Annotated in this window: 88 protein-coding genes and 1 riboswitch (2 of these 89 running past the window's edge); of the genes, 69 read left to right on the plus strand and 19 right to left on the minus strand. The window is 58.9% G+C overall.

Going from position 1 to position 115,343, the window contains the following annotated elements; all coding sequences use genetic code 11:
* From KB449_RS04970 to melA, 8 genes are all read left to right on the plus strand, one after another.
* Nucleotides 1-2,214, plus strand: partial view of a glycoside hydrolase family 95 protein gene (locus KB449_RS04970; protein WP_282907308.1) — the 3' portion only. It extends 318 nt beyond the left edge of the window; 2,214 of the gene's 2,532 nt are visible here — the last part of the coding sequence; its start codon lies off the left edge, out of view; its stop codon occupies nt 2,212-2,214.
* Complete coding sequence (locus KB449_RS36695) at nt 2,211-3,602, plus strand: HAD family hydrolase (RefSeq protein WP_282907309.1); 1,392 nt, start codon at nt 2,211-2,213, stop codon at nt 3,600-3,602. Before KB449_RS04970 ends, KB449_RS36695 begins: the two co-directional genes overlap by 4 nt.
* A gap of 503 nt (nt 3,603-4,105) precedes the next feature.
* Nucleotides 4,106-5,869 carry a sensor histidine kinase gene (locus tag KB449_RS04980; RefSeq protein WP_282907310.1) on the plus strand — a complete coding sequence of 588 codons (1,764 nt, stop codon included), beginning with the start codon at nt 4,106-4,108 and terminating at the stop codon, nt 5,867-5,869.
* The gene (locus KB449_RS04985) at nt 5,844-6,932 is read left to right on the plus strand and encodes a response regulator (protein WP_282907311.1); all 1,089 of its coding nucleotides are present in this window, start codon (nt 5,844-5,846) and stop codon (nt 6,930-6,932) included. The genes KB449_RS04980 and KB449_RS04985 overlap by 26 nt, the downstream gene beginning before the upstream one ends.
* A gap of 220 nt (nt 6,933-7,152) precedes the next feature.
* Complete coding sequence (locus KB449_RS04990) at nt 7,153-8,832, plus strand: extracellular solute-binding protein (RefSeq protein WP_282907312.1); 1,680 nt, start codon at nt 7,153-7,155, stop codon at nt 8,830-8,832.
* Between the two features lie 40 nt (nt 8,833-8,872).
* Nucleotides 8,873-9,769 (plus strand): ABC transporter permease, encoded by an 897-nt coding sequence (locus KB449_RS04995; RefSeq protein ID WP_282907313.1) that lies wholly within the window; start codon nt 8,873-8,875, stop codon nt 9,767-9,769.
* A gap of 19 nt (nt 9,770-9,788) precedes the next feature.
* A complete protein-coding gene (locus KB449_RS05000) occupies nt 9,789-10,667 on the plus strand; it encodes a carbohydrate ABC transporter permease (protein WP_282907314.1) in 879 nt (292 codons plus the stop codon).
* Nucleotides 10,668-10,796: 129 nt separating this feature from the next.
* Entirely contained in the window at nt 10,797-12,095 is a 1,299-nt protein-coding gene (gene melA, locus KB449_RS05005; RefSeq protein WP_282907315.1) for an alpha-glucosidase/alpha-galactosidase, read from the plus strand.
* Nucleotides 12,096-12,218: 123 nt separating this feature from the next.
* Here the strand turns inward: melA and hemQ are convergent, their stop codons facing one another.
* Entirely contained in the window at nt 12,219-12,965 is a 747-nt protein-coding gene (hemQ, locus tag KB449_RS05010; RefSeq protein WP_282907316.1) for a hydrogen peroxide-dependent heme synthase, read from the minus strand.
* Between the two features lie 167 nt (nt 12,966-13,132).
* Between hemQ and KB449_RS05015 the strand changes: the two genes are divergently transcribed.
* Together KB449_RS05015 and KB449_RS05020 are read left to right on the plus strand one after the other, a co-directional pair.
* Nucleotides 13,133-13,417 (plus strand): YuiB family protein, encoded by a 285-nt coding sequence (locus tag KB449_RS05015; RefSeq protein ID WP_282907317.1) that lies wholly within the window; start codon nt 13,133-13,135, stop codon nt 13,415-13,417.
* Complete coding sequence (locus tag KB449_RS05020; protein WP_282907318.1) at nt 13,417-13,836, plus strand: GtrA family protein; 420 nt, start codon at nt 13,417-13,419, stop codon at nt 13,834-13,836. Before KB449_RS05015 ends, KB449_RS05020 begins: the two co-directional genes overlap by 1 nt.
* 61 nt (nt 13,837-13,897) lie before the next feature.
* Here KB449_RS05020 and KB449_RS05025 read toward each other — a convergent pair whose 3' ends face one another.
* Nucleotides 13,898-15,985 carry a class I SAM-dependent methyltransferase gene (locus KB449_RS05025; RefSeq protein ID WP_282907319.1) on the minus strand — a complete coding sequence of 696 codons (2,088 nt, stop codon included), beginning with the start codon at nt 15,983-15,985 and terminating at the stop codon, nt 13,898-13,900.
* Nucleotides 15,986-16,002: 17 nt separating this feature from the next.
* Nucleotides 16,003-16,494, minus strand: a complete 492-nt coding sequence (locus KB449_RS05030; RefSeq protein ID WP_282907320.1) for a GAF domain-containing protein — start codon at nt 16,492-16,494, stop codon at nt 16,003-16,005.
* A gap of 205 nt (nt 16,495-16,699) precedes the next feature.
* Here KB449_RS05030 and KB449_RS05035 point away from each other — a divergent pair, with 205 nt between their 5' ends.
* The 3 genes from KB449_RS05035 to KB449_RS05045 are packed head-to-tail and all read left to right on the plus strand — an operon-like array spanning nt 16,700 to nt 19,575.
* The gene (locus KB449_RS05035; RefSeq protein WP_282907321.1) at nt 16,700-17,257 is read left to right on the plus strand and encodes a type IV pilus modification PilV family protein; all 558 of its coding nucleotides are present in this window, start codon (nt 16,700-16,702) and stop codon (nt 17,255-17,257) included.
* Nucleotides 17,241-17,771, plus strand: a complete 531-nt coding sequence (locus KB449_RS05040) for a PulJ/GspJ family protein (protein WP_282907322.1) — start codon at nt 17,241-17,243, stop codon at nt 17,769-17,771. Before KB449_RS05035 ends, KB449_RS05040 begins: the two co-directional genes overlap by 17 nt.
* Before the next feature lie 10 nt (nt 17,772-17,781).
* Entirely contained in the window at nt 17,782-19,575 is a 1,794-nt protein-coding gene (locus tag KB449_RS05045; protein WP_282907323.1) for a hypothetical protein, read from the plus strand.
* 89 nt (nt 19,576-19,664) lie between these two features.
* Here the strand turns inward: KB449_RS05045 and KB449_RS05050 are convergent, their stop codons facing one another.
* Nucleotides 19,665-26,975 carry an Ig-like domain-containing protein gene (locus KB449_RS05050; RefSeq protein WP_282907324.1) on the minus strand — a complete coding sequence of 2,437 codons (7,311 nt, stop codon included), beginning with the start codon at nt 26,973-26,975 and terminating at the stop codon, nt 19,665-19,667.
* Between the two features lie 311 nt (nt 26,976-27,286).
* Here KB449_RS05050 and KB449_RS05055 point away from each other — a divergent pair, with 311 nt between their 5' ends.
* From KB449_RS05055 to KB449_RS05150, 20 genes are all read left to right on the plus strand, one after another.
* Nucleotides 27,287-28,954 carry a GspE/PulE family protein gene (locus KB449_RS05055; RefSeq protein WP_282907325.1) on the plus strand — a complete coding sequence of 556 codons (1,668 nt, stop codon included), beginning with the start codon at nt 27,287-27,289 and terminating at the stop codon, nt 28,952-28,954.
* 29 nt (nt 28,955-28,983) lie between these two features.
* Nucleotides 28,984-30,027, plus strand: coding sequence for a type IV pilus twitching motility protein PilT (locus KB449_RS05060; RefSeq protein WP_282912742.1), 1,044 nt, complete (start codon nt 28,984-28,986; stop codon nt 30,025-30,027).
* Nucleotides 30,027-31,235, plus strand: a complete 1,209-nt coding sequence (locus KB449_RS05065) for a type II secretion system F family protein (protein WP_282907326.1) — start codon at nt 30,027-30,029, stop codon at nt 31,233-31,235. The genes KB449_RS05060 and KB449_RS05065 overlap by 1 nt, the downstream gene beginning before the upstream one ends.
* A gap of 111 nt (nt 31,236-31,346) precedes the next feature.
* Nucleotides 31,347-31,835: a type II secretion system protein gene (locus KB449_RS05070; RefSeq protein WP_282907327.1), complete on the plus strand. Its 489-nt coding sequence runs from the start codon at nt 31,347-31,349 to the stop codon at nt 31,833-31,835.
* A gap of 72 nt (nt 31,836-31,907) precedes the next feature.
* The gene (locus KB449_RS05075; protein WP_282907328.1) at nt 31,908-32,666 is read left to right on the plus strand and encodes a prepilin peptidase; all 759 of its coding nucleotides are present in this window, start codon (nt 31,908-31,910) and stop codon (nt 32,664-32,666) included.
* A gap of 18 nt (nt 32,667-32,684) precedes the next feature.
* Nucleotides 32,685-34,196, plus strand: a complete 1,512-nt coding sequence (gene pilM / locus KB449_RS05080) for a pilus assembly protein PilM (RefSeq protein WP_282907329.1) — start codon at nt 32,685-32,687, stop codon at nt 34,194-34,196.
* Entirely contained in the window at nt 34,168-34,791 is a 624-nt protein-coding gene (locus KB449_RS05085) for a type 4a pilus biogenesis protein PilO (RefSeq protein ID WP_282907330.1), read from the plus strand. Before pilM ends, KB449_RS05085 begins: the two co-directional genes overlap by 29 nt.
* Nucleotides 34,792-34,931: 140 nt before the next feature.
* Nucleotides 34,932-36,437 carry a DnaD domain protein gene (locus KB449_RS05090; RefSeq protein WP_282907331.1) on the plus strand — a complete coding sequence of 502 codons (1,506 nt, stop codon included), beginning with the start codon at nt 34,932-34,934 and terminating at the stop codon, nt 36,435-36,437.
* Nucleotides 36,438-36,552: 115 nt separating this feature from the next.
* Nucleotides 36,553-37,500: an ATP-binding protein gene (locus KB449_RS05095; RefSeq protein WP_282907332.1), complete on the plus strand. Its 948-nt coding sequence runs from the start codon at nt 36,553-36,555 to the stop codon at nt 37,498-37,500.
* A gap of 247 nt (nt 37,501-37,747) precedes the next feature.
* Nucleotides 37,748-38,881, plus strand: a complete 1,134-nt coding sequence (locus KB449_RS05100) for a sulfate ABC transporter substrate-binding protein (RefSeq protein WP_282907333.1) — start codon at nt 37,748-37,750, stop codon at nt 38,879-38,881.
* A 36-nt stretch (nt 38,882-38,917) separates the two neighbouring features.
* Nucleotides 38,918-39,754 (plus strand): sulfate ABC transporter permease subunit CysT, encoded by an 837-nt coding sequence (cysT, locus tag KB449_RS05105; protein WP_282907334.1) that lies wholly within the window; start codon nt 38,918-38,920, stop codon nt 39,752-39,754.
* A 12-nt stretch (nt 39,755-39,766) separates the two neighbouring features.
* A complete protein-coding gene (gene cysW, locus KB449_RS05110) occupies nt 39,767-40,651 on the plus strand; it encodes a sulfate ABC transporter permease subunit CysW (protein ID WP_282907335.1) in 885 nt (294 codons plus the stop codon).
* A gap of 102 nt (nt 40,652-40,753) precedes the next feature.
* On the plus strand, nt 40,754-40,957 hold the full coding sequence (locus KB449_RS05115; RefSeq protein ID WP_282907336.1) for a YezD family protein: 204 nt from the start codon (nt 40,754-40,756) through the stop codon (nt 40,955-40,957).
* Between the two features lie 721 nt (nt 40,958-41,678).
* Complete coding sequence (locus KB449_RS05120) at nt 41,679-43,055, plus strand: extracellular solute-binding protein (RefSeq protein ID WP_282907337.1); 1,377 nt, start codon at nt 41,679-41,681, stop codon at nt 43,053-43,055.
* Between the two features lie 183 nt (nt 43,056-43,238).
* On the plus strand, nt 43,239-44,171 hold the full coding sequence (locus KB449_RS05125) for a carbohydrate ABC transporter permease (protein WP_282907338.1): 933 nt from the start codon (nt 43,239-43,241) through the stop codon (nt 44,169-44,171).
* Nucleotides 44,172-44,173: 2 nt separating this feature from the next.
* Nucleotides 44,174-45,013 carry a carbohydrate ABC transporter permease gene (locus KB449_RS05130; RefSeq protein ID WP_282907339.1) on the plus strand — a complete coding sequence of 280 codons (840 nt, stop codon included), beginning with the start codon at nt 44,174-44,176 and terminating at the stop codon, nt 45,011-45,013.
* A 192-nt stretch (nt 45,014-45,205) separates the two neighbouring features.
* On the plus strand, nt 45,206-47,029 hold the full coding sequence (locus KB449_RS05135; RefSeq protein ID WP_282907340.1) for a cache domain-containing sensor histidine kinase: 1,824 nt from the start codon (nt 45,206-45,208) through the stop codon (nt 47,027-47,029).
* Nucleotides 47,022-48,560, plus strand: coding sequence for a response regulator (locus KB449_RS05140; RefSeq protein ID WP_282907341.1), 1,539 nt, complete (start codon nt 47,022-47,024; stop codon nt 48,558-48,560). Before KB449_RS05135 ends, KB449_RS05140 begins: the two co-directional genes overlap by 8 nt.
* Entirely contained in the window at nt 48,553-49,800 is a 1,248-nt protein-coding gene (locus KB449_RS05145) for an extracellular solute-binding protein (RefSeq protein WP_282907342.1), read from the plus strand. The genes KB449_RS05140 and KB449_RS05145 overlap by 8 nt, the downstream gene beginning before the upstream one ends.
* 214 nt (nt 49,801-50,014) lie before the next feature.
* Nucleotides 50,015-52,321: a glycoside hydrolase family 66 protein gene (locus KB449_RS05150; protein ID WP_282907343.1), complete on the plus strand. Its 2,307-nt coding sequence runs from the start codon at nt 50,015-50,017 to the stop codon at nt 52,319-52,321.
* A 167-nt stretch (nt 52,322-52,488) separates the two neighbouring features.
* On the opposite strand, the gene KB449_RS05155 is transcribed toward KB449_RS05150, so the two are convergent.
* The gene (locus KB449_RS05155; RefSeq protein ID WP_090110524.1) at nt 52,489-52,638 is read right to left on the minus strand and encodes a YqzM family protein; all 150 of its coding nucleotides are present in this window, start codon (nt 52,636-52,638) and stop codon (nt 52,489-52,491) included.
* Nucleotides 52,639-52,807: 169 nt separating this feature from the next.
* On the opposite strand from KB449_RS05155, the gene uvrC reads away from it, so the two are divergent.
* Both uvrC and KB449_RS05165 read left to right on the plus strand, forming a co-directional pair.
* On the plus strand, nt 52,808-54,877 hold the full coding sequence (uvrC, locus tag KB449_RS05160; RefSeq protein ID WP_282907344.1) for an excinuclease ABC subunit UvrC: 2,070 nt from the start codon (nt 52,808-52,810) through the stop codon (nt 54,875-54,877).
* 822 nt (nt 54,878-55,699) lie between these two features.
* The gene (locus tag KB449_RS05165; RefSeq protein WP_282907345.1) at nt 55,700-56,680 is read left to right on the plus strand and encodes an ABC transporter substrate-binding protein; all 981 of its coding nucleotides are present in this window, start codon (nt 55,700-55,702) and stop codon (nt 56,678-56,680) included.
* 173 nt (nt 56,681-56,853) lie between these two features.
* Here the strand turns inward: KB449_RS05165 and KB449_RS05170 are convergent, their stop codons facing one another.
* The gene (locus tag KB449_RS05170; protein WP_282907346.1) at nt 56,854-57,282 is read right to left on the minus strand and encodes a hypothetical protein; all 429 of its coding nucleotides are present in this window, start codon (nt 57,280-57,282) and stop codon (nt 56,854-56,856) included.
* Nucleotides 57,283-57,490: 208 nt separating this feature from the next.
* On the opposite strand from KB449_RS05170, the gene KB449_RS05175 reads away from it, so the two are divergent.
* The gene (locus KB449_RS05175; protein ID WP_282907347.1) at nt 57,491-57,793 is read left to right on the plus strand and encodes a hypothetical protein; all 303 of its coding nucleotides are present in this window, start codon (nt 57,491-57,493) and stop codon (nt 57,791-57,793) included.
* On the opposite strand, the gene KB449_RS05180 is transcribed toward KB449_RS05175, so the two are convergent.
* The gene (locus tag KB449_RS05180) at nt 57,790-59,466 is read right to left on the minus strand and encodes a CPBP family intramembrane glutamic endopeptidase (RefSeq protein WP_282907348.1); all 1,677 of its coding nucleotides are present in this window, start codon (nt 59,464-59,466) and stop codon (nt 57,790-57,792) included. The two genes, KB449_RS05175 and KB449_RS05180, sit on opposite strands and share 4 nt — an antisense overlap.
* A gap of 273 nt (nt 59,467-59,739) precedes the next feature.
* A riboswitch (cyclic di-AMP (ydaO/yuaA leader) is annotated at nt 59,740-59,887 on the plus strand.
* Between the two features lie 80 nt (nt 59,888-59,967).
* On the opposite strand from KB449_RS05180, the gene KB449_RS05185 reads away from it, so the two are divergent.
* From KB449_RS05185 to KB449_RS05200, 4 genes are all read left to right on the plus strand, one after another.
* Entirely contained in the window at nt 59,968-61,311 is a 1,344-nt protein-coding gene (locus KB449_RS05185) for a TrkH family potassium uptake protein (RefSeq protein ID WP_282907349.1), read from the plus strand.
* A 37-nt stretch (nt 61,312-61,348) separates the two neighbouring features.
* A complete protein-coding gene (locus tag KB449_RS05190) occupies nt 61,349-62,680 on the plus strand; it encodes a TrkH family potassium uptake protein (protein ID WP_282912743.1) in 1,332 nt (443 codons plus the stop codon).
* A gap of 18 nt (nt 62,681-62,698) precedes the next feature.
* Nucleotides 62,699-63,361 (plus strand): potassium channel family protein, encoded by a 663-nt coding sequence (locus tag KB449_RS05195; RefSeq protein ID WP_282907350.1) that lies wholly within the window; start codon nt 62,699-62,701, stop codon nt 63,359-63,361.
* A gap of 80 nt (nt 63,362-63,441) precedes the next feature.
* Complete coding sequence (locus tag KB449_RS05200) at nt 63,442-64,281, plus strand: polysaccharide deacetylase family protein (RefSeq protein WP_282907351.1); 840 nt, start codon at nt 63,442-63,444, stop codon at nt 64,279-64,281.
* A 154-nt stretch (nt 64,282-64,435) separates the two neighbouring features.
* Here the strand turns inward: KB449_RS05200 and KB449_RS05205 are convergent, their stop codons facing one another.
* Nucleotides 64,436-65,074 carry a 3D domain-containing protein gene (locus KB449_RS05205; protein ID WP_282907352.1) on the minus strand — a complete coding sequence of 213 codons (639 nt, stop codon included), beginning with the start codon at nt 65,072-65,074 and terminating at the stop codon, nt 64,436-64,438.
* 193 nt (nt 65,075-65,267) lie between these two features.
* Nucleotides 65,268-66,176: a LysR family transcriptional regulator gene (locus KB449_RS05210; protein WP_282907353.1), complete on the minus strand. Its 909-nt coding sequence runs from the start codon at nt 66,174-66,176 to the stop codon at nt 65,268-65,270.
* Between the two features lie 155 nt (nt 66,177-66,331).
* Between KB449_RS05210 and KB449_RS05215 the strand changes: the two genes are divergently transcribed.
* The 5 genes from KB449_RS05215 to odhB all read left to right on the plus strand — a co-directional run bounded on the left by KB449_RS05215 (nt 66,332) and on the right by odhB (nt 74,129).
* Nucleotides 66,332-66,997 (plus strand): succinate dehydrogenase cytochrome b558 subunit, encoded by a 666-nt coding sequence (locus KB449_RS05215; protein WP_282907354.1) that lies wholly within the window; start codon nt 66,332-66,334, stop codon nt 66,995-66,997.
* Nucleotides 66,998-67,015: 18 nt separating this feature from the next.
* On the plus strand, nt 67,016-68,773 hold the full coding sequence (gene sdhA, locus KB449_RS05220) for a succinate dehydrogenase flavoprotein subunit (RefSeq protein WP_282907355.1): 1,758 nt from the start codon (nt 67,016-67,018) through the stop codon (nt 68,771-68,773).
* A 3-nt stretch (nt 68,774-68,776) separates the two neighbouring features.
* On the plus strand, nt 68,777-69,550 hold the full coding sequence (gene sdhB, locus KB449_RS05225) for a succinate dehydrogenase iron-sulfur subunit (protein WP_282907356.1): 774 nt from the start codon (nt 68,777-68,779) through the stop codon (nt 69,548-69,550).
* A gap of 436 nt (nt 69,551-69,986) precedes the next feature.
* Nucleotides 69,987-72,860 carry a 2-oxoglutarate dehydrogenase E1 component gene (locus KB449_RS05230; RefSeq protein WP_282907357.1) on the plus strand — a complete coding sequence of 958 codons (2,874 nt, stop codon included), beginning with the start codon at nt 69,987-69,989 and terminating at the stop codon, nt 72,858-72,860.
* 6 nt (nt 72,861-72,866) lie between these two features.
* Complete coding sequence (gene odhB, locus KB449_RS05235) at nt 72,867-74,129, plus strand: 2-oxoglutarate dehydrogenase complex dihydrolipoyllysine-residue succinyltransferase (RefSeq protein WP_282907358.1); 1,263 nt, start codon at nt 72,867-72,869, stop codon at nt 74,127-74,129.
* Nucleotides 74,130-74,688: 559 nt separating this feature from the next.
* Here the strand turns inward: odhB and KB449_RS05240 are convergent.
* On the minus strand, nt 74,689-75,714 hold the full coding sequence (locus KB449_RS05240) for a M15 family metallopeptidase (RefSeq protein ID WP_282907359.1): 1,026 nt from the start codon (nt 75,712-75,714) through the stop codon (nt 74,689-74,691).
* Between the two features lie 208 nt (nt 75,715-75,922).
* Between KB449_RS05240 and KB449_RS05245 the strand changes: the two genes are divergently transcribed.
* From KB449_RS05245 to KB449_RS05285, 9 genes are all read left to right on the plus strand, one after another.
* Complete coding sequence (locus tag KB449_RS05245; RefSeq protein ID WP_282907360.1) at nt 75,923-76,276, plus strand: sigma-70 RNA polymerase sigma factor region 4 domain-containing protein; 354 nt, start codon at nt 75,923-75,925, stop codon at nt 76,274-76,276.
* Complete coding sequence (locus tag KB449_RS05250; RefSeq protein WP_282907361.1) at nt 76,219-76,503, plus strand: helix-turn-helix domain-containing protein; 285 nt, start codon at nt 76,219-76,221, stop codon at nt 76,501-76,503. Before KB449_RS05245 ends, KB449_RS05250 begins: the two co-directional genes overlap by 58 nt.
* 22 nt (nt 76,504-76,525) lie before the next feature.
* Entirely contained in the window at nt 76,526-77,002 is a 477-nt protein-coding gene (locus KB449_RS05255; protein ID WP_282907362.1) for a hypothetical protein, read from the plus strand.
* Nucleotides 77,002-78,801, plus strand: coding sequence for an ATP-binding cassette domain-containing protein (locus KB449_RS05260; protein WP_282907363.1), 1,800 nt, complete (start codon nt 77,002-77,004; stop codon nt 78,799-78,801). The genes KB449_RS05255 and KB449_RS05260 overlap by 1 nt, the downstream gene beginning before the upstream one ends.
* Before the next feature lie 18 nt (nt 78,802-78,819).
* On the plus strand, nt 78,820-79,296 hold the full coding sequence (locus tag KB449_RS05265; RefSeq protein WP_282907364.1) for a TlpA family protein disulfide reductase: 477 nt from the start codon (nt 78,820-78,822) through the stop codon (nt 79,294-79,296).
* On the plus strand, nt 79,262-79,465 hold the full coding sequence (locus tag KB449_RS05270) for a hypothetical protein (protein WP_282907365.1): 204 nt from the start codon (nt 79,262-79,264) through the stop codon (nt 79,463-79,465). The genes KB449_RS05265 and KB449_RS05270 overlap by 35 nt, the downstream gene beginning before the upstream one ends.
* A 77-nt stretch (nt 79,466-79,542) precedes the next feature.
* Complete coding sequence (locus KB449_RS05275) at nt 79,543-80,103, plus strand: MauE/DoxX family redox-associated membrane protein (protein ID WP_282907366.1); 561 nt, start codon at nt 79,543-79,545, stop codon at nt 80,101-80,103.
* On the plus strand, nt 80,084-80,578 hold the full coding sequence (locus tag KB449_RS05280) for a hypothetical protein (RefSeq protein WP_282907367.1): 495 nt from the start codon (nt 80,084-80,086) through the stop codon (nt 80,576-80,578). The genes KB449_RS05275 and KB449_RS05280 overlap by 20 nt, the downstream gene beginning before the upstream one ends.
* A gap of 33 nt (nt 80,579-80,611) precedes the next feature.
* A complete protein-coding gene (locus KB449_RS05285; RefSeq protein WP_282907368.1) occupies nt 80,612-81,412 on the plus strand; it encodes a sensor domain-containing protein in 801 nt (266 codons plus the stop codon).
* 81 nt (nt 81,413-81,493) lie between these two features.
* On the opposite strand, the gene KB449_RS05290 is transcribed toward KB449_RS05285, so the two are convergent.
* From KB449_RS05290 to KB449_RS05305, 4 genes are all read right to left on the minus strand, one after another.
* Nucleotides 81,494-81,802: a winged helix-turn-helix transcriptional regulator gene (locus tag KB449_RS05290; protein WP_282907369.1), complete on the minus strand. Its 309-nt coding sequence runs from the start codon at nt 81,800-81,802 to the stop codon at nt 81,494-81,496.
* Between the two features lie 110 nt (nt 81,803-81,912).
* On the minus strand, nt 81,913-82,872 hold the full coding sequence (locus tag KB449_RS05295) for an EamA family transporter (protein ID WP_282907370.1): 960 nt from the start codon (nt 82,870-82,872) through the stop codon (nt 81,913-81,915).
* 179 nt (nt 82,873-83,051) lie between these two features.
* Complete coding sequence (locus KB449_RS05300; protein ID WP_282907371.1) at nt 83,052-83,867, minus strand: histidinol-phosphatase; 816 nt, start codon at nt 83,865-83,867, stop codon at nt 83,052-83,054.
* 43 nt (nt 83,868-83,910) lie between these two features.
* The gene (locus tag KB449_RS05305) at nt 83,911-84,813 is read right to left on the minus strand and encodes a LysR family transcriptional regulator (RefSeq protein WP_282907372.1); all 903 of its coding nucleotides are present in this window, start codon (nt 84,811-84,813) and stop codon (nt 83,911-83,913) included.
* Nucleotides 84,814-85,018: 205 nt separating this feature from the next.
* Between KB449_RS05305 and KB449_RS05310 the strand changes: the two genes are divergently transcribed.
* The 3 genes from KB449_RS05310 (at nt 85,019) to KB449_RS05320 (ending at nt 88,916) form a co-directional block, all read left to right on the plus strand.
* Nucleotides 85,019-86,572 (plus strand): MDR family MFS transporter, encoded by a 1,554-nt coding sequence (locus tag KB449_RS05310; RefSeq protein ID WP_282907373.1) that lies wholly within the window; start codon nt 85,019-85,021, stop codon nt 86,570-86,572.
* 4 nt (nt 86,573-86,576) lie between these two features.
* Entirely contained in the window at nt 86,577-87,185 is a 609-nt protein-coding gene (locus KB449_RS05315; RefSeq protein WP_282907374.1) for a PadR family transcriptional regulator, read from the plus strand.
* Between the two features lie 465 nt (nt 87,186-87,650).
* Complete coding sequence (locus tag KB449_RS05320) at nt 87,651-88,916, plus strand: MFS transporter (RefSeq protein WP_350356210.1); 1,266 nt, start codon at nt 87,651-87,653, stop codon at nt 88,914-88,916.
* A 24-nt stretch (nt 88,917-88,940) separates the two neighbouring features.
* Here the strand turns inward: KB449_RS05320 and KB449_RS05325 are convergent, their stop codons facing one another.
* Nucleotides 88,941-89,882 (minus strand): zinc dependent phospholipase C family protein, encoded by a 942-nt coding sequence (locus KB449_RS05325; protein ID WP_282907375.1) that lies wholly within the window; start codon nt 89,880-89,882, stop codon nt 88,941-88,943.
* A gap of 244 nt (nt 89,883-90,126) precedes the next feature.
* Between KB449_RS05325 and KB449_RS05330 the strand changes: the two genes are divergently transcribed.
* The 6 genes from KB449_RS05330 to KB449_RS05355 all read left to right on the plus strand — a co-directional run bounded on the left by KB449_RS05330 (nt 90,127) and on the right by KB449_RS05355 (nt 97,489).
* Nucleotides 90,127-90,585, plus strand: a complete 459-nt coding sequence (locus tag KB449_RS05330) for a chemotaxis protein CheX (protein WP_282907376.1) — start codon at nt 90,127-90,129, stop codon at nt 90,583-90,585.
* A 208-nt stretch (nt 90,586-90,793) separates the two neighbouring features.
* A complete protein-coding gene (locus KB449_RS05335) occupies nt 90,794-91,570 on the plus strand; it encodes an SDR family NAD(P)-dependent oxidoreductase (RefSeq protein WP_434082547.1) in 777 nt (258 codons plus the stop codon).
* A gap of 40 nt (nt 91,571-91,610) precedes the next feature.
* Nucleotides 91,611-93,476 carry a DEAD/DEAH box helicase gene (locus tag KB449_RS05340; protein WP_282907378.1) on the plus strand — a complete coding sequence of 622 codons (1,866 nt, stop codon included), beginning with the start codon at nt 91,611-91,613 and terminating at the stop codon, nt 93,474-93,476.
* Nucleotides 93,477-93,699: 223 nt separating this feature from the next.
* Entirely contained in the window at nt 93,700-94,485 is a 786-nt protein-coding gene (locus KB449_RS05345) for an ABC transporter ATP-binding protein (protein WP_282907379.1), read from the plus strand.
* Nucleotides 94,478-95,746: an ABC transporter permease gene (locus tag KB449_RS05350; protein WP_282907380.1), complete on the plus strand. Its 1,269-nt coding sequence runs from the start codon at nt 94,478-94,480 to the stop codon at nt 95,744-95,746. Before KB449_RS05345 ends, KB449_RS05350 begins: the two co-directional genes overlap by 8 nt.
* Nucleotides 95,747-95,938: 192 nt before the next feature.
* On the plus strand, nt 95,939-97,489 hold the full coding sequence (locus KB449_RS05355) for a sensor domain-containing diguanylate cyclase (RefSeq protein ID WP_282907381.1): 1,551 nt from the start codon (nt 95,939-95,941) through the stop codon (nt 97,487-97,489).
* A gap of 81 nt (nt 97,490-97,570) precedes the next feature.
* Here KB449_RS05355 and KB449_RS05360 read toward each other — a convergent pair whose 3' ends face one another.
* Both KB449_RS05360 and KB449_RS05365 read right to left on the minus strand, forming a co-directional pair.
* On the minus strand, nt 97,571-98,884 hold the full coding sequence (locus KB449_RS05360; protein ID WP_282907382.1) for an aminotransferase class I/II-fold pyridoxal phosphate-dependent enzyme: 1,314 nt from the start codon (nt 98,882-98,884) through the stop codon (nt 97,571-97,573).
* A gap of 150 nt (nt 98,885-99,034) precedes the next feature.
* Complete coding sequence (locus tag KB449_RS05365; protein ID WP_282907383.1) at nt 99,035-99,649, minus strand: pyridoxamine 5'-phosphate oxidase family protein; 615 nt, start codon at nt 99,647-99,649, stop codon at nt 99,035-99,037.
* 112 nt (nt 99,650-99,761) lie between these two features.
* Between KB449_RS05365 and KB449_RS05370 the strand changes: the two genes are divergently transcribed.
* The 3 genes from KB449_RS05370 to KB449_RS05380 all read left to right on the plus strand — a co-directional run bounded on the left by KB449_RS05370 (nt 99,762) and on the right by KB449_RS05380 (nt 103,568).
* Nucleotides 99,762-101,453: an aminotransferase-like domain-containing protein gene (locus tag KB449_RS05370; RefSeq protein WP_282907384.1), complete on the plus strand. Its 1,692-nt coding sequence runs from the start codon at nt 99,762-99,764 to the stop codon at nt 101,451-101,453.
* Nucleotides 101,446-102,231, plus strand: coding sequence for a helix-turn-helix domain-containing protein (locus KB449_RS05375; protein WP_282907385.1), 786 nt, complete (start codon nt 101,446-101,448; stop codon nt 102,229-102,231). The genes KB449_RS05370 and KB449_RS05375 overlap by 8 nt, the downstream gene beginning before the upstream one ends.
* A gap of 398 nt (nt 102,232-102,629) precedes the next feature.
* A complete protein-coding gene (locus KB449_RS05380; protein ID WP_282907386.1) occupies nt 102,630-103,568 on the plus strand; it encodes a transposase in 939 nt (312 codons plus the stop codon).
* Nucleotides 103,569-104,164: 596 nt separating this feature from the next.
* Here KB449_RS05380 and asd read toward each other — a convergent pair.
* Nucleotides 104,165-104,965, minus strand: coding sequence for an archaetidylserine decarboxylase (gene asd / locus KB449_RS05385; RefSeq protein WP_282907387.1), 801 nt, complete (start codon nt 104,963-104,965; stop codon nt 104,165-104,167).
* 242 nt (nt 104,966-105,207) lie between these two features.
* Here asd and KB449_RS05390 point away from each other — a divergent pair, with 242 nt between their 5' ends.
* Nucleotides 105,208-106,356 (plus strand): glycosyltransferase family 4 protein, encoded by a 1,149-nt coding sequence (locus tag KB449_RS05390; RefSeq protein ID WP_282907388.1) that lies wholly within the window; start codon nt 105,208-105,210, stop codon nt 106,354-106,356.
* A 79-nt stretch (nt 106,357-106,435) separates the two neighbouring features.
* On the opposite strand, the gene KB449_RS05395 is transcribed toward KB449_RS05390, so the two are convergent.
* Nucleotides 106,436-107,785 carry an Nramp family divalent metal transporter gene (locus KB449_RS05395; RefSeq protein WP_282907389.1) on the minus strand — a complete coding sequence of 450 codons (1,350 nt, stop codon included), beginning with the start codon at nt 107,783-107,785 and terminating at the stop codon, nt 106,436-106,438.
* Nucleotides 107,786-108,263: 478 nt separating this feature from the next.
* On the opposite strand from KB449_RS05395, the gene KB449_RS05400 reads away from it, so the two are divergent.
* Together KB449_RS05400 and KB449_RS05405 are read left to right on the plus strand one after the other, a co-directional pair.
* Nucleotides 108,264-114,479 carry a WIAG-tail domain gene (locus tag KB449_RS05400; RefSeq protein WP_282907390.1) on the plus strand — a complete coding sequence of 2,072 codons (6,216 nt, stop codon included), beginning with the start codon at nt 108,264-108,266 and terminating at the stop codon, nt 114,477-114,479.
* Between the two features lie 171 nt (nt 114,480-114,650).
* Nucleotides 114,651-115,343, plus strand: the 5' portion of a protein-coding gene (locus tag KB449_RS05405; protein WP_282907391.1) for a glycosyltransferase family 2 protein. It continues 234 nt past the right edge of the window; 693 of the gene's 927 nt are visible here — the first part of the coding sequence; it begins with the start codon at nt 114,651-114,653; the stop codon falls past the right edge of the window.

Here is a 115,343-nt window from a genome sequence, read left to right on the forward strand (position 1 = left end):
CGCGATTACCGGCGGTCGCTCGATCTGGGCGACGCGGTGTCACTGGTGGAATATAGCGTGGGCAACGTCCGTTATACGCGGGAGCTGTTCGCGTCGCATCCGGACCAGTCGCTCGTGCTGCGGCTGACGGCAAGCGTCCCCGGCACGATCGATCTGCATGCGACGCTGGACAGTCCGCTGCGGCATGCGGTCGGGGCCGAGGACGGGCGCCTGGTCATGCGCGGCATGGCGCCGGAGCATGTCGATCCGTCGTACTACGAGACGGATCGGCCTATCGTCTTCGCCAACGGCGACGACGCGCAGGCGATGCGGTTCGCCTGCTGCCTGCAGGCGATCGCCGAGGGAGGCTCGGTCGGCGCGGAGGCGGACGGGATTCGCGTACGCGGCGCGAACGCGGTGACGCTGATCGTCGCCGCGGCCACCGGGTTCGCGGGACCTGCGCGCGTGCCGGGCGCCGACGGCCGGGATGCGGGTGCGATCGCGCTTGCGATTGCCGGGCACGCGGCGGCTCAGCCTTACGAGAGGCTGAAGGCTGCGCATATCGTGGATTATCGTGCGCTGTTCGATCGGGTGAAGCTTGAGCTGGGCGACAAAAACGCAAACGGCGAAGGCGGCACGGAAACGAACGAGGACTCGGGGGCAATCGGGGCTGCCTCGACAGACTTGCTTGCGGATCAGCCTGCGGACTTGCCCGCAGACTTGCCCGCAGACCTGCCTCCAGACCTGCCGACGGACGAATGGCTCGCCACCTGCGGCGCGGACGATCCCCGCTTCGTCACGCTGCTTTTCGAATATGGCCGTTACCTCTTGATCGCGAGCTCGCGCCCCGGCACGCAGCCCGCAAACCTGCAGGGCATCTGGAACGCGTCGACGCGCCCGCCCTGGAGCAGCAACTGGACGCTGAACATCAACGCCCAGATGAACTACTGGCCGGCGGAAACGGCCAATCTGGCCGAATGCCATCAGCCGCTGCTCGACTTCATCGGCACGCTGTCCCGCAGCGGGCGGAGAACCGCACAGCTGCACTATGGCGCGCGAGGCTGGGTCGCCCATCACAACGCGGATATATGGGGCCACACGGCGCCGGTCGGCGACTTCGGCCACGGCGACGCGAGCTGGACGATGTGGCCGATGGGCGGCGTCTGGCTGGCCCAACATCTGTGGGAGCGCTACGCCTTCGGGCGTGACGAGAAGTATCTGCGGGATACCGCCTACCCGATCATGCGGGATGCGGCGCTGTTCGTCCTCGATTTCCTGACCGAAGACGAAGCAGGCAACCTTGTGACCAATCCGTCCACCTCGCCGGAAAATCGTTTTCTGACGTCGGACGGTCCAGCCAGCGTCTCAATGGCTTCTACGATGGACCTGTCGCTGATCTGGGACTTGTTCACCAACTGCATCGAGGCCGCGCAGGCGCTCGGCAGCGAGGGGGAATTCGCAGCGCAGCTCGCGCAGGCGAGAGAACGGCTCTACCCGCTGCGGATCGGGAAGGACGGACGGCTGCAGGAGTGGTGCGGGGAGTTCGAGGAGGAAGATCCGCATCACCGGCATACGTCCCATCTGTTCGGCGTCCATCCGGGCAGGCAGCTCACCGCGCGGGAGACGCCAGATCTGTTTGCCGCGGCGCGCAAGTCGCTGGAAATGCGCGGCGACGAGGGCACGGGCTGGAGTCTCGGCTGGAAAATCGCGTTCTGGGCCCGCTTCGGCGACGGCGACCGCGCGCTGCGGCTGCTGAAGCAGCTCACGCGGCTCGTACACGAGGACGATCGTGGCCCGCAGCACGGGGGACTGTACCCGAATCTGTTCGATGCGCATCCGCCCTTCCAGATCGACGGCAACTTCGCGGCGACCGCCGGCATCGCGGAGATGCTGGTGCAGTCGCACCAGCCGTTCATCGAACTGCTGCCTGCGTTGCCTGACGCTTGGCGCGAAGGGAGCGTCCGCGGCCTGCGGGCGCGCGGGGGCTTCGAGGTTGGCTTGCGGTGGGCAAGGGGGAGGCTGCTCGAAGCGACGATCGTATCGATGCGCGGCCTGCCTTGCGCCGTGGCCGTGCCCGGCGGCGCTTTTCTAACGGTGTCTATGGACGACGGCGCGCCATTCGATGCACATTCGTCCGCGGACGGCATCGTCCGCTTCGATACGCAGGAAGGCCGCATCTATTCGGTCAAGCTGCGTGCGGAGGCGACGCGCGAGGAAGGAGTGGCTTTTAAATGAGTGAAATAAGCGGGCGAGGACAACGGAGACGGCTCATTCTCTTTCTGGACAGCGGCGACACGATCGTCGACGAATCGACGGAGATCCGGGATGCGGACGGCATCGTCGTCAGCGCCGAGCTGATCCCCGGCGCCGACGCCATGGTGAAGACGCTGCACGAGCGGGGCTTCACGCTGGCGCTCGTCGCGGACGGCGACGCCCAGTCGTTTAAGAACGTTTACCGGCAGCACGGGCTGTACGACTATTTTGAAGCGATGATCTACTCGGAAAACATCAAGGCGGTCAAACCGAGCGCGCGCATGTTCAAAGCCGCGCTCGGCGCGCTCGAGCTCGGCGAAGAAGATTGCAGCCGCGTCGCGATGGTCGGCAACAACCTGAGCCGGGACGTCAAGGGCGCCAACGCGCTCGGCATCGCGAGCGTCCATATCGGATGGACGCCGCGCTATCCGCGCGACCCGGCCGACGAGAGCGAGCGGCCGGACTATACGATCGGCGAGCCGATTGCGTTGGTGCAGCTGGCGGAAAAGCTGGACGCGCGTCTCGCCGCGGGGCTCGGCGCCCGCCCGGACGCCTTCCCTGCCCGGGCGGCAAGTATCCTGTCCGTGCATTCGCCTGCGCATGACGGCAGCCCGACAGATGGCAACCCCGCAGACGGCAATCCCGCAGATGGCAACATCTCAGACGGCAATCCCGCAGACGGCAGTCCCGCGGACGGCAGTTCCGCGGACCTGCCCTGGCAAACGCTTGCTTCGCGCTACGCGCCGATCCTGCTGCTGGACGCGCGGGAGCCGTTTCGTCCGATCCGGGCGGGCATCACCGTATTCCGCAAAGACGGTCCCTCGCCCTCTTTTAACCGGCAGATCCTCCTGGACCCGGGACGGCATGCCTGCGTCATCGAATACGCGATTTATTGGGACTACGACATTCAGCATCTGTACGATCTGGAGCATGTCTGGATCTACGTCGGCCACCAGGGAGAAGTCGTTTCCTGCGAAGCCAGCTTTCACGGCAGGCGGCTGCTCGGGCTGAATCGCAGCCGGGACAATCTCGTCGACAGCCGTGTGCGGCTGTACGTGCAGCCGGGCAAGCACGCGATGTCGCCGATCGAGGACGCGCTGCACCTGCTCCCGGACCTGACGTCCTGCTGCATGGAGAACGCAGGGACGGGCGGTCTGCTGGAGCCCGCGATGTTCGCCGGCGAGTTCCGGGCGGGGGCGCCTGCCGATGTGGATGTTCTCGCCGAGCGGCATTTGCGGGATTTCGGCTTCATCCCGAGCTTCGACTATGCGCCTTGGTCCTGGCCGGCGGACGCGTTCGTGCGCTGGGAGGCGCTGCGCGAGGAGATTCCCGTCCGCATGCGGAGCCTGATCGCGCAAATCGCAGAGTGAACCTGGTGTCATTGTTCTTTATCCCTTTCCGACCGATTGGCGGTTTAAATACCTGCGTTTATACATGTATTATCTGCCAGCGCGCGACACTTGATGAAATGCCTGCAAATATGCAGGTAAATGCAAAGCGTAAACCCGAAATCGGGCTGATGAGGGAAAATACCTGCGTTTTTGCATCTATCCTGTCCCAAAGGGGCGACATCGGCAAAAAAAGATGTATATTTGCAGGCTTTGCGGAGGAGGAACGACGGTGGCGACGATGCGCGAGCCTAAACGAACGGCTGTCGGATGAGCCCGCGCTAGGCGTTCCGCGCAACTCCAGTTTCGGAAACCTCCAAACTTAAATAGGACCGTCAGGGCGATCTTCCCCTGGCGGTTTTTCTCGTGCCGGACAGATTCAAATCTTACTCCCCCCTGTCTCGGAAAATCGTCCGACTATGCCCGCGCAAGGCTGCGCTATAATAAAGGGATTACGAGATTTAGCCATTGGAGGAGCGCGCAACATGATGAACCCGCTTCGCCGCTTCTTTCCGCTGCGCTCCCTGAGATCGCGCCTGGCGCTGTTCCTGACGATCGCGACCGTCGTCCCGGTCCTGTGGCTCGGGTATATTTCCTATCGCTGGATCTACATCGTGCAGACGGAGAAAATCCAGCGCGATTGGATGGACAAGGCCTACCGCGAGCGGGACGAGCTGGAGCGCAAGCTGGACGAGCTTGGCCGGGTCTCGCAGCTGCTCGACGTCGAAGGTGGCATCGGGCGCGAGGTCGTCCGGTTTATCGGCAGCGCCGACCCGTACGAGCGCTCCATGCTGTACCGCGATATTAACGACTCGATCGCCAACGTTATCTTTTCCAACCCGAATCTCGGCCTTATGTTTTTCTACGACCCGGATCTGGCGGAGCCGGTGCTGTTCCCGAACCGGGAGGGCGGCGCCGCCTTGGATCTGCGATCGCTCACGCCGTTTTATCGGCAGAAGCTGTTCACCTATTACGGCCCTTATCCGTCCTTCAGCCCCGAATCGGAAGCGAAGGGGCCCGTCTTTTCCCTGCTTCGCAAGCTGACGTACGGCCAGGGGAAGTCGCTGTACGCCTATGTAGAGACGAAGACGACAGGGCTTGAATCGCTGTTCGACGCGGCGGCCGCGGGCCGGAGCGATTATCCCGTCTATCATGTGTTGACCGCTCCGAACGGGAACGTGGCCTACAGCAACCTGAAGGAAGCGGCGAAGGCGGGCGAATCGTACGCCGTGTCGTCCCGGCAGTACAAGACTTTCCGGGCGGACAGCGGGCACGGCTGGACGATCTATCAACTCATCCCCGTATCGGCGTACGACCGCGAGATGAACAAGTGGCTCCTGCAGTTCGTGCTGCTCGCTTCGCTGTCGATCTTGTTCGGCATCGCGCTTGCATGGGTCATCTGGCGGATGGTGTACCGTCCGATCCGCATCATGAATCGCGAGATCACCCGCTTCCGCTACAATCAGTCGCCGACGGGCGTATCCGCGACCGGCCTGCTGGAATTCAACCAGATGCTGGCCAACTTCCAATCGATGAGCCGCCGTATCGCCGAGCTGATCGCCGACGTCGAGGACAAGGAGAAACGCCGGGGGGAGCTGGAGGTGGAGAAAATTCTCGTCCAGATCAATCCCCATTTCCTGCACAATACGCTGAATACGATCCAGTGGCTCGCGCGCATGCAAGGACAGGCGAATATCGCGAAGCTGGTCTCGATTTTTACGCGGGTGCTGCACTACAATCTCGGGAAAAAGACGATCATCGTCACCGTGCGCGAGGAAGCCGAAGCGGTGCGGGACTATATCGAGCTCCAGAATATCCGCTACGACCATTCGTTTAACGTATCGCTCGACATCGGCCCGGATTGCCTCGACGTGCCGATTCCGCGTTTCCTGCTGCAGCCGCTTGTCGAGAACGCGCTGTATCACGGCTTCGACGAGGACGAGAGCGGCGAGATCGCCGTAACGATTCGCCGGGAGGCCCGGCATCTGCTGGTAGAGGTCGTCGATAACGGCAAGGGGATTCCGAGAGAGCGGCTCGAGGCGCTGCTCGAGACGGACGACGACAAGCTCAGGCGGTCGGGACTCGGGATCGGGCTTCGTTATGTGCGGAAAATGCTGGCGGTCTATTATGGATCGGCTGCGGAGCTCTCCATAGAGAGCGAACCGGGCGGGGGAACGCGGATCGCCATTCGACTGCCGGACGCGGTGAGAGGAGCGGAAGGACTTGATTCAAGCGTTGATCGTAGATGACGAGAGCTTGGTGCGCAAGGGGATGCGCCTCTTTTTTCCATGGGAAAAGTACGGCGTCCAGATCGCGGGGGAAGCGGCAAACGGCGAGAAGGCGCTGGCGTTTATCCGGCGGCAGCCCGTGCAGCTGTTGCTGACCGATATTACGATGCCGGGCATGTCGGGAATGGAGCTGATCAAGCGGGCGAAGGAATTGGCGCCGGCAATCAGCGTCGTCATTCTGACCTGTCATCAGGACTTCGACTTCATTCAGGAGGCGCTGCGTCTGGGGGCCGTCGACTATATCGTTAAAACGCAGCTGGAGGAGCTCGACCTGGATGAGACGATGACGCGCATGCTGCGTGCCGTACGCCCGGAAGTGTCGACCGCGGATACGGCCGGCGGAGGAGAAGCGTCGGCCGGTCCAATCTCTTCCGCCGCTCCGTCCGCCGCATCGAACAGGGCGCAGATCCGGGGGATTGCCGAGCTGGCGGCAGGCGCGCTGTGGACACTGGACGACGGGCGGTTCGCGGCGATGCTGGAGAAGGTCCGCGGCGCAAGCTCGCGCGAGGCGGCCGAATTGCACGGAGCGCTGGTCTCCGCATTCGCCCGCTGGCGGGAATGCTTGCCCATGTACGATTGGGCGCGTGAAGCGGCGGAGCGTATTCCGGCTGAGCCGCAGGATGCCGCGGCTTGGCTGCTCGGCCTCCGGGGGCGGCTGCAGCTGTGGCTCAGACGGTCGCATTACTCGGAGGACGTGCTGCTCGCGATCGTGAAGGCGGCCGATCTCATCGCGGAGCGGCGCAGCGGCGACGTAAAGCAGAGCGAGATCAGCCAAGCGGTTAACTTGAGTAAAAGCTACTTTAGCACGAGCTTCCGCGACATCATGCGCTTGACGTTTACGCAATACGTGCAATACGTCAGCGTCTACGCCGCGAGGGACATGCTGCTGCTGACCAACCATCCGGTCTATCTGATCGCGGAGCGGTGCGGCTTCGCGGATCAGCGGTACTTCAGCAAAATGTTCAAGGAGCTGACCGGCCTGCTGCCGAGCGAATACAGGCAGCGTCATACGGGACGGGTCTGATGATGCGCATCGGACCCGTCTTGCCGTTGATGCGCCGGCTGCTTGGGGGAGCGAAGAGGGCGATTCCGATCCTCGAACGGTGCGGCTCCGGTCTTGCGGCGCGAATCGCCGGACGATCGTCGTACCGGCCGCGAATGGCCGTCGCTCTCGGCATGGCCGGGCGCAAGCTTATAATGACGAGGAGCCAGAAGGACACCATTACGGAGGGGTTGTTCACGATATGGAGAGAAACAAGGCCATCGCATTATGCTTGACGTCCGCTTTGCTGATGCTGCAGCTGTCGGCATGCAGCGGAGGGAGCGAGGAGAGTCGGCCGTCCGGCGAAGGTAGCCCGACGGCGGCGTCCTCCGCATCGGCATCGGCATCGAATGCCGCGTCCGGTCCGCTGGATGCGTACGATCCGCCGATCGAAGTGACCGCCGTCCGTCCGATCGCGGAAGGGATGAAGTTTAACGAAGGCGATGCGATCGACAACAATGTATGGTCGCGGGCTTACGAGAGCGAGCTTGGCATCAAGGTCAAATACCTTTGGACGACGCCCGCTGCGCAGTACGACCAGAAGCTGAACATCGCGATCGCTTCGGACGAGCTGCCGGACATCGCCCCCGTCAGCGCCGCCCAGCTGAAGCGGCTGGTCGAGGACGGTCAGGTGGAGGACTTGTCCGCTCGCTACGACCAGTACGCCTCGGAGCAGACCAAGCGGATTCTCGCGGAGGACGGCGGCAATGCGCTCAAGTCGGCGACGTTCGACGGCAAGCTGTACGCGTTGCCCAAGATGAGCTCCGGCCAGGGACAGTCCCATGTGCTGTGGGCGCGCAAGGATTGGCTCGACAAGCTGGGTCTGCCTGAGCCGAAGACGATGGACGACCTGGTCAAGACGGCGGAAGCCTTCGTCAAGCAGGATCCCGACGGCAACGGCAAGCCGGATACGTACGGGCTCGGGCTGAACAAAGATCTCTTCGGCTTCTACGCCGCTTTGGAAGGATTTTTTAACGGCTACCATGCCTATCCGAACATCTGGTTGAAGGACGCCTCCGGCAAGCTTGTCTACGGCAGCGTGCAGCCGGAAGTGAAGACGGCGCTGGCGAAGCTGCAGGAGATGTACAAGACCGGCCTGATCGACAGAGAGTACGGCACCAAGGACGCTTCCAAGGTCAGCGAAGCGGCGAGCGCCGGGAAGCTGGGACTTTTCTACGGCTACTTCTGGAACGTGGGCTGGCAGCAGGATGCCAAAAACGCGAACCCCGGCATGGAGTGGAAAGCGCTGCCGCTTCCTTCGGCGGACGGCCAGCCGGCCAAGGCGCAGGTGCCGTTCGCGATCGGCACGTATTACGTCGTAAAAAAAGGGGCCGCCCATCCCGAAGCGGCCGTCAAGCTGCTGAACCTCGATTTGGAGAAGCTGTGGGGCGCCACCGCCGAGCCGGACGTTTACAACATCGACAAGAACGGCGTTGCCGTTTTCGACTATGCGCTGTTGTACGGCGAAGCGCCGCGCAAAAACCTGGACGCTCACGAGCATGTCGTCAAGGCGCTCGAATCCGGCGATCCATCGGGGCTTAACGCGGAGGAAAAGGGCTATTACGACAACATCGCGGCTTATAAAGGCGGAGATTCGAAGGGCTGGGGAACCGAGCGCATGTACGGCCCGGAAGGCTCGCTCGGCGTCCTCGACGGCTACGCCAAAGCCGGCTTGTTCCAGGATGACGCTTATTTCGGCGCGCCCACGCAGGGCATGACCGACAACAACGCAACGCTGCAGAAGCTACAGCTCGAGACGTTCACGCGGATCGTCATGGGCGGCTCGGCGGCGGACTTCGACAAGTTCGTCTCGCAATGGGACAGCCTGGGCGGCAAGACGATCACGGACGAAGTAAACGCCTGGCAGTCGTCGCAAAAATGAAGCATGCGTTAACGTCGAAGGCGGAGGAGGCGGACGGATCATGAGACGCAGAAGCTTCCGGGAGCTGCCCCTGCACCTGATGCTGTTGCCTGGATTCGCGCTCGTGTTTGTTTACAGCTACATTCCGATGGCGGGCATCCTGATGGCCTTCGAGCGGCTCGTACCGTCCAAGGGGATGTTCCGGTCCCCTTGGGTCGGCTGGAAAAACTTCGAATACATGCTGCACCTGCCGGGCACGATGCAAGTTCTCTGGAACACGCTGTTCATCGCCGTCATGAAGATGGGGGCGGGCATCGTCGTCCCGGTCCTGTTCGCGCTGCTGCTGAACGAGGCGCGCAGCCGGCTTTTCAAGCGGAGCATTCAGACGATCATCTATTTTCCGCACTTCTTGTCCTGGATCATCCTGAGCGGCATTCTGGTCGACATTCTGTCGCCCTCCACGGGAATCGTGAACGGGGCGCTCGGCCTGCTGGGCATTTCCCCGGTTTACTTCCTCGGCGATCCGCACTGGTTTCCGTTCGCGATGGTCGTCTCCGATACGTGGAAGGAATTCGGCTACGGCACGATCGTGTATCTGGCCGCGTTGACGGGGATCAGCCCTTCCTTGTACGAAGCGGCGGCGATGGACGGCGCGGGCCGCCTCCGGCAAACCTTCAGCGTGACGCTGCCCGGCTTGCTGCCGATGATCGTGCTGATGTCGGTGCTGAGCCTCGGGAACGTGCTGAACGCGGGGTTCGACCAGATTTACAATCTGTACAGTCCGCAGGTATACCGGACCGGCGACATTATCGACACACTCGTGTACCGCATCGGCGTGGAGAACGCCAATTACGGCGTCGCGACGGCGGTCGGCCTGTTCAAGTCGGTCGTATCGTTCATCATGATCGGAATCTCGTATATGCTGGCGTACCGGCTGACGAATTATCGGATTTTCTAGAAAAGCGGGGTGCGGAAGGATGCAAGCTTCGTTAGGCAGGCGTGCCTTCCTTGTATGCAACTACTTGTTTCTGACTGCTGCTGCGGCCGCATGTCTGCTGCCGATGCTGAACGTGCTGGCGGTCTCCTTCAGTTCAAGCTCTGCCGTCTCGGCGGGAGCGGTCAAGCTGTGGCCCGTCGGCTTCACGCTCAAGTCGTACGCGTTCGTCGTCGGCAAGCCCGAATTCGGCAAGGCGTTCCTCGTGTCGCTGGCCCGCGTGGCCGCCGGCGTCCCGCTGAACATGCTGCTGACGATTCTGGTCGCCTATCCGCTGTCCAAGGACCGGAAGCAATTCCGCTTCCGCAACTTCTATGCGTGGTACTTCGTGCTGACGATGCTGTTCAGCGGCGGACTGATTCCCTGGTATATGACGATCAAGATGACCGGGATCATCGATTCGTTCTGGGCGCTCATTCTGCCCGGGGCGGTGCCGATCTTTAACGTGATTCTGCTGCTTAACTTCTTCAAGTCGCTGCCGGAGGAGATTGAGGAGGCGGCCGAGATGGACGGCGCGGGCAGGTGGCAGGCGCTCTGGCGCATCGCGGTTCCGCTGTCGGCGCCCGCGGTCGCCACGCTGACGCTGTTCAGCATCGTCACGCACTGGAATTCTTGGTTCGAGGGTCTCATTTTGATGAACAGCCCGAGCCATTACCCGCTGCAGAGCTACCTGCAGACCGTCATCGTCGGCCGCGATTTGTCGCTGCTGACGTCGGCCGACATCGCCCGCTGGTCGGAGATCAACGACCGGACGTCGAAGGCGGCGCAGGTGTTCGTCGCGATGGTGCCCGTGCTGCTCGTCTATCCGTTCCTGCAGAAGTACTTCGCGGAAGGGATCGTCATGGGCAGCGTCAAGGGATAACGGTGAGGGATAACGGCGAGGGAGAACGGCGAGGGCAAGAGAGGCCCGAGATGCAATATCGCAACAAGACAAGTTCGCAGTAAGGCAGTTCGCAACAAGGCATAATCGCCCAAAAGGGAGAAGAGAGACATGTTAAAGATCGCATTTATCGGCGCGGGAAGCACCATCTTCGCCAAAAACGTGCTCGGCGACTGCATGATGACGCCGGCGCTGGCCGAAGCGCATATCGCGCTTCACGACATCGATCTCGCGCGGCTCAAGGAATCCGAGACGATGCTGAACAATCTGAACCGCAACAATGGCAGCAAGGCGACGATCAAGGCGTATGCCGACCGGCGCGAAGCGCTGCGGGGCGCGACCTATGTCGTCAACGCGATCACGGCGGGCGCCTTCGAGCCGTACATCCGGGGAGATCACGAGATTCCGCGCAAATATGGACTGAAGCAGACGTACGCAGACACGCTCGGCATCGGCGGCTTGTTCAGGGCGCTGCGCACGATCGGTCCGATGCTGGACTTCGCGCGCGATATGGAGGAATTGTGCCCGGACGCATGGTTCCTTAACTACACGAACCCGATGGCGATCCTGACCGGCGCGCTGCTGCGGGGAACCGGCATCAAGGCGGTCGGTCTGTGCCACAGCGTGCAGGTGTGCGCGAAGGAGCTGCTCGAGGGGCTCGGCATGAGCGCAGAGGGCGTGCGCTGGCGAATCGCGGGCATCAACCATCAGGCCTGGCTGCTGGACATTACCCGGGACGGCGAGGACCTGTATCCCGAGATCAAACGGCGCGCCGCCGCCAGGCCGGGACCGCACGACGACATGGTCCGCTACGAGATCATGAATACGTTCGGCAGCTACGTGACCGAATCGAGCATGCACGGCGCCGAATACATGCCTTATTTTATCAAGAACGCTTACCCCGAGCTGCTCGAGCGCTACAATATCCCGACGGAGAACTACAAGGGCTGGGGCAACAGCCGCCAGGAATATTGGGATCGCGTCATGAGGGAGCTGGTGAACGACGCCTCCATCGTCCATGTCCGCACGCACGAATACGCTTCTTATATTATGGAGGCGATGGAGACGAATACGCCTTTTAAGATCGCGGGCAACGTGCTGAACACGGGCGGCCTCATCTCCAACCTGCCGGAGGAAGCTTGCGTCGAGGTGCCGTGCCTCGTCGATGCCAACGGCGTCACCCCAACGCGGTTCGGTCCGCTGCCGCAGCAATTGGCGGCGCTCAACCGGACCAACATCAACATGCAACTGCTCGCCATCGAAGCCGCGCTGACCCGCAAGCGCGAATATATTTACCATGCCGCGCTGCTCGACCCGCACACGTCCGCGGAGCTGCCGATCGACAAGATCAAGGCGCTCGTCGACGAGATGCTCGAAGCGAACGGCGACATGCTGCCCACTTACGCGTAAACAGATCCGATTAGCTCCCCGGCTCGCGACCGCTGGGCAGGCAAATAAAAAGCAAGCACGCTTCCGGTCCATGCCGGATGGTGCTTGCTTTTATTTTCCCGAGACAGAGAGCGGGAGAGTCGTTTACACGCGCAGCAGATCCGCAAATCCGTCCGCCGTCAGCAGGTTGCCGACATAGAACGGACCGAACTCGCCATAGCGCGCGCTGACTTCGTCGAATCTCATTTCGTACACGAGCTTCTTGAACTGCAGCGCCTCGTCCGCGAACAGCGTGACGCCCCACTCCCAGTCGTCGAACCCGATCGAGCCCGTGATGATCTGCTTGACCTTGCCTGCGTAGTTGCGTCCGATCATGCCGTGGCTGCGCATCAGCGTCTTGCGCTCGTCCATCGAGAGCGAATACCAGTTGTCGCCGAGCAGACGGCGCTTGTTCATCGGGTAGAAGCAAATATGCTTGGACTGCGGCAGAATCGGCTTGAGGCGTGCGGCGACCTCGGGAATCTGCATCGGATCGGTGCCCGCGGGCGCGAGGTAGCTGCTCAGCTCCACGATGCTGACGTACGAATATTCAGGCTTCGCGAACTTGGCAAAGGCCGAGCGGTTAAACGCGTTCTCGATCGCGTTCAGCTCCTCCAGCGTCTCGCGCAGGTGCATGAATACAAAATCGGCCTTCTGGCCGACGATCGCGTAGACGGCAAGACTGCCTTCCTTGCGTTCCTCGGTCGCCCGCCAGTCCGCGATCAGGCCCAGCAGCTCCTGCCGCGCGGTCTCGCGTTCCTCGGGGGCAGCGGCCTTCCAGGCCGTCCAGTCGATCGTGCGGAAATCGTGCAGCGCGTACCAGCCGTCCAGCGTTTGTGCGGCTTCACTCATTTTAGCAACTCTCCTTCTCGTCGTGCCTTGTCCAACATGACTTTTCCCATTTTAGCCTATATTCGCTCCCTCGGGCAAACGCCGGCGCGTCCTCCGCGTTGACTGTCCTCAAACCGATCTTGTAAACTAATAGAGCACACATCCGACCGGGAGGCTTAACATTTAAGATGAGAGAGATTCTGCAAGAGATTCTCGGCACCATGCTGTTCTTCGTCTTGTTCTTCGGCATCGGCTTTATCCTGAACATGCTGATCAAGACCACTTGGCTGCCGACTTGGATATATGTGATCGTCGTGCTGCCGCTGGGCGTATGGCACTTCTGGAATCCGGAGCTTAGCGTGCTCGCGTTCATCGGCGTGTTCACGCTGCCGTTTATCGCCGGCATCGGCGGCGCCCTGACGAGCGGCTGGGCGATTCGCGCATTGCGGCGCGGCGGCTACAAGATGTTCTGATGTGGAAAATGGACAGCCGGGAAATCAAACGCGTCTCCAAGTTCGCCGCGATCGGCGTGCTGAATACCGGCATCGACATCGCGATATTCGCGGCGCTCGTCTATGCGCTCGACTGGCCGTCGCTGCCGGCGCAATGCGTCTCCTATTTTCTCGCGTTCCTCAACAGCTATTGGTGGAACCGGCGCTGGACGTTCGGGATGCGGGAGCGCGGCAGCGCGAGGGAGCTGCTCAAGTTCGGCATCGTCAACGCGTTGTCCTTCCTGTGCGCCACCGGCGTGCTGCTCGCCGCGGAGAAGGGACTCGACCTGTCGCCGATCGTCGCCAAGCTCGTATCCGTCGCAGCCTCGCTTGCCGTCAACTATGTCGGAAGCAAGCTGTGGGTGTTCAGGCAGGATCCGGAGCCGGGGCGCGACAATTAAGATGAGATTGGAAAAAGCCGACGGAACGCATGGCGCGTTCGCGTCGGCTTTTTTGGGTTTTTTATCCGCGCCGCGCGATGACGATGAAGCAGGTGCTGTCCGGCAGGGGGACCGGGCGCCCTTGTTCGTCGAACAAAGCGACCTTGTCCGCCAACGCCTCCGTATACCCTTCCTGCAGGTAATGCCGCATGACGACGATTTCTGCTTTTTCGCCCAGCGTATCCCGAATGAAGCGCTCGTACCCGCTCGGTGTGAAGTAGCCGAATTGCTCCTGCACCTCGTGAACGTAGGCTTCCTCGCCCCAGGTGTACGTATAGAGGAACTCCATCGCGTCGTTGACCGGCAGCGACACCTCGTTCTGGCTTAGCTGCTCGTAGACGATCTTGCGTCCGGCAAAATCCCGGCTGTACCGCGCAAGCCACGCCAGTCCGTCGGGGTGCAGAAACCGGATGACGCGCCGCTCGTCCGGTTCGGTCATGATGCCGTCGCGGATAATGATGCGCCCGCCGTCCGATAGTACGTCGAACGCGCTCCGCAGCGCAGCGGCTACCGTATCCGGGTTGAAGCGCGCGCCGTTATAAGGAATGTAGGAGTACAGCTCGTGCAGGATCGAAGAGAAGATGACGGTGTCCACGCTGCCGGCCTCCACGTAGTCCTTGAGCGCCAGGGCGTCCCCCTGGAGCACCTCCCAGCCGCGGGCTTCCGCATGCTTTTTGCGGGTCAGCGCCTCGATGACGTTCGCCGATATATCGATGCCGACGGCCTTGACGTGCGGCAGCTTCTCCTCCAGCAGGTCCAGCAGCACGCCGCCGCCGGGTCCGATGTCCAGCACTTTTTGGCCGACAACGAAGTCCAGAATGACCTTTTTATAATCCGCCGTGCTGTTCATGTCCGCCAGATAAGTTTCTTCGTTGTGGAAACGGTCGTAGGCGTCGCGACGCAGCTCGAACAGGTCGAACAGCAGCAGCACCGCTTTCTCGTAGAGCGACGATTTTTCGGCCTCCACGCAAAAGTCGATGAGCCGTTCCGCAGCCGGCGAGAATTCGAAGTCGAAAAACAGCGTATCCGGCAGCTGCGACTTGCAAATGAGGCGATGGCGCAAATGCGGGTTCCCGAGCGCGTCGGTACCCGAGCTAATTCGCTCCCAATCCAGCTCGCCCAAGTATTTCTCGATGATCCGCTTTTTATAGACGTTGATTTTTTTGCTGCCCTTGTAGTCGTAGTACATCGCGTTCATGACGTTCTCGAAGCTGATATGCTTGACTTCCGGCAGCGTGTCGTCGCAGGCGACGATGGCGAAGATCTTCAGGAATTGCGCCAGCGAAAAGTCCTTTAGCGCGGCTTCGACGTACCAGAACGTCTTGGACTCCAGCGGCGTCAAAGCCGCGAGCAGGCTGTGCTCCGCATCGAGCGCCGCGAGTTCGCCCTCGAAGTCTTCGCCGCGACGGATCGACTGGGTCCGCAGCCGGCGCAAGCGCTCGCGGATCGGCAGCTGCGTCCCGGCGGCATTACCGGCCGCAATCCGGCGTACGATCGCGGCGACTTCGGGCTCGACCTCCGTCCAAAGCGCAGGAGATACGGCGGCGATAATGCAGTAGTTCAGCGCGGTCAGCATACGCTCCCGCTCCTCCGCCGAATCCAGCGACCGTTCCAGCGCGCGCGCCAGCGGATCGTGGTCCTCCGGCGGCACTTCGCCGCGGAGCTCCTGCCCGACGAGGCCGTGCGTCTCGACGAGCGCATGGACGAGCTGCGTGCGCTCGCTTGCAGCTCCGGCGGCAGCTTCCTGGCGGGCATAGAGCTGGGCGGAGCCGATATTGTGCACGCGGAAGTTGATTCCCTGCGCCTGCCAGCCGAGCCGGTCCCGGCGCGAGCCGCCCTTGGCCGTCTCGCACCAGGCGAGCGCCTCTTCCACAAGCTCCTTGATCCAGTAAGAGACCGGCAGCGCATCAAGCAGCCGCAGGCTCCGCTCCACGTAGTCGAGCACCGGGTTGGACTGCGTAAGTTCACGGATGGAGGCAATTCGTTCAAGATTGACGACGGTCTCCTCCGCGGAAGCGAGCAGCTTCAGCCAAGGCGGCGCAGCGGACAGCGCCTCCTCGGCATAGGGAGAACGACGGTAGGCTTCAATGGCTTCGAGAGACTTCGGCATCGGTTCTCCTCCTGTCATTACATATGTTGCGCCAGCAGCGCGTTAAACCGTTCCAGCAGCCGCTGGTCGTCTTCGCTGAAGCGATCCGGCAGCGGGCTGTCGATATCAAGCACCCCGATCAGTTCGCCTGCCGCGTCATAGAGCGGCACGACGATCTCCGAGCGCGACGCGGCGTCGCAGGCGATATGCCCGGGGAACGCGTGCACGTCCGGCACGCGCAGCGTCTCGCGGCGCGCGGCCGACGTGCCGCATACGCCCTTGCCGAGCGGAATGCGAACGCAGGCGGGCAGACCTTGGAACGGGCCGAGCACCAGTCCGCCGCTATCCCCCTCAAGCAGGTAGAAACCGACCCAATTGATATCGCTCAGGTAACCGCGGAGCAGCGCCGAGGCGTTGGCCAAATTGGCGATGCGGTAAGGTTCGTCTTCGATCAGGTGCTGCAGCTGCGTCAGCAGCAGCTTTTCATTTTCCTCTCTCGTGCCTGCGTAGGCCTGCGGGTTAAACGTCATTACGAATCATCCTCTCTGATCCGATTATATAGGATAGCGGAGAGGTTCACCAAGACGCCCTTCGGAGCGGCACGGGTCCGTCGAATCATGCGGAGTCTTGATGAATCGACCGATTCACTCATGTATTAAACAGAAACTATATGTTAAAATAAGAGAGCAATTTAGGTAAAAAGTAGCTATTTTTATAGGAAGTAGGTAGTATATTTTGAGAACCTGGCTTCACAAACGTCGAACGGCCGAAGAAGGCTTCTCGTTAATCGAAGTTTTGGCGGCGATCACGATCCTGTCGATCGTCTCTTTGGCGATGACGGCGTTTTTCATACAGGCGATGAGCTACGCAAAGGGGAACCAGAACAAGACGGTGGCGGTGAATCTGGCGCGGAATGCGCTGTTTTTCGTGGAAAAGCAGAGCTTTGATGAGTTTAATAAGTACTTTAAAACTCACTTAAAAGTGGATTCCGCAAATTGCACCTATGAAAACAATCAATATAATTGTAAAAATGATGAAGAAACTGAAAATTTATTCCGAAATATCCCAGGTCTTTGGGGAGTGCTAAATACGAATATAAACGGGAAAGAGTATCAGTTGACTATTGAATACGAAGATCAAGTTTTAAAAAATACTCCAGAAGACCCTAAGAAACGGGATCTTGCTGCCTATTTAATTCCCATAAAAGTTGTGACGAATGAGAAAAATGCGAAGCCGGCGAGCCGTGGATTTGCGGAGGTAGGGGGTTATATTACGGATGAAAAGATTCGCTAAAAATAGAAACGTTAATCAAGATGGATTCACTCTAATTGAGATGATTGCTACCTTGACCGTGCTCTCAATCGTCAGTATTGCAATCTATAGTGTAATACAGTTCGGATTCAATACTTATCATAAAGTTACGATAGAGAACTCGCTAAGGGACGAAGGGGACTTAATCATGTCGAAGATTATTGCCCAATTGTATGAGCAAGGTCCTGAAAGCATAGCAGATTTGCCGAATGGAATTAAATTGATAAATAAGGAAGACAATGCGGTAACCAGTGAAAGTCAAATTCAGATTATTAATAAGAAACTTCATGTGTACCATGAGGATGGCACCGATGAATTGATTGATACAATTTCTGATATCGAGCCTGTTGATCAAGTTACGAAAGAAATTACGATAAGTTGCCAAATAGGAATCGCAGAATGCCCCAGCGGATTGATCGAGGTATCTATTAAACTGTCACAAGCTTTTTCTGGAAAAGTTCAATCATTAGAACTCGAGAGCCGATTTGGATTCTGAGGAGGTAGCTATGAAGCAGTTAAATTGGCGCGATGAAAAAGGGTCAGCGATGCTGCTCGTCGTTTTTATTATTATTGTATTTGCGATGTTAGGTATCGCATTGATGGGTGCAACGATTGGCGGCGCTCAGCGCTCCGAGACGCGGGAGAACGACGTGCAGAGTCTTCATCTCGCAGAGATGGCCTTGAACGAGGCAGCAGCAAGTGTGGCCCTCTTATTCAAGGATAAAGAGGATATTGACCTGAACACCCTTGAGAAACAGCTGAACGCTATTCAACTGACAAGCGTTCAGAGTCAAGTCGGAGGAACCGGCGAGGTCATTAAATTCAATCCTGAAGAAATCAGTGGGGAGAACGTTGGAGGAGATTCTACCAAACGATTTACTATTACTGTACAAGCTAAGGCAATGGTCAATGGAGTTGTGCGCATACTTGAACAAGAGATTAAGTTGGACTCGTACCCTGATTTTCTCAAGTATGGTCTAGGCTCAGAAAATAATGTCATCTTAAATGGAGCCCCCTATTTAAATGGCGACTTATATTCAGGCATTAAATTGTACGTTAAAAATCAAGCTAATTACCGTTATAACAAGTCTCCTAGTGACAAATCATATGATCTTGCTGACACTGTATTCCCTACAATTAAAGGAGATCTGTTTATTCAGGACAAAAACAGCATTGAGGCGACTGACCGTCTAAACAATGTTAAAACTATAGTTTCGCTCGAGGACGCAAGTAAGTTGGCTCAGACAACTGGATTGACCATTAACCATATTCAATATCGTGATCTCAAGAAATTCGTTTCTGTTAATATCGATGAAACATTTCTGGATAAGATTGCAGAAGCAGTAGGGGATACGAAAATCAATCGTAAATATAACTATCCGTCCTTTAACCAGGGGGAAGAAAATGAGTTATCCATCGGGGCCGTTAAGAGTTTTATTGCAACTAGTTTATTAACACATGATAATATTTCTTATATAAGTCTATCGACTGAAAAACCTATTGACCCAGGTCCAAATGCAAATGATGAAACCAGAGCAAACTATATTGATGATTTAACTAACTATTATGAACCTTTTGCTGGTAAGATGCCTGCCGGGACGGCAATCTTTAATGGTGATCTTACGGTGGATGGAATTGAGTTTCAAAATATTCTTTTTAGCGAAAAAGATAAAACCGATCGAACGCCAAAGGAAGAACCTTGGGTAGATCATAAGAGTAACTGGCTCATAGTGAATGGTGATCTTAATATCAAGAACATCAATAAATTAAAAGAATTAGAAGTTAAAGCTAATATACTAGTGACGGGCAATGTTTTCATTCAAGGCAAGGTGAAAATGGATGCAACTATTATCGCTTTGGGAGAATCGACGATACAGGATGCCGAAATATCTGGTCTCGATAATCGCGAATTACTATTGATTTCAAAAGGAAAAATATTGATCAATAGATTTGAATCCTTTAAAGCTCCAGCATTTCTTCACGCTTTTTTATACACTGATAGTGATGCTGAACTTTATGGTGTAGGGTCGGCATTCTGGATTAAAGGGGGTTTTTTTGCCAAAGGGGACCTTGTAATCAATGCAGTGCTAGGCGATACTACCCCTATAGATGATTCTTATTTAGAGTTTGATAGAATTAATAAACTTGAAGATGTTCCGGAAAATCGATTGAAGTCGCGATTTGTCGTCGAATATAATAAAGGGATTTATGAAGATCAAAATGTTGGGCTGCCGCGTGTTAGGCAAATTAATGTATCGATGGGCAAGAAGAAACTCGTTCCTCTCGATCAAGAGCAGTAAGCAATTAAAAAGAGCAAAAGTAGAACGGGACGAAGCAGGATTATCTGCTTCGTCCCGTTTTATTTTCCGCTAAATACTGTTCGAATCAATTAATATTTATCTTCACCATGATTATTGGTGTCCATGCCTGGCGTCGTTGATTTGTTCACGACAAATGTAGTTGATGCTTCAATAGGATCGCCGATTAATGGACTGTCGGCAGGCGGGGCGTACAGGACTTTGACCAATTCGATGCCTGTCTCAACTGGAGTGACAACCCCTGCGCTGCTTATCGTAAGAACGTTAATTTCCGGAAAATCGATCCATTGCAGTTTTCTAACGATCGAATCTCTAAGATCTTGCGGTGTTGATGGCAAGATAGACAGATTGCCTTTATTACCGTTAAGTAAGCTGTAATTGACGACCGGATTACTAAGCGTCAATTCAATCTTAGGCGGCAGACTGAGCTCGACAATATAGATGGTGAAGGTTTTGCTGACAATTTCCTTACCCGACTTCTTGTAAGTGGCCTTAACGATCGCCGTTCCTGCCGTAGTTGCCGTCAGCACGCCAGACTTTTTATCATCCTCAGCTTCGTTGTCAGCCAACGTGGATTCATTGCCGGTAATGCTCCAATACAGATTTTTCTTAACATCCGCATCCAGGTCTGGCGGAAGAAGAGCGCTCAGGTCCGTTGAGCCGTTGCGCTTGATCGTCAGCTTCTTGGAAAGCCCGAGCGCGATCGGCAGCACTTTGACCGTCGTGTAGACCGGAATGTCCGGACTGCCGTCAGAAGGCTTGTAGATCAGCGTAATTTTTTCTTCGCCGAGCTCCACGCCGGTCGCCAGGCCGTTGTCGTCTACGTCTACGATATCTTTGCCCGGTTCGTCCTGCCAGGTGAGATGTTCGAGAATCTCGTCCTTCATCGAATCCGGCGCGATCGTCAGATCGTCTTTGAGATCGCGTGGATCTGCGCCAAGACCGATCTCGATGACGTCCGGGAATGCGATGGATACGACGCGGATCTGGGTCTGCGCTTGGGCGGCCTCGTCTTTAGAAGAAGAATTCGCATATACGGCCGTGACCGTTTCCGTGCCCACCTCATGCGCCGTGAGTACGCCTGACTGATTCAAGGTAACAACCTTATTCCCGTTCGTATCGGACCAGGTTACGAAAGGCAGAACCGCCGTCTTGTCGCCGATTGGTTTAATGCCCAGCTTGTCGGACAGATTGTACTGCGTGTCCAGCAGCATCGTGAAGGTAGGCGGCAGCTCAAGCTCTACCGGAACGACATTTACGCTGAATTCCGCTCTAATCTGCGGGCTGCCGTCGCTTGGCGTATAGATCGCCATCGCCTTTTGGGTGCCGCTGCGCTCGCCGGTCACGACGCCGGCTGCAGATATCGACAGCTTGTCTAGGCCTGACTCGACCGCCCAAGTCAGATGACCTTCGATCTCGCTCCTAAGCGCGACAGGACCGCGTGTCAGATCGCCAAGCAGATTGCGCGTGAGACCGAGCGTAACCGTGACATCGCGGCCGGTCAGTTCGACGACGTTTACTTTGACTTGCTGCGACCAGAGCACTTGGTTGCTGCCCGGCAGCTTGTACTCGGCGAGCGCCGACGCGACGCCAGGCGCTTTGGCCGTCACTTGCCCTTTGTCGTTAAGATAAGCGTAGTTATCACCGTTCTTGACAGACCAGCTCAATCCGTCAATGAACCGTTGACGGTCACCGCTACCGTTAACCTTTAGATGATCGGTATCCGCCAGTTGGACCGTTGCGGATCCGGTACTCGACAGCGTGACGCTGCCGGTCATAGAAGCCTCGATGACATGCACGCGGATGCTCAAGGTCGATACGACAGGTCCGTCCGCAACCGGCTTGTACTCGGCTTTAATGGTCTCTTCGCCTGCGGCCAGGCCAGTGACCTTGCCGTTGGCATCGACGGCAGCATTGCTTTTGCCGTTTTCGTCGGTCCATACGAGATGGGTCAGTACCTCGTTCTTGAGGGAAGCCGGCGTGACGACGAGCAGGCCGGACAGATCTGCCGGCTCTCCGCCCTTGATCACGACCGTTTCCGTAGGTCCCTCCAGCAGGACCACGTTAACGACGATCTCCCAGACTGCGATGACGCGGCCGTCCGCATCCTTATAGGTCGCCGTTATCTTCTCCGCCCCGGGCGCGAGGCCTTTGACGATTCCCGTAGCGGCATCCACGGACGCAATTTCTTTGCCTTCCTCGTCGGTCCACGTGAGATGAGATTTTACGTCGTTCGTTAATCCGGCAGGAAGGACGGTAATCTGGTCCTTCAGGTTAATCGTACCGTCCTTGGCGATGATGACTTGCGTCGGACCGCCTAGTTTGACAACCTGCACTTGAATGTCCCACGAAGCGATGACCGGCCCGTTCGCGGTCTCCTTGTAGGAAGCGGTCACCGTCTCGATGCCGGCTTGCTTGCCCGTCACGATGCCTGTCCCGGCAATGGAAGCGAACTCTTTGCCCGCTTCGTCGGTCCATACCAAATGCCCTCTGACCTCTGCGTCGTACGTCGCAGGAAGCACGGTCAACAACGCCTTCAAGTTAAGCGTGCCGCCTTCTGCTACGATGACGGATGCGGGGCCGCCGAGATCGACGACATTGACCTTGATCGTCCACGAGGTAACGACAGGCACGTTAGGCGCCGGGCGGTAAGCGGCAGTCACCAGCTCGCTGCCCGCGGCGATGCCTGTCACGACGCCGGCTGCATTGACGGAAGCATAGGACTTGCCAGCTTCATCGCTCCATTCCAGATGGCTCAATACTTGGCTGCTCAGATTGCTCGGGAGCGCTTCGATCAGATCTTTGACCGTCAGCGTACGCCCTTTGCCTACGGTTACCTGTGCAGGCCCGCCAAGCGAGATCACGTTCACCTTGATTTGCCATTCGGTGATGACCGGACCGTCAGGCGTCTCCTTATAAGCGACTGTTACTGTCTCCCAGCCGGGCGCAAGTCCGGTTGCGATGCCGGCGGCCGTGACCGATGCGACCGTCTTGCCGCTCTCGTCGCTCCAATACAGCTTGCCCAGCAGTTCGGCGGACAGCTCGGCCGGCGCGCCGGAGATCAGCTTTTTCAAGTCGATCGTGCCGCCGAGGCCGACCTCGACTTCTTCGGGTCCCGCGAGCGCTACGACCTGTACTTTAATCGTACGGGATGCGATAACCGGTCCGCCCGGTACAGTCCGGTACTCGACCGTGATGTCTTCGCTTCCGGTATCGGCACCGCTGACGATGCCCGCCGCATTCACGGATGCGAAGCTTTTGCCGGCTTCGTCGCGCCAGGTCAAGTTAGTAAGCATCGTATCGCTCATGCTGGAGGGCAGCGCTGTGATGACGCTCTTCAAATCCAGCGATTTGCCTTTGCCGATCGTGACGGAAGCCGGTCCGTCAATATCCACGACGTTCACCTGGATCGTCTTCTGGATCACAACCGGTCCGCCGTCCGTCTGACGGTAGGTGACCGTGACGTTTTCGATGCCCGTCGCAGTGCCGGTGACGATCCCGGTTGCAGCGCCGACGGAAGCGAAGTCTTTACCAGCCTCGTCGCTCCAGGTCAGGCGGTTCATGACCGCAGCGCTGACTTCGGATGGCGCGGCGCCAACCAGCGCTTTGACGTCGAGCGTCTTGCCCTTGCCCAACGTGACCTGCTCGGGCAAGCTCAGATCGACGACCGTGACGCGCGTAGACGCGGTGACCGGCGTCGTCTTCGGATTTTTCTGATAGGAAGCATCGACCTTGGCGGAGCCGGTCTTTTTGCCGATGACGACGCCATTGTTCGCTCCCGCTTCTACGGTGGCGGCGTCGCCGCTCGTCCAGGTCGTATAGCTCTGGATGCCTGCTTTGCTCGCCTCCGGGGTAACACCGAGCGCGGCGTTCCACAGATCCCTTTTCCACTCCGTGCCGAGCCCGATATGAATGTCCGCTGGCAGCGTCAATTGAATCGGCTGGATGACCGTCACGCGGTACGTCTTGGTATAGGTCTTGCCCTTGCTCGTCGTGGCAACGACCGTGATGTCGATCGGGCCGGCATTGACGCCGGTCAGGATCTTCTTCATTTCGTCGGCGCCGTTGCCGAGCTCGCCAATCGCGGATTGGCCGGAGCCCACGGACCAGGTCAATCCGGTCAGCGTCTCGTTGGCCAGGATCAGCTTGGCTTCCAGATTGATGGTATCGTCAACGTTGACGGTATTCGGCCCGACGATGTTGATGCCCGGGACGACGACCGTCACGTTCGACACAGCGGTCAGTCCGCTGCCGTCCGTCGCCGTCGCGGTAATCTTAGCTGTGCCTTCGGCAATGCCCTTGATGATACCTGCGGCGTCGACCGTTACCAGATCGGGACGATCGGAGGTCCAGGTCAGCGTCTTGTTGGACGTATCGTCAGGACCGATGACCGGCGTCAGCTTCGACTCGTCGCCTTTCGCGATAATCGTGTCCGACAGGCTCAGGCTGGCCATTTTGGTGACCGCTTGAACTTGATACGGCTGGAATTGCAGGCTGCGCTCGATATCCTTGGTGACAATCGCACCGTTTACGTAGAAGTCCGTAAAGTTAAGATACGAGTTGTCGAGCAGGTAGCTGCCGTTCTGTTTTGGCGTGACCTTCACCGTGAAGCTGACCGGATCGGCCACAAAGGATCTGCCGTCCTGGCTCAGTCGGTATTGGATGTCCGCGAGCGAGCCGGTCAGACGGTATCCTGCGGCGAGCGTGCCGGAGACAGCCGGATTCAGCAACAGGGGAGACGTATCCGCCACGAGCACTTCGAGATTGACCGGCAGCTTTTCGTCCAGCTTGAAGTTCTTGATGACCAGGTCATCCGCATTAATGCCGTTTTGGAAAGGAATGCTCTTCGGCGTAATCGTGTACGTCATCGTGAATGGTACGTTCTTTTCGATCTGGTTGTTCACGACGTTGGCGGACAGCGTACGGCTCAAGTCGACATTGGCGGTTACCTTCACGACTTTGGTTGTGACCATCTGGGGGGTGCTAGCACCGCTCTTGTCCTTGGCCGTGACATAGATAACCAGATCGCCGCCGTCCGGCAGCGGATTGTCGTACGATTCGGTTACGACATCGCCTGTTTTGACATCGCTATACGCTTTGACCTGCTTTTCGGTCCAGGCATCCGTGGTATTTTTCCGGTACTTGAAGGTGACGGCCGTGCTAAGCGAACGGTCGATGACATCATAGTCCTGCGCCGTGTAGCTCAGCAGTATCTTGTTATAAGAAGGAATAATTTTGCCGGTATCCGCATAATTCGTCGGCGTGCTGATATTCACGATAGGCGCATGGTTCGAGCCTATGAACGCACGGTACATCGTATTGACGAACAGACGCTGCTCCCAGTCCGGGAAGTTGGCGTTCGTGTGACCGGTACCGGAGTAGGTGACATTGCCGTACGAATACGTGTAATAGTGGTTCCAGCTGTCGTCGTCGTCCCGCGGACCGCCCGTGATGTTGTACCAGGGGATCAGCTTGGGATCTTCGAGCTTAAGGCCGAAGTATTGGTCGTGCGTCGTATTGACCTGCGTGATGACGCTGCTGATGTTGAATGGGAAACGTGTCAGCAGGCCTTCATTGACCTTTTTAGTTGTCGTCGAAGGACTCGGTGCATTAAGACCCATGTTGGTCATCGGGCTTAATTGGCCGGTCGCCGTCTGGAAGTAGCTGATCCAGTTCGAGCTGCCCTGATATACGGTATCGTGCGTGAACATGACGCTCTGTCCGGTCGCGATGTAGGCGTTGACTGCATCGGCGGCGGTTTTGTCGATGCTGGCACTGCTGTTGTAAGAGTCCGCAAAGCCGAAGATCAGCATATCGTAATAGCCGTTAAGCGTCTTGTAACCGGAGCTATTGAAGGTGCTCATTGTCATGGTCTTGATCGTAATGTCGTAGTCGTCCGTCTTGAGGTAGCTCTGGTTCATGTTGTTGCTCTTGAGCAGGCTGCTCGTATCGCCGCTGGAAGGCAGGATTTGCAGCACGTTGATCTTAGTCAGCTCGTCGCGGAATCGGAGTACTCCGCTCTGGATATCCTTCAGCTTGCTGCCCTGGTCGACAAGCTCAAGCTTCCAATAGTGGACGCCGGAGTAGCCCTTGGGCAGACGGAAGGTGAGCGTATTGCCGGTCGTGGCGGTCACGGGCTGCGAAACGATCAGATTGTTGGAATCGAACTTCAGCACGCTATCGATGCCGATGTACAGGTTGGCCGTCATGCTTCGCTGCGCGATGTTGCCGACATTGGCCACGTTGAACGTATAAGTGAGCGTATCCCCGGCCATGTAAATTTGATTCTGGTTGACGGTATAGTCGATTGGCTTACCCGTTACGACAAGCCGCGGCCGTTCCGCGGCGCGGTTGATCAGATCGGTCTTGGTCAGGAAGGCGGTCGCGGTGTTAATGTTGGAATCGCCGACGAAAATGACATTGCTTTTGTTCGAAGTCGGGACGAACGGAGTCGGGGAACCAGTAAGGGAAGTCGCATAGGGCGAGAGTCCCGCCTTCAGGATGCCTGCCGTATTCTGATAAAGGGCGCCGCTGCTCGACGAGGCGCTGGTCTGCTGGCTATAGACGATGACGGGCAGGCCGCGATCGATGTAGTAGTCCTTCAGTTCTTTGAATTTCAAGTTCGTGATGTCGTTCATGATGCTTTTCGTATCGTGGTTCTGGCCGCTGGTGGAGACGAGCGTGGCATTGTAGGCGCCTTTGCCGATGTAGATCGCGTCGTACCGGCCGTCGAGCTCGTCCCGCTGCGCGACGAACTGCTTCATCCGGATAGAGTCGATCTTAATCACCGGATCGTTGTAGCTGCTTAAGATCGGCATGAGATCCGACGTACCGTCGTCGGTAATCTCGAGCACGCGGATTTCTTGTTTGGACGAAGCAGGAGAGACGTCGGTGATCGTAAATTTTTGTTTGGCATCGGTTGCGGTATCGCTGTTGGCTTTGATCGTAACCGTAGCATTGGCGCTGTTGTTGCTGGCAGAGGTCGTCAGGAACTTGCCGTTCGAGAGCGACTTGAATGTAAATGCGGTACCCGAGGCCTCTTTCTTGAAAGTTTCCGTGATTTTTACCGCCGTTGCACTGGCAGCCAGATCGTTGGTCCCGTTGGCCGTGACGAGCATGCCGTTCGATTGTGCGCGAAAAGACACGGTGCCGTCGCCCCAATCGGTCATGATGAATCTGGCCGCCGTCCCCGTTCCAAGCTGCAATTGCGTTCCGTTAAGAATGACGTTCTGAACGCCGTTGTTCGGCGTCGTTCCGGCGAGCGTCACTACCGAATACGTAGCTGCATGCGTGTGGGCCGGACCGAACGCCGTGACCGGCACGCCTCCGAAGATTAAAACTGCCGTTAACGCCAAGCTCAACCATTTCCGAACTCGCGACATGGTTTTTCTCCCCCTAGTGGTTATACTATGTAAGTTTCATTGATGGTTGGATTAAATAGGATGCTAGACCTAGAACCTTCCGAACCGATTTTACCATATTCTTCTGAAAAAAAACTGAACAATTTTTGTGTCGTTATTTGGGTTATTATGGCACAAAATGCTGCTTGTCTTTTCATTATGCGGCGATATATAATCCTTCTGAGAAAAAAATTGGAAAACTGTCGGTAAGTATCATTTATTTCACTGGAAATTTACATGCGTTTAACACATATAAATGCAGGACTATAGGACTATGGTTTGGGGTGACCGGGTTGGCGATCGTGAAGAAGAGATTGGGAGACTTGCTGGTCGAGAGCCAGATCATCTCCGAGGCGCAGCTTCAGGAAGCGCTCCAGGAGCAGCGCAAGACCAAGCAGAAGCTGGGAGACCTGCTCATCACGCAGGGGTACATCAACGAACAGCAGCTGATCGAAGTGCTCGAGTTCCAGCTCGGCATCCCGCATGTCAGCCTCTTCAAATACCAGATCGAGCCATCCATCACGCAGATTCTTCCCGAAGCGCTGGCGCGTCGATATCAGGCGATCCCGATCCAAAAGGAAGGCGGCAAGCTGCTCGTCGCGATGGCGGATCCGCTCGATTACTTTGCGATCGAAGAAATGCGGATGAGCACGGGATTCCGCATCGAGCCCGCCATCACGAGCCGGGACGAGCTCAATCGAGCGATCGCCCGTCACTACGGCTTGCAGGACTCGATGAGCCAGATCATGGGCGAGCTGCCCACGACGCAGGAAGAGATCCGCGAGACGGAGATTACCAACGAGGATTCTCCCGTCGTGCGACTGGTCAACCAGATGATCCAGCAAGCGATGCAGCTGCGGGTATCGGACATTCACGTCGATCCGGGCGAGGCGAGCGTATCGATCCGTTACCGGCTGGACGGCGTGCTGCGGACGGAGCGGACGATTCCCAAGCAAATGCAGGGCTTTATCACCGCTCGTCTCAAGATCATGGCCAGATTGAATATCGCCGAGCGGCGCCTGCCCCAGGACGGACGCATGAAGATGACGTTCGACAACCGTACGATCGATATCCGGGTGTCCGCGCTGCCGACAATTCACGGGGAAAAAATCGTGCTGCGGCTCCTCGATCTCAGCACCGGGGTGAAGTCGATCGACCTGCTCGGATTCGGAAAACGCAATCAGGCTATTTTCCGGGAAATGATCGAACGCCCTTACGGCATCTTGCTCATCACCGGACCGACCGGCAGCGGCAAGACGACGACGCTTTACTCGGCGCTTAACCATTTGAACCAGGAATCCGCCAATATCATCACCGTCGAAGATCCGGTCGAGTATCAACTAGAGGGCATCAACCAGGTTCACGTCAACCCGACGATTGGTTTGACTTTCGCGGCCGGCCTGCGCTCCATCCTGCGTCAGGACCCGAACATTGTCATGGTCGGCGAGATCCGGGATACGGAGACGGCGGAGATTGCGATTCGCGCTTCCCTCACGGGCCATCTCGTGCTGTCCACGCTGCACACCAACGACGCGATCAGCACGGTGACCCGGCTGCGCGACATGGGCGTCGAGCCGTATCTCGTCGCTTCGTCGCTGATCGGGGTCGTCGCCCAGCGTCTCGTGCGCCGCATCTGTCCGGAATGCAAGGCCGAGCAGACGCCGACCGAGCAGGAGACGATGCTGCTCAGAGGACGCGGCTTGCAGGTGGACAAGCTCTACGCGGGCAGAGGCTGCGGCAACTGCAACAAGACGGGCTACCGGGGACGCGTCGCCATTCACGAAGTGCTGGGCATGAACGACACGCTCCGCCGGATGGTCTCGGAAAATGCAACTGTTGAAGAGCTTAGAAACGCTGCGGCGGAGCAAGGTATGATCACCCTGATGGACGACGGCTTCGCCAAGGTGCTCGGCGGCATCACGACGCTTCAGGAAGTAATCCGCGAGACCGTCGCCTATTAGCGAGAGGGGAACAAACGATGACAGCAGTGATGAAGAGCCGCATGCTAGACTTGCTGCGGGCGGCGCACGAGGCCGGCGCGTCCGACCTGCATATCTCGGTCGATTCGCCCCCGATCCTGCGGGTGAACGGCAAACTGCAGCCGGTCGGCGAAGATAAGGTAACGGCTGAAGAGGCGGCGGATATGGCGAGAGCGCTGATCGACGAGGAGCAGACGGAGCGCTTCGAGCGAGCCGGCGAAATCGACTTTTCCTATGAACTCGAGGGATTGTCGCGCTATCGGGTGAACGCCTACCGCCAACGTGGCAAGGTCAGCATCGCGGTGCGGACGATTCCGACGCAGATTCCGACGCTCGAACAGCTGCAGCTGCCGCAGATTTTGAGCACGCTCGCCGCCAAGCCCCAAGGGTTGATCTTGGTCACCGGCCCGACCGGCTCAGGCAAGTCCTCGACGCTGGCCGCGATGATCAAGTACATCAACACACACGAGAAAAAGCACATCGTGACGCTGGAGGACCCGATCGAGTACTTGCACGGTCACGGCTCGTCGATCATCGATCAGCGCGAGGTCGGCAGCGACACGAAGAGCTTCGCCAACGGGCTCCGCGCCGCGCTGCGGCAAGATCCTGACGTCATCCTCGTCGGAGAAATGCGGGACTTGGAGACGATCTCAGCCGCAGTGACTGCCGCAGAGACCGGGCATCTCGTGTTCGCGACGCTGCACACGACCGATGCGCCGCAGACGATCGACCGGATCATCGACGCGTTCCCCGGCCATCAGCAGGGACAGATTCGCGCCCAGCTCGCGGCGGTGCTCGTCGCCGTTATCTCGCAGCGGCTGCTGCCGCGTACGCAGAACCGGGGCAGAGCCTGCGCCACGGAGATTCTGGTCAATACGCCGGCGGTAGCGAACTTGATCCGTACGGAGAAGATCCATCAGATCAAGAGCGTCATGCAGACCGGCAGACAGCTTGGCATGCATACGCTGGAGAACTCGATCAAGGAGCTGCTTCAGGCAGGTGCCGTGGAGCCGGCGTACGCACGGGCTTATCTGGCTGAGTCGGGTGTGCTCTGATGGCGGATTTTCTCTATCAGGTTCGCAGTCAGACCGGACGGCAGATCAAGGGCAAGCTGTCGGCCTCGAGCAAGTCGGCGGCGATGGACGAGCTGCGCAAGCGCAACCTCGTCGTTCTCTCCCTCAACGAGCAGAAGAGGACCTTTCTCAACACGGACATTTACATCGGCAATCCGGTCAAGCACCAGCACTTCATTATCTATTGCCGGCAGTTCGCCACGCTCATGCGCGCAGGCGTCAGCATCGTCGAGGCGACGGCCATCCTGGCCGAGCAGACCGAGAGCAAACCGCTCAAAAAAGCGCTGCTGGACGTGCACACGGGGCTGTTGAGGGGCGTGTCGTTCTCTCAGTCGGCCGGCGAACACAAGAAGATTTTTCCCGCCATCTTCCTCAGCATGATTCGCGCGGGCGAAGAGACGGGCGATATCGAAGGCACGCTGGAGCGGCTGGCCAAGTTCCTGGAGAAGCAGCATGTCACCAGGGAAAAAATCAAGTCGGCGATGACGTATCCGCTTGTCGTCGGCGTGCTGGCGATCGGCGCGGTCGTCTACCTGCTGAAGGCGGTCGTGCCGCAGTTCGTGACGATGTTCGAATCGATGAACGCGAAGCTACCGGCGATCACGCTCATGGTGCTCGCGCTCAGCAAGTCGATCGAGCATCAATGGTACCTGTGGCTGCTCGGCGCGATCGCGCTTGTCGTCGCTTATCAGGTAGCCAAGCGTACTGGCAACGGACGGTACTGGATCGACTACGGCAAACTGAAGGTGCCGATCTTCGGCAAGCTGGCGCAAAAGGGCGCGATCGCGCAGCTGACCCGCACGCTGTCCTCGCTGTATGCGAGCTCGGTGCCGGTTCTCCAATCGCTGCAGATCGTCGAGGACCTCGTCAACAACGTCGTCATCGGTGGTTACATCCGCAAGTCCGCGGATTCGCTCCGTCAGGGCAATCCGTTGTCCGAGCCGCTTAAGCAATCGTGGGTATTTCCCCCGATGGTCACCCAGATGATCTCCATCGGCGAAGAGACCGGCGCGCTCGACCAGATGCTGGAGAAGGTCGCCGACTTCTACGAGATGGACGTCGAGAACACCGTCGACCGGCTCAAGTCGCTGCTCGAACCGCTGCTGATCGTCTTCCTCGCGGCGCTCGTCGGAACCATCGTCGCGGCGATCATGCTGCCTATGTTTACGCTGTATGGGCAGATGGGTTGATGCGAGTTGTGGGAAGACGTTTGAAAGATTGCAGAAAAAAGTTGTCCATGCGTCATCAGGCGCTAGAACATATAGATTTTATAAAATGAATGAAAAGCGGAGGGATTGGAAATGAGAACGGCTGTAATGAAGCGTCTCGGCAAGGCGAAGGAAGATCAAAAGGGTTTTACGCTGATCGAGCTTTTGGCGGTAATCGTGATTCTGGCGGTTATTGCGGCGATTGCTGTGCCGTTGATCGGAAACATTATTAATAAGTCGAAGAAAGATTCGGATATTGCTACTGCTCGTCAAATCTATGACGCAGCTAGATTATACGTAACTTCTGAAGAGGCCGGAGTATTTCCAGATACCATTAAAATTGTTGGTACTAAGAATTCTTCTGGTGTAATTACTGAAAAAGGGTTAATTGTCAATGGTTATTTGGATGCAGACATTGTTCTTCCAAGTAGTAAAGAAAAGATAGTTGGTGGTACGCTGACATTTACGAGCGGGCAGTTAGATAAAGTAACGATTGTAGCGGGAACTGGAACTAAAGAAGAAACTTGGGAGTTTGCAGGTGCCGATGTAATTAAGGGTGAAGGAACAGGCGTGAAGAAGTAACTTATAAAATTAAAGGAACCGGCCCCACCGGTTCCTTTTCTCTAACTAACCTCGAAAGCGACTATCGCCATCATGACGATTCTTCTATATATATACCTGTTCGCGCACGGCGCGGTGCTCGGTTCGTTTTACAACGTCGTGGCGCTGCGCGTGCCTGCTGGCGAGTCTATCGTCTCGCCGCCGTCGCGCTGTCCGCGATGCGGGACACGGCTCAAAGGCCGCGATCTCATCCCGATCGCGAGCTGGCTGCTGTCGCGCGGCCGATGCCGCCATTGCAAGGCGCAGGTATCGCCGCTGTATCCGCTCGGCGAAGCCGCGACGGGGCTGCTGTTTGTCTGGGTATATGCCAGCTTCGGTTGGAGCCCGGCAGCGATCATTGGGCTGCTGCTCGTCAGCCTCTGCGTCATCGTGACCGTGTCGGATCTGGCGACGATGCTCATTCCGAACAAGGTGCTGCTATTCTTCGCACCGCTTCTAATTGCAGCCTGCCTTTTGCTCCCATACGACATCCCTTGGTGGAGTCATCTGCTCGGCGCGGCAGCCGGCGGCGGTGTCCTGCTGCTCGTCGTGATTGTCTCGAAAGGCGGGATGGGGCTCGGGGACGTCAAGCTGTTCGCGGTGCTAGGCTTTGTCGTCGGACTGCCGAATACGGTCGTGGCGCTCGTCGCTGCTTGTCTGGCCGGTACGCTGGTCGGCGGCGCGCTGCTCGCAACCGGCATCGTAAAACGCAAGCAGCCGATACCGTTCGGACCTTTCCTGGCGCTGGGCGCATGTCTTGCTTACGGCTACGGCAGTGACGTGATCGATTATTATTTATCTTTATTTACCTGAACGGGGCGTGACTCACAAATGTTCGGATCGGGCGCCAAGACCATCGGCCTGACCCTGGATCCGTCCGGGGCAAGACTCGTTAAACTGAAGAAAAAAAAGACCTGGGAGATCGAGCGCGTCAGCGTGCTGCCGCTGCCTCCCGGCCTTTTTGAAGAAGACCGGATCTCGGACTATACGGAGGCGCGCAGCCTCCTGACGGACTGGATCAGAAAGGAAAAGCTGCAGGGCCAATCCGTAACGCTTTCTTTTCCGACGTCGCATGTCATCGTTCGCCGCCTGCGCATCCAGAGCACCAGCGACAGAGATCTCGCGGGGCTCGTGGCGCTCGAAGTGGAGACCACGCTGCACCTGCCGTTCGAGGATCCCGTGCACGACTTTATCAAGCTCGGCACGGAAGCGGAGAGCACGAATGTACTCGTGTTTGCCGCATCCAGACAATTGATCCAGTCCTATACGGACATGGTGGAAGGCGCAGGTTTGAAAGTATCCGGCATCGAGCTGTCGGCGACAGCGCTGGCGCGCGCGATCCGGGAGCTTCAGGACGAGAAATTCGGGGAGACGATGCTGGTCAATCTGGACGCGAGCGCGCTCGAGATTTATATGTTCCATGGCGGACACCCGGTCTTCCTGAAGACGATCGCGCTTTACGGACAAAGCGACATGGACGGCGTCTTGAGCGAGGGCCAGCTGTCCGAGCTGACCGCAGAGATCGCGCGGATGCTCAATTTCTACCAGTTCAGCATCCACGAGGGCAACGCCCGGATTACCGAGGCGCTTATCGTCGGTTCGGATCAGGGCCGGAATCAGCTGCTTGCGGTATTGCAGCAGTCGCAGCCGGAAGTGAACATTCGGGCGTTTTCCTTTGACACATATGCAACGCAACACACCTATAGCGCCGATGACAACCGCGTTGCGGTCGGTCTCGCGCTGTGGCATCAGGACAAGCAGCGGATTAACCTCATGCCTCGCATCGACCGGGAGGCGCGGCTGTATCCGGTTATTCTGGCGGCATCGCTGGCCGTATGGGTACTGGCGGTTGGGGCGGTTTCCTATTATTATTTCGACAACAAGTCGGAGCTTAAAGCCGGAGAAACGACGATCTCGCAGCTGAACGATCAGATCGCGCTGCTGCAGAGCGGCCTCGAGGCGCAAAACAGCCAGCAATCCGGGCAGACGAATCCGCTCAAGGTGATCGAGGACATTCGCGGTAATCGCCGTGACGCAGTAGCTATACTTACTGAACTAGAAGGCAAGCTGCCCTCGGGCAGCAGGCTGCAGAGCGTCAGTTACAGCAGCTTGGGCCAGATCGGGCTGACCGTTCAAGTGTCGGATTTCGATAGCGCGTCCCGCTATCTGTTCGATCTGAAGCATATGTCGTTCGCCGCGTCTGCGCAGCTGCAATCGGTCGCGCAGAGCCCTGCCGGAGAAGGTCCGGTCGTTGTCGCCTCCAAAACGGCGATTTATTCGCTCGATATGAAGAAGCCGGAAGGAGGAGAAGGAAATGACGGGACTGCAGACGCAGCTCAATAAACGATCGTTGAGCCTTATCGGCGTCGTCCTGCTTTTTCTGCTCCTGCTGATGTTTGTCGTGTACAAGCAGATGCCGCTTAACTCGGAGCTGTCAGATCAGCGCGACCAGATCGCGAGTCTTCGCAGCCAATCGGACTTACTCACGAAAAAGGCCGCCGAGGGCAGTGCGGCGGGCGCTGAACTCTCGGACGCGTCCGTTCAACAGGCGCTCCCGCTGTCGGACAATACGGAACAGATGCTGCTTGATTTGAAAAAAATCAGCCAGGCAACAGGCGTAGCGCTGCTCAACGCGACCTTTAGCGCATCCGACACCAACCAGCTGCAAAGTATGCTAGGCGGGGAGCAAACGCCGTATGCGTCGGTCGGCGAGCTCAAGACGGCCGTCGCCATCGAAGGCACGTACGATCGGCTGCTGGAGTGGGTTGGCGCCTTGCAGAAGCTCGAGCGTCTCGTATCGGTAGACAATTTCGCAATCGCGAAGCCTGCAGCCGCGGATCTGGGCAAGGCGATGACGCTAAACGTCAATTTTACCGCCTACTTCGATCCGTCCTATCGCAATCTGGTAGATGAAGAGCTGCTGCCCTACAAAGAATAAATGTTCGATTCCCTATCTGAAGGGGACGCCGCGGAGCTCCGGCCCGTTCCGTCCTCTTTTCATTTTTTTCAGAGTCAGCGGGACCGAAGGATATGCTACAATAGAGAGACACTCTACGAAAAAAGGTTGTCGAATACGGTATGCGAGTGTCGAATAAGCTTGAATTTACGGAGCATCATCGCTATACCGCCTGTCGGGACTTCTCGCTCGGCGGCTTGGAGCGACGCGTGCTGGCCGAACTTTATCAACCGATGGCGGGTGCCCTCTCTATCGGCTTATATCTGTTGCTCTACCATCATCTCGGCGACGACGAGACGGGCTGCGTGCAGCCGGAGGCACAGCGCAGGCTTTTTCTCGGGCTGGGGATCGAGCCGAATACGGCAGGCAGGCAGTCGCTCGTCGAGAGCGCTTCGAAGCTGGAGGCTATCGGCCTGCTGCAGACGTTCAGGCAGCACGATCCGGCGGCGGACGAGACGCTTTATGAATACGTACTGCAGCGGCCGCTCGCGCCAGGTGAGTTTTTTGCCAACCTGCATCTGTCCTTGCTGCTCAGGGACCGCATCGGCAAGCCGGCGCTGATGGAGCTTCGCGAATCGCTCGCGCCGCGCAGCCCATCGGGGCTGGCGAGGTTTCTGAACCGCGAAGAGATCACGGTACCGTTTTACGAGCTGTTCCGCATTAATGCAGCGCAGATCGATCCGGAGCTGGAGCAGTCGCTGACGCAGTCGGCGCCCGCTCGCGAAGTCGGCGCATCCCAGCCGGAGCGCGTGCGCCACAGCGAGCTGCTGCTTCGGTTCCCGCGAGGCTCTTCGAACCGGATGCATGTCGAGCGGCTGAATCGCGCGCCGGAGTCGATGGCCCAGATCAACTTTCTGGCGTACAAATTCGACCTCGAGCTTCCCGAGATCAGCCGGTTGCTGGACGAAGACGGCGTCTTCCTGTCTGACGGGACGCTCCACTGGGACGAGTTGCAGTCCCGGGCCAATCTGATCTACCGTCAAGGCCGCAAGCGCGGCGAAGAGCGCGAACGTTATCTGTCGCGCATCGGAGAGCCCGCTTCGGATGAGGCGGCTTCCGCCGCGGTGGACGAAGCGTTGTACGCGGTCCCGCCGTTCGAGGTGCCGGAGCGACTCAGCAAGCAGGTCGCGAAAGACGAATACGGACGAATGCTCATACTCGAACCGTACACGCGGTTTTTGGAGCGATTTTTCCCGGGCTCGGTGCCTGACGTGTTCGCGCGTATTTTCGAGCGCATCGATTTGAACTATAAGCTGCCCGAAGCGGTCATTAACGTGCTGATCCACTACGTGCTGGGCACGAACCATGCGCAGCGCCTGACGGCGAGCTTCATCGATTCGGTCGCTGCAAATATGCTTGCCAAAGGCATCGATTCCTATGACAAAGCCGTCCGCTACGTGCGCGAGCAGGAGAAGCTGAACGATACGCTCGAGCGCAGGCGCAGAGGCGAGAGCGAGCCCGCATCGGCCGGCAAAGGCAAGACGTCGTCGGGGCGCAGCCGGGCAAGCACATCGGGTTCGCGCAAGCCGTCCATGCCCGTCGTCGAGGACAAAGGGCCGGCGAAGGCACTGTCCGCCGAGGAGCGTCAGCGACTGCGCGATCTCGCGCGGCAGCTGGATAAGAGCTGAGTGGCTGATACGGCTCGGTGCGTGATCGGCACCGGCCCGGCTGAATAAGAATGCGCCAACGTCTTGTTGGCCCGACATAATGAGAACTATCTTGCCATAGAAAGGAGGGAGCGCGATGGAGTCGCTTGGAGAAGCGCTGCGCAGCTGGAAGGCCGCGCCGGGTGTCGGCGACCTGGACAGCCTTACGCATCGGGTGCTGAACGACCCGCTGGTCATGCAGATTCGCCGCCGGTACCCCGGTCTGGAAGAACGGACCCTCCGCATCAACCTGAACAAGCTGTATCAGTATGCCAAGGAGGACCGGAGCTGCAGGAACTGCCCGGGGCTCGAACGTTGTCCCAACGATATGCAAGGCCATTATACGTCGATTACTTGTGCGGAGCAGAACGGCAAGTGGCAGTTGTTCGACGGGAAGACGCCGTGCGCGAGATGGCTGGCCAACGAGCATCAGGAGCAGGTCCGGCGCAGAATAACCAGTCTCAGCAGCAATGTGGACATCGAAGCCGACAGCTACGAGGCCGAACAAATGCTCGATCTCGATGACGAGCGGGAGGACGCGGTTTTGCAGCTGCTGGCTTATGTGAACCGGACGCGAACCGACGGCTTGCAGAAGAAGGGGCTGTACCTGATGGGCAGCTTCGGTACCGGCAAGACGTACATGGCCGCCTATCTGCTGCACAAGCTCGCCAAGGAAGGCAAGACAGGCGTCATCGTCTACATGCCCGACTTTGTGGAGGACGCCAAGGCGCTCATGATGGAACCGCAAAAGCTCAAAGAAACGATGACGCTTATGAAGGAAACAGATCTGCTCGTTTTCGACGATATCGGCGCAGAGAACTTGAGCCCATGGGTCAGAGATCATGTGATCGGCGCGATCCTGAATCACAGAATGAACCGCAAGCCGACCTTTTACACCTCCAATCACGATCTCGAATCGCTGGAGCGCCACTTCAGCTTCACGCACAAGGAAGGCGAGGAGCTTCATAAAGGCCAGCGTCTGATGGACCGGATCCGCCCGTTCGTAGACGTCGTGCATGTGCGAGGCCGCAATCAGCGAGGGTAGTCCCTCAATAACGCAATCCGCATTCCTTTTATCATCCAAGCCCGCAGCATTGCTGCGCGGCTTTTTTTTTGTATTTTCATCGATTGATTATTTTTGTTTTTCGTGTCCATCTATCAATGAATCTTATAAGCGAATTAAATTATACTTATTGACACTAAACCCACCGGCCTGCTATGATTTGTTAAAACCTATTGAAATGGTAGGAATTATATGAATTGCTACCGGATAACCGGAGGGGGATTGGAAAATGAAATTGAAATCGTCTAAAAAGATCATGTCGTTCGCCGTCGTTGCCCTGTTCGTCGCGTTGCTGTCCGCATGCGGCTCGAACAACAACAACAATGCCGCAAGCTCCGGCAGCGCGTCCGCGTCCTCATCCGCATCAGGAACCGCATCGCCGTCGGGTACGGCTTCCTCAGAGCCATCCGCTGCGGCCACAGACAAGCCGAAGTCCATCGAGCTGCTGAACGTATCTTACGACCCGACACGCGAACTGTACGAAGCTTTCAACAAGAGCTTTGCAGATTATTGGAAGAAAGAAACCGGCCAGACGGTCAAGATCAATCAGTCGCACGGCGGCTCCGGCGCGCAAGCGCGCAAGGTGCTCGACGGCCTCGAAGCGGACGTCGTGACGCTCGCGCTCGCCTACGACATCGATTCGCTCACCGATAGCGGCCTGATCAAAAAAGATTGGCAGCAGTCGTTCGAATCGAACAGCTCGCCATATACGTCGACGATCGTCTTCCTCGTTCGCAAGGGCAATCCGAAGGGTCTTAAGGACTGGAACGATCTGATCAAGGAAGGCGTTCAGGTCATCACGCCGAATCCGAAGACGTCGGGCGGCGCGCGTTGGAACTACCTCGCAGCGTGGGGCTACGCGCAGCAGCAGGACGGCAACGACGAGGCGAAGACCAAGGATTTCATGAAAAAGCTGTTCGCTAACGTTCCCGTGCTCGATACCGGCGCTCGGGGCGCGACGACGACGTTCGTAGAACGCAAGATCGGCGATGTGCTGCTTGCCTGGGAGAACGAAGCTTATCTCGCCAAGAAGGAGTACGGCGACGAGTTCGAGATCGTCACGCCGTCGCTCAGCATCCTGGCCGAGCCGCCGGTCGCCGTCGTCGACAAGAACGCCGACAAGCGCGGTACCCGCGAAGTCGCCGAAGCTTACCTGAAGTACCTCTACACCCCGGAAGGCCAAGAGATCGCAGCGCAGAACTTCTACCGTCCTCGTTTGCAAGAGGTCGCCGACAAGTACAAGGATCAATTCCCGACGCTTAATCTGCTCACGATCGACAAGGATTTCGGAGGATGGACCGAGGCTCAGAAAAAGCACTTCGCCGACGGCGGTACGTTCGACGAAGTGTACACCAAAGGTTAATATCTCCTAACCCGACAGCGAGGAAGGACGATCGCAATGGCTTCCCAGGTCAAAGAAAAACGAATTCTGCCCGGATTTCGGATTACAATGGGTTACTCCATTCTGTACTTGAGCTTAATCGTGCTCATCCCGCTGGCGGCGCTGATCGTGAAGACCGCGGGTCTCACGCTTCCGCAATTCTGGCATACCGTGACGAGCGAGCGCGTGCTCGCTTCGTACCGGGTCAGCTTGCTGACCTCCCTGTTCGCCGCGCTGGTCAACGTCGTTTTCGGCCTCATCGTCGCCTGGGTGCTCGTGCGCTACCGTTTCCCCGGAAAAAAGATCGTCGACGGCTTGATCGACATGCCCTTCGCGCTGCCGACGGCGGTTGCGGGCATCGCGCTCACATCGATCTACGCGCCGAACGGCTGGATCGGTTCGCTGTTGGACCCGCTCGGCATTAAGGTCGCTTATACGCCGCTCGGGATCACGGTCGCGCTCATCTTCATCGGTCTGCCGTTCGTCGTGCGGACCGTGCAGCCGGTGCTTCATGACCTGGAAAACGACATGGAAGAAGCGGCCGCACTTCTCGGCGCGCACCGCTGGCGGACATTTCGCAAGGTGCTGCTGCCCGAGCTGATCCCGCCGCTCATCACGGGCTTTGCCCTGGCCTTCTCGCGGGGGATCGGGGAGTACGGCTCGGTCGTATTTATCTCCGGCAACATGCCGATGAAGACCGAGATTACGCCGCTGCTCATCATTACGAAGCTCGAGCAGTTCGAATACAGCCAGGCGACGGCGATCGCGCTGGTGCTGCTGATTATCTCGTTCGCGCTCCTGCTGCTCATCAATACGCTGCAACGGTGGACCAACCGCCGTCTGCGGACGAGTTAAGGAGGCCTCGCGATGTCAGGAGCCTCACCGGCTGCAGTCGTATCCCAAGCTCCGCTGCCTGCGGACGTTCGTCCCAAGCATTTGAACGAATCGCGCGGCGTACGCATTCTGTTAATCTCGATCGCCCTCCTTTTCGTCGGGCTCGTCGTCGTGCTGCCGATGCTCACGGTCATCGTCCAGGCGTTCCGAAAAGGATGGGAAACCTACGCGGAAGCGATCTCCGATCCGGACGCCATCTCGGCGCTTCGGCTGACGCTTACCGTCGCGTTGGTCGCCGTGCCGCTCAACACGCTGTTCGGCGCAGCCGCGGCCTGGGCGATCACGAAGTTCAAATTTCGCGGCAAAAACCTGCTTATCACACTGATCGACCTGCCGTTCGCCGTCTCGCCGGTTATCGCCGGCCTGGTCTACATTCTGCTGTTTGGCGCGCAGGGCTTGATCGGTCCCTGGCTGATGGAGCACGATTACAAGATCGTGTTCGCGACGCCGGGCATCATCCTGGCGACGATGTTCGTCACCTTCCCGTTCGTCGCCCGCGAGCTGATCCCGCTCATGGAGACGCAAGGCGTGCAGGACGAGGAAGCGGCGGTCAGTCTGGGCGCCAAGGGCTGGCGGGTGTTCTTCAAGGTAACGCTGCCTAACATCAAGTGGGGTTTGCTGTATGGCATCATCCTCTGCAACGCCCGGGCGATGGGCGAGTTCGGCGCCGTATCGGTCGTCTCCGGCCATATTCGGGGCGAGACGAACACGCTGCCGCTGCATATCGAGATTTTGTACAACGAGTACCAGTACACCGCATCGTTCGCGGTCGCGTCGCTGCTCATGGCGCTGGCGATCGTCACCTTGATCATCAAAGGCATCATCGAGCACAAAATGGCGAACAGCCGCACGCACTAAGCCAGTGAGCGGGATTTAGACGGGGCACGCAAGACCGCGTCCGTCGCAATAATTTACAATTTATTCAAGTCATCTAAGACGATAACACGAGGAGGCGTCCAAATGGCAAAACCGTTGGAGTTGAACGATAGCTGGATTCAGCGCATCACGGAAGCCGTAGAAGGGCTTCAATACGGCAACGTGCAGATCATCGTGCACGACGGCCGTATCGTTCAGATCGAGCGCACCGAGCGCCGGCGCTTCGACGAGGTGGCGGAGCGCCGCGGCGTGCGCGAGGTACCGCAGGGCGGCGCGGCCGCGAAGTAGCAGTTATGTAAAGGTAAGCTCGCTCTCGGCGTACCGGCGCTTTTGCTTTTCGAATGTTTGGAAGGCCAAAAAAACTGCATTTGTAAATCTATTCTCTAGCGACTCGCGCCACTTGATGAAATACCTGCAAATATGCAGGTAAATGCAAAGCACAAGCCTAAAATTCGGCTAATGGCGTAAAATACCTGCACTTTTGCATCTAAACTGTTCAAAAGGGCCGAAATTGGCAGAAAAAGATGTATATTTGCAGGCATTGTGGCGAAAAACGACGCTGGCGGCGATACGCTGGCTTGTCGGAACGGCTGTAGGAACGGCTGTCGGAACGGCTGTCGGAACGGCTGTAGGATGGGCCAGCGACAGCCGTTCCGCGGGGCGCCAGTTTTCGGATATCCGCAAAACCTAAAAAGGATCGTCAGGCGATCCTTCCCTGACGATTTTTCTTAAGTTCTGCCCGGTGCCTGCACCGGGCTTTTTCACGTCCGGAACCAAGGTGCAAAAAGTACAGCATCGGCGTCGTCATGCTGAAAATTTTCCCCTTACGGCACGAGGACGAGAAGCGGACTGCTGAATAATATACGACGCAAATCGTAATGTAAGCGGTTACCGATCCTGTCGGCGACAGACATAATGGAGAAGCAAAGAGGCGTTACGATACGGCCGCGCCGATGTCACCTCCGTCTTTCTCCATCATCATTCAAACCGAAAGGGGATCTTAAAAGACATGAAAACAAAAATGTATACGACGGCTACAACGCTTGTCCTGGCAAGCGCGATCGGACTTACCGGCTGCGGTTCAAGCGGCAATAACGGCAATGCGGGCAACGAGGCGGCCGCAAACGGCGGCACGGCTTCCGGCTCCGCTTCAAGCACGGCTTCCAGCGCCGCCTCAAGCGCGGCATCGAGCGCTGCGCTTGCGGCAAGCGGCAAGAAGGTCGAGATTACGTTCTGGAACACGTACAATCAGACGTCGGCCGAGACGAAGCAGCTGCAGGAGGTCATCATCCCGGCCTTCGAGAAGGCGCATCCCAATATCCACGTCAAAAACGTGCCAATGCCGACCGAGAGCTTCAACCAGAAGCTGCTGGTGTCCGCTGCCGGCGCGCAGCTGCCGGACGCGGCCCGGATCGACATCGTCATGACGCCTCAGCTTGCCAAGCTCGGCACGCTCGTCGAGCAGGATACGCTGGAAGGCTTTGACGAGTTGAAAAACAAAGTGTTCCCGGGCCCGCTGTCCACGAACGTCTATCAAGGCAAGACGTACGGCATTCCGCTCGATACGAATACGAAGGTTCTGCTGTACAACCCGGAGCTGCTGAGCAAGGCGGGCATCGACGCGCCGCCGAAAACGATGGACGAGTTCGTGGATGCGCTCGGCAAGCTGTCCGGCGGCAAAGGCGGCAGCGCGACGTTCGGCTACCAGTTCGGCGTCGATCTGTGGTGGCTCGGTCCGTGGGTATGGAGCAACGGCGGCCAAATCCTGAGCGAGGATCTTACAAAGGCGACCGGCTATATGAACGGCGAGAAGACCGTCGCCGCCATAGAGAAGCTGGCGCAGCTCGGCAAGGACGGCAAGGTGACCGGTTTCCATAATGGCGACCTCGGCGGTACCGACGGTCTCGCCAAGGGCAAGTACGCGATGATCGACGACGGTCCGTGGGCCTTCGACGTGCTCAAGAAGCAATACCCGAACTTCAAGTTCGAAGCGGCGCCGTACCCGGCCGGCGAGGGCGGTTCGATCGGCGTAGTCGGCGGCGAAAACTTCGTGATGTTCAACACGTCGGATGCCGATCATCAGGCCGCTGCCTATGAATTCGAGAAATTTATGCTATCCGACGAAGCGCAGGTGGCCATGGCGAAAGTCGGCCAGATGCCGGTCGTCGCAAGCCTGGCCGACAATCCGGACATCAAGGCGATCACGTACTTCGCGCCTTACCTGGAGCAGTTGAAGACGGCGCAAGGCCGTCCGTCCACGCCGGCTTACGCGCAGGTCGACAAATTCTTCTCCGACGCCGTGTCCAAGGTGCTGCTCGGCAAGGCGACGACCCAACAAGCGCTGGATGAAGCGGCGAAGCAGTCCGACGCCGTGCTCGCGCCTTAACCCGTCGCCATAACCGCGCCCTAACCCGCGCCTTAACCCGCGCCCTAACCCGCGCCCTAACCGCGCCTTAACCGCGCCTAACCGCGCCCTAATACGGCCCGCTGACGTGCACATCACCCCTAGCGCTGCCCAAGTCGCGCGAACGGGTGATGTGTCTTCATTTCGCAAAGGAGGCCTCATCGCATGCAAAATTCGCTTACATTGGAGTCCGCCGCCCCCACCGGGAAGCCAAGGAGAAGCTGGCTCCGCAGGCATTACGGCATCTATCTGTTCGCGCTTCCGGCAATCGTGCTGTTCCTGACCTTCTCGGTCTATCCCATCCTGTACTCGTTCGTCAAAAGCTTCTCCGACTGGCAGTTGCTGGGTGCCAGCCCGTTCGTCGGTCTCCGCAACTACCGTACGGTCCTGAGCGATCCTAACGTAGGTATTGCGTTCAAGAACGCCCTGCTCAACTTCGTCGTCTCCATCCCGATCCAGGTCGTATTCGGCTTGCTGCTGGCCATCGTGCTGGACCGGCCGATCCGGGGACGCGGCTTTTTTCGGGCGCTGTTTTACATTCCCGTGCTCGTCACCTGGATTGTCGTCATCCAGATCTATATGTACATGTTCAACAAGGACTACGGCCTTATCAATTACCTGCTGATCAAGTCGCATCTGATCGGCGAAGGAATCGACTGGCTGGGCAGCCCGACCCGCACGCTCGTCTCCGTGTTCGCGATGGGCGGGTGGAAGGGGATCGGCTGGGCGATGCTTATTTTCCTGGCGGGGCTCCAGTCCATCCCGACCGACCTGTACGAAGCTTCCGGCCTCGACGGGGCCAGCAAATGGCAGCAATTCCGCTACATTACGGTTCCGGGGCTGCGCAACACGACCGTCTTCGTCATCGTGCTGCTGTCGATCGGCGCATTTAACGTATTCGATCAGGTATTCCTGCTATTTAATGGCGCCGCGCCTTCCGATTACGACGTGCCGCTCAGCATGATCTATAACAAGGCGTTCAGCGACCTGAACTTCGGCTATTCGGCGGCGCTGTCCTACGTCATGGCTGCCGTCATTATCCTCATCAGCCTCATCCAGTTCAAGCTGCTCCCCAAAAACAGCGGAATGGAGGGTTAACCATGGGACTGCGCAACCGTAATATCATCACGAAATCCCTTCGCTATATCGTCCTGATCGTGTTCGCCGTCATTACGATCCTGCCTTTCTGGAACATGATCGTCGTCTCGCTCAAGCCGTTCCAGTTTGCCATGTCCTACCCCCCTCAGATTGTGCCGACCGACCTGACGTTCGCAAACTACAAGGAAGCTTGGGTAACCGGCAGCTTCGGCCATTATTTCAAAAACAGCTTTCTGATCACCGTCGCGGCCACGATCGGAGGCACGCTGGTCGCGTGCATGCTGGCGTTCGCCCTTTCGCGCTACCGCTTCCCGGGCCGCCGGATCATCTTCGGCCTGTTTATCGGCACGATGATGATTCCGGGCATCACGTTCATCATTCCGCAGTATTTGCTGCTGAAAAACCTTCATCTTCTCAACACCTATACGGGCCTGACGCTGCTCTACATTGCGGGGTCCATCCCGTTCCATATGTTTCTCTATAAAGGGTTCTTCGACGATATCCCGAAGGAGCTGGAGGAGGCGGTCATTATCGACGGGGGCAACCGCTGGACGTTTTTCAGCCGGGTGGCGATCCACATTTCCCTGCCGGCCGTCGCCACGTCGGTCATCATGTTATTCAACGGCAACTGGGGCGAGTTCCTCGGTGCGTTGACCTTCATGAGCGATCCGGAAAAATGGACCCTGCCGGTCGCCATCCGGATGCTGCAGGGCGCGCATACGACGGAGTACGGTCTCATCTTCGCCGCGTCGATCATCTCGATGCTGCCGATCATTATTTTGTTCCTGACGTTCCAGCGGTTTATCATCAAGGGAATCGCCGCAGGCGCCGTCAAGGGCTAAACGCCGCCCGCCGCCACGAAACGAGTCGTCCGAACGCCAATCGCGAAGCCTTCCGGCCGGATCACTCCGGGCAGGAGGCTTTTCCGAGGGTGCATTATTTTCCGCAGCCCGGTATTTATTCAACCTTCAATCGCACTATGGAAAGGTTTACAATGAAGGGTGAAAGGGCTTCAGAAAGCAGGTGACGACGCCTTGTTTCGTTTTAAAATCGCGAATCGTATCGCGACGCGGCTGATCGTGCTGCTGCTGGCCGTCATCCTGCTGCCGACGATCTTCATCGGCGTCTTTTTTTACCGGACCTCGTCGACGATCGTCAAGGAAAACGTTCGGCAATCTTCGATCCAAGTCGCGCAGCAGGCGGCCGATTCGCTGTCCAATATTCTCAATGTCGGCAGCGATACCTCGGACCTGATCTATAGCCAGGTGGCCATTCAGGAGAAGGTGCTGCAGGAGAAGCCCAAGACGCCGGACAGCGTCAAGGTGGATAACAAGATTTATATCAACAACTTTTTGAATACGATCATCTACTCCAGCTCCTTCGTGAAAATCATCTACATTCTGGAGCCGACGGGAACGAGCTGGGGCAGCGGCATCTTCAACCAGGCCAAGGTCGACCGCTATAACATCCGGAGCTTCGACTGGATCCGGGAGGCGGAGCGGCTGAACGGCAAGCTGGCCTGGACGACTTTGCAAAAAGACAAGTTCAGCGGCGCAGGCGACAATACGGCGCTCGTCATTCCGGCCGCGCGGGTGCTCAAGGACTTCAAGACGATGCGCAACATCGGCTACATCGTCATCAATATCGACGGCGAGGCCGTACTGGACAAGATCAGCCAGATTCGGCTCGGCAAGACCGGCCATTTCTTCGTAACGGATCAGCAGGGGCGGGTGATGATCGACCGCAACCGGGAGGCGATCGGTTACCCCGTTGAGATCGACGCGTTGGGCGAGGCGATTGCGCAGCCGGATCGGGAGTTCGAGTACGCGCAGGCCGGCACGCCTTTTTATGGCGTCAAGCAGCCGCTGTCCAACGGCTGGTGGATCGTGGGCGTCGTCCCGCTCAAGGAGGTGACCGGGCAGCTCGAGTCGCTGCAGCGGTCCGTCTTTATCTGGAGCGGCGGCTTCGGCTTGCTGGCGATGGTCATCGGGCTGTTTTTCGCCCGGCGCATAACGAAGCCGATCGGTAGGCTGACTGCGCAGATGAAGCGGGTCGGCGAGGGCGATCTCTCGGCCAGAACGGCGATCCGTTCGGGCGACGAGATCGGCCAGATGAGCAACCAGTTCAACCGGATGCTCGGCAGGCTCGACCGGCTGATGAGCCAGGTCCGCGAGGAGCAGCAGAAAAAGCAGCGTGCGGAGATGCGCGCGGTCATGCACCGGATCCATCCGCACTTTATGTTCAACACGCTCAGCACTATCAAGTGGCTCATCAAGCTGGGCGACAACGATCGTGCGTACGAGGGGCTGTCGGCGTTCACCCGGCTGCTGGAGGCGAACATGGGCAAGAAGGGCCACATGGTGACGCTCGAGGAGGAAATCGAGATCATCACGAAATTTCTCGCCATTCTCGAGCTGCGCTACAGCCTCCCGTTCAAGCTGGACGTCAGGCTCGGAACGGGCGTTGCGGGCTTTTCAATCCCGCGTATGCTGATCCAGCCGCTCGTCGAAAATGCCGTCTTCCACGGTTTTGTATCCGACAATCGCGGCGGCACGATCTGGATCGAAGCGGAGGATACGGGCGCTTGCATCGCGATCCGCATTACGGACGACGGCCGCGGCATGACGCCTGAGCAGCTCGCCCAGGTGACGACGGCCGGCTCGCCGGACCATGCCGGCACCGAAGCGGGGATCGGTTTCAGGCACGTACGCGAGTGCATCGAGCTTTATTTTTCGCCCGGCTCCAAAATGAACATCCAAAGCGTCGAAGGCCAGGGGACCGTCATAGCCGTCACCCTTAACAAACCTCAGCGGCAGGAACAAGAACATCAGGCGGAAGGGGAGGCAGCGGATGCTTAACGTGGTGATCGTCGATGACGAACCGATTATTCGGCTTGGCATCAAGGCATCGATCGAGTGGGAGCGGCTGTCGCTCCGCTTCGCCGGCGAATACGCGAACGGGGCGGAGGCGCTGAACGCGCTTCGGGAAACGCCGGCGGACATTCTGATTACGGATATCAAAATGCCGCTGATGGACGGGCTGGAGCTGACCCGGCAGGCGAAGGCGCTGCGTCCGTCGACCAAGGTCATCCTGATTAGCAGCTATAACGATTTTGATTATGTCCGCCAGGGAATCGTGCTTGGCGCCAAGGATTACATTCTAAAGGCGACGATGGAGCCGGAGGAGCTTAACCGGATCATCGGCGGTTGCGTCGAGGCCATCCGCGAAGAAACCGAAACCGCGCACAAGCTGGATCTGTACCGGAAGGGCGAGGACATGCTGAGCAGGCGGCAGCTGGAGCAGGACATGAGACGCCTGCTTGCGCAGGAGCAAGAGGGGCTGGAGCGCGAGTTCGCCGTACGCTTCGAGGCTGGATATTTGCTCGTGCGTGCGGCGTTAGATCGCCTGGACGACTTGCTGCAGCAATACGGACAGCTGCATGTCGGCCTATTGATGGACGATCTGAAGGATGTCTTCTACCGCCAGTGTCCGGATGGAATCGGCTTTGTCTCCGGCGAAGGGGAGCTGCTTCTGCTGCTCGACCGCCGAAGCGCAAGCGCGGGCCGGGTGGCCCAACTAAAAGAAAAGCTGGAGCTTGAAAGCGGCGTGTCGCTGTCCGTCGGGTACATGGAGCGGCGTTCGCCCGGAAGCTGGTCCGCGAGCTGCGAATGGACGCGGCAGGTGTACGATCGTCGGTTCTTCGACGGCGCCGGCGGCATTCATGCAGGGGATCAAGCGGAGGTTGGAAAAGGGCGGGAGGACGGCGATCAGGAGCGCATCGGGTCGCATGTCGACGAGAGTGGACTGCGCATACCCGAATGGCTGCGAAAGTGGGAACGGATGAAGTACGACATGAAGCGGGTGAAGCGGGAGGCCAGCGATCTGTTCTCCCGCCTGTTCGTTCGCAGACTCGAACCGGCGCTGCTGCTGGCGTACTATCAACAATTCATGAAGGCGGAAACGCTGCCGGAGCTGGGCGAGCTGCTCGAGAACGGGATGCGGGACGGCGAGCAGCTTCCGCACGTAGAACGGACAAGCGTAAGCCAGCTCATTATCCATAAGGCGATGGCCTATATCCGCGAGCGTTACACGCAGGAGCTGACGCTGCAGATGGTCGCCGACCACGTCCACATCAGCCGCAACTACTTCAGCGTCCTTTTCAAAAAGCAGACCCAGCTCAACTTTATCGACTATATCATCCAGCTTCGCATCGCCAAGGCGAAGGAGCTGCTTGGCGACCGGTCGGCCAAGGTGTACGAGGTTGCCGAGCTGACGGGCTTCAACGACGTGAAATATTTCAGCAAGCTGTTCAAAAAAATGACGGGAAGCACGCCGGTGGACTATCGGGATAACGGAACGGCCGAGACGGGGAGCGAGTCGCATGGCTAAGCGCTTGGCAGCCCTTGTACTTGTGCTGCTTCTGGCCGGCTGCGGCTCGCCGCGGTTCATCGACGGACCGCTGCCCGGGGGAGCCGCGCCTCAAGCCCGAGAGGAGATCGTCATCTGGCATACGTATAGCGACGAGGAAACCCGAATATTTGAAAACGAGGTCATTCCCGCATTCGAGAAAGCATATCCCGGCATCCATGTCACGCCGGTACGCCAGCCGTACAGCCTGGAGCTGAAGTCTACGATTATCGCGCGGTCTACGTCGGGGAAGACGCCGGATCTGGTGCGGATGGACATTACCTGGGTGCCCGAGCTGTCTAGCCTGGGCGTCCTGTATCCGGTCGGCGACCTGCCTGATTTTAAAGCGGCGGCCGCCCGTTTGCAATCCGTGACGATGGATACGAACAAATTCAAGGACCGGTATTACGGGCTGCCGCTCGACGTCAATACGCGCGTGGCGATCTACAACCGGGAGAAGCTGGAGCGGCTCGGCATCGATCCGCCACGGACGGTGGACGAGCTGGTGCAAGCCGCCCGCAAAGCCAAGCTTCCGCTGGGGCTGGACGGTCCGTCGCTTTGGTCGTTGCTGCCCTATTTCTACGGCATGGGCGGGCGGCTGATGGATCCGGCCTACTCGAGAGCGGGCGGCTATTTAAACAGTCCGGCGAGCATTGCCGCGCTGTCGCGGATTGCGGCGCTGACGGACGAAGGCGTGTTCGACCGCAATCTGATACTTGGCCGTGGAGACCGGTGGGAAGCGGTATTGAAGGGAAATATGCTGATGGCCGACGACGGGCCGTGGTTTTATTCGGTCCTCTCGACATCGCAGGAAAATAAATTCGACCTGAAGAACGATACAATGGTGACGCCGTTCCCCGGCCGATCGGTCATCGGCGGCGAGAATCTCGTGATTCTGAGGGATACGCCGCATCTGCAGGCCGCCTGGACGTTCATGAAGTGGATGACGGGTAAAGAGGCGCAGCAGACGATGTTCGAGGCCGGACAACTGCCGACGAATCGCGAGGCCGGAATGTCGGCGTCCGTCGATGGCAATGCGTTCGTTGCGGCCACGATGCAGGGGGTCAAGGACGCGATGCTCCGTCCGCCCATCCCGGACGATCTCGAGATCGAGGACCTGTTCACCAAATACATGCTGCTCGTGTTCACGAAAAAACTGACCGTTTCCGAAGGGCTGAATCAGGCGGCAGCCGCAATCGACGCGGTCGTTTCGGCTAAATAAATAGGTGAACGGCAGGCTGGCACGGCCTGCCGGATCCTCTGGGCAGCGCCATAGCGCCGGAACACCGATTTCTCCTCCCTTCCTCCCGCGCCATCGACCTCGTAATAAAGTACACGCTAGAGCGGTATTCATTCCACCGCATTTTCGGAAAGGAAGTGATAGACTCACCCATGAAAGCGTTTTACCGCATTTCAGCTATCGAAGGAGGTTTTTTATGTTCAAGTTTGCAACGACAGCAAGCAGATCGCTGACGGCATGGCTGGTACTGGCTCTGATCATCGCCACGTTTTCCGCCGGCGTCATCCGTCCGGAGCGGGCTCACGCCTACACGGCAGGCAGTCTGATCGCCAAGGTGAGCACGGACAAGGCGAGGTACAACCCCGGCAGCCCGGTCACGATCACCGTCAAGCTGGTTAATTCGACCGGAGCGGCCGTCAACAACGGCACGGTGACCTTGTCCTTCAAGCACCTGGAAAACGAGCTTCCCGGCACGTCCCAGGTCAAGACGTTCTCGCTCGCCTCGGGCGGCTCGACGTCGCTAACGTACACGTGGACGTCGCCGTCGACGGACTTTCAGGGCTATGCCGTCGAGGCATGGGCGAAGGATTCCGCAGGCACGATAGTCGACAACCGCAATACCGCGGTGGACGTTTCCTCCAACTGGACCAAATTTCCGCGCTACGGCTTTCTGTCTATTTTCCCGAACCAATCCGCAAGCGCTTCCTCGGCGACCGTAGACATGCTCAAGGATTATCATATCAATGCGCTCCAGTTCTACGACTGGCAGTGGAAGCACCATATGCCGGTCAAAGGCAGCACGGCGAATCCGGACGCGAGCTGGCCTGACATCGCCAATCGCACGATTTACAAGCAGACGGTAGTCGACTATATCAACGCTTCCCACAACAGCAATATCTCGGCGATGAACTACAACCTGATCAACGGCGCCGTCGACGGCTACGGAGAGGACGGCTCGGGCGTCAGCAATCAATGGGGATTGTTCAACGGTCCGGACCACGGCACCCAGGCTTCCGTCTCCATGCCGGGCGGGTGGGCGACGTCCCATTTGTGGACCTTTAATCCGGCCGATACGGGCTGGCAGAACTATATTATCGGCAAGGAGCAGCAAGTGTTCGACGCCTTTGCCTTCGACGGCTGGCATGTGGACCAGCTCGGCAATCCAGGAACGAAGTACGACTATGCCGGCAACGCCGTCTCGTTTCAAAATACGTTCAAGCCGTTTCTGAACGCGGCCAAGGCCGCGCTCGGCAAGACGATCGTGTTCAACAACGTGGACGAATACGGCAGAATTCCGACGGCCCAGAGCAACGTCGATATGATGTACACGGAGCTGTGGGGCGCGCGGAGCTTCTCGAACGTCAAGACCGTGCTCGACTTCCAGACGGGCGACAGCGGCGGCAAGGCATCCGTTTTCCCGCTCTATATGAACTACAATTACCAGAACAATTTTACCGACGCCAATCCCGGCTACTTTAACACCCCGGGCGTACTGCTCGCCGATGCCGGATTTTTCGCCATGGGCGCCCAGCATCTGGAGCTCGGCGACGACCTGAAGATGCTGGACCACGAATATTTCCCGAACCACCACCTGGTTATGACCGACGATCTGAAAAAGCGGCTCCTGAATTACTATGACTTCGCGGTGGCCTATGAAAACCTGCTTCGCGACGGGCTGACCAACACCACGAATGCCGTCTCGCTGAACGGTCTGGCTTCGAGCGCGACATCCGACGCCAATAAAGTATGGACCTTCACCAAAGCGGGCAACGGCTACGATGTCATTCAGATGGTCAACCAGCTGGGCATCGCGAATACCGACATTCGCGATTCGGACGCCAACAAGCCGGCGCCGACCTCACAATCGAACGTGAGCGTCAAATACTATTACGGCTCCGGCACGGTGAACAGCGTCAACTTCGCTTCTCCCGATTACGAGAACGGGAAAACGTCTCAGCTGAACTTCACGACAGGGGCCGACACGGGCGGCGCCTATGTGCAGTTCACCATCCCGACTCTGCAATACTGGGACATGGTGTACATCAAGAAGGGCAACAGCTCCCAGAGCATCGCAGTGACGAATCCGGGCTTCGAAACGGGCGACATCTCCGGCTGGACGGAGTGGCATCCGAGCGGCCAGACGGCGAAGTACGGCGTAGACGCGAACGATGCGCACAGCGGCGGCTTCAAGCTGTATTTCTGGCATACGGCGGCTTACCAGCAGAGCGTTCATCAGGTCAAGACCGGACTCGCCAACGGTTCCTATACGCTCAGCGCATGGGTCAAAGCGACGGCCTACGGCGGCGCCCCGACATTTTGCAGGATGGAAGCGACCAACAACGGAAGCGGGGATCTATACACGAACATGACCGTGGACGGAACGTGGCGATACTATACGTCAACCGTAACGGTCAGCAACGGGCAGCTGGATATCGGATTTTACGTCAATTCGCCCGGATCGACCTCCATGCAGATCGACGACGTGGCGCTCGTTAAAAATTAAGGAGAAATAGACGCCGGCTCGCGGTCGAGCAGCGGAGTCGTGAGCAGAAGCACCTTAAGCGTGGCAACGCAGCCACGCTTGAGGCGTTTTTTTCGCGCAAAAAGAACATTAAAAAGCACCCGGTTCCGGTAGGAACGGGCGCTCTGCTCGCGGTCTGGGTAAGGGAATCAGGAAATTACTTGCTTGATGATCACGGCGATCAGGAACACGAGGAACATGAAGCCGAACATGCCGCCGAATCCGAATACGAGATCCTGCAAGTCGTCGCGGGGTTCTTCGTTCACGTGCTGGCGCGGATCTTGTACATAATTGTCCATGGGGAAATCCTCCTGAAACAAGTCATTACCGATAGTATACCCAACTTCGTAAACGCTTGTAAAGAAACTCTTTTCTTCTGTGGTACAATAGAAAATACGGGATCACATGATCGCATCGGGCGGTCGTCATCCTCCGAACTCATTTATTTTCGGGAGGCGCAATATCATCATGGACGTCCAAGCCAATCCGCCGCTGCCGAGCCGCGAGCAGGCGGCCGAACATATACGCAACAAGCTTGCGCTGCTGCCGGACCAGCCGGGCTGCTACCTGATGAAAAACGCTGACGGCGTCATCATCTACGTCGGCAAAGCCAAGGTGCTTAAAAACCGGGTACGCTCCTACTTTATAGGCAGCCACAACGGGAAAACGCAAAGGCTCGTGAGCGAGATCCGCGATTTCGAGTACATCGTCACCGGCAGCAACATGGAGGCGCTCATCCTCGAGTGCAACCTGATCAAGGAGCATATGCCCCGGTACAATGTGCTACTGAAGGACGACAAGTCCTTTCCCTATATCAAGATCACCAGCGAGAAGCATCCTAAGCTCGAGGTCGTGCGCCGCGTGCTCAAGGACAAAGGGAAATACTTCGGGCCTTATCCGAACGCCTTTGCCGCGCAGGAGACCAAGAAGCTGCTAGACCGGCTGTACCCGCTGCGCAAGTGCAATACGCTGCCGGACAAAGTATGCCTGTACTACCATCTCGGACAGTGCGTCGCGCCGTGCGAATACCCGGTCGAGCCGTCCGAATACGAGCGAATGGTGGCCGAGGTGACGCGGTTTTTGAACGGTGGCCACGGCGATATCAAGCGGGAGCTGCAGCGCAAAATGGAGGCGGCCGCAGGCGAGCTTGAATTCGAGCGCGCGCGCGAGTACCGCGACCAGATCCAGGCGATCGAGTCGCTCATGGAAAAGCAGAAGATCACGATGACAGACGCCAAAGACCGCGACGTGTTCGGCTACGCCGTCGATAAAGGCTGGATGTGCGTGCAGATTCTTTACATGCGCCAGGGCAAGATGATCCAGCGGCACGTGTCCGTTTTCCCCTATTACGGGGAAGCCTACGAGGACTTCATGACCTATGTTGCCCAATATTATTCGGAAAATCCGGCTTTGCCGCGCGAAGTGCTGCTGCCGGTGACGCCCGGCGAAGCTGCGGAAGCGGAGAGCGCGCCGGCGGCGAGCGAGGGGGCTGGCGTCATGGCCGCCGCCGGCAAGCTGAACGACGCGCTGATCGAGCGGGTCGCGGCTTCGGCGGACGAGACGGAATCGGCCGAAGGCGATGCAGAGGAGGAGGGCGCGGCGCAAGCAGGTTCGGAGGCTGCCTCCGGTACCGCGGCCGACGACGAGTCGGGCGGCGAGCTCGGCGAATCGCTGCGCAGCTGGCTCAAGATCAAGGTGTCGGTGCCGAAGCGCGGCTCCAAGCGCCATCTCGTCGCGATGGCCGCCGACAACGCCAAGGTCGCGCTCGAGGAGAAGTTCCGCATGATCGAACGCGATCAGGAGCGCAGCGTCAAGGCGTCCGAGGGGCTCGCGGAGTGGCTGGGCATCCCGTCCGCGCACCGCATCGAGGCGTTCGACAACTCCAACATGCAGGGCGCGTCGCCCGTATCTGCCATGGTCGTTTTCACCGACGGCAAGCCCGACCGCAAGGAATACCGCAAGTACAACGTTCGTACCGTCACCGGGCCGGACGACTACGAGACGATGCGCGAGGTCGTGCGCAGGCGCTACGAGCGGGTGCTAAAGGAAGGGCTGCAATTGCCCGACCTGATCGTCATCGACGGCGGCAGAGGGCAGATCGGCGCGGCCATCGATGTCCTGCAGAATGAGCTGGGCTTGTTCGTGCCGGTGTGCGGCCTCGCCAAGGACGCCAAGCACCGCACGGCGCAGCTGCTCGTAGGCGATCCCGCCGAAGTCGTGCCGCTGCCGCGCGACAGCCAGGAGTTCTACCTGCTGCAGCGCATTCAGGACGAGGTGCACCGCTTCGCGATCACGTTCCACCGCGAGAAGCGGGGCAAGTCGATGATTGCGTCCAAGCTCGACGCCATCCCCGGCATCGGCGAGAAGCGCCGCAAGCAGCTGCTCAAGCACTTCGGCTCGCTCAAGGCGATTCGCGAGGCATCGGTCGCCGACTTCAAGGCGGTGTCGATCGGCGAAGCGCTGGCCGCGCGTATTTTGGCTACTTTGAAAGAGGAGGAGGGCGGGGAATCGGCGGAGAACGCGGTTCCTTCGGTCTAGGCGAAGCCGACGCATATGAAAACGGGATGACGCAGAAACGATTTCTGCGCGATCCCGTTTTTTTGTTAGGCGACGGACGAGCGAGCGGCGTGTTCATGCACCAGAATGGTGCACGAAAGGCGTGCGAATGGTCGACGGACGAGCAAGCGGCGTGTTCGTGCACCAGAATGGTGCACGATAGACATGCCAATGGTCGACGGACGAGCGAGCGGCGTGTTCGTGCACCATTCTGGTGCACGACGAGCATCAGGCGAGGAGGATTCGCGGCGGGAGCTGCATCCGTGCACCAGAATGGTGCACGAAAGGCGTGCCAATGGTCGACGGACGAGCGAGCGGCGTGTTCGTGCACCATTCTGGTGCACGACGAGCATCAGGCGAGAATGATTTGCGGCGGGAGCTGCATCCGTGCACCAGAATGGTGCACGATAGGCGTGCGAATGGTCGACGGACGAGCGAGCGGCGTGTTCGTGCACCATTCTGGTGCACGACGGGCATCAGGCGAGGAGGATTCGCGGCCGGAGCTGCATCCGTGCACCAGAATGGTGCACGATAGACGTGCGAATGGTCGACGGACGAGCGAGCGGCAGGTCCGTGCACCATTCTGGTGCACGACGGGCATCAGGCGAGAACGATTCGCGGCGGGAGCTGCATCCGTGCACCATTCAGGTGCGCGATAGACAGGCGAATGGTGGCGTAATGAAATTGTCACAAAAAAGAGTTGACGCTGGACTCCGTTCGTTTTATATTGATAACGATTATCATTATCGAAATTAAAGCGGGGTTAGTTAATTGCGTACAAACAGAAATTGGACAATACTCGTTATGCTGCTTTTGACTGTGATCGCGAGTGCATGCGGCAAAAATGCCAACGAAGGCGCGTCTTCGACCGAATCTGCAGCTCCGGCGGCAGCGTCGGTTGGGACGTCCGCGCAGTCGGCTTCACCGGAAGCATCAGCTTCGTCCACTGCCACGAGCACTAAAAAAATTACGGACGCCAAAGGCCGCGAGGTCGAAATTCCGACCGATCCGAAGCGAGTCGTGTACGTCGGCAGCGATCCGGGTGATCTGCTGGCGCTGGGCGTTAAGCCGATCGGCGCGAGCCTGAGCGTCATCGGCAGCCAGGTGGCGTACGGCGATAGGCTTCAAGGCATTGCGGACGTCGGTTATCCCGCCAACCTTGAGAAAGTAACGGCGCAAAATCCGGATCTTATTATTTTTAACGACTGGGACGATCAGGGGCTGGCTCCGCTGGAGAAAATCGCGCCGACCGTCGCCATTTCGGAAAACGGCGGTTTCGTGCGCATGCGCGAGATCGCCGGCGTGCTGGGCAAGGAAACGGCTGCGGACGATTATATCGCGGCATACGATGCGAAGGTGAAGCAGACGAAGGAACTGTTGGCGCAACAAGGCAAGCAGGGCCGGTCGGCTACCGTGCTGCTCATGATGGGCAAGGTGCTGTACGTCATGGGCCACCAAGGACTCTCCGTGTCTCTGTATGACGCGCTCGGGTATGTGCCGCCGGCTAAAGTGCAAGCGTTGATCGACGGCGACGAGCGGTTTGCCGAGATCTCGGTAGAGGTCATGTCGGACTACATCGGAGACGAGCTGTACATTTTAAAGGACGAGGAAGACGAAACCAAAGCGCAGGCGGAGGCGCTGTTCACGAGCAGCTTGTGGAAGTCGTTGCCTGCGGTCAAAAACGGCCAGGTGCACACGATGGATAGTCAATGGAATTTCGACGATCCGGTCACGCGGACGATGCTGCTGGATGAACTGCAAGGCTTGAACGGTTCCGCAGGCTGAACCAGAACGCGGACAGGACGAATCGAGGAAAGGCAGACGCGAAGAGAAGAAAGCTTCTCTCGACGCGGCTGCCTTTTTGCTTTTTAAAAAATAACTGCACGGTAATCGCCAACTAGGCTATACTACCAATAATATGCAATTTCAGTCCGTTATTCGATTCCAAGGGAGTACTGTCATGTCAGCCTTTCTCCGTCAGTTCCGCTATTGATCCTCGCCGGTTGTATTCTCCTCGCAGGATTCGTCGTTTGCATCGTTGCTTTGATATCAGAAATTAGAAACTGGGACTTTCGTTCGCGGCCGCCGCTCCGTTTCTGATCGCAGGATACGTCGTATACGCGCGGATCGAAACGCGGAAGCTTGCGGAGACCAAGCAAAGCATGCAGCGATGGCCGCCCGGAGCTTTGCGACAGCAGAAGTGGAAGCAGGACCAAGACCAAGAACATCGGATGATCATCGATCCGCCGCAATCCAATCAAAATCGTTAACCGAGGAGCGCTCACATGCTCGCTTTTTTGCGCCAATTCGGCCCCCTCGTTCTCGCCGGCTGCATCCTCATCGCCGGTCTTTTGACGAGCGCCATCGCCTTCTTCTCCGGGTTTCATAACCGCGAATACGTCGCTCTAAACGCTAAAACGGTCGTCCATTTAAAGCCGGGCGAATATGAGATTTTTTATGAATGGATCGGCGATATAAACGGAAGCAGCGCGTCCGCCCCCATGCCAAGCCATCCAAGCGGCCGGCTGTTCGATCAGGTAATCGCCATGGTAGACGATGGAAGGATATCCCTTGATTTGACGGAGGATACGTCGGATGCCCTATATCTTAAAACGTATGAAAGGCGATCCGATGTATCGCTTTGATGTCGGGCAAAAAGGGGCGTACGGCATCACATTAATCAGCAATACGCCGGGCCTGGAGGGGCAGGTCCGGTTTGCTGTGATGAGCGACGTGATCCATTTACTGCTGTTGGCGCTCCAAAAATGGGGGCTGTTTTTTGCGGCCGCCGCTCCATTCTTGCTCGCCGACTTTGTCATGCATATACGTCTGGAGCGGCGTAAGCTCGTCAAAACAAAACTGGGCGCGCATCCCGAGATTACGCCGCAAGTCCTCTAACGAGAGAAGCCTGCGGACGAAGCCGATCCGCCCTTTCTCCGTTGGTGAAGCCAGGCGATCCCCATTGCGACGGCAGCCGGCAGGAGAACGCTGACCAAGCCTGCGAGATTGTCGGACGACAGCCCGTCGGACAGCATCTGGACGGCCATCAGGGTAGAATCGAGAACGACGTGGGCGAATATAACGGTTAGCAGGCCGAATCGCAGCATAAACCAGGCGAACAGGGCGCCGATAATCATGAGCTCGATGAAGCGGGTCTGCCACGGAAAAACGGCATAGCCGACGTGGCCGAACGCCCATACGGCGGTCGCGGGCAGAACGGCGATTGCCGTCAGCGCTCTGGAAACCGCGATATGGGAGCCTGAAGCGTCGTGCGAGCCTGCCGGTTTGGATCTGATGAAAACGCCGAGCCATTTGCGTACAAGGCCGATGCCGAAAAAGCGAGTCTGGATCTCCTCCGAGATGCCGGCGCACCAAGCAAGCAAGGGAAGCAGCCAAGGATAATACATATTGTAGGCGGATTGGCTCGGATCGGAGCCGTAATAGGTGCCGAGCATCAAGCCAAGCGCCGTCAAAACGATCGCCTGGGCGGCAAGCAAGATGACGGCGAGCATATAGCCCTGCTTCATGGCGGTCATGATCTGGCTGCCGTAATCCGCGTCCTGCCAGCGCGGCCAGAGCGAGCGGCCCAGCGAGCGCCACAGGCCGTCGCCGCCGACGGCGGCGAAGTACGTGAGCAGCGCCTGAATAAACAGAATGACGACATTCGTAACGAGCAGCGCCGACACGTTGTTTTCCGAGGCGATCGCATTCATGTCAACGGATGATGCCCGCAGTCCCGGGCGCAGGTTGAACATAAAACCCGCATACATGACAAAGAAGGCTGCGGACAAGAACAGCCCGCGTTTGAACGACGTCCATCCCCTGCAGGCCGCGGCGTAAATAACGGCGAGCACGAACATGACGATCTGCGGCAGCAGGAAGCCGGTCATGGACAGCTTGTCGGCGATTTTGCGCTGCTTCGCAATTTCGTCCGCGAATGCCTGGGGCAGCGCGTACCGGTAAGTAAGCACCTTGTCGGGCTTTACGAGCAGCTGCACATGCGCATCCGACAAGCCGGTCTTGCGGCTCTGCAGAACGACCGACCCGCCCGGCGTCAGGCTGCCGGTGGGCTCCCAGGCCGAGGCGTCGTAGTCCGGCTGCGTCTTCAGCCACGCGATCGCTTCGGCTGTCCGCGCGTCAACGTCGCCTGTGGCCGCTTTGTCCACATCGGTCATGGCATCGCCGACGCGCGCCCAGCCGACGACCTTGCCCGTCTCCATGTGGATGGAAACGCGGTCAACGCTGCCGTCGGCCGCATGGATATCGACCGCGTATACGTCCGTCGGATAGCGCGCATCCCAGTCGCGGTCGTATTCGTCGGTCAGCTTGTGCTTGGTCATATAGGCCGCCATCCGGTCGTCGCCCACATGCGTAATCGTCGCGTCGGACCCTTCGCCGAGATCCATCCCCCAGTGCTCCGCGGCGTAAGCAAGGCCGATCCGCTTCGCCTCCCCGCGGCCGATCGCTTTGGATTCGCCTTTCATAGCCGGCGCGATTGCCGGCAATACTTGCATGAACAGGAAGATAAGAAGGCCGATTCCGGCGGCGACAGCCCATTTGGATGATCTCAAATTATCCACTCCGATTCCGAATTGATCTGAAAAAGCGTATACATCCTCTATTTATCGGCAATAGCTGGCCCTTCCGCTTATTATCGATAGGAATTGAAGCCAAAACAAGAGAAAGAGCTAGAATCCCCGTAAAAAAGCTGTTACACGGCCTAATAACGTCCGTATATCCTCATACAAGGCGATTTTTCGCATTTCTGCTGTTGTGCGTACCTATCGGACAGACTATAATGCGGTGTAATGTTTTTTATGGCATCCGAACCATCGTTTCTCCATCATACTACCCAGCCGAATTTCCGCAAAGAAAACGGGGGAACCACTTAAGCTTTTCCGGGGTGAATTCTGCGCGCGTCAAGCGCCGGATAGGGCAGCCTGATCTGGCCCGAACCCGTCAGCTAACCTCGTAGGCTGCCAGACAGGATCGCCGTGCGCCAAGGCACTGGAGCTCCAGTGTCTTTTTTTGCGCGCTTTTTCAACCGTTTGCCGACATGAGGTGAATCGTACTTGCTTAAGAAAATCATCGGCTGGCTATATGCTTCCCCGCCGCGCGTGCTGACGATCGGTTTCGCCTTTATTATCGCCGTCGGCGCGCTGCTGCTCAGACTTCCGATCTCCACAGTGTCCGGCGAGCCGACGCCTTGGCTAGAAGCTTTTTTCGTCTCCAGCTCGGCTACCTGCGTGACGGGTCTAATGCGGCTTGATACGATTGGATACTTCTCCGTATTCGGCCGCTGGGTCATCCTTGTGCTCGTGCAGCTCGGCGGACTCGGCTTCATGACGATGGGCACGCTGTTCGCTTTTTTCGCCGGACGCCGCCTCTCGCTCAAGGATCGTCTCGTGCTGCAGGAAGCGATGAACCAGGGCAGCCTCGAGGGCATCGTTCGTCTCGTGAAGCGCGTCCTCATTTATGCGCTCTGCATCGAGGCGGTCGGCGCTCTGCTGTTTACCTTCCGGTTCATGCACGAGATGCATTTCAGGCAGGCGCTTTATTATGGCGTGTTCCACAGCGTTTCCTTTTTCAACAACGGCGGCTTCGATCTGTTCGGCAATTTCCGCAGCATGGCCGGGTACGTCGGTGATCCTTATATGAACATCCTTGCGATCGCGCTCGTCGTGCTCGGGGGCGTAGGCTTCGTCGTTTTATCCGACCTGGTGGAGCTGAGGACGCGACGAAAGCTGTCTTACCATTCCAAAGTCGTGCTCTGGGTATCGGCGTTTCTCATCGTGCTCGGCACTGTCACCATCCTGATCTTCGAATACACGAACGAGCTCACGTTCGGCCCGCTGTCGTTCGGAGACAAGGTGCTTGCGGCAGCGCTGCAGTCCGTATCCACCCGCTCCGCCGGCGTCAGCACCGTCGATATCGGCTCCTTGCGGGACGCGACGCAGTTTGCGATGGTGCTGCTCATGTTCGTCGGCGCCTCGCCAGGCTCCACCGGCGGCGGCATCAAGACGACTGCGTTCGCGGTGCTTGCGGCGGCTGTCTGGGCGATGCTTCGCGGCCGCACTGACGTCGTGCTGCTCGGACTGCGCGTCGAGCGGGCCAAAGTCAACCGCGCGATTACGGTTACGATGCTGTCGCTGGCGATCGTCATCACGTCCGTCATGATCCTCTCGATTACCGAGGAGCAGGCGTTTCTGGTCATACTTTTCGAAGTCATGTCCGCCTATGCGACGGTCGGATTGTCCGCCGGGATAACCGGTGACTTGTCGGCATTCGGCCAGGTTCTCATCATCGTCCTCATGTTCATCGGGCGTCTCGGCCCGCTGACGATGACGTACGCGCTGGGCTCCAAGTCCGGGCGCACGCTGTATCGCGAGGCGGAAGGCCGCATCATTATCGGGTAAACCTAGCGTGAAGGAGGAGAACGGCTTGCACAAAAAAATGTTCACATGGCTGGTTGCCTCTCCTCCGCGGACGCTGGCGCTCGGCTTCGCCTTGATCATCGGCCTGGGCTCCTTCCTGCTGCAGCTGCCCGCCGCTTCGAGCGCCGGCGTGCAGACGCGATATATAGACGCGCTTTTCACGGCGACTTCCGCCACCTGCGTCACCGGCCTGGTCGTCGTCGACACCGGCGACCACTACTCCATGTTCGGTCAGATCGTCATCCTGGCGATGATCCAGATCGGAGGTCTCGGCTTCATGTCGATGGCGACGTTGTTCGCGATCTTCCTGAAGCGGCGCATCTCGCTCAAGGAACGGCTGATCCTCCAGGAGGCGCTCAATCAGAGCAGCATCGAAGGGATCGTACGGCTCGTCCGACGCGTCGTGCTGTATGCCCTGTCGATCGAAGCGGCAGGCGCTTTGCTGTTCACGGCTTGCTTCCTTAGAGATATGAGTCCGGGAAGAGCGATATACTACGGGATCTTTCATGCGGTCTCCTTTTTCAACAACGCGGGGTTCGATCTGATGGGAAGCTTCCGCAGCCTCACTGCCTATGCGGGCGATCCTTGGGTCAATCTGATCGCGATGGCGCTCATCGTGACGGGGGGCCTGGGCTTTGTGGTGCTCTCCGACTTGACGGACCTTCGAGGCGGCCGCAGGCTGTCCCTGCATTCCAAGGTCGTCCTGACCATGTCGGGATCGCTGATTCTGTTCGGCGCCATCGTTATTCTCGCATTCGAATACTCGAATCCCGCCACGATGGGACCGTTAAAAACGGGTACTAAGATTTTATCCGCATTTACGCAGTCGGTCAGTCCCCGCACCGCCGGGATCAATACGTTGAACCTTGCGGATTTGCGGCAGGCGACGCAGTTTTTCATCATCATCCTGATGTTCATCGGCGCGTCTCCGGGCTCGACGGGCGGCGGGATCAAGACGACGACGTTCGCGGCGCTGCTCGGCGCGGTATGGGCGATCATCCGCGGGCGCGAGGATGTCGTCATGTTCCGCTACCGTCTGGCGCAAGAGCGCGTATATAAAGCGTTGACGCTTACGCTTCTTGCCTTGGCGTTGGTGCTTGCGGCGACCATGATTCTGTCCACGACGGAAGACCATCACTTCCTCATGATCCTGTTCGAGGTCGTGTCCGCCTTCGGTACCGTCGGTTTGTCGCTGGGGCTCACGTCCGATCTGACCTTGTTCGGCAAGATCGTCATCATGCTTATGATGTTCGCGGGACGGCTCGGGCCTCTCACGCTCGGATATGCGCTCGTGCCGAAGAGGGACAAGGTGCTCTATAGGGAAGCGGAAGGCAAGATCATTATCGGATAACGAAAGAGACGTGCCACCATGAAAATGAACCAATTCGTAATTATCGGCCTCGGACGGTTCGGGGCCAGCATCGGCAAGGAATTGATCGAGCTGGGATACGAGGTGCTCGGCGTCGACCGGGACGAGGAGAAGGTGCAGGAGATGAGCGGCATCCTGACCCATGCGGTCATCGCGGACGCGACGGACGAGGATACGCTGCGCTCGATCGGCGCGCGCAACTTCGACTGCGGCGTCGTCGCGATCGGAGACGACGTGCAGGCGAGCATTCTGGCGGCCATCCTGCTCAAGGAGCTGGGCGTCAAGAAGGTCGTCGCCAAGGCGGTGTCCGAGCTGCACGGGCGCGTGCTCGAGCGGATGGACGTGGACCGCGTCATCTATCCGGAGCGGGACATGGGTATCCGCGTCGCGCACCAGCTCGTGTCGCCAAACCTGCTCGACTACATCGAGCTGTCGGACAAGTATACGATCGCGGAGCTGGGCGTGCCGGCCTGCCTCGCAGGCAAGTCGATCGAGGAGACCAATCCCCGCGGCCGTTACGGCTGCAGTATCGTAGCGCTCAACAAGCCGAAGGGCATGATCGTCGCGCCGACGGCGACGGATACGCTGGCCGAAGGAGACGTCATGGTCGTCATCGGCACGAACGAGCAGATCGAGGCGTTTCAGGACGCGATCGGCCAATAAAGGCGAGAAAGGTATGATATGGGCTTCATTCGCTCACGCTAACGGCAGTGCCGCTTATGCGACGGGAGTGAATGGAGATCATGCTGCATCGTGAAAATTGGAGTCGGTGGCTGGCCGCGCTGACGGTCGGCCTGATGCTTGCCGGCACGGCGCTTGTGCCGGCGGAAGCGAGCGGCGCGGCCTCGGCAGGGTATGCGCCTGCCGTGACCGCGTCCGCATCCAAGGGGCGCAAGCCGGCATCTGCACCCGTGAGCTGGTCGGACCTGCAGCGCCGGTACAGGGGCGTATTCGTGCTGCGCGCCTCTTCGTCGGGCGGGCGGCGCGTAGCGCTGACTTTTGACGACGTGCCGGACTCGAGGTATACGCCGCTTGTGCTGAACGTGTTGAAACGCAAGCGCGTCCGCGCCACCTTCTTTGTCGTGGGGAGCCGGGCGGCCAAGCACCCCGGTCTGCTGCGAAGAATCGTGAACGAAGGCCATGCGGTGGGCAATCATACCTACTCGCATCCCGAGCTGCCTAAGCTTAGCCTGGGACAGGTCAGGCGGGAGATCGAGCGGACGGGGGCGACCATCCGGACGACGGTCGGCTTCGAGCCTGCGATGATCAGGCCGCCCTACGGCGACATCCGGCCCGCTCAGTTGGAATGGGCGAAGTCCCGGGGGTACACGGTGGTCAATTGGGACGTCGACTCGCAGGATTGGCGTCAGATTTCCGCCGGCGTCGTGCTGCGCAACGCGATCAAGGGGCTGCGCCCGGGGTCGATCGTTCTCATGCATGCGGGCGGCGGCACGGGGCAGAACTTGTTCGGCACGGTGAACGCCTTGCCGGCGCTCATCGATCAGCTCCGCGCCAGAGGCTACGAGCTGGTCACCGTGCCGGAGCTGCTGCATATTCCGGAGCGCAGGCCGAAGCGCGCTTGAAGATCTGATGGAGGCCGACGCGCAAAAAGCCGGTCTAAGAGCTGCCGGGGACGACACGCAAAAAGCCGGTTTAAGAGCTGCCGGAGGCCGATGCGCAAAAAAAGACCGCAATCGCCTTTTTGCAAAGGTGGCTGCGGTCTCGGGCGCATTCGGACTAATTTAGCACGTACAGATTGACGTATTGAATGCCGAAGCTGCTTGCCTTGTCCCGCGATCCCGGCACGAAGATATCGATGCGGTTGCCCTTGATGGCGCTCCCCGTATCGCGCGCGACGGCATACATGCCGCCGACCGGCAGTCCGTCGGCGTTGTAGCCCGTGATGTACACTTTGGTACCGAGCGGGATCACTTTGGGATCGACGGCGATCGTGCCCAGCTTCAGCGCGTTGCCGAAGTAATCGACGGGCCCCCAGGCATTTTCCTCGATGGCGGCGGAGTAGGCCGTCGCCTTCATCTGAATGGCGGTCGCGTACGACAGCGAGTCGCCCGATGTTGTCTTGACGATCTTGGCGGATTGCAGGACGGCGGCGGATTGGACCGACTTGGCGGTCACGGCCGCGGTCGTCGGTGCCGGGATCGAGAGCTTCAGGCCGGCGTATATGTTTTTTGGATCGACGTTCGTATTGAAGCTCATCAGCTTTTCCAGCGGCACGTCGAACTTTTTGGACAGCGACCAGAACGTGTCGGCATCCGTGGCCGTATAGGCCGTGGCCGCGTACGAAGCGGCTGCGGGCAGCAGCAAGGCGGCCCCAAGCGCGAGCGCGGCGGCTCGCATTCCCAAACGAAAACGCATATGTATTCACCCTCCGGTTCGAAAATCATGCGAATCAATGCGCCTAGCGTAGCATGATCCCTCGAACCGGGTTAAGAGGTAAAGGGCGCCATCGTTGGATAACCAAGGATATCTGAGAGCCGCTCTCATCCTGGATGTGCGCCCCAGCGGTAAAAACGGGACGACGATGAGAAAAATGAAAAAAATCGTTTCACTAGCTCTGACGGCTGCCCCTCCCGAACAGGGCGATCGTCTCTTCGATTAAATAGCGGGTCGAGGGTGCGAGCCATGCCAAATCGCCGTAGATAAGGGAGGTCGTGCGCTTGAACTCTTCGAGCTCCCGGATTCGGACGATATAAAGATCGTTATCGCTCAGCATTTGCGGGCGCAAGTACGACTTCGGCAGCATCGTGCCGGCGCGGCTCGCGCCGAGCAGACGGACGATTGCTTCGAACGAGTCGATCTCCATGCGGACGTCCGGCTTGACGCTGTATTGGCGAAACAGCTCATCTGTCAGGTTGCGGTACCAGGTGCCAGGCGCGAACAGAATCATCGGGAGGCCGTTCAGGTCGCTCATGGACAGCTGTGTCCGCTCTACGATAAAATGCGAGCGAGGCAGCACCAGCACGACTGTATCGTCGAACAGCGGCGTGCTCGTAATCGACGGATCGTCCTCCACCGAAGAAGCCACGAGTCCGAAGTCGACTTTTCGCTCTTTGACGAGCGTCGCGATCTCGTGCGTCTTGCCGGTGACGGCCTTGATCTCGAGATTCGGATGCTTTTCCGTCATGGCGGTAATCAGCTCGGGGAGTGTCGTCTGCAGCGTGGTAAGGCTCGCGCCGATCGTCGCGACGGGCGCTTCGGCCGTCTTGAATGCATTAAGCCGCTGCAGGTAGTCGCCGTGGAACCTGCGCAGCTCTAGGGCGAACTCGTAGGTGAATTGTCCGGCGGCGGTCAGCTCGAGCCGCTTGCCGATGCGCCGGAACAGGTCGACGCCGAGCTCACGCTCCAGACGCGCGATTCTGCGCGACAGTGCGGGTTGCGTGACGTTCAGCCGTTCCGCCGCCCTGTTCAAGCTGCTTTGCTCGACGACGGTTGCGAAAACTCTCATATCTTCCAGCATGTGGACGGCTCCTTCGCATATTTTTCTCGCTTATGTCGATTGGTTATAAGTTTTAATAATAAATAAGCAGTTCCATTATAAGCGAAAATGGAGTAACCTATAAACCGTGAAGAATTCGTGACAACGCACGGATCGAAAGGAGAACGCTCACCGACATGAAAGGAAACTCGTTTTACGCGCGCAAGATTCATTCGCTCTTGGGTGTGATTCCGCTCGGATTGTTCATCATCGAACACGCCCTGACGAATTACTCCGCGTTCGAGGGAGGCAAGGAGGGCTTCGTCGACAGCGTCAAGGGCTTGCATGGCCTGCCGCTCATTTTTTTCCTTGAGCTGTTCGTCATCTGGCTGCCGATTCTGTTCCACGGCGTCTACGGTCTGTATCTCGCCTTCACGTCGAATTACAGCACGGGCCGGTACAGCTACGGGCGCAACTGGGCGTTCGCGCTGCAGCGGATTACCGGCGTCATCACGTTCGTATTCGTCGCCTGGCACATCTGGCAGACGCGCGTGCAGGTCGCGCTCGGCAATACGACCAACGAAGAGATCGGTCAGCACATGCACGATATTGTGACACAGCCCGTCTACTTCACGATCTACTTTATCGCGGTCCTCGCCGCCGTCTTCCACTTCGCCAACGGCCTGTGGGCTTTCTTGGTGTCCTGGGGCATCACGGTCGGTCCGCGCGCGCAGCGGGTATCCTCGAACATCTGCATGGGCATCTTCGCGATCGTCGCCGTGCTGTTCCTGCTGTCGCTGTTCGCGTTCCGCAGCGATGAGTTCGCGGCGGCGCAGACGGCTGTCGTCGGTTTGTTAGGTTGATCGGAGGGAGAATCAGCAATGGCTAATCAGAAAATCATTGTCGTCGGCGGCGGACTCGCGGGTCTGATGGCGACGGTCAAGGCGGCGGAAGCCGGCATGCGGGTCGATCTGTTCTCGCTCGTGCCGGTCAAGCGGTCCCACTCTGTATGCGCCCAGGGCGGCATCAACGGAGCGGTTAACACAAAGGGCGAAGGCGACTCTCCATGGGAGCACTTTGACGATACGGTTTACGGCGGCGACTTCCTCGCGAATCAGCCTCCTGTCAAGGCGATGTGCGAAGCGGCGCCGGGCATCATCCACCTGATGGACCGGATGGGCGTTATGTTCAGCCGTACGCCGGAGGGCTTGCTCGACTTCCGCCGGTTCGGCGGCACGCAATACCACCGCACTGCGTTCGCGGGCGCGACGACCGGCCAGCAGCTGCTGTACGCGCTGGACGAGCAGGTCCGCCGCTGGGAAGTGGCGGGCCTCGTCCAGAAGTTCGAGCACTGGGAATTCACGTCCGTCGTCATCGACGATGACGGCGTCTGCCGCGGCATCGCCGCGCAGGACCTGCGTTCGATGGATACGGTCACGTTCCGCGGCGATGCGGTCATCCTGGCGACCGGCGGCCCCGGCATCATTTTCGGCAAGACGACCAACTCGGTCATCAATACGGGCACGGCGGCGAGCGCGGTGTACCAGCAGGGCGTCCATTACGCCAACGGCGAGTTCATCCAGATTCACCCGACGGCCATTCCCGGCGACGATAAGAACCGCCTCATGAGCGAATCGGCGCGCGGCGAAGGCGGACGCATCTGGACGTACAAGGACGGCAAGCCGTGGTATTTCCTCGAGGAAAAGTATCCGGCCTACGGCAACCTGGTGCCCCGCGATATCGCGACGCGCGAGATCTTCTCCGTCTGCGTCGACCAGAAGCTCGGCATCGACGGCGAGAACAAGGTGTTCCTCGACCTGTCGCACAAGGATCCGAAGGAGCTTGACGTCAAGCTCGGCGGCATCATCGAGATTTACGAGAAGTTCACGGGCGACGATCCGCGGAAGATCCCGATGAAGATTTTCCCGGCGGTTCATTACTCAATGGGTGGTCTGTGGGTCGACTACAACCAGATGACTAACGTTCCCGGCCTGTTCGCCTGCGGCGAAGTCGACTATCAATACCACGGCGCGAACCGTCTGGGCGCGAACTCGCTCCTGTCCGCCATCTTCGGCGGCATGGTGACGGGGCCCAAGGCCGTCGAATACATCAAAGGTCTCAAGAAGTCGGCGGACGACGTCGCCGAGTCGGTATTCGAGCGCGAGCGCTCCAAGCAAGCTAACAAGTACGAGTCCATTCTCAAGATGGACGGCAGCGAGAACGCCTACGTCATCCACAAGGAACTGGGCGAATGGATGACGAACAACATGACCGTCGTCCGCTTCAACGACCGTCTCGAGCAGACGATCGGCAAGATCAAAGAGCTCAAGCAGCGTTACACCAAGATCAACATCAACGATACGGCCCGCTGGAACAATGCCGGCGTCGCCTTTACGCGCCAGTTGTGGAACATGCTGGAGCTGGCCGAGGCGATGACGGTAGGCGCCCTGCTGCGCAACGAGAGCCGCGGCGCGCACTACAAGCCTGAGTTCCCGGACCGCAACGACGAGGAGTTCCTGAAGACGACCAAGGCGACCTGGACGTCCGAGGGCCCGCAGATCTCTTACGAGGACGTCGACACGTCCTTAATCAAGCCGCGGATTCGCGACTACTCCTCGAACAAGAAGAAGGAGGGCTAACCGATGGCAGATACTGCTACCGCGACCGCCAAGCGCACCGTCAGATTCATCATCAAGCGTCAGGAAAAGCCCGACGCCGCTCCATATACAGAGGAATTCGAGATTCCGTACCGTCCGAACATGAACGTCATCAGCGCGCTGATGGAGATTCAGCGGAACCCCGTCAAGGCGGACGGCGCCAAGACGACCCCGGTCGTCTGGGAGTCCAACTGTCTCGAAGAAGTGTGCGGCGCCTGCTCGATGATCATTAACGGCAAGCCGCGTCAGGCATGCTCCGCGCTGATCGACAAGCTCGAACAGCCGGTCCGCGTCGAGCCGATGTCCACGTTCCCGGTCGTGCGCGACCTGGTCATCAACCGCGAGCGCATGTTCAATGCGCTTAAGAAGGTCAAGGCATGGATCCCGATCGACGGCACGTACGATCTCGGACCGGGCCCTCGCATGGCCGAGACCAAGCGCCAATGGGCTTACGAGCTGTCCAAGTGCATGACATGCGGCGTTTGCCTTGAGGCTTGCCCGAACGTCAACGACCGTTCGAGCTTTATCGGCCCGGCGCCGATCTCGCAGGTTCGCCTGTTCAACGCACACCCGACGGGCGAGATGAACGCGCACGAGCGTCTCGAGGCGCTCATGGAAGACGAGAGCGGCATCGAAGGCTGCGGCAACTCGCAAAACTGCGTGCGTTCGTGCCCGAAGGGCATTCCACTCACAACGTCGATCGCGGCGATTAACCGCGACACGACCAAGCATATGTTCAAACGCTGGCTGAGCTTCTGATCGGAGCCCGCGTTCGCCCGGATACGCCGACTCGAGGTCGGCCGTCTCCGGGCTTTTTATTGCTGTGTCACATTCCTGTGCATTAATCATTAAACGCTTTCAAAGAACGTTAGGACATGTTGCTGGTCGAATCTCTCGGCATCGTGCGGGTCCAGGGATAATTCTCCTGTGCGAAAGCCATACTTAACATCATGTGTGCGTTTGTTGGCGAACGTTCTCATTTTGAGATCATAACGATAGGAAATCCTTATTTTAATGTCGCAAACAAATGCTTTATAATCATGGAGGATAAGCGATACCGCTTTGTCCGCGAATCGACGGGATCGATGCAATTCATCCCTTTCCGATATCGCAGACGCCGGAAGCCGCTCTTGCGGCGACGCTGCCGTTTATGTTTGGATAATTTACTTTTATAGAAGACCGAGGGATCACACAAATGGCGAATGGCGAGCAAGACCATCAGAACCCATGGGCGAAGTATTACGGCCCGAACCTTGGCTACATCGAAGAGCAGTACGAACTGTACCTACGCGATCCTGAGTCGGTCGCGCAAGAATACCGCGAACAATTCAAAGCGTGGGGCGAGCCGCCGCGCTCGGTCCGGAGCCCAGCCGCTTCGGCGCCGGGTGCGGCTGTCGCTGTGGATGTGCGTCAGCTTCGCAATGCGGTCTTGGCGGGCAAGCTTGTTTGGAACGTGCGCGCTTACGGGCATCTCGTTGCGGACATCGATCCGCTGGACATCGGCCCCGTCGCTTCGTCGAAAGTGCTCGAGCCGGAGACTTACGGCTTGACCTACGCGGACCTGGCCGCTTTGCCGGCCGACCTCGTCTGGGAAGGCGCGCCTGCCGGGGTGTCCAACGGAGCAGAGGCGATCGCCAAGCTTAAGGAAGTGTACGGCGGGACCATCGCCTACGAATTCAGCCATATTGCGGACGAAGAAGAACGCCAATGGTTGAACAACTTTGCCGAGCAGCGGGTGCCTGCGCAGCAGCTGAGTGCAGCGGAGCGAGCCGACCTGCTGAAGCGTCTGCTTGAAGCCGAGCTGTTCGAAGACTTTTTGCAGAAGACGTTTATCGGCGTCAAACGCTTCTCCGTCGAAGGCAACGATGCGCTGATCGCATTGGTCGACCGCATGGTACGGGACCTGGCCGGCGAAGGCGTCAGCGACATCGCGATCGGTATGGCGCACCGCGGCCGTCTGAACGTGCTTGCGCACATTTTGCAAAAACCGCTCACAAAGATTTTTGCCGAGTTCCAACACTCCGCGTCGAGCGGCAAGAAATCTCCGACTGAGGGGAGCTTCACGTTCGAGCCGGGCGGCACAGGCGACGTGAAGTATCATCTTGGCGCACGCCATACACTAAAAAATGCCCAGGGCGGCGAGACACGCGTCGTACTGGCGAACAACCCGAGTCACCTTGAGTACGTCAATCCGGTCGTACAGGGCTTCGCGCGCGCCGCGCAGGACGACCGTACGCAGCGCGGTTACCCGATCCAGAAAATGGATGTAGCGGCTTCTATCGTCATGCACGGCGATGCGGCGTTCCCTGGCGAAGGCATCGTCACCGAGACGATGAATTTGAGCACGCTGCGCGCCTATGGCATCGGCGGCACGATTCACATCATCGTCAACAACAAGATCGGCTTTACGACCGACAGCGTCGATTCCCGGTCCACCCAATATTCCAGCGACCCGGCCAAAGGCTTCGAGATTCCGATCGTTCACGTCAATGCCGACGATCCCGAAGCCGTGATCGCGATCGCCCGCATGGCAGTCGCATACCGCCAGCGCTTCAAGAAAGATTTTCTGATCGACCTGATCGGTTTCCGCCGCCACGGTCACAACGAGACGCTCGATCCCGAGCCGACGCAGCCGACCGTCTACAAGAAGGTCAAGGCGCATCCCGGCGTCAGCCGCGTTTACGCAGACCGTCTCGTCAAAGAAGGCAAGCTGACCGAAGCGCAGTTCGAGGAAGCGAAAAATGGCGTACTTGCGGTGTTCAAGGCGGCCTATGAGGAAATGAAGACCCTCGAGGATCACCATGAAGGTCCTCAGTCCCGCGCGGTCGAGCAGAATACGACGACGGCTGCGGCACCGACGAACGTTCCGATTGCCAAGCTCCGCGAGCTCAATGCCGAGCTGCTCAAGTGGCCCGAAGGCTTCAAGCTGTATCCGAAGCTGCAAAAGATTCTCGAGCGCCGCGCAAGTGCGCTGAACGACGGCGAAAAAGTCGATTGGAGCCATGCGGAGACGCTGGCGTTCGCTTCGATCCTCGCAGACGGACGCGCGATCCGGATGACTGGTCAGGACGCCGAGACCGCAACGTTCGCGCAGCGCAATCTGGTGCTGCACGACATCGAGACCGGCGATACGTTCTGCCCGATGCACACGCTGCCGCAGGCGAAGGCCTCCTTCGCGCTGCACAACAGCCCGCTGTCCGAGTCTGCCGTACTCGGCTTCGAATACGGCTACAACGTCTATTCGCCCGAAACGATGGTTCTCTGGGAAGCGCAATTCGGCGACTTCGCCAACGTGGCGCAAGTGCTCATCGACCAATTCATCTCGTCGGGCCGCGCCAAGTGGTCGGAGCGTTCGAGTCTGGTCATGCTGCTGCCGCACAGCTACGAAGGACAGGGGCCGGAGCACTCCAGCGCCCGCCTCGAACGCTTCCTGCAACTGTCCGCTGAGGACAACTGGACGGTAGCGAACCTGTCCAGCGCAGCGCAGTACTTCCATCTGCTGCGACGTCAGGCTTCGATTACCGGTACAGACGAAGCCAAGCCGCTCGTAGTCATGACGCCGAAGAGCCTGCTTCGCAACCCGCGCGCGACTTCGCCGGCCGCAGAGCTTGGCGAGGGCGGGTTCAAGACGATTCTCGAGCAGGCGGGTCTCGGCGCGAAGCCGGACCGCGTCGAGCGCATCGTTCTTTGCTCGGGCAAGGTCGCCATCGATCTCGAGGATGCGTTGGCCAAGGACAAAGACAGCAACAAGGACTGGCTGCATATCGTCCGCGTGGAGCAGCTGTATCCGTTCCCGGCGGAGGAGATCAAAAAGGTGTTCGCTCGCTTCCCGAAACTCAAGGAAGTCGTCTGGACGCAAGAAGAGCCTCGCAATATGGGAGCCTGGACCTTCATGGAATCCCGCATCCGCGAGATCGCGCCATCCGGCGCGGAAGTCAAGTATATCGGCCGTCCGGATCGTGCGAGCCCCGCTACCGGGTTCGCGGACGTACACGCGGATGAGCAGAACTATATCGTGACGCAATCTTTGAAGCAGAGTCCGACGTTGACTCACAATTTGGGGAGGTAAGCCGCAGTGGCAGATATTCTAGTACCGGCAATGGGCGAATCGATTACGGAAGGCACCATCTCGCGATGGGCTATCAAAGCAGGCGATAAAGTAAGCCAGGGCGATCTGCTGCTCGAACTTGAGACCGACAAGGTTAACCTGGAAATTAGCGCCGAGCAAGCGGGCGTCGTCACCGAGCTGCTGTTCGGCGAAGGCGATACCGTACAGATCGGGCAAGTCATCGGTCGGATCGCCGAAGGCGAAGGCGGAGCAGCGGCTCCCGCGGCCGCGCCTGCTCCTGCGGCAGCTCCGGCTCCTGTTGCGGCACCGGCTCCGACTGCAGCACCTGCAGCTGCCGCGCCTGCTTCCGTGCCGGCTGGGCAACCGTCCGCGACGCCTGCAGCCCGCAAGCTCGCTCGCGAGCAAGGCATCGATCTTAGCCAGACGCCTGCGCGCGATCCGCTCGGCCGTATTTATCCCGAGGACGTCCGCGCAGCCGGTTCGCAGCCAGCAGCCGCACCAGCTCCTGCTGCACCGTCGGCACCGGCAGCCAAGGCGCCCGCATCTGCGGCCTTCCAATCGGCCAAGCCGTACGAGCGCAAAAAGATGTCCCGCCGCCGCCAGACGATCGCAACCCGCCTCGTCGAAGCCCAACACACGGCTGCGATGCTCACGACCTTCAACGAAGTCGACATGAGCGCGATCCTCGACGTCCGCAAGCGCCGCAAGGACGCTTTTAAGGAGAAAAACGAAGTCAACCTCGGCTTCATGTCCTTCTTCACCAAGGCTGTCGTAGGCGCGCTGAAGCAGTATCCGCTGCTGAACGCTGAGATTGACGGCGAAGACATCATCGCCAAGCAATTTTACGATATCGGCATCGCCGTATCCGCCAAGGAAGGTCTTGTCGTACCTGTCGTTCGCGACGCCGACCGCCTGAGTTTCGCCGAGATCGAGCGCTCCATTGCCGATCTGGCCGTCAAGGCGCGCAACAACGCGCTTGCGCTGTCCGACCTGCAAGGAGGCACGTTTACGATCACGAACGGCGGCGTATTCGGCTCGCTGCTCTCGACTCCGATCCTGAACGCGCCGCAAGTCGGCATCCTCGGCATGCACAAGATCCAGCACCGTCCGATCGCGGTCAACAACAATACCGAAGTCGCGATCCGTCCGATGATGTACATCGCGCTTTCCTACGACCACCGCATCGTCGACGGCGCCGAAGCCGTACGCTTCCTGGTCGCCGTCAAGGAAATGCTCGAAGATCCGGAAACGCTGCTGCTGCAAGGCTGATCGGTCTATAAGCTCGGGCTCCGCTTAATTTAGCGGGGCTTTTTTTGATTTTCCGGATAATTCACCTTTTCATGGCAGCACTTTTAGCGTAAAGATCCTACTTTTGGACATTTGAACGGTATCCCCTTCGCACAGGGACGCTAGGCGTTAGACAGGTTTCCACAGAATGCTTTGGACCAGTTGAATTAAAAATGGAGGAGGCCGGCTCAATGATACAGTATTCGTTGAGTCTGATATACCCGGTCGAATGGAATAGCTATAAGGTGAATCAGGGGAACTTGAGCGAAAGGGATCGTTAACGAGCTTGTTCCTGTGCGAAGGGGATATCGTGCAAATGCGTGAAATTGAGCTTGTTCCTGTGCGAAGGGGATATCGTGCAAATGTGCGAAATTGAGCTTGTTCCTGTGCGAAGGGGATATCGTCAAAATGTGTGAAATTGAGCTTGTTCCTGTGCGAAAGGGATAGCGTTCAAACGTGTAAAATACAAATTTTTATGCCGGCCACTTAATCGCTATATAAAAAGAACGCCCGCGATGACGAGCGTTCTTTTCCGTTTCAATTACGCTTTGGTGGCGCCCTTTGCGGCAGCCTCGAGATAGGCTTCAAGCGTGACGCCTTGCTTCATGATTTGTTTAGCGGCTTCCTTGCCGACGTACCTTACGTGCCAGGGCTCGTACGAATAGCCGGTTACGTCCTCTTCGCCTTTAAGGAAGCGGATGATAAAGCCGTATTCCGCGCAGTGCGCCGCAAGCCATTTTCCTTCTTTGGTGTCTCCGAACTTTTGCTCAAGCTCATAGTTCGCGCTTGCGCTGGAGACGTCCATTGCGAGTCCCGTTTGGTGTTCGCTTTGGCCGGGCCTAGCGCTCGTGCGGTTCGCGACTTCTTCGCCCTTCAGGTCGGCATTGCGGGTGAAGATCGATTTTTGCGTCGCGTAGGATCGATAGCCGGAAACGGCTTTAAGTGTAATTCCGTCTTTTTTAGCTCCCGCAAACAGCTTTTCCAGCGCGCTTGCGGCGGTCTTCCTCATTTTCTGCTTAGGCGAATCGCCGGAAAATGAAAATTCGACATCCGGCTTGACCAGATCGTCCGGCGCATACGTGGAAGAAAGCTCCCGCTTTTTATTAACGAGTACAAGCATGCTATCGGAATTCGTCACGATGGCCACGCCGTTTTTGCCGACCTCGATCGTCTTGTCCGGCGCATTAAGCTTAAGCAGCGCATCGAGGCTGTCCGAATTGGAGCTGTCCCCAGGCTCCTCGGAAGCATTCGACGACGGATCGTCGGACGGTTCCGGCGATGGCGATGGCGATGGCGTTGGCTTTGCCGTGTCGGTAGGTTCACCGTTGTCGGAAGACGATGGAGAACCTCCATTGGGAGAAGCGGGGTCGGAAGGTTGTGCGCTTTCCGTCGCTTCGTTCGAATCAGTCCCCTCAGAGCTGCCTGACGGCGAGGCTGAAGCCGATGCCGTCTCCGTAACGGCCGGCGGCGCCGCGCTTTGCTGCTTATCCGTACCGATAATATCGTCTGCTTTCCATATAACGACCGCGACGACTGCGCCCGCGATCAGCCATCTTCCTATTTTCATTTCTCGATCCCTCCCGATTCTACTATTTAGACGATGATAGAGTTCGAATTGTTTCGACAAAGTCCGCAAATGAACGCGCAAAATCGACTTCACCACCAATTCCCTAAAATAAATAGGAACAAATGTTCTTGTTTTGGTTGTATAATGGGAAAGTCAGGCTCCTACATAGATGAGAAGGAAAAAACGCTACGGTAAAAGGAGGATTGGAATGGACGACGAGCTGACCTTGTTCACGGAATTCAGACAGCGGCTGACAAGAGCCGCCTGGCGCATGCAATATCGCAATCGAACCCGATTAAACCGGGAGCTCGCGATTGCCGCGGCCGAACAAATTGATAGGGGAGAGCCTGCGGATCAGGCGATATCCATGCTTTTCGTGCAGGAGGTGCTGCTGGCGATTCCATCGTATCCGAGCAGAACCGTCATGCAGAAGCTGATCGTAGACGGGAAAACAGAGCGCGAAGTCTCTCGCGAACTGGGCATTACGCAACAGGCGGTGAACAAATGCAAACAAAGAGCGGTCGCGGCGATCCGCCGACAAATGGACAGCTTCGCCAACTAGTGCAGGCCGCCGGGGGTGGCGATCAGATCGCCAAGCTGCTGATTCTTGATTTTTTTGAACAGGAGATCGACAATCTGTCGCGCTTCATGCGCATGCCGAGGGATGAAGCGAAGCAGGCGCTCAAGCTCGAGCTGCTGGAGCTCATCCGGCTCAAAGCGGAGGAGCTGGCGTCGGCGGGGCTGTGCGCGGAGCCGCAGGCTGCTTATGCAGTCGCGACCAACGAATAACGAATAAGGAGAAGGATGGACCATGGAGTATCGGAAATTTATGCGCGGCAGCGTCCCGGTTTATCCGAAGGGAACGGCATTTCCCGAACGACTCGCCCTGATGGGCGGGGAAGAAGAGACCGACTTGTCATGGCTCCGGCATACGAAGTCGGGCGCGGTGGTGTTCGTCATGAGCGCGGGCTGCGAGGCTTGCGACCTGGATGCGGCGGTCGGATTTATGGAGGAGCGGCCGGAGCTTGCGTATCTGCTGCTCGCGGAGGCGAACGATGCGGATTTTGAGCTTCTCGTACAAGAGCTTGCTCCATTTTCGGTCCGCGTCGAACGGTGTGAGATCTCGGCCGTCGCCGATCGGACGCCGATCAAGGTCATTCCCTTTATGATCGTGCTAGATAGCGAAGGCGTCGCGGTCGGGTCGGGCTTGTTCAATACGACATGGGACGCGTCGGCTCACGCTCGCACGTTAGGGGCAAACGGCAAGGCTGTCGAAGCCGGCGCTTGATGAAAAAGCTTGCGCGCATCGCGTTGGCGGCTGCGGCTTCCGTATGGCGGATCTATCGTTTCGACAAGGCCGGCGTGCTGCTCTCTGTCAGCGTGCTCGCGGGCAACGCGCTGCAGTCCTACGGGACGCTCGCCTTCACGGAGCGTACGATCAATGCCGCGATCGGCGGAGATACGGCAGATTTCATCGCGCCGCTTGCCGCACTCGCGGGCATTCAATTGCTTGGCGCCGGCCTGAACGCTTTTTCCGCTTATCGCACGTCACGGATGCATCTGGCATACGCCAACGCTTGCGAATTGGAATTGATCGAGGAGACCGGCGCGCTCCCCCTGGCCGAGCAGGAGCATCCGGAGTACGAAGAAAGGCTTACCTTGCGACGATTCGCTGCCACCAAGCCATTCGAGATGTACACACAGGCGACGCAGCTGCTGACGAAGCTGGCTACGGCGATGCTCGGTTTCCGTTACTTGTCGGGCATACATCCCGCCGTCGGCGTTTTTGCCTTCGCGGTCGGGTGCTTGAAGGGCGGTCTGTCGCTCATGCTCGTGAAGCGCAAGACGATGCTGAATGGAGAGCTCCAGCGCGCGTCTGTGCGTCCCTCTTACCTCTACGGACTGTTGACGGCGTCGTCGGCGCAAAAGGAATTGACGGTCCACGGCTCGCGACCGTACTTCAAGGGCCGGTGGCTGTCCGCCAAGGGAGTGTCCGACGCGATTCTGTCCCGCATTCAGCGGATGCAGCTGTCGGCGGGCTTCGCCGGAGAAGCGATATCCGTCGCGGGCTATGCGGCAGCCGCATGCGCTGCCGCCTGGACCGTCCGCGAACGCGGACTTGGCGCGGGCGACTTCATGGCCGTCACGATGGCGATGAGCCTGATCTCCTCCAATTTGTCGACGGTTCTCCAGAGCTGGGCCGGCGTTGCAGAGACGTATGCCTATTTATCCGAGTCCAAGCAGAAGCAACGGAAGCAGCTATCTAACCTCGATCATCGCCACCGACCAACCGTGTCCGCAGGTCACGAGGATAAACCGTTTGTTTTCAACAAGCGCATCTCGATCCCCGCGCTCCGGTACACCTATCCCAACCGGGACAAGCCTTCGCTTGATACTGGCGAGATGCAGATTCGAAGAGGAGAGAAAATCGCGATCTTGGGCGGCAACGGCTCGGGCAAGTCAACCTTGCTCAAAATCGTGCTGGGTCTTTACGTCCCTGAAGGCGCCCCCGTTCGCTATGACAATGTTCCTGTCGATGTCATCGACCGCAGCAGCATGTTTGGGCGGGTTCATGTCCTCTTCCAGGACTTCGTACGTTATCAAGGCACGGTGCGGGAAAATATGGCCGCAGGCCAAGCTGCCGCATTGGAGGACGACGCAAGGCTTCGAAATTCGCTGATGATGGCGGGGCTCGGCGAACTGGAGGCGGGCAGAGGTCCCGATACGCCGCTCGGTCAAATCGACGGCAGCTCGATTTACTTGTCGGGCGGGCAGTGGCAGAAGCTGGCTTTGTCCAGATTGTTCCTGCAAGCCGATGCGGAGCTTGTCGTGCTGGACGAGCCGACTTCGGCGCTGGATCCGCTGAGCGAGACCGCCTTGATCGATCGAATCTGGGAGCTCTGCGCGGACAAAACCGTGCTGCTCGTCACGCACCGTGTGGCCCTGGCCCGAAGAGCGGACAGGGTGTGGGTGATGGAAGACGGACGCATTGTAGAGGATGGCAATCATGAGTCGCTGATGGCGCTAGACGGGCGTTACGCCCGCGTTTGGTTGGAGCAGCAGGAGCTTCACAATCGGCCGACTTGATAAAAGGAGAGGACCGTTATGAGTTTGAGATTAAAACCGGGCGGACGAACGCCAGGCATTCCAATGTCCGGCATGGCTGTCCCCGATATAGGACGGGCGGGAGCGCCTGGACCGAACGGACAGCCGCGCTTGTTGGTATTCGCTTCCCTTTACTGCGCAGATTGCATTGAGCTGTTCCCCCGCCTGGCGCAGGCAAGCGCCGCGCTGCCGGAATATCGGCTTATGCTGGTGGTTGCCGGCGATCCGGGCGACGTTCGCGAGATGTCGGACTATTTCAAGTGGACGTTCCCTGTGTTTCCGGTTAACGCCAGGGACATGCATGACGTGCTGGGCGTGCGGATTTATCCGCTGGCCATCTTCGAGCTCGGCGACGGAAAGGTCGCACGTGCGGCGGCCGTTCACGACGAGGCAGAGATCGGGCGGTTGGCTGAAGGACTGCTCATGAAAGGAGGTGAAAAATATGGCTTGCGTATGCCCGACGAACTACACGCTTGACGGCGAGATTCCGCAATACACGTATTGCGTTGCCAAAACCTGCTCCGCAAACGGCGCGACCTACCCGAAGGAATACTGGATCAACAAGACGGTTCAATGCGTCAACAACTACGTTCCCTATGACGTAGCGTACGTGAATTGCGACCAACAAGGCGGCTGCTGCGCTTAAGGGCGCGACGGGAGCCGGGCGAATGCCCGGCTTCTTGTGTTTTATCGAGCATTCGCGATTAAAGGAGGACTTGCCGGATGTACTGGGAAAATGAAGTGGCCTGGCTGTGCGATTTTGCGATGGCTGCCGTCTTTGCTGCTTCTGCCTACGGCAAAGGACAGGCCATGACAGATATGCGCCTGGAGATGAAGGCATACAAGCTGCTGCCGGCGCGCCTCGTGCCGGCGGCCGCGTGGGCGGTGCTGGGCTTGGAGTGGGCGCTCGCGGCCGCCTTCGCTGCAGGCGGCAAGCTGGAGGGGATCAAAGAGCCCGCGGCAATCGTCGTCCTGCTGGGCATGACAGGGTTGAGCCGACGCCGCCATCCGAATGGAAAAGGGACGGCGGAACAGGCATACGGGGCGAACGGCTGCGCTTGCTTCGGTGCGAACCATCCGCTCGGCAGGCGCCCGTTGCTGCGCAACGCGATCTTCGTCGCGATCGCATTGGCCGGTTGGATGACGGATCGGCCGGCTGCTTCGGGAGCGGGGCTCGCGGGATTCGCGCTAGCCGCCTTGGCAGCCGTATGGTTGCTCGAGGCGAGCAGGCTGCAAAAGGAAATTGGCGAAGGGAGGACCGGCGATGGGCACGTCTCCGGATAAGGCGGTTGCGGCTCTGGCATGCATCATTGCTGCGCTGTCCTGGCTGTCGTACCGCCGGTCTGCGCGGGCCAGGCATCGCTTGCTGCGGGAGCTGTTCGCGCAGGCAGCGGCCGTCGCGGGGTTCGAGCCCGAGGCCGTGCTCGTGGTGCAGCCGCAGCTCGGCTCGGACGCGGAGTTTGGCACGCGGATCCGGCACGCCCCGCGAAGCTGGCATGTCGTTTTGGCCGGTCCGTCCTGGCTGGCCGAGCTTAAGAGCGTCGCTTGGCGAAGGCCGGTGAGCGGGAGGGCGCTGCTGCCGTTCGGGGCGGGCGCGCTGAAGGAGGGCTCCTACCTGGCGATGCGCAGAGGCCGGCGCTTCGAGCTGGTTCATGAACTGCTTCCCTATATGGAGAGGCTGGGTCCGCCCTGGCCGAAGGTCGGGGTCGAATCCCCTTCCGCAGCCGCTGATACGGCTTCGGACCGCCTGCTACAATGAAGCAAATGGTTCGGAAAGCGAGGTTGTTCCCCTATGAAATCCAATCCGCGCGCAAGCGCTTATGGTGCATGGAGGCTGCAGCTCGGTCTGCTGCCGCTCGGCGTGACGGCGTTTGTCCTGACACTGACGGGTATCGTGCTCGGTCTGAGCCTGTCGCTCGTAGGCATTGGCATTCCAATTTTGGCCGGTACGCTTGCCTGGAGCGCCGCGCGCATGAAGCGCGAGCAACGACGCTGGGTCGCCTGGCAAAACGGCGGCCAAGCGCTGGACGAGCCTTATGCTGTGCAGCAGCCTCCGGAGGGAGAGGCGGCCGCCCCAGTACGCTCCTCCTGGAAATCCTGGTTCCGGTCGCTGGGCAACCCGCTCGGCTATCGCGCCGCCGCGCATCAATTGCTCGGATTTCCGCTTCGCATCGCGCTATTCGTCATCTCGCTGACGGTGCCGTTGTCCGTCTTTGCGGTCATGCTGGCGCCTGCCGCCTACAAAGTGAGCGACTACTTGTACGGATACGTCCTGTACGACGACGAGACGATGCGGATGCTGCTCCCGCCGCTGTCGCCATTCGAGCGATCGCTGGTCGTCTCGGGCATCGGCGTCATCCTGATGCTGTTCGTCCCGGTGCTGCTTCGGGCATGCGGGCGCCTTTACGCTGCGTGGCTCGGCTTCTTTGCAGGACAGCTCGAGATCGCAACGCCCGCGGCAGCGATTCTGCCGGTCCAAGCGCCTGCCTTGCCCGCCGCCGAAGCGGCAGGGGATTGGCTGGCCCGCGCAGAAGCGGCTATCAGCCGCTACGACGAAGATGCGCGTCATCCCCAGACGCCGCAGGCGCACTGACGCGCAGCCCAAAAAAGCGCAATAAAAGAGCAGCCCCGCCGATAACCGGCTCGGAGCTGCTCTTTTATTGCGACGATGAACCTACATCCATTTTTCTCCCCAGTTCTGAATGGACTCGATCACGTCCTCCAGATCCCGGCCTTTGTCCGTCAATTCATATTCGATGCGCACCGGCATCTCCGGATATACGGTACGCTTGACAAGTCCGCTCGATTCAAGCTCCTTCATGCGATCCGTGAGCATCTTGTCGCTCATATCCGGAATTTGCTCCTTCATGTCCTTGAAGCGCTTGGGACCGCCCATCAGCACGCGAACGATCAGGCCCGTCCATTTCTTGCCGAGCAGTTCGGCAGCATGCTCATATTTAGGGCACATTTTGGAGTAGTCCATGCGGCTCACCCCTTTCGTCCCTTCATTTTAACATAATAAGCTCTAAATGAATAGAAGAAACAATATATTTGTACATTACTAAATAAAAGTTAGTTGAAGGCTTGTCGCGATTAAATTCGGATCAATACGAGACCGCCAAGCAAACAAATCAAAGCCGCATATTGTGGAAATGACAGCCGTTCGCGGTAAACCGCGAGCGAGAGGACGACCACCACCAGGCTGTTGGCCGCAAAAATAGGCGCGACGAGATGCGCTGGACCGCGAGCCAGCGCAACCGCGTAAAGCTGCAATCCGCCGTAGGAAAAAGCGCCGGCTGCCAGCCCCCAACCGAAGCCGATGCGGGCGGCACTGGACCGGGTCTTGACGTCGGCGCTCGGTTGCGCTTCGGAGGTCCGCCCTCCGCCGCCGTTCTGATGCCCGGCATGCTTGGACCGCCCGGCTGCCGCCAAGAACCAGAGCAACGACAGCAAATAGCCGGCCCACAGCACGTTGGCGCTGTCCAGTCCGATGCGATCGGTCACCTTCAGGCCGCCGTTGCGCAGCACGAACAGGCCCATCGCGGCAAGCGCGAGCGGATACCAGCTGCCGAGCCGGGCAGCACGCTGCGCAGGGGAAGCGCGGCTGATCGTCGTCCCGTGGTCGCCGCCCCGCAGCGAGCCCCGCAGCGACAACAGCGCGATCCCAACCAACAGCCAGCAGGCGCCGACGAGACCCGTCGCGTGCGGCGTCTCGCCGAACCAGACGATGCCTGCCGCCATCACGATCACGATATTCGCGTTCGTAAGCGGCGAGACGAGGCTGGCCGGCCCGCGCGCGAGCGCGCGCATGAAGAGCAGGTTGCCCCAGGCAGAGCCGAGGCCGATGATCGCGCCGGCGGTCCAAATGCGCCAATCGAACGGCTGCCAGGAGCGCGTCAGCAGCGCTTGAATCCAGAAGCCCGCAGTGCCGTAGGCATACAGGCCGATTAAAAGCGAAGACAGCGCGCCGCCGCGCATCTGGCTCGCCTTCATGAAGAAGCCGGCCAGACCGAAGGCAAGCGCGCTGAGAACGGCGATAGCAAACCAATGCAAGCGGCGTGCTCCTCCCTGAGATTAACGCGATCCGCCATGGAATCCGTCTTTGTAACACAATTGCAACATTGCTGTTACCGGTCTGTCTTGGACGTCGGTTACAATAACGACCAAGACCCCCTTTTTCATATCATTGAAGGCCCGCCAGCGGTGGCGGGCCTCTTTTTGTCCGTTCGGCGTTACAGCGGAACGACAACCTTCTGCTTTTGACGGAAATAAACCCAACGTTTAAAGCCAATTTCCTTCAGACGGGTGCGCACCTGCTCCCAGTCGTCGCCGACCCGCTCGGGGATATGGGCGTCCGAGCCGAACGTGACGTCCGCGCCAAAATGAAGCGCGCGTTCGAGGATGGCGTCCGACGGATACCAGCCGCCGACGTCCTTCGTGCTGCCGCTCGTATTGATTTCCAGGGCGATATCGTTTACCGCGACTGCTTGCAGCGCTTCGTCGATGTCGTCCTCGGCGCCGCGAATGTCCGAGAAGCCCGGATAATAGGCCTTCATGGCGTCGATATGGCCGAGCACCTGGAACATGCCGGCGTTCGCGGACTCGGTGATCAGCTTGTAATACAGCTTCTTCTCGGCCGTATGCTCTGACCTGTCGAGCTGCTTCCACCGGTTGCGGTTAAAGATGCTGATGCCGCGGGTCTGATGGACGGAACCGATCAGATAATCGAACGGATAGGGTTCGTAGGCGGCCCGGTAGATCTCGACGCTCTCGGGGAAGTAGTCGGATTCGACGCCGAGCAGCACCTCGATGCGGTCCTTGTACTGCTCCTTGAGCCGCAGCACCTCGGCAATGTATTTTGGGAATTCGCTTTTCGCCATCGCGATTCCCGGCTGATAACGGTCTTCCTCCCGGGCGAAGTACGGGGAGTGGTCGGATATGCCGATCGCCGTCATGCCGGCACGGATCGCGGCCTGGATATAATCCTCGATCACGCCGGAAGCGTGGCCGCAGCGCTCGTGATGCGTATGCAAATCGAATTTTTCCATAGGGTTCCGCCTCCTCAAAATCGACCTGTCTCTATATTTATCCTTATTCGCTGCCGGTGAATTGATCCTCCGGCATGCCCTTCAAGTCGTTCAGGAACTGCTTCATCGCATGACTGACATAACGGCCTGACTTGGTGATGACGCCGACGGGATGACTGACCTCCAGCTCTTCGACCGCGATCATCTTCAGGGAGCCTCGCCGCAGCTCGGTCGCGATGGACAGCTTGGACACGATAGCCGCGCCGAGATTCAGCTCCACCATTCGCTTGACCTCTTCGCTGCTGCTCAGCACCATGACGGGATTCGGCTCGATGTGATGCTCCCTGAAAATCCGGTCGACGAACCTGCGTCCCAGCGTATCGGGAGACAACAGGATCATGGGGACATCCCTCAGCATGCCGACCGTGACGCGGTTGCGGGACGCAAGCGGATGACCCGGCGCGACGACCAGCTCGAACGTATCGTAATAGAGCACCGAAGTCTCGACATGCGCGCTCCGCTCCGCGAGATAGCCGATGCCGATGTCGACGAAGCCGTTCTCCACGCTGGTCAGCACCTGGGAGGAGGGCATCGTATGGATCGTCGTCTTAATAAGCGGATATTGGTTTTGAAAATAAGACAGAACCCGCGGCAGAATCTGCATCGCGATGGAGGTCGTCGTGCCGAGCACAATATGTCCCTGGGGGTTCTGATCCAGATCGGACAGCTTCTGCTTGAGCTCCTCGACGATGGATAAGATGCGCTGGGCATGCTCGAGAAATACTTGACCGCGGTCGGTGAGCGTGACGGGATGGTTGCGATCCACCAGGATCGTCTTGAATTCGTCCTCCAGACTCTTGATCTGGGCGGACACGGCGGGCTGCGTCAGGTTCAGCGCTTCGCCGGCCTTGCGAAAGCTGAGCGTCTTGGAGATCGTCAGCAGCGTTTCCAGTTGGTTGATATTCAATCCTGTCACTCCATCCTATTTGAATAATTTATCGACAGGAGTGCACGAATAAGAAGTTTTTCTAACCCTCTTTTTATTATAGAAGGAATCCGGCGGGTAAGCAAAGGAAACGGAGCGAATATTAAGCATTGCAAGTTACTCAAATTTGAGTATAATCGATTTGAACTCCAAATTGCGAAATGAAGAAAGAGGGAGCTATCCTACCATGGATGCGAAAAAAAGCAACGTAAAACTCGCGATCGCCGGACTTCTGCTCGGCCTGTTCATGGCCGCGCTCGACCAGACGATCGTATCCACCGCGATGAAGACGATTATCCAGCGGCTGGGCGGTCTGGACAAGTTCATCTGGGTCTATTCCGCCTACATGATTGCGATGGTCGTCGCCACGCCGATTTTCGGCAAGCTGTCCGATATGTTCGGCCGCAAGCGTTTTTTCCTGCTGGGCGTGACGCTCTTCCTGCTGGGATCCATCCTGTGCGGCACCGCGCAGAACATGGATCAGCTGATTATTTACCGCGCGATCCAGGGCATCGGCGGCGGCGCGCTCATGCCGATCGTATTCACGATCATCTTCGATCTGTTCCCGCAGGAAAAGCGGGGCAAGATGATGGGGCTTTTCGGCGCCGTGTTCGGCATGTCGAGTGTATTCGGGCCGATTCTCGGGGCCGTCATTACCGACAATATCAGCTGGCGCTGGATTTTTTACATTAACGTGCCGATCGGCATACTGTCGTTTTATTTTATTTTGCGCGCCTACCACGAATCTGCAGCCCGGCGCAAGCAGAGCATCGACTGGCTCGGCGCGATACTGCTGACGGCCGGCGTCCTCGCACTTATGTTCGCGCTGGAACTGGGCGGTTCCGACGGCTGGGCGTGGGACTCGTTCAAGACGATCGGCCTGTTCGTCGCCTCCGGCGTGCTGCTGATCCTGTTCCTGATCGCAGAGCGCTTCGCCAAGGATCCGATCATCGCGCTCGGCCTGTTCAAAAAGTCGCTGTTTACGAGCAGCATGATGATCAGCTTCCTATACGGCGGCGTCATGATCGCATGTGCGACTTACATTCCGCTGTTTATCCAGGGCGTCTTCCATAAGTCAGCCACGCAGACGAGTCTCGTGCTGACCCCGATGATGATCGCGGTGGTCATCAGCAGCCAGATCGGCGGTCTGGTCGCGGGCAAGTTCCGCTTCCGGACGACGATGGTCGTCTCCTCGATCGTGCTCACGATCGGCGCCGCGCTGCTCGGCTTCGCGATGGATCTGACGACGGGCCGCGGCATCATCACGCTTTACATGATCGTCGTGGGCCTCGGGATCGGCGTGTCGTTTTCCCTGCTCAACATCTCGACGCTCGGCTCCGTGCCGCCGCAGTACAAAGGCTCCGCGTCCTCGCTGATCACGTTTTTCCGGACGATCGGCTCGGCGCTCGGCATCACCGTATTCGGCGCGATCCAGAAGCATGCCTTCCAATCCGACGTGCTGGCGATGCCGGGCTCGAGCCCGGAGCTGGCGGCTCAGATCAAGAGCGGACAGGCGCTGCTCGATCCGGCGATACAGGCGCTTATGAAAATTCCGCAGGACGTGCTGCAAAAGCTGCTTGACGAACTCGGCAACTCGATCATCACGACCTTCCAGTGGGCCGCGCTGCTGCCCGTGCTGGCGTTCGTGTTCGCGCTGCTGATGGGCAAGGCGCGCATGGCGCCTTCCAGCGCGGGCAAGCCGGACGCGAGCAAGCCGGAGGGCGCGCCGGAGCGCGGCTGACGCCATGTCCATGAAGCTGCTCATCCTCGGCATCTTGATCGAAAAGGACCGGCATCCGTACGAGATACGCCAGACGATGGTGGGTCGCAACTGGAACTATGCGTTTAGGCTGCGCGACGGCTCGCTGTACTATGCGGTGGACCAGCTGCGCGACCGTGGCTTGATCGAAGCGGTCCACACCGTCCCCGTGCCGGGGGAGCATCGTCCGGACAAGACGATCTATCGCATCACGGACGAGGGCCGGCGGGAATTCGACAAGCTGATGTACGCCCAGCTCGAACAGCCTGCCTATCCCCAGCACCCGATGATGATGGCGATGCCCTTTTTGCGCCTTGCCGATCAGGCGCGCGTCGCCGACATCGCGGAGCGGCAGCTAGCGGCCTGCGACGAGCGGATCGCCTCCCTGGAACAGGTGCTGGCGGTCAAGGCAGGCAGGATTCCGTCGAGCTCGATGCGGATGATCGAAGGCATGCTCGCCTTCGGGCGCGCGGAGCGTGCCTGGCTGGAGACGATCGTGGAAGAGGCCAGAAGCGGTGCGTACGAGGAAGAACGCGATCAAACGGGCGGATGGATCCGGAAGACGCGCCCGCCAGCGCCGCCGGCACAAGAGTAAATAGGAAAGACAAGCGGCCTGCCTGCGCGCCTTGAGCGTGCCGGCAGGTTTTTGCTTTTCCTTTCCTTTCTGACTTTCCTTTCTGACTTTGCTTTCTGGCTATCCTTTCTGACTTTCCTTTTTGATCCGGGCCAGGGCCAACCGTGGCCAGATATACGCGCGGGCCGAAAAACCTGTTCAGCGCATTTTCGGCCGAAGGCAACGCCGGCATTCGGGAGATGTCCGCCGAGAGCGAAAGGCCAGAGCCGAATGATGAGAGTGGCTGCGCCTTCCGTCGTTGAGCTGAGCTTGCACGCGACGGAGCTTCGATCGGCCATCGGCAGATACAAGCTGGGCGAAGCGGATACGTCGGCGGCCATGCCTGTGCACATGCCCGTCGCAGTAATTTTGATCGTACGAAGGAGTTGCGCCCCGCCCGTGTCGAATTGATGAGGAGGCATAAATCCGACAGAAGAGGGCGATGCGGTGCTGGACGATAAAAAAGCGATACGCGCGTGGACGATGTACGATTGGGCTAACTCTTCGTTCGCGACGACGATTATGGCGGCCGTCATGCCGATTTACTATGCGGGCGTAGCGGCAAGCGGACTGGCAGACGGAAGGGCGACGTCTTATTGGGGCTTCACGCAGACGGCCGCGGCGATTATCGTCGCCGTGCTGTCGCCGCTGCTCGGCGCAATCGCCGACCGTTCGGGCGGTAAAAAGCGTTTCCTTGGCGTTTTCACGCTTTTGGGCGCGGCGGCATGCATCGGCATGGCTTTTATCGGGGAAGGCGACTGGCTAGCGGCTTCGGCGCTCGTTATCGTCGGCATGATGGGCTTTGGCATGGGCGGCACCTTCTATGACGCGCTGCTCAACGACGTCGCCTCGCCCGCGATGAGGGAGCGCGTTAGCGCGAAGGGCTTCGCGATGGGCTACCTGGGCGGCGGCGTGCTGCTTGCTGTCAATCTCGCGCTGATCATCGGCTATAAGGCGTTCGGCTTCAAGGATTCGGCGGGCGCCTCCCAGGTTTCCTTTGCGATGGTCGGCGTGTGGTGGGCGCTTTTTTCACTGCCGCTGTTCAAGCATGTTCGCGAAGCGAAGGGCACGCCCGCCATGTCGGCGGCGGAGAGCGTGCGCGAGGGACTGGCCAGGCTCGGTCAGACCTTCCGCAGCATCCGGCGATATCCCGAGCTGTTCAAGTTTATGGTCGCTTACTGGTTTTTCTTCGATGGCATCAATACGATCATCGTTATGGCAACCAGCTACGGGACCGACATCGGCTTGGAGCAAGAGGCGTTGATCGGGGCGCTGCTGCTCACGCAGTTCGTCGGTTTCCCCGCAACCTGGCTGTTCGGTCGGCTGGCAGACCGGATCGGGGGCAAAAAGATGCTGTATGGCGCGCTATCGGTGTACGTAATCATCGTGCTGCTGGGCTATTTCATGACGAACGAGTACCATTTCTTCGCCCTCGCGCTGCTCGTCGGGCTCGTCCAGGGCGGCGCGCAATCGACGTCGCGGGCGATTTACAGCCGGCTCATTCCGCCGGGACGCACCGCGGAGTTCAACGGCTTCCTCAGCTTCACGAGCCGGTTTTTCTCGTTCGGCGGCCCGCTCGTATTCGGCGTGGTAGGCGTCCTCACCGGCTCAAGTCGCGCGGCGCTGCTCGCGATCGCGCTCTTTTTCCTCGTCGGTATCGCGCTGCTCGCCCTGGTCAAGCTGGAGAAGGGATGGCGCGAAGCGACGGAATAAATGAGGCCAGCATCCTTCTGCGGATTAGACCACCGGCTCCGCAAAAGTGATCCAGGCGCTGCCGCAGGGCAGGCCGGTCTCGTAGGAAACGTTGCCGACGAGCGATAGGAAACCGGCCTTCTCTTCTTCGGCTTCGCCGTCGCTCCTGGCGCCAAGCCAGCGAAGTCCGGCGCCGAGCGTATGCTTGCCGTCTACGAGGGCGGCGTCCCACAGTTCGAATACGCTCTCCTGCCGGATGCGCGTCCGGTCGACCGGATCGATCCATCCGCTGCGCCTCGCGTTCAGAACGTCCCAAGGCGGGATCGTCCGCGGCGGCGAAAAAGGGGCGAGCATTCCGAAGGTCAGCCTGCCTTTCCAGCCTGACGGATCGAAAAAGAGACGCTGCGCAGCGAAGAACTGTCGCACGGACGCATTCAGCATATCGACGGTCAGTTCGCTGGCGAGCCCCGGGTAATGCTTGCAGGACAGCGCATGTAAAATATCAGCCATGCCTCCGGGCAGCGTCCCGCCCGTGTCGATCTCTTTCGATACGGGCGTATTCCCCGTATGAATACCGGCCCGGCGCCACATGACGGCTGAGTCCAGCGCGGTCTCGAATTGCTGATGCTTCCACTTGCGGAAGCCGGACAGGCTGAAGATATAAGGGTGCACATGCCGATCCAGCACGTGGTGCAGCAAAAAGCCTGCGGCGTAAGCCTCGGTCTCCTTTTCGCCGGAGCTCTTGCGCGCCGCATCGAACAAGTCGTTCAAAAAAGGTCCGCAAGCGACGTTGTGCATCAAGCTTCCTAACCGGTTGGCGGCCGTATGCGACCGCTGCCAGGGGAGGAACCGGTCGTAAAATAAAAAATCGGGGCCCTGGCAGCCGAGCTGGAATGCTTTACGCAGCGCCGGGTCTTTCAGATAGGGAAGCGGCATCGCCTCCGCAAGCTCTCTACCGAATTGAATATGCGCCCACAAATTTGGCATGTTTATCCTCCGGGGTTTCGGTGAGACCATGACTTATGGTGTCGTTTTCAGGCTCTTTTTTATAGGGTCTTTTGGCCCATTATCGTTCAAAAGTACCGCGATTTAACGAAAATAAGTATACTTGTCCTACTTATTTAAGTATAATGATGGCAACGAGGCAAGAGAAGCGGTATTTTGTCGAAACGAAGCGAAGACAACGAGTTCCGGCTTATAGAATCGGCTCGCAAGGAGGCATCGCTCGCGAATGAAGGCGGAATATATCAACCCATTCCTGGAATCGGCCCGAATGGTCATCGAGCAAATGGTTCAAATTCGGCCCAGCACCGGTCAGTTGGCGGTCAAGGACATCCAGTTCGTGGACAATCACGTATGGATCCAGATCGGGCTCACGGGCCATATGAGCGGCGACATCGTATTCGGCTTGAGCGAATCGGTCGCGCTGAAGATCATCTCCGCGATGATGGGCGGGTTTGTCATCACGGAGATCGACGATATGGGCAAGAGCGCCATTTCCGAGCTGGGGAACATGATCAGCGGCAACGCATCGACCATTTTGTTCAACCAAGGCGTTCATGTCGATATTACGCCGCCCCGCATCGTCCATTCGATGCTCGAGAGTCACGGGGAGGTTCGCCGCGCGTTGGCGGTTCCTCTGATCATGGACGGGATCGGCGAGATGGAGATTCAGGTATTGATCGCTTAGTTCGCGCGATGCCGTCCCACCGGACGGCGCGACATATCGTCGTACCGCTCGATATGCTACAATAAGGAAGCCCCGCAGGGGGCTTTTTTTTAACGTTCGAGCGCCACTGAGGGGACGCAATCCGGACCAATGAACCGATAAAATAGCCCGGCAGCGGTCGGATGACCGATTCTGCGGGCGGCGGAGAAGGAGAATGGCCATGTCATCCATAGAACTGCGCGGCCGGATCGTGCTCTTGACCGGCGCCTCGAGCGGGATCGGCGCGCTGGCGGCCCGCCTTCTGGCGGAGCGGGGAGCGGTGCCCGTGCTTGCCGCCCGTTCGGCGGACAAGCTGGCGGCCGTCTCGGCCGGTATTCGCGGCGAGCATGCGAGATACGAGTGCGACGTGCGGAGCGCGGCATCCGTCGACGAGACCGTTGCGCGCACGCTCGAGCGCTTCGGACGCATCGACGCGCTGGTGAACAACGCGGGGTACGGAGAGTTCCTTTCCTTCGAGGAGACGGAGCTGTCGCGGTTTGAAGCGATGATGGACGTTAATTATATGGGTACGGTGCGGTTCTGCAAGGCCGTGTATCCGGCCATGAAGCGGGCGGGCGCCGGTCATATTGTCAACGTCGCCTCGATCGCGGGCAAGATCGGGACGGCCAAGGCGACCGGCTATGCCGCTTCCAAGCACGCTGTGCTGGGCTTTACCAATTCGCTGCGGCAAGAGCTGCGCGGCAGCGGCATCAAGATCTCCGCGCTCAATCCTGGGCCGATCGATACGCCCTTTTTCGACCGGGCGGATCCGGAAGGCACGTACAAGCGCAATATCCGGCGATTTATGATGCAGCCCGACACGGTCGCGCTTGCGTTGGTGCGGCTGCTGGAGACCGGCAAGGCGGAGCGCGATTTGCCCTTGGTATCCGCCGCGGGCGCCAAGCTGATCCAGCTGTTCCCGGTGCTGACGGCGGGCGTCGCGGCCCGGCTGCTGAACAAGAAATAACGGCCCTGTCGACAGGTACGGCCGCAAAGGAGAATGGACGATGTCGGAAGAACAAATAGAGCGACAGGAAGACATGGAGGGCGCTTCGACCGAGACGCAGGTTGAGGACCAAGCGGTTGAGGGGAATCCGGGAGAAAGCGTCGGTGAAAATGCCGAAGGACATAACGCGGAGCGTGCAGAAGGGCGTACGGAGGAAACAACAGAGGGACGTGTCGAAGGAAGTACCGAAGGAAGTGCCGAAGACACTGAGAAGCGTACGTTTAGCGGCCTCGGGCTTGAAGCGGCTCTGAGCGGCGCGCTTGCCGCGGCTGGCATTTTGGAGCCGACCTCGGTGCAGGCGGGCGTCATTCCCGAGCTGCTGGCCGGCAGAGACGGCGTGCTGCGGTCGCCGACAGGGTCGGGCAAGACGCTGGCTTACCTGCTGCCGCTGCTGCAGCGGGTCGACCCTGCGAGGCGCGAGACGCAGGCCGTCGTCATCGCGCCGACGCAGGAGCTGGCGATGCAGATCGTGCGCGTGTCGGAGAAGTTCGGCGAGCCGCTCGGCGTCAAGACGGTCGCTTTGATCGGCGGCGCCGCGCTGTCGCGGCAGCTGGACCGCATGAAGGGCAAGCCGGCGATCGTCGTCGGCACGCCGGGACGGATCCGCGAGGTCGCCTCGCTCCGCAAGCTGTCGCTCTCGGCGGTTAAGCATGTCGTCGTCGACGAGACCGACCGCGTCTTTTCGCTGGGGGGCAAGGGCGACGTCGAATTCGTGCTGAAGGGCGCAGCGAGAGACCGGCAGACGGTGTTCGTGTCGGCGACGCGCTCGGATACGATGCGGGCCGCGGAGGCCAAGTGGCTGCGCGACCCGTGGGAGACGACGGTCCGGCAGGAGCAGGAGCCGGGACTGCCGCAGACGATCGAGCATCTGTACCTGGTCAGCGATCCGCGGGACAAGATCGATCTCGTTCGGCGCCTCGTGCGCACGATGAAGCCGTCTTCGACGCTGCTTTTCGTGAACGACATCGAGCGGATCGGCGAGCTGCTTGCCAAGCTGCGCTTCGAAGGCTTTGCGGTTGACGCGTTGTACGGAGACACGCCGGGACGGGAGCGGGGAGAAGTGCTCCGCAAGTTCCGCGAGGGGAAAACGAAGCTGCTGGTCGCATCCGACGTGGCCGCTCGCGGCCTCGACGTGCAGGAGCTCGCGCTCGTGCTGCAGTTCGAGCCGGCGCTCGACGCGGATCACTACGTGCACCGGGCCGGACGTACCGGGCGGATGGGGCGGAGCGGGACGTCCATTACGATCGTAACGCCCAAGGAGCAGTTCATCATGGACAAGCTGGGCAAGCAGCTGCGCATCGAGATCCGCGAGCGGCGTCTCGCGCACGGCCGGCTTGAAGGCGTGAAGGGCGAAGCGAAGCGAGAGACGAAAGACGAGCGGTCCGGCCCGCGAGGAAAAGGATCTGCCGGCAACGGGGCCGATGCCGGCTCGAAGAAAGCTGGAGCCGGGCAACAAGCCGGAGGCGCCAAACGTCTGGCAGGTGCCGTAGCCGCAGGAGGCAAGCCGGGAGCCGGGCAGACGGTTGCCGGCGGACCGAAACGGACGATCGGCGCCGTTGGGGCGAAGCGGACCGGCAGCGCAAGCGCCGGCCAGGCTCCGCAGGCCGGTGTCGCCTCACGCGAGCAAGCCGGCGGCAGGAGCGGAGAGCGGATGCAAGCGGCCGCCGCGAAAGCCGGCACCACGAAGCGGGATGCGTCCGCTGCGGGTTCGCAGAAGGCTGGGAAGGGCAGCGGCAAATCGGCGCCGCCCGCGCGCCCGGCCGCCAAGGGCAAGGTCAAGCAGGATCGCGAGCGCGACAGCAAAAATAAAGGGGCGCCGCGCTGGTTGAAGGAAAAGCGGGCGAACAACGTCCCGCCAAACGAATAGAAGCGACGCCTGCGGGCGAACAGGACGATGCGGCTTTCATGCCGCATCGTCCTGTTTTGGCATTTGCCGCGCGCTAACGGGTCAACGATCGGGAAGCAGCGCAGCATGAGTCAAGCGTAATCGAAACCGAGCGTCACGTTTTCCGCTTTGAGAAGAGATGCAAGCGGGTTGCGGCTTCGTTATAATGAAGAGATATCCGTCCACATGAGGAGGTTGCGAACCGATGGCAACCGCGTTAACGCTAGACAAGCTTACAGGGGGCTACAGTACCCGCAAGCCCGTCCTGCACGAGGTCAGCTTCGACATACAGCCTGGGGAAATGATGGGTCTTATCGGCCTGAACGGCGCGGGCAAGAGCACCGCCATCAAGCACGTATTGGGACTGATGCTGCCGCAATCGGGCGAGGTGCGGGTTGCGGGCCTGAAGCTGGAGGACGACCGCGACCGCTATAGGTCCTCCTGCGCCTACGTTCCCGAGCAGCCTTCCCTGTTCCCCAACTTGACGGTATCCGAGCATTTGCGGTGGACGGAGACGGCGTACGGGTTGGACGCCGACACAGCGGCCCGCAGGACCGAGGCGCTCGCGGAGACCTTCCGCATGACGCATGCGATGGGGGCGCTGCCCGGGACGCTGTCCAAAGGGATGCGCCAGAAGGTGATGCTGATGAACGCGCTGCTCGTCTTGCCGCCGCTGCTTATCATTGACGAGCCGTTCCTGGGGCTCGATCCGCTGGCGACGCGGGCGCTCGTTCAGGCGCTTAACGAAGCCAGAGCGGCAGGCTCGGCGATTTTGCTCAGCTCGCACATTTTGCCTGCGCTCGAGCGCAATGCGGACCGGATCGTCGTCCTGCATCAGGGGCGCATTCTCGCCAGCGGAACCCCGAGCGAGGTCAAGGAAGCAGCCGGCGCTGCAGGCCGCGATCATACGCTCGACGATGCGTTCGAGCGATTGATCCTGTCCGCCGACGAGAAGGCCGCGCCGCCGGAAGGAGGCGCCGCCCGTGGCTGATCCGGTTCAGGAGGAAAAGCTCCGGGAAGCAAGGGATTGGCGGCGCGAGCGCGCATCGGCGTTCCGGCGCGAGATGTTCCCTTATTTGCGATACGTGGCGCAAAGCGGATTTGCAATGCTGCTGGCCGCGATCGGCATTACGCTGCTTGCCGGCTACGCCGGCCTGCTGTCCGATATGCCTCAGGCCTGGCCTGCGGACGTCGTTGGCGTCGCATTGCTTTTTTTCGCGTCGATCTATACGCCGCTGCGAAGCTATCTCCAGCCTGCCGACACCGTGTTCCTCCTGCCTGCGGAGTCGCGCGTGCTGTCGGCCAATGTGTTGCCGGCGCTCCGCAGTGCGGCGTTTTTCGGCGCGCTCCGCGCGCTGGTCGTCTTCATTATCTTTGCCCCGCTTTATGCGAAAGCGCCGGTAACGGCCGACGCTGCGCCGTCTGAGCCTGCCGGCTGGGCCGCGCTGGCGGCCGCGATTGCGCTGCTGGCCGCCTGGAATACATATGCCGCCTGGCAGGAGCGCAGAGCCGTGTCAGCAACCGCCCGCCTTGCCCTGCGCTTCGCCCGCTGGACGGCCGTTCTGCTTGCCGCAGCCGCGCTGCTTACAAAGCCGCTGCTGCTTGCAGCCGGCTTCGCGCTGCTTGCTGCGGCCGCCGTGTCGACGGCTGCGCTGCTCACGCCCCGCCACCGGATGCCGTGGGATCGCCTGATCGCGGAGGAAGGCGCAGCGCGCAGGCGCTGGCTGTCTTTCCTGGGCTGGTTCGTGGACATCCCCACCGAGGAGCCTCCGGCCGCTTCTCGCGCCTGGATTGCCTGGGTCGCGGATCGGGTGCCGCGGAGCAAGCGTTTCGCCTGGCATTTTCTATATGCAAAAACATTTTTGCGCGGCGAAGCGTTCGGCGCCTTTTGGCGTTGGTGCACGGTGATGGCAGTTATCGCGCTTTTTGCTCGTTCGACCGCTGTCGACGCGATGGTGTATATCGTCGGAATCGTCGTAGGCGGTCTGCAGCTCACGGAGCTCGGACGAATCCGTTTTGCCGAGCATGCTTCCGTCGTGCCGCTCTCCCCCGAAGGGAGAAATACGGCAGCGTCGGCGGTCGTCCGGTCGGCTGGACTTGCTGCCGCAGCGCTTCTATGGCTGATCGCCTGGGTGCCGCACGCTGCCTCCTCGCCGATCTGGTGGCTGATCGCGCTTGCCCTTGCGCTCGCATGGACGGGATGGCTGCTCCCAAGGCGACTTGCTGCCAGAGACGAAGAGGAAGAGCTATAACCAACAACTTGCAAAAAAGAGCAGGAAATCAGACCCTGTTATCGAATAGTACTTTGTAACCAAAAAATCCGGATCCCATCTCCTTCAAAGGGCGCATCGGCCCTTTTATAATTGTATGCGCGAACAATCCGGATACGGCCCGAAGCCATTTCAAATTACGCGATTAGCAATAACTACTGGAAGGAGCGGTATATGGGCGGATTTTTGACAAACCTCGCCCTTCACGTCATCCCCGGCGCGATGCTCGGCTGGCTTTCGGCCGAAGTCTTTTTTCGCAACCCGCTGCACCGGTTGAACCGTCTGGCATCCATTTTGTTCGCATTGATGTCGCTGCAGTTTGGCGCTTCGTTTTTGGCTTCGTTCTTCCCCGAGACCGCTGCCGCGAAGCTCGTCAACGGACTCCTGATTGTTCCGACTTGCGTGCTTGCCTTCCTGATCATGCTTTTCGTTCGACAGCTAGGCGGTCAGGCGGGCAAATCTCCTGCAAGCTATCTGGATATCGCGTTGGCCGTGCCTTTCGTACTCATCGTGCTGGTCGTATCCCAGCCGAATGTCTACGGTGCGTATGCGGAATACGCAGGCGAACTGAATCCGGGAACAGGTGTGTGGGCAGGATCGATCGTTTTGGCGGTTACGGTCTGGCTGTACGTTTCTGCGGTCTGGTTGATCGGCTGGAAAACGGCCCGAAGCGCGGCGGCTGCGACTCGCTCACAGCATATCCAGGCGGGGTTCGGCATATTGGCCGGAGCGGTCGTGACAGCTGTCGCAGTGCTGGCGAGACTTGGCGGCATGCCGGCGGAATGCGCGCATTTGATGGGACTATTTGCCGTTTTGCTCTTTGCTTTCTTCATTCGCAGAGCGATTCTGCACTACGGATTGATGCCCTCTGTCTTGGAAAAGTATCGGGTGCTGTTCGAGCTGTCTCCATTCGGCGTGCTGCTGCTGGATGCAGGCGGAGCGATTCGAGAAGCGAATCCGGTCGTCAAGCTGCTGCTTGGCTTGTCGCCGGCAGAACTGGTCGGCAAGCCGATATCCATGTTCCTCGACAAGGGCGAGCGCTTGCCGCTGGACGGAGTCGGATCAACGATGATGGAGGTCAGCATGGTCGACGTCGACGGCGAATCCAGGCGTATGATCGTACACCTGAGCGAGTTGACGACCGAAGGCGAGCGTATGTATTGTGTCGTGCTGCAGGACGAGACCGGCCGCAAAAAAGCGGAAGAGGAAATTTGGTATCTGGCATATCACGATGCGTTGACTGGCGTGGGCAATCGACTTTATTTCCAGGAAACGATTTCATCATTCCTTCAAAACGGTTCTGAGGGCGCGCTGCTCCTGCTTGATTTGGATCGCTTCAAGGCAGTGAACGATCGGCATGGACACCAGGCCGGGGATGTGCTTTTACGCGAGGTTGCCTTCAAATTAAGAACGTGCACGCCTACCAGCGGGATGTTGTTCAGACTAGGCGGCGACGAATTCGCAGTCGTGCTGCCCGACATTGACGATACATGGGACCCTGCGGCGACCGCGCAGCAACTGTTGGACGGGTTGACGGGGCATCGCGGCGCGATTTCGTCGGATTCTCCCGTAACGGTCAGCATCGGCATCGCCCTCTGGCCGGTACACGGGAACGACACGACCTCCCTGCTGCACGCGGCAGACATCGCCATGTACAAGTCCAAGGATCTGGGCCGCAACCGTTATAGCTTATATGAGAAAGAGTTTGCCGGAACAAGCGCGTAAACATAAAAAAGGCCTTGCCCATCATCGGAGGATGATTGAGGCAGGGCCTTTTGCATTGCATGTTTGCGCATAACGGCGGTGTTATGCTTGCACGGACGCTTCGCCTTTAATCTCGGATACGGCCGCGTAGATCCGGTCGAACAGATCTTCCAGATACGGCTCCTCGATACAAGAAAATGCGACGCGCAAATCGTGTTCGCCTAGCGCGATCGTGCCGACCTCGTAACGGTCGAGCAAGCGCTGACGGACGGTCTCGGCACTGATTCCATCGAGACGCAAGCACATGAAGTAGCCGGAATTGAACGGATAATAGCTCCAGACGCCTTCATACTTGCCGCTGTCGAGCAGGCTTTTTACCTTGTTCGCGCGGCCCTTCATGATCGCGTACTTTTCCGCTTTTTGCGCTTCGAAATCAGGCGATTTGAGCGCGTCGAGCACGAAAGTCTGCGACGGATGCGGACCGCTGGAGATCGTCGCACGGATGATGCCGAGCGTCTTCTGCTCGAGCGCAGCGAGCGCGGCCTCCGAAGTTCCGCCGTAGGTGATGAAGCCGACGCGGAAGCCCCAGACGTATTCTTCTTTGGTGGCGCCGTCGATCTTGACCGGGAGGACGCGTTCGTGCAGACCACACAGCGCGCCGAAGAGCGATTCGTGCATCGAGTCTTCAAAGAAAAGCGCAAAGTAAGCATCGTCGGTCACCGCTACGACGTTGATGCCGGCTTCGGCGGCGTCCTTAATCGCTGCGACGATCGCGGCGCCTTCCGCGCGACTTGGCGTATAGCCGGTCGGATTGTTCGGGAAGTTGAGCAGCACGATCGCTTTGCCCTGTTCTTTGCGGGAGAGCAGCGCCTCGCGCAAGCCTTGAGCATTGAAGAGGCCGTCCGCGCCGTAAAGCGGGTATTCCACGATCTCTGCGCCGCGGCGAACGCCGAAGGTCAGTTCGTAGTTTTCCCAGTTCTTGTCAGGGATAATGACGGCATCCCCGACATCGGCGAACAAATCGGCTACGATGCTGAGGCCGTGCGTCAGCGCGTTCGTGACGACGGGCAGGCTGAACGTCTTGCCCTGCAGCGAAGGGTTCTCCTTCAGCATCTTTTCGCGCCATGCGGCACGGAGCTCAGGTTTGCCGGCCGGTGGCGCATATTCGTAAATGTCCTTGGGATTATAGGCGGACAATTTGTCTTGGATCATTTTCAGGTGCATCGGCTGCCCGTTTTCCGTCGCAATACCGATCGTCGCGTTGTACGTTTTCGCTTTTTGCTTCGCTTCGGCAGATTGGCTCAGGATGCCTATCTTGGGAAAATAAATGGCCTTGCCGAGTCCGGAGAGCATCTCCGCGATTCGAGGCTGTTCCTTGGCGATGGTGTCGTTGAGCTGTTGCGCGAGGGGGTTCATTGCCGTCATCCTTCCACATGATCGAGTTCCCCGGTGAGAAAATTTCTCAGGCAGGGCATCAGTTGCTATTATACACGATCGTACCATACGCGTCACCCGCGAGGCTGCCTGGAAGTTGAACAATCCATGAGCGATTTTGCGTTAACGTACTTATTTCGGCTTTGGGGCCCATTCCTTCATGAACGCGACGGTGAGCGGATCCCCCGGACGGTCTCTTCCTTCCAAGCCATCGATGACTTCAATGCGTTTCTTTTCGGACAGGTTCTGCCCGAATTTGAACTTGCCCGTCATTTCCTCGACGCTTAGGCGTAGCACGGCTATGCCCTTAAGCTGCAATGCATACTTCGGATGGCTGGCGTCGATCGCCAGGTGCCCGCCCTCCGGTTGCAACTTGCTCATCAGCGCGGCTAGCGCCACAGCTTTATCGGCAGCCTCTTCGACCTGTTCCACCCGGCCGCGAATTCGAACGGAACGGAAGTAAAGCGTAGCGGGGCAGGCCATCAGCGGATCGCTATAATAGGAAGGGATAAAAGCGTGCGCTTCGTAAACGACAAACTCTGCCCGGTCGTCCTCTGCGATGCCGCTCATCTTCTCTCCCTTTTTGCTACCGTGAAAATAGACGGAGCCATCCTTGTAAGCATAGTTCAAAGGCACCGCCTTCGGCCAGCCGTCGATTCCTTTGAACGTCAGCACGCCGTCGTCCCGTTCGTTCAGGAACGCTTCGCATATTTCGCGATCTTCTACTTCAAACTCTTTTCTGCGCATATTGCTGCCTCCCGTCATTGTGTAAGATTTATTCTAAGTCCGACATTGACAAGTCAAAAGATCCAATTTACATTAAAAACGTTGGTCCAATGGACAGAGAAGGTTGGCTGCTATGAGTATCCAGGTTCCCTATGACGCAAAATTATCTGCCTGCGGCGTCAAGCATCTCGCCTTGTATCAGGCGATTCGCGACAGGATCGTCGGCGGACAACTTCGGCCCGGAGCCAAGCTCCCTTCGACGCGGACGTTGGCCGAGTCGTACGGTCTGTCCCGGGGCAGTGTGAGCATCGCCTACGAGATGCTCGCCGCCGAGGGATACGTGCGCGCATCGGTCGGGCGGGGTACCTATGTAGCTGGGCAAGAGTTACGCGCCTCAGACCGGGGGACGGCCTCGAATCAGGAGATTGGTGCGGCGCAGAAGCCGTCTTTGTGTGCGGAGAGCCTGGATCTCGCCGATCAGCAGGCGATGGGGTTGTCTCCCCCGCCAGCTTCCGGACTGTCGGCTTGGGGGATGCGTCTATTGCGTGAAGCGCAGTCGGACGAGGATCACAGGGAAGCCTCTCAACCGAACGTGTCCCGGCATGCCAATCCGGAAAATGAGAAACACAACGATATACATACTTCTTCCGCGGTTTCATTCAAGTCCATTTCATTCAAGCCGCGCGGCATGGGCGAGCAATGGTTCCCATGGAAGTCGTGGAAGGCAGCCGTATCGGCCGAATGGAGACGACGCGGTCCCGCTCTGGCGGAGGATACTCGTACGACAGCCGGCAGCGCAGAGCTGCGAAGAGCGATCGCAGGGCGGCTGCGGCGCGAACGAGGCATCCTTTGCGAAGAGGAGGACATCGTCGTGACGGGAGGCTCGATGCAGGCCATCGCGCTGCTTGCGCAGCTGCTGCTTGAGCCGGGCAAGGCGGCAGTCACGGAGGATCCTTGCTATAGCGGCATACAGCGCGCCATTCAGGCAAGCGGCGCGATGTTGATTCCGGCGCCGGTAGACAGACATGGCATCGTACCGGACGATTGGTCCGGGGAGCTGTTGTTTGTGACGCCGACGCGTCAATTCCCTACCGGCGCCGTGCTCACCTATGAGCGCCGGATGGCGTTATTGGAATGGGCCGCCAAGCGCGGCGCCTGGATCGTGGAGGACGATTATGACAGCGAGTTCCGCTGGTCGGGGCGTCCGATCGAGCCGCTCAAGTCGCTCGACAGACAGGAGCGGGTAGTCTACATCGGATCGTTCTCGCGAGTGATGCGGCAGGAAGTGCGGATCGGATACGCGGTGCTGCCGCCTGGGCTCCACAAGCCGTTTCTGTTGGCTAAACAGCTTTACGATCCCTACCCTGCGGGCCTTACGGAGCAGCGCGCGCTGGCTGACTGGATGAACCAAGGCGAATATGACCGCCATTTGAGGCGCGCCCGCCGGATTTTTAACCGGCTGCAAGGTCAGCTCCGCAAGGAACTTTCGAAGCTTGGGCCGATATTCCACGTACATCCGGCCGACGCGGGGCTGCTTTTGTTCGCCGCTTGGACCGGCCCGCCTGATCGGTACGACGAGCTGGTGTCGGCTTGCCGGCAAGCGGGCGTGAGCTGGGGAGACGGCTCGGTATATGCTGGCATGAAGCGGCCAGAGGAGCGTACGGCGTTGTTCGGTTTTGCGCACCTGGATGAAGCCGGAATTGCAAAAGGGATGCAGTTGATTCGAGCAATAGCCGGCAGGCTTGGCCTCATAGAAGAGCACCGGCTTGGTGAAACTGCATGGCACGAACACACAGCGAGGAAAGGAGGAACAGGAGATGCTTGACGCGTCGCCGGATGCTTACGAACTCAAGCTTTACCTGGCCAAGATTGTATGCGAGCCGGGCTGGAAGTGGCAGAAGCGAGAGAAGCCGCTTGCGAACTACGACTTATTTTACGTGTGGAGCGGAGAAGGCGAGGTCGTCCTGAACGGTCAGCCCTTTCCAGTAGAAAAAGGAAGCTGCTTCCTTTTCAGACCTGGAGATCGAACGAGCGCCACCCATAACCCGCAGAAGCCGCTCGTGCTGACTTATATCCACTTCGATGTGAGCGTTCCGGTGAAGCTCGTACCGAAGCCGTATCGCGTTTTGCAGGACACGTTCGAATTCGAGCATCTGCTCGCGAGATATGTGCGGCTCTTCCTCGTCAAAACGTTCGCTGCGGAGGAAGAAGCGAGACTTGTGCTGAAGCAGCTCATCATTCATCTGCTGCGCAACGATCTCGAGGAACCGGTCGAGCGCAAAGCGAGCAATCAACTGACAGAGAGCATTCACGAAGTTGCCAACTACATCCGCCAGCACCCGGGAGAGTCCCACCGTGTGGATGATCTGGCAGCGCGAGCGGGCTTGTCGCCGAGATACTTTTCGGTCAAGTTCAAAGAGCTGATCGGATTCTCAGTACAGACCTATATGATTCGCACCCGAATCGAGCGAGCGCAGCATCTGCTGCTGCACGCCGGTATGAACGTGACCGAAGTCGCCGATGCCCTCGGCTACCGAGATATTTTCTTTTTCAGTCGCCAATTTAAACAATACACCGGAAAGAGCCCTTCGGAGATTCGATAGGGTTCTTTACTTTTTATTACCGAGTTGTCTGTGCCCAATTGGTCTATTTCTGACATTACACTGCTATCCCCTTCGCACAGGCGAGACGTCTAATTCCGCCGTTTCGACGCTATCCCTTTCGCACAGGCAAGACTCCTAATTCCACCGTTTCGACGCTATCCCCTTCACTCAGGTAAGCGACTAGTTCCGGCGTTTCGACATTATCCCCTTCGCACAGGAAGCGTGTCTAGTCATCCATTGCACCATTATCCCATTCGTTCTGGCAATGTTCGTGTGCCTGGAATTTCGATTAAGTGTGCTCTCCCGTCCATGCAGTGCGACAATTCTTTCCTTGCTTCAAATAGTATTAAAATGGTATAATACGAACATATGATCTCTTTTTTGTAGGAGGAATGAGGATGAGCGATTCGAACCGTTTGTGCGAGCAGGCACCGGCTTTTAGCGAAGAAGATTGCGAGATCGCTCTTTTTCGTGCAAAATGGCCCGACGGCTTTCGTTGTCCGCGCTGCGGGGGGCTCGACTTTTATCGTATTGTTTCCCGCGGGCGCAGGCTGTTCGAATGCAGCTCATGCTCTCATCAGACCTCGCTTACCGCGGGCACGATTTTGCAAGGTACCGGCACGCCGCTCGTTAAGTGGTTTCAGGCATTGTTTTTAATGGGGACCGGTATCTCGGCCGTATTGCTGGCGGAGCTTATTCAAGTTACATATAAGACGGCTTGGCTCATTAATCATAAGCTTCGGTTTGCGATTCAAATGCACGATGAGGGGCGTCCGTTAACAGGTGATTTGCAATTAGTGGGTGACTTCTACGCGCGACCGGTGACGAATCGGCCCTCGGATCCTTTAGCTTATCGGGACGAGCCTGCCGTCGTAGGGGCTTCGATCGATCCGGAGAGCGGCGAGCTCGCGGAAGTCAAAATTAAAAGGGTGTCCGCCAAGACATTTAATCGTCGTACGTTCGACGTCGATTCGTTCGGCGGCTTTTTGTGGCGCCATGCAACGGAAGATCGAACAGGGGAGCGGCGCATCGAAATCGTTAAGGCATCGGGACGCGAAGGAGTGACGGCATTGGGGGCAGTGTGGCGCGGTGCAATCGCTTGGCTCGCACGGACGTTCGGGGGAATTGGACCTAAGCATCTGCAGGCGTATCTGGACGAATACTGCTTCCGCGTAAATGTAAGAACAGATGGGTTTAAGGCTTTATTATCGCTTTGTGGACGGATCGGCACCATAACACAACCCGAACTTGTGCGCAAAAGGTCTGGCATCCGCAGTATCCGCTGGACCGGCCGAACGAATGAAGCGAAGCTGTCCCGAAACATCTGCATTTCGTAAGGACGCGCGCACACGCACGTGGTTATCTCCAGGTCAAATGCCTTTATCCACACTGTTTTCTTAATATGATGTTATTATTCCAATTCGTTAAACTCACTCAAACTTTGAGTCCTTGCGTTTTGCGAACTTATGTTTGCGGCCTTATATCTTACATCCTTAACTTTTATATATTTTGCGGTTTAATAAGTTTGGTCAACTCGGCATCCAACCTGTGCGAAAGGGATATCGTGTCAATGGGGAAAATGGTGTTCGGGTGTTGGGTGATCTGGGTGTTGGGTGATCTGGGTGTTGGGTGATCTGGGTGTTGGGTGATCTGGGTGTTCGGTGATCTGGGTGTTGGGTGTTCTAGGTGTTGGGTGTTCCGGGTGTTGGGTGTTCTAGGTGTTTGGGTGCTCCGCATGTTCCGGTTGCTTGGGCATTTTGGTATTCGGGCATAGGGAGGTTCGCGTAGTTCACGTGTTTTGGTTCTGTGTTTTGGTAGTGGCTGCTTAGGTGTAAGTATATGCCTATTCCGGCAATTAAAAAGGACCGACTGCTGCGCCATGGACGGCGAGAGTTAACTCGTCGCCTCGGGACAGCGTCGGTCCGCTGGTCGTTTATTTTGAAGCGGGATCTGCAACTAATGTGCCTAGGAGCTGGCCTACCCGGACCTGATCGCCCGCTTTGAAGCCAGGCAGCGGCAGGAAGGTGTCGTCCTCTGTAAGGAGCACGACGGTGGAGCCGAATTCGAAGTAGGCCATCTCTTGTCCGCGCTCGAGCGAGCGGGGGAGAGGCTCTATGTACTTGATGCTGCTGACGTTAAACGCGCCGACCTTCACGACAGCGATCTCTCCGCTGCCATGGCGCAGGTAGGTAATGAGCCGCTCGTTTCGCGAGAGTACTCGGCGCATCAGGGTAAGCCCGCGTTCGTTCACGGGATAGACCCGGCCGGGGATATGCTCGGTCTCGACGATCTCGCCTGCGCAGGGTGTGTGGATACGGTGATAGTCGGTCGGACTAAGGTAAAGCACCCAATAGTAGCCGCTTCTGTATTGGCTTGCGCGCGGAGAGCGGTTCAGCAGCTCTTCCAGCGAGTAGTCCTGTCCCTTAATCTGCATGAGCAGGCCGTTCTCGATCGGTCCGCAGGCGGCGATTCGCGCGTCCACCGGGCTTACCAGTGCGTCGGGCGTCGCATCAATGGTCCGGCTGCCGGGGGCTAGCCGCCGGGTGAAAAACTCGTTCAGCGTTGCGTAATCGGCAAGCGGCTTCTCCGCTTCCTCAACCGGAATCCGGTATACCGCCACAAATCGGGGAATAAAGCGCCGACTCATCGGCGACTTGGCAATGCTCCCTGCTATGCGGGAAATGAATTTGCGCGAAGACAGCTCCGTCATGGCGCGCAGCAGCCAACGGTTCATCGTACGGCCACTCCTTTGCCTCGTAGATAAAATTCCGGACTGCGAATGTGATTCGGGCGCAGTCGTTCCCTAGTGTGACATATCGGTGGGCAAACTTCAACCTGCCTGGGTGGTGAATTTTATTAGAAGCGCTATTGCACACCCATTTGCGGATGATTCGCCATACCGCGGGTTACTCGCCGTGTCCGGCAACAGCCTCCGGGTGTATGCTGTCTGAAGTACAGGACGAGGGGCGTGATCCCGTGAGAGCCGCATTCGTAACGCCGGGTGCGTACCCGGTCCCTGCGCCTCGCGGGGGGTCTGTGGAGCGTGTCGTTGAAAATTTCGTGCCTTTGCTCGCGGACCATCTGGAGGTGCGCATTTACGGAAGAACCGCGAAGGGCCTGCCCCGAAGAGGAATGCTCCACGGCGCCCGCTGCGAACGCATACGGGCACCGGGACGACGAGCCTACCTGTCAGGCGTAGTCGCGGGACTTCGGGCGTACCGGCCGCAGCTCATCGAGGTGGAAAACCGGCCGCGCCTGGTGCCGCTGTTGAAGCGGCAATTTCCCGGTGCGCGCGTGTGGCTGCATTTGCACTCGAACACCTTTATCTCGGGAAAGGCGATTTCTCCCAAGGAGCTTCGAACGTGCCTCGGGGCAGCAGATCGGATACTTGTTAACAGTTTCTTTTTAAAAGCGGATGTCGAGAAGAGGTCGCCTCGTTCAACCGCCAAGCTAGGCGTCGTTTATCCGGGCGTCGATCCGGCTTGGTTTGGCGGGCGGGCTCTGCGCGAGGCCGTACGGAGCGCCCGTGGCTGGCAGCATCGTCAGATCGTTTTGTTCGCCGGCCGTCTGATCCCGTTGAAAGGCGTTCATCATCTGCTCGCAGCGCTGCCTGCGCTCGTCCGCCGTCACCCGAACGTGCTGATGGTTATCGTAGGCTCTCCATTTTACGGCTCCAACCGTACTTCCGCTTACTCGCGCAAGCTGCTGCGCATGGCTAAGCCTTGGCGTCGCTACGTTCACTTCGAGCCTTACGTATCGCACGAGCATATGCCGGCTTGGTTCGGCATGGCGGATCTGACTGTCGTTCCATCTGTGCGCCGTGAAGCCTTCGGTCTCGTCAACGTAGAAGCTATGGCTTCAGGGCTGCCGGTCGTCGCCTGCCGAGTCGGCGGCATGAAGGAGATTGTAGAGGACGGCGTTACGGGCTTTCTGGTCGATCCGCACCGCTTGGCTGTCGAGCTTCCCGAACGGATCTCGCTGCTGCTGGAGGATGAGATGCTGCGCCTGAGGATGGGCGCTATGGGGCGCGAACGCGTGCTGGAACGGTTTACTTGGCGGCACACGGCGGATCGATGGCTGGCCGAGCTCCAGCGCGACCTGGGGACGGGAGGCATGGAAGAGTAGGTGGAGGAGAGTGCGCATAACGAACAGCAGGCATGAAGAAGCCCGCGCGGTTAGTCCGCGCGGGCTTTTAACTGGTTTATTATCCGAAAAACGTGCGGAACAGCAAGTATGCGTTAAGAACCATAATGACGGCGGCAATGGTCCAAGCCAGCCACTTCAGCCATGCTTTGTTGGCGAACTCGCCCATCTTGGTGCGGTCGGACGTGAACTTGACGAGCGGAACGACGGCAAAGGACAGCTGCAAGGATAGAATAACCTGGCTTAGGATGAGCAGGTCCATCGTTCCCTTTTCCCCGTACAAGGCTGTCACGATGACTGCAGGTATGATCGCGATGAGTCGCGTGATAAGACGCCTGAGCCAAGGTTTCATCCGGAAATTCAGGAAGCCTTCCATGACGATCTGGCCAGCGAGCGTGCCGGTCAGCGTAGAGTTCTGTCCCGATGCGAGCAGCGCGACGCCGAACAGGACGGATGCCGCGGCAGTGCCAAGCAACGGCGCAAGCAGATGGTAAGCTTCGTCGATGTCCGCCACCTCGGAGTGGCCGGTCGTGTGGAATGCCGCAGCTGCAATGATTAGTATCGCCGCGTTGATAAACAGGGCGAAGAACAATGCGATCGAGGAGTCCCAGGTCGCGTACTTGATGGCTTGGCGCTTGCCTGAGGGCGTGCGTTCGTAATCGCGTGTCTGGACGATCGACGAGTGCAGGTAAAGATTGTGCGGCATAACCGTCGCGCCCAGAATACCGATTCCGATATAGAGCATGGTCGGATTGGAGATGATCTCCGCGCTCGGCACGAATCCTTTGGCGATGCCTGCGACGGAAGGGTGCGACAGGAACAGCTCGATGCCGAAGCATGCGCCGATGAGCACGATGAGCGCGATGACGAATGCCTCGATGTAACGAAAGCCTTTATTTTGAAGGAACAAAATAATAAGGACGTCGAACGCGGTTAAAATAACGCCATATAGTAGCGGAAGGCCGAACAGCAAGTTCAAAGCGATGGCGGCACCGATCACTTCGGCCAAGTCGCAGGCGGCGATCGCAAGCTCGCAGAGCGCCCAAAGTCCGACCGCTACAGGCTTGCTGTAATGATCGCGGCATGCCTGGGCAAGGTCTTTGCCCGTGACGATACCGAGCTTGCCGGACAGCGCTTGAAGCACCATCGCCATCAGGTTGGACAGTAGGATGACCGAGAGGAGCGCGTATCCGAACTGGGAACCGCCTGCTAAATCAGTGGCCCAGTTGCCCGGATCCATGTAGCCGACAGCGACGAGATAGCCGGGACCGGCAAAGGCCAAAAATTTGCGGATCAGCGAGCCCTTGTGCGGCACTTTGAGACTTCTGTGCGCTTCCGGCAGCGAAGGCATGCCATCCTTGTGGCGCCAGCCGCCGGCGGGCGGGGTGCTGAGCGCGGCTTCTTCTTTCATGACGGATCACCTCTTGTTGAGATAAATATAATCTGCATAAGGCAATAATTTTGGCATATGGGACATAAAGTTGCACTGGGGCAAAACCCTTGATAGGTTTTAATATACGCCCGAACCCTGAAAAAGTAAACTGCAATTTTGCATGGTCTCGAAGCCGTCGTGACAACAGCCCGGAAGCCTGCATAGTATGAGGCAGATCATATTCGGGAAGGAGCCTCACATGAAGACGTCCAAATCGGGAAAAAAGAAGCGGCCGGCTCGAAAACCGCTATACTTTGTAGATAACCCCAACCAACAGGAATTAAAATGGGTCGAAGAGCTGCGCACGGAAGAACAAGAGAAGGTCGGACTGCACAGTGCTGCACCTGCGACGGAACAACAAGCGCCCGTTTCCGCTGAGGATGTTCCGGCAATACGCAAGGAGTCCGGCATTACGGCGGACCAGCCACCAGTTTCGAAGGAAGCCGCTCAACCCTCTTTGAAGAGAAGTACCGACGAAGGCCAGGCCAGGCGCAACACGAAGTATCGGCCAAGAATCGACGGCGTGCCTTCCGACATTTTTTCGCCTGGGCCGACGAACGACTTTGTGACGGCAGAACCGTTAGACAACTTCGCACAGACAAACGAGCCGAACGCCACCTTCGGGTCCGATGAATTCGTGTCCGTATCCGAAACGGGAGTATCCGCTTCTGACGTCGCGAAAAAAGAAGAGGCCGAGCGCGATGCGGCAGCGCCCTCGAATGTCACCGTCTCCAATCAAAAGACCACGGCAAATGAAGCGCCCTCCCCTGCCTTCAACCGGGAGGCACGCTACGATAGACTGCTAGAGCAGCGTCTGCCAGGCAAACCGAAGCCGCTCGTTTATACGGACGATCTGGCGGATGCTTCCGTCGCGGAAAGCAAACTTGCGCCTCGCGCCGTTCGTACTTCCCACATCGATAGCGAGGCGGTTACAACGGCGCAGTTGGCCGATTACGCCGTTTCTCAAATCAAGCTGGCCGACCGATCGGTGAGCGGGCAGAAGATTGCGCAAGAGACGATCACGGGCGAGCATTTGGCCAAAAACGCTGTCTCGGGCCAAAAGCTGCGCGACAAGTCCGTCACGGGCGACAAGCTGAAGGACGGCAGCATCACTTCGGAGAAGCTGGCCGACCGGATCATCAGCGGCGACAAGCTCGCCGAGCGTTCTATTGAAGCCAAGCACCTGTCGTTATCGATCATCACGTCCGAGCTGCTGCAGGAGCAATCGATCACATCGGACAAAATCAAGCGCGGGTCCGTGCTGACTGAAAACCTGGCGCACGAAAGCGTGGATACCGCCAAACTTGCGGACGGCGCCGTGACCGGCTTGAAGATTCGCGATGGCGCGATAGGTGCAGCGAAGATCGCCGCAGGCGCCATCGGAGCCGAGCACCTGACGGCGGGGCTTATTCTGGCTGACCATGTCGCGAACGGAACGCTGCAAGGCAAGCATATCGCGGCCGGCGCGATCGGCGGCGATCGTCTGGCTAAGGGCGCCGTAAACGCCGACCAACTGGCAGACGGTGCCGTAAACGGCGCCAAAATCGCCGAACGCGCCGTCGGACCGGCGCACCTGGCGGCAGGTTCCGTGCTTGCGGACCAGCTTGCAAATGGGGCGGTAGGTTCTGTGCATCTTGCGGACGGTGCAGTCATCGCACCTAAAATCGCAGGCGGCGCCGTGCAAGGTCCTCATATCGCGCCCGGCGCGATCGAAGCGCTTCACCTCGGCAAAGGGAGCGTCGGCGGCGAACAGCTTGCGATCGGAGCGGTGGATACGGCAGCCATTCGCGTAAACGCGGTAACCGCGGATCAGTTGGCTGACGGCGCCGTCGGCGGGCAGCAGCTGGCCATCCGATCGGTAGCGGCTCATCATCTGAACGATCATGTCGTGACTTCGCTGAAGCTTGCGCCTGAGTCGGTTACGGTCGAAAAGCTCGCGGATTTGTCCGTTTCCGGCGCGAAGCTTGCGGACGGCAGCGTGACCGGCGCGAAAATTGCAGCCGGCGCGGTAAGCAGACCGGCCATCGCCAAAGGCGCAATCGGCGGAAGCGAGCTCGCGGATCGCGCGGTAGGCGAGGTGCATTTGGCTGCTGGCAGCGTACGCAGAGAAGCGATCCAACCAGGCGCGGTCGGTCCGGAGCAGTTGGCCGAAGGCAGCGTCGGACACTCGAAGCTGGCACAAGACGCGATCGGCGCCGAGCAGCTGCGATTCGGGGCGGTCACCGGGGACGCGCTTGCCGAGGGGGCCGTGTCGGAGCACCATTTGACGAACGACAGCGTGGGCACGGATTCGCTCATCGCGGGCTCGGTCACGGCCGACAAACTGGCCGAATCGAGCGTGACGGCCGGCAAGCTGGCAAACGACGCCGTGGAAGCCCGTCATTTGAGCGTGGGAAGCGTGAATGCCGCAGCGCTCGCAGAGGGGGCAATAACGTCCGAAAAGCTCAGTGAGGGCAGTGTAACGCGCGAAGCGCTGGCGGAACGTGCCGTAGGCTGGGCGCAGTTGGACGCCATGAGCGTCGGAGAAGCGCAGCTGCAGTCGGAAGCTGTGAGGGGGATCCATATCGGCAGAGGTGCGGTATCTCTCCGCCACCTGTCGTCCGATATGCTGAAAATTGCAGCGCTGGCGGAGAGCCGTATCGATGCTGAACGGATCGAGGAGGCTGCTGTTACGGCCTACCATCTTCGTTCCAATGCCGTAACGGCCGAGAAGCTGGCCGCAGGCTCGGTGACGTCCGATAAGCTCGCTGACGGCATCGTAAACGAGGAGAAGCTAGCTGACGGCGCAGTAACGGTCGACAAACTTGCCGACGCAAGCGTCACGGCTTCGAGCATCGCGAACGGCGCCGTCGGCCGCGTGCATTTGGGATCCGGCGCTGTCGGTCCCGGTCAGTTGGATCCGATTCTGCTTGCAGCGATCGCGGAGGCGGGTGCGCCGATCGGCGCGGAACGCTTGCAGGCGAATGCGATAGGCGCCGCCCAGCTGCAGAACGGGGCGGTCACTTCGAGCAAGCTGGCGGAAGGCAGCGTGGGCTCGTCGGCGCTGGCCGAGGGCAGCGTCACAGCCGACAAACTTGCTCCGGGCAGCGTTGAATCGGCGGCACTTGCGGAAGACAGCGTGACATCCGATAAGCTGGCTTCCGGCAGTGTCGGTTCGTCGGCGCTGGCAAAGGGCAGCGTGACGTTCGGCAAGCTGGCCGCCGATAGCGTGGATTCGGCAGCGCTGGCCGACGGCAGCGTAGTTTCGAGCAAGCTGGCTGCTGGTAGCGTAGGCGCCTTCGCCTTAGCCGATGGCAGCATTACGTCGAGCAAGCTGGCCTCGGGAAGCATAGATGCGGCAGCTCTGGCTGCGGGCAGCGTAGACGCAAGCAAGCTGGCTGCGGATAGCGTAGGGACTGAAGCGATGGCGGATGGCAGCGTCACTTCCAATAAGCTTGCCGTCGGCAGCGTGGATGCAGCTAAGCTGGCCGCAGGCAGTGTGACCGCAGGCAAACTGGCCGCGTGGAGCGTCGAATCCGTATCATTGGTCGACGGCAGCGTAATCGCGAGCAAGCTGGCAGCAGGCAGCGTGAACGCGGCAAAGCTGGCCGACGGCAGCGTGAACGAAGCGAAGCTGGCCGACGGCAGCGTTACGTCGAGCAAGTTGGCAGAAGGCAGCGTGGATACGGCGGCGTTGGCAGACAACAGCGTGAACGAAGCGAAGCTGGCGGATGGCAGCGTAACGGCGAATAAGTTGTCGGCAGGCAGCGTGGATGCGGCGGCGTTGGCAGACAACAGCGTTGATGAAGCGAAGCTGGTGGATGGCAGCGTAACGGCGAGCAAGTTGGCAGAAGGCAGCGTGGATGCGGCGGCGTTGGCAGACAACAGCGTTGATGAAGCGAAGCTGGCGGACGGTAGCGTCACGTCGAGCAAGTTGGCTGAAGGCAGCGTGGATGCGGCGGCGTTGGCGGTCAACAGCGTGAACGAAGCGAAGCTGGCCGATGGCAGCGTTACGTCGAGCAAGTTGGCTGAAGGCAGCGTGGATGCGTCGGCGTTGGCGGACAACAGCGTGAACGAAGCGAAGCTGGCGGATGGCAGCGTTACGTCGAGCAAGTTGGTTGCAGGCAGCGTAGATGCGTCGGCGTTGGCGGACAACAGCGTGAACGAAGCGAAGCTGGCCGACGGCAGCGTTACGTCGAGCAAGCTGGCTGCAGGCAGCGTAGATGCGTCGGCGTTGGCGGACAACAGCGTGAACGAATCGAAGCTGGCCGACGGCAGCGTTATTTCGAGCAAGCTGGCTGCAGGCAGCGTAGATGCGTCGGCGTTGGCGGACAACAGCGTGAACGAAGCGAAGCTGGCTGACGGCAGCGTAACGTCGAGCAAGTTGGCCGCAGGCAGCGTGGAATCGGTGGCGTTGGCAGACAACAGCGTGAACGAAGCGAAGCTGGCGGATGGCAGCGTGAACGAAGCGAAGCTGGCCGACGGCAGCGTAACGGCGAATAAGTTGTCGGCAGGCAGCGTGGAATCGGCGGCGTTGGCAGACAACAGCGTGAACGAAGCGAAGCTGGCGGATGGCAGCGTGAACGAAGCGAAGCTGGCCGACGGCAGCGTAACGGCGAATAAGTTGTCGGCAGGCAGCGTGGAATCAGCGGCGCTGGCGGACAATAGCGTTAATGAAGCCAAGTTGGCGGATGGCAGCGTCACGTCGAGCAAACTGGCTGCGAGCAGCGTGGATGCGGCGGCGTTGGCGGACAACAGTGTGAACGAATTGAAGCTGGCCGACGGTAGCGTCACGTCGAGCAAGTTGGCGGCAGGTAGCGTGGGTGCAACGGCCCTGGCCAATGGCAGTGTATATGCTGAGAAATTGGCAGACGGCGTTGTAACGACGAGCAAGCTTGCAGTAGGCAGTGTAGATTCGGAAGTCCTTGCTGATGGCAGTATAATTTCTGCAAAATTGGCAGACGGCATCGTGACGTCGCGCAAATTGGCAGCGGGCAGCGTGGGTTCATCGGCTCTGGCGGACAACAGCGTAAACGAAGCGAAACTGGCCGACGGCAGTGTGACGACGAGCAAGCTGGCAGCAGGCAGCGTAGAATCGTGGGCTCTGGCGGACAACAGCGTAAACGAAGCGAAACTGGCCGACGGCAGTGTGACGACGAGCAAGCTGGCAGCAGGCAGCGTAGAATCGTGGGCTCTGGCGGACAACAGTGTAAATAAAGAGAAGCTGGCCGACGGCAGTGTGACGACGAGCAAGCTGGCAGCAGGCAGCGTGGACTCGTCGGCTCTGGCGGACAACAGCGTAAACGAAGCGAAGCTTGCCGACGGCGCCGTGACGACGAGCAAGCTGGCAGCAGGCAGCGTGGACTCGTCGGCTCTGGCGGACAACAGTGTAAATAAAGAGAAGCTGGCCGACGGCAGTGTGACGACGAGCAAGCTGGCAGCGGGCAGCGTGGGTTCATCGGCTCTGGCGGACAACAGTGTAAATGAAGAGAAGCTGGCCGACGGCAGTGTGACGACGAGCAAGCTGGCAGCAGGCAGCGTGGACTCGTCGGCTCTGGCGGACAACAGCGTAAATGAAGAGAAGCTGGCCGACGGCAGTGTGACGACGAGAAAGCTGGCAGCAGGCAGCGTAGACTCGGGGGCTCTGGCGGACAACAGCGTAAACGAAGCGAAGCTGGCCGACGGCGCCGTGACGACGAGCAAGCTGGCAGCAGGCAGCGTAGAGTCGTGGGCTTTGGCGGACAACAGCGTAAATGAAGAGAAGCTGGCCGACGGCAGTGTGACGACGAGCAAGCTGGCAGCAGGCAGCGTGGACACGTCGGCGCTTGCCGACGGCAGCGTGACGCCAGAAAAACTCGCCGTGAACTTCGGAGCTTTTGCCTTGGACGCGGGCAGCGTGACGGCCGATAAGCTGGCTCCTGGCAGCGTCGATACGTCTGCGATCGCATACTTTGCGGTCGGTACGAATCACCTTGAAAACAGCGCCGTCACCTTCGACAAGCTGGCGGCCGCGAGTGTCGGCAACATCCACATCGAGGAGCGGTCGGTCGACGGCGGCAAGCTGGCCGAAGGCAGCGTGAATGCTGGTCATATAAGTCAAGGCGCTATTATGGCCTATCACCTGAGCGAAGGCTGCGTCGAGCGGGAAGCGCTCGGCGAATGGAGCGTCACCGCAAACAAGATTGCGCCTGGCTCAATCGGCTGCGAGCAACTGGCCGACGGCGCTGTCAGCGCCAATAAATTACAGGACGAGAGCGTTAATAACGCGCATCTGGCGACCGGCGCCGTTACCTTCGACAAGCTCGCGCCAGAGGTTGGCGGTCTGCTCTCGGATCTGAGCGGCGCGCTCCAGACGACGAAGCTGCAGCTCGCGCAAACGGAGATCCAGCCTGCAACGCCGGCGCTTCCGATGCTTGCTGTCGCGGCGGCCGTTCCCGGCGTCGGTCTGGCATTCGGTCATGTCGACTATGCGTTTGGCGGCATTGAGGACCGCATCGAAGTTTCCGTCTCGTTCGAAGCTCCATACGCGGACGATGCGTATGTCGTCTTCGCGATGGCCGACCATCCGGGCTGCATCTGCTCGCTGAAGGAGAAATCGGCGGATAAGGCGACGTTCGACGTCTGCCGCACGCGTCTGACACCCGCCCCGAACGGCCGCATCCAATGGCTGGCCGTCGGCAATAAAGCGAACTGATACGTGTCCGCTCGCAAGCCCTCGCCCCGCATACAGGCGGCGAGGGCTTTTCGCCGTCCCCCCTTTTTTCACAAATGGTACGGGCTCTTGTCTCTCGTACAAGTGCCGTTGCGTATGGACACGTTGCACATATGATGTCCTGTACACTGCTGCCTGACAGGGGGGGATTCGATGAAGCACCGGACCGGTAGCGGCAGACCCGCAAGTCCCAAGCGCATCCGGCAGCTTGTCCGCCGAAATCGGGCTCGCCCAGCTCGCCTGGGACGGGCGCCAGGCAAGGCATCGCGCGCGGCGGCGACGCGTCCTGCGACTGATTCTCGCGCGCAAACGACCCGGACAGGCGCTCGCGGAGAGGAAGCGTGGCGGCCGCCCGCAGTATCGGTCATCATTCCGGTGATGAACGAGAAGCGGACGCTGGCGCGCGTCATCAGGGAAGCGTACCGCGTTCATCCGCGTACCGAAGTCATCGCCGTGCTAAACGGTTCCACCGACGGCTCCCTGGCCATCGCCCGTGCGAGCGGCGCGCGCGTCCTCGTATTCGACCGTCCTCTCGGCCATGACGTTGGCCGGGCCGTCGGCGCGCGTGAGGCGTCCGGCGACACGCTGCTGTTCATTGACGCCGATATGGTCATTCCCGCCGCCCGGCTGCGCGCGTTCGCGAACGCGATCGAACGGGGCACGGATATCGCCCTGAACGATTATTCCGGTCCGCGCAAGCGTCCGGTCGTACACAATGTCATCCTGGCGAAGCATGCGCTGAACGCGCTGCTCGGCAGGCCGGATCTTGAGGGGGCGTCCATGACCGCGGTGCCTCATGCAATCAGCCGCCGCGCGTTGGCCGCGATCGGCGCGGAGGCGCTGGCG

The sequence above is a fragment of the Cohnella hashimotonis genome (genome assembly GCF_030014955.1).
Classification (GTDB): domain Bacteria; phylum Bacillota; class Bacilli; order Paenibacillales; family Paenibacillaceae; genus Cohnella; species Cohnella hashimotonis.

Bases quoted from the DNA above. Each gene is read 5' to 3' on its own strand.
- KB449_RS36695 (WP_282907309.1), top strand. From the start codon at position 2,211: ATGAGTGAAATAAGCGGGCGAGGACAACGGAGACGGCTCATTCTCTTT.
- KB449_RS04980 (WP_282907310.1), top strand. From the start codon at position 4,106: ATGATGAACCCGCTTCGCCGCTTCTTTCCGCTGCGCTCCCTGAGATCG.
- KB449_RS04990 (WP_282907312.1), top strand. From the start codon at position 7,153: ATGGAGAGAAACAAGGCCATCGCATTATGCTTGACGTCCGCTTTGCTG.
- KB449_RS04995 (WP_282907313.1), top strand. From the start codon at position 8,873: ATGAGACGCAGAAGCTTCCGGGAGCTGCCCCTGCACCTGATGCTGTTG.
- KB449_RS05000 (WP_282907314.1), top strand. From the start codon at position 9,789: ATGCAAGCTTCGTTAGGCAGGCGTGCCTTCCTTGTATGCAACTACTTG.
- melA (WP_282907315.1), top strand. From the start codon at position 10,797: ATGTTAAAGATCGCATTTATCGGCGCGGGAAGCACCATCTTCGCCAAA.
- hemQ (WP_282907316.1), bottom strand. From the start codon at position 12,965: ATGAGTGAAGCCGCACAAACGCTGGACGGCTGGTACGCGCTGCACGAT.
- KB449_RS05015 (WP_282907317.1), top strand. From the start codon at position 13,133: ATGAGAGAGATTCTGCAAGAGATTCTCGGCACCATGCTGTTCTTCGTC.
- KB449_RS05020 (WP_282907318.1), top strand. From the start codon at position 13,417: ATGTGGAAAATGGACAGCCGGGAAATCAAACGCGTCTCCAAGTTCGCC.
- KB449_RS05025 (WP_282907319.1), bottom strand. From the start codon at position 15,985: ATGCCGAAGTCTCTCGAAGCCATTGAAGCCTACCGTCGTTCTCCCTAT.
- KB449_RS05030 (WP_282907320.1), bottom strand. From the start codon at position 16,494: ATGACGTTTAACCCGCAGGCCTACGCAGGCACGAGAGAGGAAAATGAA.
- KB449_RS05040 (WP_282907322.1), top strand. From the start codon at position 17,241: ATGAAAAGATTCGCTAAAAATAGAAACGTTAATCAAGATGGATTCACT.
- KB449_RS05045 (WP_282907323.1), top strand. From the start codon at position 17,782: ATGAAGCAGTTAAATTGGCGCGATGAAAAAGGGTCAGCGATGCTGCTC.
- KB449_RS05050 (WP_282907324.1), bottom strand. From the start codon at position 26,975: ATGTCGCGAGTTCGGAAATGGTTGAGCTTGGCGTTAACGGCAGTTTTA.
- KB449_RS05060 (WP_282912742.1), top strand. From the start codon at position 28,984: ATGAAGAGCCGCATGCTAGACTTGCTGCGGGCGGCGCACGAGGCCGGC.
- KB449_RS05065 (WP_282907326.1), top strand. From the start codon at position 30,027: ATGGCGGATTTTCTCTATCAGGTTCGCAGTCAGACCGGACGGCAGATC.
- KB449_RS05070 (WP_282907327.1), top strand. From the start codon at position 31,347: ATGAGAACGGCTGTAATGAAGCGTCTCGGCAAGGCGAAGGAAGATCAA.
- KB449_RS05075 (WP_282907328.1), top strand. From the start codon at position 31,908: ATGACGATTCTTCTATATATATACCTGTTCGCGCACGGCGCGGTGCTC.
- pilM (WP_282907329.1), top strand. From the start codon at position 32,685: ATGTTCGGATCGGGCGCCAAGACCATCGGCCTGACCCTGGATCCGTCC.
- KB449_RS05085 (WP_282907330.1), top strand. From the start codon at position 34,168: ATGACGGGACTGCAGACGCAGCTCAATAAACGATCGTTGAGCCTTATC.
- KB449_RS05090 (WP_282907331.1), top strand. From the start codon at position 34,932: ATGCGAGTGTCGAATAAGCTTGAATTTACGGAGCATCATCGCTATACC.
- KB449_RS05095 (WP_282907332.1), top strand. From the start codon at position 36,553: ATGGAGTCGCTTGGAGAAGCGCTGCGCAGCTGGAAGGCCGCGCCGGGT.
- KB449_RS05100 (WP_282907333.1), top strand. From the start codon at position 37,748: ATGAAATTGAAATCGTCTAAAAAGATCATGTCGTTCGCCGTCGTTGCC.
- cysT (WP_282907334.1), top strand. From the start codon at position 38,918: ATGGCTTCCCAGGTCAAAGAAAAACGAATTCTGCCCGGATTTCGGATT.
- cysW (WP_282907335.1), top strand. From the start codon at position 39,767: ATGTCAGGAGCCTCACCGGCTGCAGTCGTATCCCAAGCTCCGCTGCCT.
- KB449_RS05115 (WP_282907336.1), top strand. From the start codon at position 40,754: ATGGCAAAACCGTTGGAGTTGAACGATAGCTGGATTCAGCGCATCACG.
- KB449_RS05120 (WP_282907337.1), top strand. From the start codon at position 41,679: ATGAAAACAAAAATGTATACGACGGCTACAACGCTTGTCCTGGCAAGC.
- KB449_RS05125 (WP_282907338.1), top strand. From the start codon at position 43,239: ATGCAAAATTCGCTTACATTGGAGTCCGCCGCCCCCACCGGGAAGCCA.
- KB449_RS05130 (WP_282907339.1), top strand. From the start codon at position 44,174: ATGGGACTGCGCAACCGTAATATCATCACGAAATCCCTTCGCTATATC.
- KB449_RS05140 (WP_282907341.1), top strand. From the start codon at position 47,022: ATGCTTAACGTGGTGATCGTCGATGACGAACCGATTATTCGGCTTGGC.
- KB449_RS05145 (WP_282907342.1), top strand. From the start codon at position 48,553: ATGGCTAAGCGCTTGGCAGCCCTTGTACTTGTGCTGCTTCTGGCCGGC.
- KB449_RS05150 (WP_282907343.1), top strand. From the start codon at position 50,015: ATGTTCAAGTTTGCAACGACAGCAAGCAGATCGCTGACGGCATGGCTG.
- KB449_RS05155 (WP_090110524.1), bottom strand. From the start codon at position 52,638: ATGGACAATTATGTACAAGATCCGCGCCAGCACGTGAACGAAGAACCC.
- uvrC (WP_282907344.1), top strand. From the start codon at position 52,808: ATGGACGTCCAAGCCAATCCGCCGCTGCCGAGCCGCGAGCAGGCGGCC.
- KB449_RS05165 (WP_282907345.1), top strand. From the start codon at position 55,700: ATGCTGCTTTTGACTGTGATCGCGAGTGCATGCGGCAAAAATGCCAAC.
- KB449_RS05170 (WP_282907346.1), bottom strand. From the start codon at position 57,282: ATGAAACCCGGAGAAGAAGGCGATGGCGCTCGTCAAAAGACCGGCGAT.
- KB449_RS05175 (WP_282907347.1), top strand. From the start codon at position 57,491: ATGCCCTATATCTTAAAACGTATGAAAGGCGATCCGATGTATCGCTTT.
- KB449_RS05190 (WP_282912743.1), top strand. From the start codon at position 61,349: ATGTTCACATGGCTGGTTGCCTCTCCTCCGCGGACGCTGGCGCTCGGC.
- KB449_RS05195 (WP_282907350.1), top strand. From the start codon at position 62,699: ATGAAAATGAACCAATTCGTAATTATCGGCCTCGGACGGTTCGGGGCC.
- KB449_RS05200 (WP_282907351.1), top strand. From the start codon at position 63,442: ATGCTGCATCGTGAAAATTGGAGTCGGTGGCTGGCCGCGCTGACGGTC.
- KB449_RS05205 (WP_282907352.1), bottom strand. From the start codon at position 65,074: ATGCGTTTTCGTTTGGGAATGCGAGCCGCCGCGCTCGCGCTTGGGGCC.
- KB449_RS05210 (WP_282907353.1), bottom strand. From the start codon at position 66,176: ATGCTGGAAGATATGAGAGTTTTCGCAACCGTCGTCGAGCAAAGCAGC.
- KB449_RS05215 (WP_282907354.1), top strand. From the start codon at position 66,332: ATGAAAGGAAACTCGTTTTACGCGCGCAAGATTCATTCGCTCTTGGGT.
- sdhA (WP_282907355.1), top strand. From the start codon at position 67,016: ATGGCTAATCAGAAAATCATTGTCGTCGGCGGCGGACTCGCGGGTCTG.
- sdhB (WP_282907356.1), top strand. From the start codon at position 68,777: ATGGCAGATACTGCTACCGCGACCGCCAAGCGCACCGTCAGATTCATC.
- KB449_RS05230 (WP_282907357.1), top strand. From the start codon at position 69,987: ATGGCGAATGGCGAGCAAGACCATCAGAACCCATGGGCGAAGTATTAC.
- KB449_RS05240 (WP_282907359.1), bottom strand. From the start codon at position 75,714: ATGAAAATAGGAAGATGGCTGATCGCGGGCGCAGTCGTCGCGGTCGTT.
- KB449_RS05245 (WP_282907360.1), top strand. From the start codon at position 75,923: ATGGACGACGAGCTGACCTTGTTCACGGAATTCAGACAGCGGCTGACA.
- KB449_RS05250 (WP_282907361.1), top strand. From the start codon at position 76,219: ATGCAAACAAAGAGCGGTCGCGGCGATCCGCCGACAAATGGACAGCTT.
- KB449_RS05255 (WP_282907362.1), top strand. From the start codon at position 76,526: ATGGAGTATCGGAAATTTATGCGCGGCAGCGTCCCGGTTTATCCGAAG.
- KB449_RS05260 (WP_282907363.1), top strand. From the start codon at position 77,002: ATGAAAAAGCTTGCGCGCATCGCGTTGGCGGCTGCGGCTTCCGTATGG.
- KB449_RS05265 (WP_282907364.1), top strand. From the start codon at position 78,820: ATGAGTTTGAGATTAAAACCGGGCGGACGAACGCCAGGCATTCCAATG.
- KB449_RS05270 (WP_282907365.1), top strand. From the start codon at position 79,262: ATGGCTTGCGTATGCCCGACGAACTACACGCTTGACGGCGAGATTCCG.
- KB449_RS05275 (WP_282907366.1), top strand. From the start codon at position 79,543: ATGTACTGGGAAAATGAAGTGGCCTGGCTGTGCGATTTTGCGATGGCT.
- KB449_RS05280 (WP_282907367.1), top strand. From the start codon at position 80,084: ATGGGCACGTCTCCGGATAAGGCGGTTGCGGCTCTGGCATGCATCATT.
- KB449_RS05285 (WP_282907368.1), top strand. From the start codon at position 80,612: ATGAAATCCAATCCGCGCGCAAGCGCTTATGGTGCATGGAGGCTGCAG.
- KB449_RS05290 (WP_282907369.1), bottom strand. From the start codon at position 81,802: ATGGACTACTCCAAAATGTGCCCTAAATATGAGCATGCTGCCGAACTG.
- KB449_RS05300 (WP_282907371.1), bottom strand. From the start codon at position 83,867: ATGGAAAAATTCGATTTGCATACGCATCACGAGCGCTGCGGCCACGCT.
- KB449_RS05310 (WP_282907373.1), top strand. From the start codon at position 85,019: ATGGATGCGAAAAAAAGCAACGTAAAACTCGCGATCGCCGGACTTCTG.
- KB449_RS05315 (WP_282907374.1), top strand. From the start codon at position 86,577: ATGTCCATGAAGCTGCTCATCCTCGGCATCTTGATCGAAAAGGACCGG.
- KB449_RS05325 (WP_282907375.1), bottom strand. From the start codon at position 89,882: ATGCCAAATTTGTGGGCGCATATTCAATTCGGTAGAGAGCTTGCGGAG.
- KB449_RS05330 (WP_282907376.1), top strand. From the start codon at position 90,127: ATGAAGGCGGAATATATCAACCCATTCCTGGAATCGGCCCGAATGGTC.
- KB449_RS05340 (WP_282907378.1), top strand. From the start codon at position 91,611: ATGTCGGAAGAACAAATAGAGCGACAGGAAGACATGGAGGGCGCTTCG.
- KB449_RS05345 (WP_282907379.1), top strand. From the start codon at position 93,700: ATGGCAACCGCGTTAACGCTAGACAAGCTTACAGGGGGCTACAGTACC.
- KB449_RS05355 (WP_282907381.1), top strand. From the start codon at position 95,939: ATGGGCGGATTTTTGACAAACCTCGCCCTTCACGTCATCCCCGGCGCG.
- KB449_RS05360 (WP_282907382.1), bottom strand. From the start codon at position 98,884: ATGAACCCCCTCGCGCAACAGCTCAACGACACCATCGCCAAGGAACAG.
- KB449_RS05365 (WP_282907383.1), bottom strand. From the start codon at position 99,649: ATGCGCAGAAAAGAGTTTGAAGTAGAAGATCGCGAAATATGCGAAGCG.
- KB449_RS05370 (WP_282907384.1), top strand. From the start codon at position 99,762: ATGAGTATCCAGGTTCCCTATGACGCAAAATTATCTGCCTGCGGCGTC.
- KB449_RS05375 (WP_282907385.1), top strand. From the start codon at position 101,446: ATGCTTGACGCGTCGCCGGATGCTTACGAACTCAAGCTTTACCTGGCC.
- KB449_RS05380 (WP_282907386.1), top strand. From the start codon at position 102,630: ATGAGCGATTCGAACCGTTTGTGCGAGCAGGCACCGGCTTTTAGCGAA.
- asd (WP_282907387.1), bottom strand. From the start codon at position 104,965: ATGAACCGTTGGCTGCTGCGCGCCATGACGGAGCTGTCTTCGCGCAAA.
- KB449_RS05395 (WP_282907389.1), bottom strand. From the start codon at position 107,785: ATGAAAGAAGAAGCCGCGCTCAGCACCCCGCCCGCCGGCGGCTGGCGC.